The organism is Streptomyces sp. NPDC045287, assembly GCF_056432325.1.
In genome coordinates, this window is sequence record NZ_JBWKJG010000017.1 from 1 (window position 1) to 113807 (window position 113807).

Below are 113807 nucleotides of genomic sequence, written 5' to 3' on the forward strand. Positions count from 1 at the left end.
CAGCCGAAGTCGGCGGTGCCTTGGGTGGTGAGCAGGCCGCTGACGACGATGAGGCCGCCGAAGAGGAACAGCCAGTAGGAGAACATGTTCAGCCGTGGGAAGGCCACGTCGGGGGCGCCGATCTGCAACGGCATGATCGCGTTGGCGAACCCGGCGAAGGTGGGGGTGGCGAACAGCAGCAGCATGATCGTGCCGTGCAGGGTGAAGGTCTGGTTGTACTGCTCGTTGGAGAGCAGTTGGATCCCGGGACGGGCCAACTCCGCGCGCAGCATCAACGCCAGCAGGCCACCGAAGAGGAAGAACCCGAACGACGTGATCAGGTACAAGTGCCCGATCTTCTTGTGATCCGTCGTGGTGAGCCAATCGACGACGATACGCCCCACACCCCGCCCCTTCACGGGCACAAGAGTGGACGACTCCATAGACGTGACCATGCGCAACCTCATCTGGGCGGTCGATGGCGGGTGGAAGGGCGGGCGGCTGCGCACCCCCATCGCACCATGGCAAACGCGGCGGGTGAGCGCGCGTCATGACGTCGCGGATTGGGCCTTTCGGGGAAGAAACACGTCTCATGGGACTTTGTGAGCGCCCGACAAGCCGCCGCCTGCCGTAGGGCCCCGGCGGGGTGCCGGGGAACTCCGCGCCGGCGGCCCGTACCGCCGGCGGAATCCTCCCGGCGGTACGGGTCGCCCCCGCCCCGTACCAGAGGCCGGGGCGCGGGGCGGCGCGGGGGAACGGGCGGAGCCGGGCGCGGGGCGCCGGGGCCGGCGGGAGGATGCCCTTCCCGCCGACCGGCGGGAACCGGGCCGTGGGACCTGCGGCACGGCTCGTCCGCGCGTCGCCCGCCGGTACCGCCGAGGTGCCGCGCGGCTGAGGACGGACCCGCCGGCGGCGGAGCGTCAGCGACCGCGCCGTGACCGGTCGACCGCACGCCACCTCGACACGGCCGCCGCGGCGAGCGTCGTGACCGTCCGGCCGAGGACCGCCCGGGCGCCGGCCGGGAGCGCGTCCCTCACCCGGTCCAGCGCGCTCAGTGGGACACCGGCCAGGGCGTTGCCCGGAGGCCGGCGGGGCACCGCCGGGTGCGGATGGGTCGGGGCGGTGCGGCGGACGGCCTCCCACGCCGTGCCCAGAGCGCGCAGGCGCTTCGGGTCGTGGCGCAGGGCTTCCTGCAACCGCGGCAGGAGCAGGTCCTCCTCGTCCCGGATGTCCTGCCGTATCAGCGCGAAGGCGCGCTCCACGAGCACGTCGCGGCGGGGGTCGGCGGGCCCGGTGCGCTCGATCTCGGCGACCAGGTCGTTGATCTCCTGGTGTTCCTCCTCGACCCGGGCGGTCAGGGCCTCGCCGTCGGGTGCCAGGCGGCGGAGCGCCGGCCACAGCACGGTCTCCTCGGCGAAGGCGTGGCTGAAGGTGAGCTGCACGATGTCCTTCAGCGTCCGCCGGCGCTCCTCCTCCGTTCGGCCGTCGGCCCGGTAGAGGTTCATGAGGCGGTCCAGTTCGGCGTGGTCGCGACGCTGCCGGACCAGGACGCTGCTCCTGCCGCCGAGTTCTTCCACGCTCTGCTGCGTGAGGGAGAGGGGCACCGTTTCTCCTAGTGGTCGATGGGGCGGTCGCCACCGCGGGCCGGCGGTGCGCCGGGAGCGGTCATCCCCGCCCCGGGGCGGGGCGCGGCCGGTCGCCGGCGGTGTTCGGGGGTGCGGAGCCGGCACTGCCGTGGCCGTCGGTCAGGTCGTGGAGCCACGGCACCGGACGGGCGACGCCCGTTCCGAGCAGGGATACTCCGTCGGCCAGGAGCGGGGCCTGCCGCACGGGGCCATGGGCGTGGGTCATGAGCCGACCTCTTTCTCGTGCGGCGGCGGAGCGCCGTCCGGCTCTCACGAGGCCGACTACCCCGCACCGGCCCTCCTAGACGAACAGGACCGAGGTCTTCGGGTGCGTGCAGCGGGGCCTCGACGGTTCGTGTGCGACGACGGACCCCGAAGCCCTCGCGACCGCGCCGTACGTGGGGATCGACGCCTCCCCGGCGGGGACGCGGCGGTGGGGAGGTCCGTCGGGGCCGACCGGTGCCGGGCCGTTGGTGGCGCGGGTCCTGCCCGGGTTCGTCTCCGGGATCCGTCGGCCGCGGTTTTCCCGCGCCCCCGGACTCGGACTTCCCCCGCTGCCCGGGCGGCCCGACCGCGACGAGCGCCTGCGTGCCACGACCACCCCGACCGACGGCCGCCGGCCGCCCCCGCCGGGCGGGGCGGGGCGGGGCCGGCCGGGAACCGATCGGTTCGACCGCGTACCCAGGGAGCGGCGGATCCGGGGAAGGCGGGCACTCGGGCGTGTACGGCCCCTCAGGGGTGTGCGGACGCGCGGGTGTGGCGGCGGACGGCGGTCGCGGTGAAGACGCCGGCGAGGGCCGAGGTGATGGCCAGGAGCAGGTAGCCCCAGGTGTAGTCACCGGCGGCCCCGTAGACCGCGCCCATGACGAGCGGGGGGAAGAACCCGCCCAGTCCTCCGGCGGCGCCGACGATGCCGGTGACCGAGCCGATCCGGTCGGCGGCCACGAGGCGGGCGACGAGGGCGAAGACGGCGCCCGACCCCGCTCCGAGGGCGGCGGCCATCCCGAGGAAGGCGAGGGTCCCGAACGGCATCAGGGGGAGCTCGAACGCCGCGAGGAAGGCCAGCGCGGCGATGGCGCCGTACAGCCAGACGAGTACCGGCACCGGATGGACCCGGTCGCAGAGCCATCCGCCGATCGGCCGCGCGGCGACGGCGAGCACGACGAAGCCCGCGGTGCGCAGGGCGGCGTCGGAACGTCCGAGGCCGTAGGCGGTGGTGAGGTACGTGGGCAGGTAGACGCTGAAGGCGACGAAGCCGCCGAAGGTGACGGCGTAGAGGAAGGAGAGCTGCCAGGTGACCGCCATCCGCATGCCGGCCGCCGTGCGCGAGAGGAGCGAGCCGCCCGGGGCGGCTCGCTCCGACCGGTCGCGCAGGAGGAAGTGCGCGGCGACGGCGTAGACGGCCAGGAGGACCGCGACGAGGTCGAAGGGGAAGCTGCGCCCGACGGCGTCGGAGAGCTGCACGGTGGTGAACGCCGAGATGGCGGTGCCGCCGGTGCCGATGCCGAAGACGCCCAGGGCCAGACCGCGCCGCTCGGGCGGGTACCAGGCGTTGACGAACGGCACGCCGATGGCGAAGGTGGTGCCGCCCAGCCCGAGGAAGAAGCCCCCGACGAGGTACCCGGCCAGGGAGTCGGCCAGATGGCCCAGGTAGAGGACCGGGAGGATGGTCAGGGCGACGACGAGGGGGAACATCCGGTGGGCGCCGAGGCGGTCGGTCAGCGCGCCGACCGGGATCCGGCCGAGGGAGCCGACGATCACGGGCACGGCCACGATCAGGGACTGCTGGAACGCGCTGAGGCCGAGGTCCTCGCGCAACGTCGGTCCGAGCGGGCTGAGGAGGGCCCACGCCCAGAAGCCGACCGTGAAGCCGACGGTGGCCAGGGCCAGCATCCGCGACTGCCGCGCGGGAGCGGGGGCGTGGCCTGATTGCGGTACGCCGAGGCGCCTCAAGGCGTTCTCCTTTCCGAGGAGCGGTCGCGCCCCGCCGTCGTGACCGGGGGTCCGGTCCTTCCCGTGTGCCGGAGGCCGGCGGTGGCGGCGCGCTCGCCGTGGTGGGGGTGGGGCGGATGTGCCCCGGGACCGGGCGGCCCCGGGGCGGGGCCGCCCGGTCCCGTCCCTGCCGTACGGGAGGAGCCCGGACCGGCTTGGGGGACACTCCACCGCCATTAGGTCATGAAACCGTAAGAAATCGTCACATACGGGTAGCTTGGGCGGTCGAGTGTCTCTCAAGCCCCTGCCCAGGCGAGGTGACGGAACGTGACAGACGGCAAGGTTCCCCCGGGGGCCGACCGGCCCGGTGGCGGCGTGTCCGACGGCCCGGCCGCCGACGCGCTGTTGCGTGTCGGGCGCTTCTTCACCCGGCGCGACGTCTCCCCCGACGGGCGGACGGTCTTCCTGGAGGGCGGCCGGCAGGGTGACGTGTTCTACCGGGACCGGTGGAGCCACGACAAGGTCGTCCGCTCCACCCACGGAGTGAACTGCACCGGCTCGTGCTCGTGGAAGGTCTACGTCAAGGACGGCATCATCACCTGGGAGAGCCAGCAGACCGACTACCCCTCGGTGGGCCCCGACTCCCCCGAGTACGAGCCGCGGGGCTGCCCCCGGGGCGCCGCGTTCTCCTGGTACACCTACTCGCCCACCCGGGTGCGCTTCCCCTACGCCCGGGGCGTCCTGGTCGAGATGTACCGCGAGGCCAGGGCCCGCCTGGGCGACCCGGTGCTGGCCTGGGCCGACGTGGTGGACGACCCGGAGCGCCGCCGCCGCTACCAGCGGGCCCGCGGCAAGGGCGGCCACGTGCGGGTGACGTGGGACGAGGCGGTCGAGATGGTCGCCGCCGCACACGTGCACACCATCAGGCGGTGGGGCCCGGACCGCGTCGCGGGCTTCTCCCCGATCCCGGCGATGTCGATGGTGTCGCACGCGATCGGATCGAGGTTCATCGAGCTGATCGGCGGCTGCATGACCTCCTTCTACGACTGGTACGCCGACCTTCCGGTGGCGTCCCCGCAGGTCTTCGGGGACCAGACCGACGTGCCGGAGTCCGGCGACTGGTGGAACGCCGCCTACCTGGTCATGTGGGGCTCCAACGTCCCGGTCACCCGGACGCCCGACGCGCACTGGATGACCGAGGCCCGCTACCGGGGCCAGAAGGTGGTCGTGGTGTCGCCGGACTACGCGGACAACACCAAGTTCGCGGACCTGTGGCTGCACGCCCAGCCGGGCACCGACGGGGCCCTGGCCATGGCCATGGGCCACGTGATCCTCACCGAGTGCTTCGTCGAGCGCCAGGTGCCGATGTTCGCCGACTACGTGCGCAGCTACACCGACCTGCCGTTCCTGGTGACGCTGGAGAGCCGCGGCGACGGCTTCGTACCGGGCAAGTTCCTGCGGGCCTCCGACCTCGGCGAGACGACCGAAGGGGCGCAGTGGAAGACGGTGCTCGTCGACGACCGCACGGGGGAGCCCGTCGTCCCGGGCGGCACGCTGGGGGAGCGGTGGACGGAGTCCGGCACGGGGCGCTGGAACCTCGACCTCGGCGGGACGGTCCCGCGGCTGACGCTCCTCGGGGAGGGGGCGGACCCCGTCGAGGTCCTCCTCCCGCGGTTCGACACGGCGGACGCGAACGGCGCCGTGCTGCGCCGGGGCGTCCCCGCCCGGCGCGTCGGGGGGCGGCTCGTGACGACGGTCTTCGACCTGATGCTCGCCCAGTACGGGGTGCGGCGCGACGGCCTTCCCGGCGACTGGCCGACCGGCTACGACGACGCGAGCCGGCCCTGCACCCCGGCCTGGCAGGAGCAGCACACCTCGGTTCCGGCCCGGACCGCGATCCGGGTGGCGCGCGAGATGGCCCGCAGCTCCGAGCGGTCCGGCGGCCGCACCATGATCATCATGGGGGCGGGGATCTGCCAGTGGTTCCACGGGGACACGACGTACCGGGCGATCCTCGCGCTGCTCATGCTGACCGGGTCCATGGGACGCAACGGCGGCGGCTGGGCCCACTACGTCGGCCAGGAGAAGTGCCGCCCCCTCACCGGCTGGACCGCGCTGGCCATGGCGACCGACTGGCAGCGCCCGCCCCGGCAGATGATCGGCACGGCGTACTGGTACACCCACACCGACCAGTGGCGGTACGACGGGTACCGCGCCGACGCGCTCACCTCACCGCTGGCCCGCGGCGACCTCGCCGGAATGCACACCGCCGACACCCTCGCGCTGTCGGCCCGGCTCGGCTGGATGCCGTCCTACCCGCAGTTCGACCGGAACCCGCTCGACCTGGCCGACGAGGCCGACGCGGCGGGCGAGGACCCCTCCGCGTACGTCGGCCGCAAACTGGTCTCGGGCGAGCTGGGCTGGGCCTGCGAGGACCCGGACGCCGAGGAGAACTGGCCCCGCTGCCTCACCCTGTGGCGGGCCAACCTGCTCGGCTCCTCGGGCAAGGGGAACGAGTACTTCCTCAAGCACCTCCTCGGCACGCACTCCTCGGTGCGCGCCCAGCAGGCACCGCCGGAGAGCCGCCCCCGCGACGTCGTCTGGCGCGAGGACGCGCCGGAGGGGAAGCTGGACCTGCTGCTGGCCCTGGACTTCCGGATGACCAGCTCCACCCTCCTCGCGGACGTCGTCCTGCCCGCCGCGACCTGGTACGAGAAGCACGACCTGTCCTCGACCGACATGCACCCCTACGTGCACGCGTTCACGCCGGCGATCGACCCGCCCTGGGAGACCCGCTCCGACTTCGCCGCGTTCACGGCCATCGCCCGGCGCTTCAGCGAACTGGCGCGCGTCCACCTCGGCGTGCGCCGCGACGTCGTCGCCACCGCGCTGCAGCACGACACCCCGGGGGAGACCGCCCAGGCGCTGGGCGTCGTCCGCGACTGGCGGGACGGCGCGGCCGATCCGGTCCCCGGGCGGACGATGCCGGCGCTGACCGTGGTGACGCGGGACTACACGGCGGTCGCGGACAAGCTCGTCGCGCTCGGCCCGCTCACCGAGCAGGCGGGCCTGGCGGCCAAGGGACTGGTGCTCCACCCCGACGACGAGGTGGAGCACCTCGGGCGCGTGAACGGGGTGATGCTCGGCGGGGCGGGCGACGGACGGCCCGCCCTGGACACCGACGCCAAGATGGCCGAGGCCATCCTCGCCCTCTCCGGGACCACCAACGGCCGACTCGCCGTCCAGGGGTTCCGCTCCGTCCAGGAGCGCGTCGGGCGCCCGCTCGCCCACCTCGCCGAGGGCAGCGAGGAGCGGCGGATCACCTTCGCCGACACCCAGGCCCGGCCCGTGCCCGTCCTGACCAGCCCGGAGTGGTCCGGCAGCGAGACCGGCGGCCGGCGCTACGCCGCGTTCACGGTCAACGTCGAGGAGCTCAAGCCCTGGCACACGCTCACCGGGCGCATGCACTTCCTCCTCGACCACGACTGGATCCACGAGTTCGGCGAGACGCTCCCCGTCTACCGGCCGCCGCTGGACATGCACCGGCTGTTCGGGGAACCCAGGATCGGCCCGGACGGCGGCAGGCAGGTCACCGTCCGCTACCTGACCCCGCACTCGAAGTGGTCCATCCACTCCGAGTACCAGGACAACCTGTTCATGCTCTCCCTGTCCCGCGGCGGCCCCACCGTGTGGATGAGCCCGGCCGACGCCGAGGCGATCGGGGTCAGCGACAACGAATGGGTCGAAGCGGTCAACCGCAACGGCGTCATGGTGCTGCGCGCCATCGTCTCGCACCGCATGCCCACCGGCACGGTCTTCGTCTACCACGTGCAGGAACGCGTCGTGAACGTCCCCGTCGCCGAGACCGGCGGGCGGCGCGGCGGCATCCACAACTCCCTGACCCGCATCCTCGTCAAACCCACCCACCTCATCGGCGGGTACGCGCAGTTGTCGTTCGCCTTCAACTACCTCGGCCCCACGGGCAACCAGCGCGACGAGGTCACCGTGATCCGCCGCCGCTCCCAGGAGGTGACGTACTGATGCCGGACGACAAGCCGATCGGACGCTGCATGGCGCAACTGGCCATGGTGATGAACCTCGACAAGTGCATCGGCTGCCACACCTGCTCGGTCACCTGCAAACAGGCGTGGACCAACCGCAGCGGCGTCGAGTACGTCTGGTTCAACAACGTCGAGACCCGGCCCGGACAGGGCTACCCGCGGCGCTACCAGGACCAGGAGCGGTGGCGGGGCGGCTGGGTCCGCACCCGCGGCGGCCGTCTCCGGCTCAAGGCCGGCGGACGGGTGCGCAAGCTGTTCACCCTCTTCGCCAACCCGGTGCTCCCGCACATCCGCGACTACTACGAGCCCTGGACCTACGACTACGAGAACCTCACCACCGCACCGCTCTCCGACGACTTCCCGGTCGCGCAGCCGAAGTCGCTGATCTCCGGCGAGCCGATGCGCGTGGAGTGGAGCGCCAACTGGGACGACAACCTCGGCGGCGGCGCCGAGGTGTGCGACGGCGACCCGATCATCGAACGCATCCGGCGCGAGGCCGAGGAGAAGGTGCGCTTCCAGTACGAGCAGGCGTACATGTTCTACCTGCCGCGCATCTGCGAGCACTGCCTGAACCCCTCGTGCGTCGCCTCCTGCCCCTCGGGGGCGCTGTACAAGCGGTCCGAGGACGGCATCGTCCTCGTCGACCAGGACCGCTGCCGGGGCTGGCGGATGTGCGTGACCGGCTGCCCGTACAAGAAGGTCTACTTCAACCACCGCACCGGCAAGGCCGAGAAGTGCACGTTCTGCTACCCCCGCGTCGAGGTCGGCCTGCCCACCGTGTGCTCCGAGACCTGCGTGGGGCGCCTGCGCTACATCGGGCTGGTCCTCTACGACGCCGACCGGGTCGGCGCCGCCGCCTCCGTCGCCGACGAGAAGGACCTCTACCAGGCGCAGTTGGACGTGCTCCTGGACCCGTCCGACCCGCGGGTGATCGCGGCGGCCCGCCGGGACGGCATCCCCGACGACTGGCTGGACGCCGCGCGCCGCTCCCCGGTCCACGCCCTGATCAAGGACTACCGGGTGGCGCTCCCGCTCCATCCGGAGTTCCGCACGATGCCGATGGTCTGGTACGTGCCGCCCCTCTCCCCGATCGTCGACGCGCTGACCGACACCGGCCACGACGGCGAGGACGTCGACAACCTGTTCGGCGCCGTCGACACGCTGCGGATCCCGATCGAGTACCTCGCCGAACTGTTCACCGCCGGCGACCCCGACCCCGTCCGCCTGGTGCTGCGGCGGCTGTCCGCCATGCGCTCCTACATGCGGGCCGTCAACCTCGGCGACCCGCCCGACGAGCGGGTCGCCGAGGCGGTCGGGATGACCGGGCACGAGCTCACCTCGCTCTACCGGCTGCTCGCCGTCGCCAAGTACCACGACCGCTACGTCATCCCCACCGCCTACGAGGAGCAGGGCCGGCAACTGGAGGAGACCGGTTGCAGCCTCGACTTCGAAGGCGGCCCGGGGATGTACGGCAGCGGCCCCTTCGGGGAGGCGTCGGGTCGGCCCGTGCCCGTGTCCGTCGAGACGTTCCACGCGCTCAAGGAACGCCAGACCACCAGCGGCCTGGCGGACCCGCAGGAGCCGGGCGCCCGCGTCAACCTGCTGAACTGGGACGGCAAGGGCCGCCCCGAGGGCCTCTTCCCGCCCGAGCCCCCGCACCCCGAGGAGAAGCCGTGATCGCCGAGCGCCACGCCGCGGTGGTCTGCCAGGCCGCCGCCGTCCTGCTGCAGTATCCCGACGAAACCGTCCGGGACCGCGTCCCCCTGGTCGCCGACGCCGTGCCGGCGCTGCCTCCCGGAGCGGCGCGCTCGGCGCTGACCCGCTTCCTCGACCACTTCGCGGCCGCGCCGCCGCGCGACCTCGCCGAGCACTACGTCGCCACCTTCGACCGGCGCCGCCGCTGCTGCCTCTACCTGACCTGGTGGACCGACGGCGAGACCCGCCGCCGCGGCGGGTCGCTGGCCGCCCTGAAGGACCGCTACCGCCGCCACGGCCTCGAACTCGGCGACGGCGAGCTGCCCGACTACCTGCCGGTCGTCCTCGAGTACGCGGCCACCGGCGACCTGGCCGACGGACTCGCCCTCCTCCAGGAGCACCGCGCCGGTGTCGAGCTGCTCCGGCTGGCCCTGCGGGACGCCGGCTCCCCCTACACCGCGGTGGTCGAGGCCGTGTGCGCCCTGCTGCCCGGCCCCTCCCCGCAGGACCGGGCCGCCGCCCGGCGCCTGGCCCGCACCGGGCCGCCCCAGGAGACCGTCGGCGTGGAGCCCTTCGGCCTGGAACCCTTCGGCTCGGCCCCCGCGGGAGGTGTCCGGCGATGAGCGCCCTCGACACCTTCCTGTGGGGCGTCCTGCCCTACGTCACCCTCGTCGTCCTCGTCGGCGGCACCGTCTGGCGGTACCGGTACGACCAGTTCGGCTGGACCACCCGCTCCTCCGAACTGTACGAGTCCCGGCTGCTGCGCATCGGCAGCCCCCTCTTCCACTTCGGCATCCTCGTCGTCGTCGTCGGCCACGTGATCGGGCTCGTCATCCCCGAGGGCTGGACCACGAACGCGGGCCTCTCCGAGCACGCGTACCACGTGCAGGCCCTCGTCCTCGGCGGCGTCGCCGGCTTCGCCACCCTGGCCGGCGCGGGGATCCTCGTCTACCGCCGACGCGCCACCGGCCCCGTGTTCATGGCCACCACGCGCAACGACAAGGCCATGTACGTCGTCCTCGTCGCGGCCCTGGTCGCCGGACTCGCCACCACCCTGCTGGGCACGGGGACGGTCGGCGGGGAGCACAACTACCGCGAGACCGTCTCCCCCTGGTTCCGCTCCGTCTTCCTCCTGCGGCCGAACATCGACTCGATGGCGGCCGCGCCGTTCGCCTTCGAGCTCCACACGCTCATCGGCATGCTGCTCTTCGCCATCTGGCCGTTCACCCGGCTCGTCCACGCCTTCACCGCCCCCCTCGGCTACCTGTTCCGCCCGTACGTCGTCTACCGGTCCCGCTCCACCCCCCTCCCGGCGCGGGGTCCCCGCCGCGCCTGGCAGCGCCCGAACCCGTGACGGGAGCCGGCGGCGGACGACCGGCGTGCGCCCCGGCACGCCGTCCCCGGCCCGGGGGAGGCGGCGCCGGCCACCGCGCCCCGTGACCGCGGCGACGGCGGTCCACCGCACGCGGTCGTGGTCACGACCCCGGAAGGCACCCGCCACGCGGACCGGCCGACGGCATGCCCGGGCGTCTGGGACGGGGCCGGCCGCCGCCCTCGTGGCAGGGCCGGCCGGCCCGGACAGGTACGAGGGCGCGTACGGCAGGTGCCGCACACGTGGATCATCTGTTGTGCGGCGGTGATCCGGCCCCCGGAAGGACCCGGGTGACGGCGTGCGGCGGGGCGCGGCTCACGGGCGCGCGAGGGGCCGGGGCGGAGCCCGGCCCCCGACCACGACCGCGGCGAAGTAGGCTGAGGCCCACACGCCGGACCACCGTGCGGTCCGGCGTGCTTCCATGGACGGGAAGACCGGAGTGGACGGGATGAGGGGAGGCACCATGGTGATGGTGCCGGAGACGGCCGCACCGCCCGAGCGGGCGCCGGCGGTGGGACGCCACTCCAGTGTGGTCTTCTCCGACGACCGACAGTGGGCGGAGCACCTCTGCGCGTTCGTCCGCGGCGGCTTGGACCGGGGCGAGCAGGTGCGGTACTTCGCGGACACGACCGATCCCGAGCGGGTCCTGCGCGCGCTCACCGACGCGGGGATCGACGCGAGGACCGCCGTGACCCGCGGGCAGCTGTGCGTGTCGCTGGCCGCGCAGACGTACCTCGCCGGCACCGGTTTCGACCCGGACGGGATGATCGGCCTGTGGCACGACGCGGTCGAGGAGGCTTCCGCCCGCGGGCACCGGGGGCTGCGGGCGATCGGTGAGATGTCCTGGGCCGCGCGGGACGTGGCCGGTGCCGACCGGCTCCTGGAGTACGAGCTGCGGGTCCACCACGAGGTCTTCGAGCGGTTGCCGCTGACGGCCTGGTGCTTCTACGACCGCCGCCTGCTGCCCGACGCGCACGTGGACGTCCTGGCGGGCGCCCACCTGACGCACCGGGGGGACCCCGTCGCCGAGCCGGCGCTGCACGTGGCCCCGCTGACCGACCGCCCCGGTTTCCTGATGTCCGGATCCGCCGGATACGACACGCGGAGCGTCGTGGCCGCCGCGGCCGCCGCGGTCAGGGGTGCTTCGGCCCCGCGGGTGGAACTGGACTTCACGGCCCTGCGCCACCTGGACGCCGCGTCACTGGCCACCCTGGCCGACGCCGCGGCGGGGCGGCCCGGGGAAGCACCGCTGCGCGTCCGGCAGCCGCCCCCCTCGCTACGACGGCTGCTGGAGCTGTTCCCCGCGCTCGGTTCCGAAATGGAGGTGGTGGGCCGATGACGACCTCCATGCGATCGGCCGGCGAAGAGGGCCGGCAGGACCTCTTCTTCCACCCGGCGCTGTTCTACGGGACCGAGGAGGAGTACCTCGACGGCCTCGGGGCCTTCGTACGGGGCGCGTTGGACGACGGGCAGCCCGTGCTGGTCGCCGTCCCCGGCTGGCGCCTCCCGCTGCTGCAGGACGCGCTCGACGGCGCCCGCGAGCACGTCACGTGGGTGGACATGACCGACGCGGGGCGCAACCCGGGGCGGATCCTGTCGATGCTCCAGGAGTTCGCCGACCGCCAGGACGCGTCCGCTCCGGTGTCGATCGTGGGGGAGCCGATCTGGGTCGGGCGCACGCCGGCGGAGACGTGGGAGGCGACCCGCCACGAGGCGCTGATCAACCTCGCCTTCGAGGGGCGCCGGGCCAGCATCCTGTGCCCCTACGACATCGCGTTGCCCGAGGACGTGCTGGCACAGGCGTACCGGACCCACCCGGTCGTCGGTGCCCCGGGGGCCTACCGCGCCAGCTCCCGTTACGCCGATCCGCACGACGTCTGCCGCGACTGCGACACCCCGCTGCCCGAGCCGGCGGACGCCGTCGTCGTCCCGTTCGGCGAGCAGGACCTGGCGCCCACGCGCGACGAGGCCGACCGCTGGGCGGCGGCCACCGGCCTGTCGCCGGCGCGTCGCACGGACTGGCTCCTCGCCGTCAGCGAGGCGATCAGCAACTCGGTGCGCCACGGCGGTGGCAGCGGGTCCCTGCGCATGTGGAGGGACGCCGGTGAACTCGTCGCGGAGATCAGCGACGGGGGCCGCCTCGCCGATCCCCTCACGGGCCGTCGCCGCCCCGATCCCTACGCGCCGACCGGCGGCCGAGGCGTGTGGATCATGCATCAGCTGTGTGATCTGGTGGAGATCCGCGCGTCGGTACGGGGCCTCGTCCTGCGCCTGCACATGCGGATGGAGTGAGACACGAGGCAGGGGGGAGCGGCCCCGCGGTCCCGCACGGGAGAACCGGCCGCGAAGCCGTGACCCCCGCGCCCGTGCGGGACGGAGCCCGGCGCCGTCCGGGCGCGGGGAAGCGCCCCCGGACGGCCGGGGAGGGAAGGCCCCCGGCGCGGCCCGACCCGGGAGCGGCGGTGCCGCGCGGCACCGCAGGCTCCGACACCGGCGGGTCTCCGCCGCCCCGCCGGTTGCGGGCGCGTCGTTCCGCGCCCACCCCCTTCCGGCCGGGCGGTGCAGGCGTACGGCGACCGCCCGGGTCGTCTCGCGGGCGAAGGGCGAGAACCCATGCCCGTGGGACGTCCTCCGGGCGCCGGTGGCGAGTCCGCTCGACCGCAACCGGCGCGGCGGCCGGGCAGAGCCCCTCCGGACGGGGAAGCCGCCCCGGCCCCGCCGACGTCTCCGCAGGCCCCGGGGCGCCCCTCCGACGGCGGACCGGGGCGCCGCCCCCGGTCCGGACCGGTTCGGTTCCCGGCTACCCCTCCGGGGCGGTTCCGGCCGACTCGGGGAAGTAGCGCGTGAACGCATCGGGGCTCACCCCCATCGTCTCCCCGAAGGGGGTGGCCAGGTAGTGGATGAGGAGCCCGAGGAACACGGTCAGCAGGACCATGCCCATCACCATCACCAGGTTGCTGATCCCGCGTCCGATTCCGTAGAAGAACAGGATCCAGAACGAGAGGACCGCCCCGACCGTCATCCCGGCCCACAGCAACGGTGACAGCGTCTCCTGCGAGACCGCTTCCCGGCCCCGGCGGGCGTCGTCGAGCACGGCGAGCTGGCCGAGCAGTTCCGCGGCCGTCGCCTGCTGGGGAGGGGGAGCGTCGGCCGGGGCCGCGGCCGCCGCGCGCAGTTGCCGCACCAGCGACCAGCCGGGCTCGCCCGGCTGCTCGTGCTGCTGCATCCGCGGCCATTCGTACTGGACCACATGGGCGGCGTAACGCTCGGCCAGGGCGTCGATCCGCGCGGCCCGGGAAGCCGGCATGCCTTCGGAGAGGACCGTCATCTGGTGCAGGGCACCCGCCTCGGTGGAGGTGTGGCCCTCGGCCGCGCTCCTCATCTCCCAGACGTTGACCAGGGACAGGCCGAGGAGCAGCGCGTACAGCAGGGCGATCATCATCGACATGTATTCGGCGGCGTCCCCGCCCTCCTCGTCCCCGTCGGCGGCGCGGTGGAAGCGGCGCCAGACGAGGATCGCTGCCGCGACGAGCAGCGCGACCAGCAGACCGAGGGCCAGTGCCTCGAAGGCGTGGCTCATGACGACTCCTCGCACGGGTGGCGGAACGGCCGCGTGGTCACAGCCGGCGCCCCGCCAGCACGATCAGCACCACCGCGGGCAGAAGCAGGAGCAGCAGGGACATGAGGGGGCTGAGCGTTCTGTCCCGCCGGGGCGCCTCGTCCGCCCGCGGGGGCAGGTACGCGCTCGTGGGACTCTCGGAGGGGCGGGGTTCGACGCGCTTTCCGGGGGGCGGGGTGGTACCGGCGGCCGAGGGGGTGCGCGGCTCCCGGCGTTCCAGCTCCCCGGGAGGGACCAGCCCGGCGGGGGGCGGAAGCGCCAGGGCGGCGTCGTCCGACGAACCCGGCGCGGGTACCGCGCCGGTGGCGCCCGGCGCGGGTGCCGGTGCCGGGCCCGGCGCGGCCTCGGGAGTGGCCTCGGGGGTGGCCTCCGGGGCGGCTTCGGCAGTGGCCTCGGGGGTGGCCTCCGGGACGGCTTCGGCAGTGGCCTCGGGGGTGGGCTCAGGGGTGGTGCCGGGGACGGCTTCGGGGGCGGCCTCGACGGCGGCGCCGGGAGGGGCTTCGGGGACGGCCGCGGCGGTACCGGGAACGGTCGCGGCGGCCTCGGGGGCGGCTGCGGTGGCTCCGGGGGCGGCGCTGGGGACGGCTCCGGGGGCGGCTGTGGCGGCGGCCCCGGGAGCGGCCTCGGCGGCGGTGCCGGGCACGGCTCCGGGCACGGCCGCCGCCGCCCCCGGCACCGCAGGCGCCGCAGGAGCGGGCGGAGCGGCGCTCGGGCCGGCGGGTGCCGGGAAGAGCGGTGCCGCGCCGGCCACCAGGGGCGGAGCCGCGACGAGCCCGCCGGTCGAGCCGAGAGTGGACAGGAAGTCGCTGCCCCGCACTTCGGGCGTGCTGGGGTAGACACCCGGCTGGAGACCGGCCACGGTGGCGGTGCAGACGACGGCGGCACCCGGGGCCAGAGCCTGCGGCGGGGCCGGCTGGCCGTCGCAGACGACCGGGGACTGCCCCAGGGCCTGGTCGGTGAGCTGTACGTCGTAGACCGTGCTGTTGCCCTGGTTGGTGATCGTGTACTGGACCACCGGGAGGGGCCCCGCGGCGGTGTTGACGGCGACGTCGAGCGCCAGGGCGCCGGCCACGCCCTGGTATCCCGCGTCCGCGGAGGCGAGGGTCTCCATGCCGAGCGAGGGGATCTCCCCCCGCGCGACCACCGTGGCCGTCTGCACCCCGGGCGCGGCGCTCACCCGCGAGACGCAGGTGACGGTGGTCAGCCCCCGCATGCCGAAGCCCTGGCCCTCCGGGCAGTGCAGGGCGGCCTCCGGGACGGCGGGGTCGGTGACCGTGACCCGGTGCAGGTCCGCACCCGAACGGTTGGTCAGCCGGTACTCCTTGACGACCATGTCCCCGACCCGGACCCCGGTGCGCTCCGCCTCCCGCCCCGGCCGCGTGTTGACGGTCACGGAGAGGTCGAGCGCCCGGGGCCCCACTCCGTCGGCGACGGCCCGCGAGGTCCAGGAGGCCGGCGACCAACCGCCCACCGGGGCCACCAGGAGCAGCGCTCCGACGGTGAGCAGCAGGGTTCTCGTGCGGGTGGAGGCACTGACCGCCATCCGAGGTCTCCTTTCCGGCCCCGGGCGCCCCGGTGGCGATCAGCGTCAGTCGCCGGCCGGGGACGGGAAAGCCGGGCGCCCGGCGATTGGGCCGATCGGGCGGCGAGTGCACGAGGACGGCCGATCCCGGCCCGCCGGACCCGCCCGGCGGGAGGAATCCGACACGGACGGCCCACCGCGGCCGACACGCGGTTGACGCAGCCGGCCTAAGCCGAAACCGCCGCACGGCCCGGAATCGCCGGGCGCCGCGCGTCCGGCGGGTGAAGCGGCCCGGAGGATCGGCGGCCGTCTCCGCCCGGCCGCCGACACTGTGCACAGGACCGGTGGCCATCAGCCCAGGAGCACACCGGCATCACGGGAGGTGGTCGTCATGGCAGGCGGCACTGTTCTGCTGGCACTGCGGGAAATCCCCTCGGGCGGAGGCGTCGGCACCGAGCAACTGCGCCGCATCGGCAAAGAGCTGGAGAACCAGGGGCTGGAGCCCCGGTGGGCCGCCAGCACCGAGGACGTCCGGGCCACCTTGCACACGGAGGCGGGGCTCGCCGCGGCCGTGGTCGCCTGGGACCTGCCGGGCGCCGCCGGCGACGGCCAGGGCGGTGCCGAGGTCCTGCGCCAGCTCCAGCGGCGCTACAAGCGGCTGCCGGTCTTCCTGCTCATGGAGGACGGGTCCGAGCGCGACCTCGAACAGTTGCCGCTGTGGGTCTCCGAGGCGGTCGTCGGCTACATCTGGCCGCTGGAGGACACCGCCTCGTTCATCGCCGGCCGTGTCGTGGCGGCGGCCCACGCCTACCACCAGAACCTCCTGCCGCCGTTCTTCAAGGCGCTGCGCCGCTTCGACGACGCGCACGAGTACTCCTGGCACACCCCCGCGCACTCCGGTGGCGTCGCCTTCCTCAAGTCCGCGCCGGGCCGGGCCTTCTTCGAGTACTTCGGCGAGCGCCTCTTCCGCAGCGACCTGTCCATCTCGGTGGGCGCGCTGGGGTCCCTCTTCGAACACAACGGTCCGATCGGCGACGCCGAGCGCAACGCCGCCCGCGTGTTCGGCTCCGACCGCACGTACTTCGTCCTGCACGGCGACTCCACCGCCGACCGCATGGTGGGGCACTACAGCGTCACCTCCGACGAGATCGCGCTGGTCGACCGCAACTGCCACAAGTCCGTACTGCACGGGCTGGTCCTCTCCGGCGCCCGCCCCGTCTACCTGGTGCCGACCCGCAACGGCTACGGACTGGCGGGTCCCCTGCCGCCGAACGAGATCGCCGCGGACGCCGTGGCCGCCCGGGTCGCGGCGAACCCGCTGGCGGCCGGAGCGGCCTCCCGGCAGGCCCAGTACGCGGTGCTGACCAACTCGACGTACGACGGACTGTGCTACGACACCATCGCGACGGCACACGCCCTCGCCCCGAGCACGCCGCGGCTGCACTTCGACGAGGCGTGGTTCGCCTACGCCCGGTTCCACCCCCTGTACGCCGGGCGCTTCGGGATGGCCGTGGGCCCGGACACCTTCGCCGGCGCCGACCGGCCCACCGTCTTCTCCACGCAGTCCACGCACAAGCTGCTCGCCGCGCTGTCGCAGTCGGCGATGGTCCACGTCAAGTCCTCGCCCCGTGCCCCCGTCGAGCACGAGCGCTTCAACGAGGCGTTCATGATGCACGGCACCACCTCGCCCCTCTACCCGGCGATCGCCTCCCTCGACGTGGCGACCGCCATGATGGACGGACCGCAGGGGCAGTGGCTGATCGACGAGGCGGTGACCGAGGCCGTCCGCTTCCGCCAGGCCGTCGTGCGGACCGGCCGGCGGATCGCCGACGCGGGGGACCGCCCCGGATGGTTCTTCGGGGTCTGGCAGCCCGACGCCGTCACCGACCCGGCCACCGGCGAGCGCGTCCCCTTCGCCGACGCCCCCAACGAACTGCTGCGCGGCGAGCCCGCCTGCTGGCTGCTGGAGCCCGGCGCGGACTGGCACGGCTTCCGCGACCTCAGCGAGGGCTACTGCATGCTGGACCCCATCAAGGTCACCCTGACCTGCCCGGGGGTGACGGCCACCGGCGAGACGTCGCCCTGGGGCATCCCGGCGCGGGTCCTGACGTCGTACCTGGCCGACCGGGGCATCGTCGTGGAGAAGACCGACAGCTACACGACACTGGTCCTCTTCTCCATGGGGATCACCAAGGGCAAGTGGGGCACCCTGATGGACGCCCTGATGGACTTCAAGGCCCTGTACGACACGGACGCCCCCCTGGAGGAGGTGTTGCCCGCCCTCGTCGAGCAGTTCCCGCTGCGGTACGGCGGGACCACCCTGCGCGGCCTGTGCCAGGAGATGCACGAGCACCTCACCCACGCCGAGCTGATCGGCGCCCTCGACACGGCGTTCCAGCGGCTGCCCGAGCCCGTGGAACCGCCCCAGCGTTGCTACCAGCGGCTCATCCGGGGCGGTACCGAACGCCTCCGGCTCGGGGAGGCCGCCGGGCGCGTCGCCGCCGCCATGGTCACGGTGACCCCGCCGGGCATCCCGGTGCTGATGCCCGGCGAGTCCGTCGGGGCCCCGGACGGCCCGCTCCTGCGGTACCTGCGCGCCCTGGAGGCGTTCGACCGGGCGTTCCCCGGGTTCCACAGCGAGGCCCACGGCGTCACCATGGACCCGGAGAACGGGGACTACCTGATCGAGTGCGTCAGGCTCCCACAGGGCTGACGAGCGGCCGGCCGCCTCGCGCCGGGAGGCGCCCCACCGGCCCCCGGCCGTGCGGGGCGCCCGGTGCGCGCGCCTCCGCCCCGGTCGTCACACCGCCCGGCCGCCCCGCACGTCCCCCGCGTCCCTCGCGTGCTTCGTGCCCAGGGAGACCAGGTAGCGCCCGTCGTCCTCCGGCAGGTTGCGGTGGACGACGTCGGACAGGGAACGGGTCCGCCGCAGGATCTCCATCCCCTCGGGGGAGAAGGTGGCCGGTGTGAAGAGCCTCGGTGACAGCAGGGGGTTGGTGAGGGCTTCGGAGAACGAGTCGATGCCGATGATCCGCCCCAGCAGATTGCCGAAGAGGCTGCCGTGCCTCGTGTCCTCGGCGAAGATGCCGACGTACAGGTCCAGTTCGTCCACGTCGGTGTACAGGTCGTGCAGTGCCTCGCGCACGACCGGGTCGCCGGAGACCTGGCGCAGGTCCGTGACGCGCGGAAAACCGAAGTGCTCCCGGTAGTCGTTGTAGGACGCCACCTGCAGCTCACGGCTGACCTCCAGGCTGCGGGTCTCGGTGGGCAGCAGCAGGGGGTCGGTGTTGAACAGCCCCATCCGCCCGGCCGGCTGGCGGGAGAGGTCGTCGAAGAGGGGGCCCATGCCCCGGTCCTCCACGATGCGGCCGTTGGCCAGGGTGTGGAGGAGGGGGACCTCCTCGCCGCCGATCCGGTAGCTGGAGGGAATGAGGCTGTGCCACCGGTAGACCAGGCTGAACTCGATGGTCGACCAGTTCTCCCGGTGCCAGCTCGCCCTGACGGTGCGCGTCGGGTCGAGGATGAACCGGAAGTGGTAGGGGGTCAGGTGGTTGATGTACTCCTCCAGCACCAGCCGGATCGTCATCACCACCAGGATGTTGCGGGTGGTCTGGAAGACCCGCTCGTCGTCCCACGTCGGGTGAGCCCGGGTCAGCAGCCCGGCGATCCGGTTGTGCTCGCGCAGGAACAGCACGTTCACCAGCATCGGGCCGATGTGGGCGTGCGCGCGGTCGCCGCCCGTCGCGAACACGGTGTCGCGCAGCGGCTCGGGCACGTCCTCCCAGCGCACCGGCTTCAGGGCGTCGAACTGGGCCTTGATCTGCCCGTTCTCGCACAGGAGCGGCGGGAACTCGCCGCCGTTGACGACGCGGCTCTTCAGCCGTCCGCCGTCGAACTCCCGCAGGCACGAGGTCACCTCCTCGTCCGCCCCGTACAACTGCACCAGGTCGATGGTGTGCGGGGAGTCCGTGCGCCGAGGGTCGCCGCCCCGGCCGTGGCCGCGCAGGAACCCGTCGGTGAACCACTGGGCGAAGGCGGGCAGGAGCGCGGTCGAGCGGTGGCAGGTCTCCCCGGCGCCTTCGCGGCGGAAGAGCTCGGCCGCCCGCTCCGGCGCGGGGCGCCCCGGATGCGGGGCGGTGTCCGGAGGGAGGTGCCGGCCCACGTAGGACCGGTCCGTGAGCGAGGGCCACGAGGTGTAGGGCGCCATCGTGCTCAGCGGGTTGGGGCGGGGAGGCGCCTTGAGGATGGCCAGGTCGGTCAGGACCGCGTTCGTCCTGCGGTGCAGCCACCGGTTGCGCTGGACCGCCCGCCACAACGGCTCGTAGTGGGTGAGCACGTGCGCCTCGACGCGGTTGCGCAGCCCGTCCCGGGACGGGTCCCGACCGTCGCCGGTCGGCGCGTCCGCCTTGCGGGAGGTGGTGGTCATCTGGGCCCTGCTCTCTGGTCGGCACCCCGTGCGAGGTCGTGCGCTTCGGACGTCCCACCCCCCGGTGGGGAAGGGGCGGGAAGGGTCAGGAAGGGGCCGCGCCCCCCGTGGCCACGGTGTAGTGCTGGGGGTACGGGGTGCCCGCGTAGTCCATCGCGCCGTCGGCCCCGGGCAGCGGCCTGACGCCGGGGCGCAGCAGTACCCGGCGCACCATCTCCGGGACGATCGCCCGGGCCGGGTACCTGCCCACGCAGTCGTGCGCCCCGTGCCCGAGCACCATGTTGTGCACCGGTGTGCGGTCCGGACGGAAGGCGTACGGCTCCTCGACCACCGTCTCGTCGAACATCGCCGACGCCATGCACGCGTGGACGACCGTGCCCGCCGCCAGGCGCGTCTCCCGCGGCGTGCCCGCGGCCAGGACGTGGCCGCGCACGCACAGCCTCGGTGTCGACGGCACGAAGGGGTGGAAGCGCAGCGCCTCCCAGACGTGGGCGTCGAAGGACGCGGGGTCGGGCCCGGACGCCAGCCGCTCCGCCTCGGCCAGCGCGTCGGGGCGCGCCGCCAGCTCCTTCAGCGCCGTCGCCGCGCACTGGGTGGCGTTCTGCTGGTAGCCGATGAGGTAGCCGACGAGCTGGTGGTTGATCCGCTCGTCGTCCATCTCCGCCCCCGGGGGGAGGACGGTCCGCAGCATCCGGTCGAGGACGTCCTTCGGCGGCCCGCCGTCCGCCCCGGTCCCGGGCGCGGCGGCACGGCGCCGTTCGATGACGGCGGCGACGAGGTCGTGCAGCTCCTTGCCCGCCGCCACCCCCGACGCGTGCACCTCGGGGTCCCTGTCGGGGTTGACGAAGACGGCCCACTGCACCCGGCGGGAGAGCCGGTGGAGGGTCCTCTCGTCCACACCGGTGAAGCCGAGGTACTCGACGGCGACGCGAGCGGCGACCGGGGCCGCGTACTCCTGGATGTAGTCGAACGTCGTACGGCCCTGGCCGTGCGCCTCCGCCACCGCCCGGTCGAGCGCGTCGTCGGCGAGTCGGGCGGTGAGCCGGCGGACCGGGCCGAAGTCCTCCGCCGGCAGCATCAACTGTGCGTGGCCCCGGTCGTGCCAGTGGACGTCGGCGCCGTCACGGGCCAGCATGAACGGCCCGTGCAGGGCCTCCTCCAGCGTCGGCCCGTACACGCCCACGGTGAACACGTCCGGGGTGGACAGCACCTCGACCACGTCCGGCATTCGGGTGACGAAGACGCCGACCGGGGTGGCGAACACCGGGCGGGCGGCGCGCAACTCCCGGAAGAGGGCCGGCCCGTCGCCCTTCATGCGCTGCCGGAGCAGCGCGACACGCCGTGCCGCGTCGCTCTCCGGAATGGCGTCGTACGCCGCAAGGAAGTCCATGGGCCCACCCAGACGTGGCAGGGCGGCACGGAAGGCCGCCGACGGGATCCCTCCCATTACGGCACACCGGTCCTCCTCGCGCACCCCGGTCACGCTGGCCGCGTGAACGGCCTGCTCCTTCCAGAGACACGGCCGCGCGCCGCCGCCCTCCCGCGCGGCCGACCGCCCAGCATGGGGGCCGGGGACCGGCCCCGGCAGCGACAGGAAGGCCAGACAGCATGTTCCGACAAGGCGAACCGCCCCCCGTCCGCCCGGCGCGCGGGGCCCCCACGCCGGAGGAGCGGGCCGGGGCGCGGGCTTCGGACCGGGGCGGACGCGCCGGGGGAGCACGGTGACGGCCACGGCCGGCGGGGGGACGGGCGCCTTGCCCGCCGGACCCCCGGCCGTCACCGTCCCGGTCACCGGCGCGGAGTACACCGGCTACCTGGTGGGGATCGTCGTCCTGCCCTTCGTCGTCCTCGCCGCCGCCCTCCCCGCCGCGTGGGAATGGGGGGCGGGCCCCCTCGACATCGCGCTCGGACTGGGCATGTACGCGATCTCGATCGCGGGCATCTCGACCGGCTACCACCGTCACTTCACCCACCTGTCCTTCAAGGCGAAACAGCCCTTGCGCGTCGCCCTGGCGCTGGCCGGCGGCATGGCCATGGAAGGCCCGGTCTCCCTGTGGGTCGCGGAGCACCGCCGCCACCACCAGTTCTCCGACCGGGAGGGCGACCCGCACTCGCCGTGGGCCTTCGGCACCGGGCGCCGGGCCCTCCTCAGGGGGCTCTGGCACGCGCAGGTCGGCTGGTTCGCACGACGGCGGCGCGCGAACATCGCCCGCTACGCCCCGGACATCCTCAACGACCCCGTCATCAGCCGCCTGGACCGCTGGTACGGGCTCACCCTGACCGTCTCGCTCGCCCTGCCGCCCCTCGTCGGAGGGCTGTGGACCATGTCCTGGCACGGGGCCGCCACCGCGTTCTTCTGGGGGAGCCTCGTCCGCTACGCCGTCGTCCACCACGTCACCTGGTCGGTCAACTCCGTCGCCCACGCCTTCGGCCCGCAGCACTACGCGAGCCGGGACCAGTCGCGTGACGTGCGCTGGGTGGCCCTGCTCACCTTCGGCGAGGGCTGGCACAACCTGCACCACGCGGACCCGACCAGCGCCCGGCACGGTGCTCTGCGGGGCCAGTTCGATGCCACCGCGGCACTCATCCGGCTCTTCGAACGCCTCGGGTGGGCCCATGACGTCCGCTGGCCGGACCGGAGCCGGCTCGCCGCACGACGCCGCGTACCGGCCGACCCGGACGGCGGCTGCCGCGCCGCCGGCGGTGCCCGGTCCCGCGGTGGTCGCACGACGGAGTGAATGACGTGGCCGGCCGGTGTGTCGCGGTGATCCGGTGGCACCGCGACAGGCGGGCGGGGTGATAAGCAAGGACCGTCCGATCACCCGCCTGCACGAGCGCCGGCCGTCCCCGCGCGCCGACGCCCCGAGGACCCCGTGCAGACCAGCGGTGGCCACCGACCCCGTCTTCCCGCCCGCCGGAGGTGTCCCGTTGGACCCGAGCAACCGCGACGCCGCCGTCACCGGCATCGGACTCCTGTCCCCGGCGGGGGTCTGCGCCGACGAGACGTGGAAGGTCATGCTCCGCGGCGAGTCGACGGCGCGACCCGACCCCGTCCTCGAAGGGCTGCGGACCGACTTCTCCTGCGCGGTCCCCGACTACCCCGTCCGTGCGCTGCTCGGCCACGCGGTGACGCGCCGCCTCGACCCGTACGCCCAGATGGCGGTGGTCGCCGCGCGCCAGGCGGTGGGCGACGCCGGCCTGGACCCGGGGGAGTGGCGCAGCGAACGCGTCGCGGTCGTGCTCGGCGTGGGCAGCAACAGCCTGCACACGTACGAGGAGCCCTTCCGGCTCCTGCGCGATAACCGCAGCGACCGCGTCTCCCCCCTCCAGATCACGCGCAGCGTACCCAGCATGGCCGCCGCGGAGGTGGCACTCGACCTGGGCGCGCACGGCGTGAACTTCACCACCAGCAGCGCCTGCGCCTCCGGGGCCACCGCCCTGGGGGTGGCGCTGGACCTCCTGCGGAGCGGCCGCTGCGACGTCGTCCTCGCCGGCGGGAGCGAGTCCGCCCGCAGCCGGATGACGGCCGCGTGCTTCATCCAGATGCGGGCCATGTCGTCGCGCCGCGGCGACCCCGCCACCGCCTCCCGGCCCTTCGACACCGAACGGGACGGGTTCGTCCCCGGCGAGGGAGCGGCCGTCCTGGTGCTCGAACGGGCCGAGGACGCGCACCGGCGCGGCGCCGACGTCCACGGCTACCTGGCGGGGTACGGGGCGAGCGCCGACGCCCACCATCCGGCGGCCCCCCACCCGGAGGGCCGGGGCGCGCGGACGGCGGTGCTGGCCGCGCTCGACGACGCCGGCTGCGCCCCCGGGGACGTCGACCACGTCAACGCGCACGCCACCTCCACGCCGCTCAACGACGTCACCGAGGCGCGGCTGCTGCGCCGCCTCTTCGCGCACGACCCGCCGGTCACCGCCAACAAGAGCGTCATCGGCCACGCGCTGGGAGCCGCGGGCGCGATCGAGGCGGCCCTGACCGCGCTGACCCTGCGGCACGGCGTGATCCCCCCGACGGCCAACCTGCGGCGCCAGGAAGCGGGCGCGGAACTGGACGTCGTCACGGGCCGGCCCCGGACGGCCCGCATGCGGACCGCCCTCAGCACGTCGTTCGGGTTCGGCGGGCAGAACACCGCGCTCGTCTTCCGCGCCCCCTGACCCGCGGGCGGGGCGCCCCGACGGCCGACCGCCGGGGCGCGCCCCACCGGCGGCGTCAGGCCGCGCGGCCGTCCCCCGCCGGACCGCCGTCGGCGCCGCCTCCCGCGCGTCGCGCGTGCCTGCCGAGGCTGGACGCGGCGGCACGGAGGTCGTCGGCGGCCGTCCGGCAGGAGTCCGCCTGTTGGCGGAGGGTCGGCACGCACCAGCCGGGCACGTGGGGCCGGTCCGCCAGTCGGGCCGCCTGGGCCAGCAGCCGTCCCGCGACCCGGGCCAGCGCCTCCGCCTCGGCGCGGAGCCCCTCCTCTTGCGAGCGCGACTGCCCGTCGCGCACGGCGTCCGTGGTCATGCGGCCTCCTCGGTCATACGGCCTCCTCGGTTTCCTCGGGTCGGGGGCGCCCCGCGGAACCGGGCGGGGCGGAGGCCCTCCGTCCCGCCACCGGCTCCGTGGCGCCCGCGTCAACGGGGCAGTGGGGACCCGGCGCCGCGGCGGGCCTGGTACGCGGGCGCGCTGAGCACGAACAGCGGCCTCGCGCCGTCCAGGCCCAGCGACCGCAGCTGCCGCACGAGCGGGGGTTCCTCGCCGGTCCCCCCGGTGGCGCACCGGAGGCGCGCCTCCGGTGCCGGGTGGAACCGCTGCCGTCCCGCGCTGTGCACCAGGGTGCGCAGCGTCGTGCCGGCCGACCGCCCGTAGAGCACCGAATCCGTGTGCGGAGCCGGCACCGACGGCCCGAGGCCGCCGCTGAAGTCGAGCAGGGGCCGCTCCGCCCCTCCCACAGCGGTGTCGCCGGGTCCGGTCAGGACGGCGTGGAGCCGGTTCCGCGTCAGCCGCACGTCCAGGTGGGCCGTCCGGGCCGGATGGCCCCACAGCTCCCTGCCGGCCGCCTCGGCCTCCGGGGTGGTCACGGCCAGCGCGGTGACCTGGCGGCCGACGCGGCGGGTGTCCGCCCGGCGCAGCAGATCACGCACGACGTCGTACCCGCGGGGCCGCCACAGGTCGTTCACGAGCACGGCGAGACCCAACTCGTTGTAGGGGCCCAGGCTGACGCAGCGGTGTTCGTACGCGGAGAGCGCGACCAGGACACGCCGCCCGAACCGGGTGGGGACCATCCAGGAGGCGGGGGACAGGAGCTCGGCCGCCGCGGACGGGGCGACGGCGAAGAACGCGACGACCGCCGTCGAGTCGTAGTACCGCACGGGCACTTCGACCGGCCCCGCCGAGGTGGCCACCGGGGTGACCGGCACCGCCATCAGGGGGTAACCCTGCGGGGGGTTGGCGCGGTCCTTCAACTGGTACACCTGCGACCGCACCACCTCCCCCCGGTAGGGGGTCAGCGCCTCGTCGATGTCCCGCCGCGCGTCGGGCAGGTCGTTCTCCAGGTTGTCGATGTACTTCCCCAGCGAGTGGCACAGCGGGAACTCGTGGCTCGGATCGGTGTAGTCGACCTCGTACCAGTCCTCGTGCGGGGTGAACACCGTGCCCGATCCCGCGCCCCTGCCGTCCAGCGTGGGTACGAGGTCGTGCTGGTTGGTGACGGTCGCCACCCAGGTACGGGGGTCGGCCGGCCTCTTGTTGTCGACGGGGGACCCCACGGTCACCGCGTGCGTCACGCGGAAGCGCCGGCAGAACCCGCTGTTCTGCACCAGGTTCATCAGGGCGATGCCGCCCTCGCTGTGGCCGATCACGGCCAGCTCGGCGCCGTCGGGCACTCCGTACTCCTCGATGGCCAGCAGGATGCCGCGGGTGTAGGGGGACTCCGGGTCGAACAGGTTGCTCCACGCGCCGATGAAGTCCTGGGGGGAGTCGTTGCGGGGCCTGCCGGGCGCCATGCCGGGGGCCTGGAGGACGTGCCGTACCGTGCCGTCCGGGCCGCGCACGTCCTGGATCAGGATGCGGCCCTCGCACCCGAGCAGGGCGATGTTGCGCAGGAAGCCCATGAGCGAACCCCGCTCCGCGAGCGACCGGGCGTCGTCCCCCTCCAGGGTGACCGGGACGGCGGAGCCCTCACCGGAGTCGAGGGCCGAGAGGTGCCGCGACGAGATGCCGAGCCAGGGGTCGGCGTGCAGCGCCTCGCCGGTGGCGATCTGCCACCCGACCTCGTCGTTGAGCGGGTTCTCGTCGAGCAGCGCCCGGATGGCCGACAGCTCGGCCAGCAGGGGCGCCAGCGTCGACAGGGCGCGCTCGGCCCCCCGGTCCCTGAGCACCGCCCGCAGGGCCCGCAGCGCTTCCACGTCGCGGTCCTCGGACACGGCGTCCATCAGGCGCCGCATGCCCGGGTCCCGCTCCAGCTCGGGGTGTTCCAGCAGGACCGCCGCGACCCGCAGCCGCAGCGACGTCACGGCGACCCGGTTCGCCAGGCTCTCCCGTCCGCAGACCTCACCGACCTGCCCCATCCTCTTCAGGGGCCCGCCCCGCGCCCGCAGCGCGAACCCCAGGCCGGAACCACGGGTCAGGGCGCGCACCAGGGCCCGGTACGCGGCCGCCCCGGTACCCGGGTGCCGCACGCTGGACCGTGCCAGCCACGGCGAGGCGAGCACGGCGCTCGCACGGGTGGAGGCGCCCATGACCGTCTGCGCGGCGCGCGAGACCTCCAGGGCCGCTTCGCGCAGCGACCGCGCGACCTCGGCCCGGTCGGGCTCGTCCCGGTGCGCGGCACCGGGAGGGTGCTGGGATGCCATGGCGGCCTCGCAGAACGGAAGCGGGCCGACCGGTTCAGCCCTCCTGGGACGATGGTCGGAGCCCCGGCCCGTCCGCGCATCCGGGAAGGCCGGTGCCCGGGGCGCGGAGCGCGGGGGCGGCTCGGGCGCCGCACCACCCGGCACCGTGGGCGGCGGTGGGCCGCGGGCCGGTGGTGCTCCGGCAAAAGCCCCGGTACGGGCGGGGGCCGGTCTCCGCGCGGCCGGTCGCGGACCGGACGGCGTGCGGACGCGGCCGGCGGGGAGGAACCGGATCCCGGGCCGATCCTCCGTCCGCGGTACGCGACGGCCGCGCCCCACCGGCGGCGAGGGCGGTGCCCGGTAGGTCGTCCGGTACGCCGTCCGGTGCGTCCGGAGCGCCGCGGGGACGGCGCCCGTGCTCAGCGGACCGCCACGACGATCACCTGGTCCCCTTCCGCGAACCGTACCGGTCGCCGCTTGTCCGGGTTGATCCGTACGCCGTAGTCCGGGGCCGTCGTCAACTGGTGGTGCAGCCGGTAGCCGATGGCGCACTCGTACTGGCGGCGGGCGGACTCGACGACGGTGGCGAAGGTGACCTCGCGACCGGGCCGGACGTAGTTCACGGCGGGCTTCAGGTAGATTTCGCTCCCCTCGGCGGCGAACAGCTCCGTGAAGAGGTCGGCGAGGTGCCGGTTCTCGGAGATCTGCGTCATGAGTAGGCTGATGAGCCGCCCGCTGACGATGAAGTCGGCGCCTTCCCGGACCGGGGCCAGCGGTCGGTTCCGGTCGTCGGACATCTCGGTGATGACGGCGATCTCCCGTCCGGTGGACTCCTCGATGGCCCGCAGGTGCAGCAGTGTGAGCAGCGTGCGGTCGTCGGGGTCCGGGCCCTTCCCCGCCGCGCCCCGGCCCGGGAGGTCCGCGCCCGTGGTCGCGGCCGGGTGGCCCCCGTCACCGATGACGATCACGCTGTCGTACGAGGGCACGTCCAGATCGGCCAGGGTGCGCGGCTCGGTGATGTCGCCGCTGTGGAAGGTGACGCTCAGGTGGCGTGTCGTGCCGTCGGCGGTGTACGCGTCCCGCACCGCCGCCTCGGTGCCGAGCGCCACGACGTCCAGGGTGGAGCGGGGGGCCACGTACTGGTCGAGCTGTTCCACGATGAGCGGGGCGCGCCGGTTCCAGCCGAGGAGCAGCAGGTGTTCGGCGGCCGGTACCGGGACGGCGGCACCGACGATCGCGTCCTCGTCCACGGGCAGGGGCGCGTCCGTGCGGACGGCCGTGTCGTCGTCCCGCGTGATGACCAGGAGCTGGTCGTCGGCGTCGATCCTGGTGTCGGAGGGCGGGTTGAGGGCGATGGCGCCGTCGGCGGAGAGGACACCGACCACCGAGGAGGTGGCGAACGACAGGAGCGTCTCGCCGAAGGTCCGGCCGGCGAAGTCGGAGGCGGAGCAGGTGTAGAACTCGTCCCCCTCGAAGTCCAGCAGCTCCTGGTACACGAGGGAGAGCCCCGGCTGGCGGGACGTCTGCACCAGGAGCCGGGCGATGACGTCGTCGATGTTCAGGACGCAGCCGCCGGGCCCGGCGGCCAGCGTGGCCGCCAGGTGGTGCCGGGCGTCACGGACCGCGGCGATCACCGCGGTGTCACCGCCGACCCGGGGAACGGCCGCGTTGACGGCCAGGAGCGTCTTCACCACCTGGAGGTCGCCGCCTTCGTCGCGGGGCGGCAGCACGAGGACGGCTTTGGCGGTGTGCGGACTGACCCTGGCGAGGACGGCGGGGACGGTGACGGAGCCGGTGCGGCAGATGACCCGGGTGGAGCGGTTCCTGCCGACGTTCGCGGCGATCTCGCTCTCCATCTCCACCTTGTCCTTGGTGGCGAGGACGGCGACGGCGGACCGGCGCTGGTTGGCGTTGGCCACCACCAGCTCCGAGATCACGGGGAAGACCTGGTCGGACCAGCCGAGCAGCACGGTGTGGCCCTTCTCCAGAACCGTGGAGTGGCCGAGCCGGAGCGCCATGATCCGGCGGTTGATACCGGTGGTGATGAGACTGACGAGCGTCGACACGAAGAGCAGCGCCACGAGCGCGAGCAGCACCGACAGCAGCACGTAGGTGGGGGAGCCGACCTCGCCCCCGACCTCGAGGGTCTCCCCCACGCGGTGCCAGACCTCCGAGATCCGGGCGGACAGGGTCTTCGGCGCGTCCTGGTCCGTCCACACGAGCGCGATGCTCGCGGGGACCACGACGGCCAGGCACATGAGGACGAGCCAGCCGATGAGGACGGGAGTGCCGCGCGCGATCAGGTTGTCGAAGTGGTAGCGCGCACGCAACCGGGCGGAAGACGCGTGTCGTGCCATGCGAAGCCCCCGAAGAACATGAGACACCGTGCCGGACGATGACGAACCGTTACTCGACTGGGGCTTCACGCTAACGCGCCGTGCACGCGATCCTTCGGACCGCCACCCTCCTTCCCGGGTCGAACGGTCGCCCGCCCCGGCGCGCCGTCCGCGTCCGCGCGCCCGCCCCACCCCTTCGTCCGTATGGGGGAGTTGGGTTGCTTTCGCCGCAGCGGCTCCCCGATTCTCATTCGTGTCCGAAAATGAGTCATGGAGGGGTGGGGAGCATGGTGGACGCCGTCGTGGTGATCGACTGCGGTTCGGAGCAGGTCAAAGCGGGCCTGGCCGGTCAGGACGCGCCGCAGGTGGTGTTCCCCTCGCAGGTCGGCCGCCGCAGGGCGCCGGGGACGTCGGACGGCGTCGTCGTGGTGGGGGAGCAGGCCCGCGCCATGGCGGCGGGGACGGGCCAGGTCTCCCAGCCGCTCCTGGACGGCAAGGTGGTGCACTGGGACGACTACATCAAGCTGTACCGGCACGCCCTGCTCCCCTGGCCGGACGCCGCCGCCTCGGGCGGGGTGCTGATGGTGCAGCACCGCGACCGCATCTCCGAGCAGGGCAGGTGCCGGATCGTGGTGGCCCGGCAGCAGGGGGCGGCGCGCGTCGCGGTGGTCGACGCCGCCGTCGCCGCGGCGGCAGCCGTGGGCCGGACCACCGCGCTGGTGGTGGACATCGGCGCGGCGGGGACCCGGGTCAGCGCCGTCCACCGGGGACGGCCGGTCGGCCCGGTCGCCCGCAGCGCGATCGGCGGCAGGGACATCACCAACCACCTGCTGCACAGGCTGACCCAGCGCGGCTACACCTTCACCGGCAGGGCGGAGCGCGGCCTCGTCCAGGTCATCAAGGAACGCCTGTGCTTCGTCGCCCTCGACTACGACGACGCCCGGAAGCGGGCCGAGGACACCTCGGCGATCGAGGAGACCTGCGAACTGCCGGACGGGAGGGTCGCCTCCGTCGGCGTCGAGCGTTTCGCCTGCCCCGACCGCCTCTTCCGGCCCGAGGACTGGGGCCTGGAGGTGCCGGGACTGCCCGCGATGGTCCAGCAGGTGGTCGACGCCGCCGACAGCGGCATCCGCGCCGACCTGTTCGCGGGCGTCGTGCTGACCGGTGGCACCGCCCTGCTGCCGGGGCTCTCGGAGCGGCTCGCGAAGGAGCTCCGCGCCCTCAGCCGGGGCGCACCGGTGGAGGTCGTCACACCGACCGAACCCGGCCACCGGGCCTGGAGCGGCGCGTCGATCCTGGCCGCCGCCGGTGCCGTCCCCTGGGACCTCTGACCGGACGGCCGGGGGCCCGGGCGACCGGCCCGGCCCTCGCGGCCGGCGGGCCGGTCAGACGCGGTCGGCCGCGATCAGGAGGTACTGGAAGGAGCCGTCCTTGTACGCGTTGATGAACGCCTCTTCGATGCCGGTGACCAGGGAGGAGGTGGCCCGCAGCTCCCAGTAGGGCAGGGTCGCGGCGGTCAGGTCGACGACGGCCTGCGGTACGAGGCGGTTGTCGGCCATGGCGCGCAGGTATTCCCGGCGGGAGTGGATGTTGCACTCGAAGTGCGCGTTGATCTGGGAGACCCACTTCGAGGGCTGGCCGTAACGCGGGTTCCAGCAGCCGGTGATGGTCACGTAGCGGCCGCCGACCGCGAGGATGCGGGAGTGCTCGGCGAAGAGGTCGTGCAGGTCGACGTACATGCTCGACTCGTTGTTCCACGAGGCCGCGGTCCGCCCCGTCTCGAAGGGCGTGGCGAGCATGTCGCACACGCGGGCGCGGACACGGTCCGCGATGCCGAGTTCGTGGGCGCGCCGGTTGGCGAAGTCGGCCTGCTTGGCCGACAGGGTGACCCCCTCGACCCTGCACCCGAACCGCTGGTGGGCCATGACCATGGAACCGCCCCGGCCGCAGCCGGCGTCCACGAGCGTGTCGTCGCGCCCGACGGGGCCGAGGTGGTCCAGGAGGACTTCGGCCTGCGTCGACTCCAGGCGGTGGAGTTCGGCGATCAGCTTCTTCTCGTACTCGCTGTCGTCCGCGTCCCCGAGGGCGGCGTGGTCGACGTCGCCGATGCCGTAGTGGTGGTGGTAGAGCCCGTCGACGTCGCCGAGACGCAGGTTCACGGGCCTGGCCTCCTGGTCCCAGTAACGGGCGATGTCACCCTGGTAGGGCGACGCCGGGGCGGGGACGAACGCGGAGGCGCCGGGGCCGTCGGTGAGTTCGATGCCGGTCACAGATGAGTCCTTCTTACCAGAAGTCGGGCAGGCTGTATCGATACGTGTTGGTCTGGTGCCAGTAGTGGTTGCCGTCGACCCACGCGGCCACGCCCCGCAGGAAGCGCAGCACGCTCGGGGCGGGGCAGGCGGCGGCCAAGGCGGCGGCCTCGGCTTCGAAGTCGTGCATGAGGTCGTTGTGGACCTCGACGGCCTTCAGGTAGGCGTCCCGCTCGGAGCGGCCCTCGCGTTCGGCGATCACCACGGGCAGGTTCAGGTGCCGGCCCGGGCTGCTGAGTTCCTTGGTGTACGAGTACAGGTCGTTGACGATGGTGGCCGCGTTCCCGGCGAGCGCGATGACCCGCTGCACGGCGGGCTGGGCGTGCAGGTCCGGCGGCAGTTCGTAGCCGCCGACGGTGTCGGTGATGGTGGGGCAGGGGCGGAAGTTGTTGAACTGGCGCATCGCCAGGTACTCCCACACCTCGGGGACGTGGTCCGTCTCGGCCCAGGCGGCCTCGGCGAGGTACCCCAGGTGCAGACGGGCCATGTCGTGCCGGAACCGGTCGGCCTGGGAGGGGGTGGCCCGCTGGAGGAAGTACTCCATGGCGGAGCGGTAGGCGCGCCGGGGGGCGTCCGACCGGAGCGACTCCACCCACCCCGGCTCGTACTCCTTCGTCGTGTGCAGCGGGTCGAGGGCCGTGTGCGCCAGCAGGAGGCGGCTGCCGAGGCCGACGGGTGAGCCGCCGTGGTCCTCGCAGTAGCAGTCGTCGACCGCGTTCTCGGCGACCATCAGCCGCGTGGCGATCATCAGGTGGTCGACGGTGGGCGCGTCCGGGTGGCAGGCGACCATGTACCGGCCGACGCAGAAGCCGTCGAACTGGTCCTCCCACTCCGGGGGGCACGCCTGGACCTCGTCGACCGCCCACGCCTTGATCCTGCGGTCGACCTCCGCCACCCGCGCCGGATCGGGTTCCGGCACCGGGTGGTGGTAGAGGCCCGGGACCGGCCTGCCCTCCGCCGGCGCCGCGGGTGCCGGGGGCTCCTCGCGCCGGACCGGGTGCAGGCTCGCCGTGCCCAGACCGCCGGGGCCGCGCAGGATCCGTTCCAGGGCGGGAGCCGGTCGCCCCACCGCGGCAGGTTCCCGGGGTACGCGCCGGGGGACCGGGCCGCCACCGGGGCCGTCGCCGGGGGCGGGCGCGGCGGCGGGGCCGCCGATGCGGGCGGGGATGTGGGTGCGGGTGAGGACGTGGGTCCCGAAGGGGGCCGCGGCGGTGGGCAGGCCCGACTGTAGAGGGGAAGGCCCGGGGTCGGGCATCCGTGGCTCCTTGGTGAGGTGGGTGGGCTGTCCCGGCTCCCGGGCGCGCTCGCCCGGCCCGGGAGGTCCGGGCCGTCTGTCCGTCTGTCCGTCGGACGGGCCCTCCCTAGTCGCGCTTGCGGGCGATCAGCACGTTCTCCAGCACGCCGAGCGCGTCGGGCACCAGGATGGCGGCGGAGTAGTAGGTGCTGACCAGGTACGAGATGATCGCCTGTTCGTTGATGCCCATGAAGCGCACCGACAGGCCCGGCTCGTACTCCTCCGGCAGGCCGGTCTGGCGCAGGCCGATGACGCCCTGGTCGTCCTCGCCGGTACGCATGGCGAGGATCGAGCTGGTGCTGTCCTTGCTGATGGGGATCTTGTTGCAGGGCAGGATCGGGACCCCGCGCCAGGCCGGGACGTGCTGCCCGCCGACGTCCACGTGGTTCGGGTAGAGCCCGCGGGCGTTGAGCTCGCGCCCGATCGCCGCGATCGTCCTGGGGTGGGCGAGGAAGAACTTGGTGCTGCGGCGGCGGGAGAGCAGCTCGTCGAGGTCGTCCGGGGTGGGCGGGCCGGAGTGGGGCTGGATCCGCTGCTTGAAGGCGGCGTTGTGGAGCAGGCCGAACTCCCGGTTGTTGATCAGCTCGTGCTCCTGGCGCTCGCGCAGCGCCTCGATGGTGAGCCTGAGCTGCTCCTCGGTCTGGTTCATCGGCCCGTTGTAGAGGTCGGCGACCCTCGTGTGGACCCGCAGGACGGTCTGCGCGACGGAGAGTTCGTACTCGCGCGGGTGGAGTTCGTAGTCGACGAAGGCGCCCGGCAGCTCGACTTCGCCGGTGTGGCCGGCCGACATCGCGATCTCGGCCTCGCCGTGGGGGTTCTGGCGCTGGAGGGAAAGCGAACTGAACTGCTGGATGTGGGCCTGAAGGCTCGGTGACGCGGACATCACGGCGGCGAAGTCGGCGCGGGAGAGGGTGAGCAGGGTGCCGGGGGTCTCGGCGGTGGCGGTGTAGTCCCACGTGGCGTCGGCGTCCAGGAGGGCGTTCTCACCGAACCGGTCGCCGTCGGCGAGGACGGCGACGGTGACCTCGTCACCGTACTTGCCGACGGAGGTCTGGTGGATCCGGCCGTGGGCGATCAGGTGGATCCGGTCGGAGGGGGTGCCGCGCTCGACCAGCACCTCCCCGGTCCGGAAGTCGCGCTGGACGCACCGGTCGGCGATCGCGGTCAGCACCTCCAGGTCCTCGAAGCCGCGCAGCAGGGCCAGCTCGCCGAGCTCGTAGGGGATCACGCGGACGTCGGCACCGTCTTGGATGAACTCGATGTTCCCGTCGCCGACGGCGTAGCTCAGTCGGCGGTTCACCCGGTAGGCGCCGCCCTTGGTCTCCACCCAGGGGAGCATCCGCAGCAGCCAGCGGGAGGTGATCTCCTGCATCTGCGGGGCGGACTTGGTCGTGGTGGCGAGGTTGCGGGCAGCCGCGGTGCTCAGGCTGGACCGCCGGTGCGGTTCCAGCTCTGCTTCCGGGAGGGTCTCAACGGCCATCGGGCGGGCTCTCCTTCACGAGGAAGATGATTGGCATACATATGTGCCAATCGGTGAAATAGGAGAAAAGGAAATGGGTATCTGGAAACCCATCCAGATACCCGAGGAAGATAACACCCGAAATGCCCGATTTATCCAATCAGGTGTTGGACACGGCCTCGATGCGGTCGTCGTCCTTCGCGCGGAGCCGGGGCCGACCCGGAGGCGGGCCGGCGGTTCGGCCCGCCCGGACGGCGGCGGGGACGGCGGGTTCCGACGCGGCGGCGCGGCCCACCGGGGGCCGCCGGGGCGGGCTCCGGCGCGTGCCCGCGGCGTGTCCGGCCGGCCGTGAGGCGGCGCCGTCCGCCTCGCCCGCGGGGCCCGCTCCCTCGGCGCGCGAGCTGTTGGGGCCGCCCGTTCCGCGCCCCCTCTCCCCGCGGGCGGACGGCCCGCTCGGGGTGCCGCCGCCCTTCGTCAGCCGCACGCGGCGGTGCGGAACTGCTCCAGCGTTCCGGTCCTGTGGCCGTACTTGTCCGTGCCCTCGCGGTCACCGGTCCAGTAGCGGATCTGGCCGGGCTTGAGCTCGGCCAGTTGGGCGCGAGTGAAGTCCACGCCGGTGGTCGCCCACGAATCGTCGTTCGTCCAGCCGTGCACGTGGTAGGTGACGCTCTTGTTCCGCTTGGGCCGCCGCGGCGACCCGTGCTGCTCGGCCCCGTCCAAGGCGTCGAGCGCCCACGCGGCGAACCCGGTGACCGGCTCATCGGGTTCCCAGTGGGCGATGCTCCGCGGTTCCTCGGTGCCCTCGCCGTCGATGGAGAGGGTGGCGCCGTCGATGTGGTCGTGGCACAGGACGAACACCGCGATCGGGCGCCCGCTCTCGGAGACGGACACCCCGGTCCTCCCCGCGCTCGGCACCGTGCATCCCATCAGCGCCCCCAGACCGAGGGCGATGGCCACGGCTCGCCTCACTCGTCTCACCCGTGTCATCCGCGTCTCCCTGATCCGCTTTCCGTGACCGCGTGCTAGGAGGCGCGCCCGCCCGCACATGTGGAGGTGCACCCGGCGTCCGCACGGGGGATGCGGTGATGCGGACGCCGGGCGTGCGGGAGGCGGCTCGTCAGTCGCCCGTGTTCGTCGCCCAGAGCGGGCGGTTGGACTGGTCGTAGACGACGACGTTGCCGTCGTCCTGGACCGCGAGGACGTGGCCGCGGTTCCACGTGTTGGAGTGCCAGACGGCCTTGCCGTTCACGTCGTACAGGACGAAGTTGCCGTCCTGCTGGAAGATCGCGCAGTTGCCCTTGGGCCAGGCGCCGGGGGCCTGCCACGCGGCGCGGCCGTCCTTGTACAGGACGAAGTTGCCGTCCTGCTGGACGCGGAGGACCGCCCGGCCGTTGCCGGACGTCAGCGACTGATTCCTGCAGAACTGGGTGCCTTTGCCGAAGCGGGCGTCGGCGAGGACTCCGGCCGGGCCCGCCTCCTGCGCCGTCCGCGCCTGCTGAGCGGGAACGGACGGGGTGGCGGCGGCACCGGCCGTCGCCACGCCCGTCATGAGCATGGCCGCCGCTGCCGCGAGAGAAATCCGGCTGAACCTCTTCGTCACTGGAAGACCTCCCTGGAGGTGAGGGCATCCCGGGGCGGGATGCGCACCGCGAGGTTTTCCAGGGGCGCGGAGAGTAATCCAGGAATTCAGCGAAGGGGTGTTCTTCGGGCCAGGTCGGAGAGTGGGTGAAGAAATGTTCCGCCTGTTGGCGGGACTCTCCCGTGCCGGACGGCGAAGCGCTGAATGGTCGACCGGATTCGACTGCTGGAGATTATCGTCTCCGTTTTTCTTTTGATGGAAATATTTTATTGCCGCGCAGGTCGGGCCCCGGCCGTTCCGTCCCCGGCGAACGTTCCGCCCGCCCCGGACGCGCGGGCACCCGGCGCCGCCCCGGGACTCCTCAGGGCTGGAGCCGGGAGACGCGCCAGCCGCCTCGGTGCCGCTCGTACCGGAGGCGCAGGTGGAGCCGGTCCGGCCGCGCGCACCAGAACTCCACCTCCCGGGGCCGCAACCGGTAGCCGACGAAGCGGTCCGGACGTTCGAGGGCGGCGCCGGACGCGCCGAGGCGTTCGGCCTCGGCACGCAGCGCCGACGGATCGGTGAGCGGCTTGCTCTGCCGGGACGCCGCCGACATGGCGTGCAGGGGGACCGCCCGGGCGTGCCAGAGGGCGTCCGCCTCGGTCTCGCCGACCCGCACCGCCGGTCCGCCCAGGCTGATCTGCTGGCCCGTCTCCCGCCAGTAGAGCAGCCCCGATGCCCAGCCGGTCTCGGTGATCTCCCGGCTCTTGCGACTGGTGCCGTGGGTGGTGAACAGGACGCCGCGGTCGTCGACCGCCGTGAACGCCACGGTACGGGTGGACGGCCGCCCCCGCCCGTCGGCGGTGGCCAGCGCGAGCGCCCGCGGTTCGCGGACACCCAGCTCGACGGCGCGGGCCAGCCACCGCTGGACCAGACCCATGGGTTCGGGCGGGGGGTCCTCGTACTCCGGGAAGCCGATGTCGGCCCTCGCGGTGAGGCTTTCGAACCTGCTCGTGTCCATGCGTGCCCTCCTCGGGACGGGGACTGCCGGGCTCAGACGTGGAGGACGCCGCGCCCCACGGTGACTCCGTGGCCGCCGACGTGGACGGCGTGGACGCGCCCCCCGTCGGCCTCGGCCCTGGCGAGCATCAGCGAAGGGCGGCCCATCTCGACGCCCTGGAGGATCTCCAGGTGCTGCCCGTACGCGGCCAGGCCGTGCCGGGCGAGGTGGATGGCGAGCGGCCCGGCCGCCGAACCGGTCGCCGCGTCCTCCACCACGCCGTACGCCGGCGAGAACATCCGGGTGCGCCAGCGCGTGCCCCCTCCGGCGAAGCAGTTCGCGGCCATGTCGGGAAACGCGGACAGGGCACGGTGGTCCGGACGCAGCGCCGAGAGCGCGGCCACGCTCTCCAGGCCCACGAAGACGTGCCGCGGCCCGTTGCGGTACACCTCCACCGGTACCGTGGAGGCGGCCACGCCGAGCGCGGCCAGCAACTCCTCCGCGTGCTCGTACGGCTCCCAGACGGGGTGCGGCTGGCGCATGCGGACCACCACCGCGCCGCCGTCGTCGTCGAGTTCCACGGGGATGACGCCCATCGCCGTCTCCAGCCGGAGCCGGTCCCTCTTCAGGATCTCGCCGAGCGCGACGGCGGTGCCGAGCAGCGGGTGGCCGGCGAACGGGAGCTCGTTCACCGGGGTGAAGATCCGGACGCGCGCGTCGCCGCCCTGCCCGGCGGGCAGCACGAAGGTCGTCTCGGACAGGTTCATCTCCCGCGCGATGCGCTGCATCAGCCCGGCCGTCAGGTCCGAGGCGTCGAGGAACACGGCGACGGGATTGCCGTACAGCGGCCTTCGGGAGAAGGCGTCCACCAGCATGTAGTCGAGCATCGGCGAGGCTCCTGAAGGGACGGGGGAGACGGTTTCCCGCGGTCGGCGCGGCACCGGGTCCGTGCGGGAGGGAGCGGGGCGTGCGCTTCGGCCTCACGGGCCGAGCACCCCCCGCAGGGCGTCGGCGAGCAACCGGGGCCCGTCGACGGTGAGCACCGATTCGGCGTGGAACTGGAAGGAGGCGAAGCGCGGGCCGCGCAGCGCGTCCACCTCCCCGGTGGCCGGGTCCCGGCTGACCCGCACCCGCCCCACCCCGGGCACGTCGCGGTGGCCGGTGGGACTGACGGCGGCGAAGGTGTTGTAATAACCGACCCGTTCGCGCCGGCCGAAGAGGTCGATGGCGCGCTGCACGCCCTGGTGGGGCTCGGTCCGCCGCACCAGGGCGAAGCCGAGCCTGCGGCTGAGCACCTGGTGGCTCAGGCAGACGGCCAGGAAGGGGACGCGGTCGCCCAGCAGCCTCGCCAGGGTCGCGTCCAGCGCCGCGATCTTCGGGTGGGTGACGGCGCGGGGGTCGCCGGGGCCGGGCCCCATGACGACCAGGTCGAACCCGTCGAGGGCGCACGCCTGGTCGTAGCGCAGGACCTCGGCGGCGAGCCCCAGCGCTTCGAGCTGCTGCACGATCATCGCGGTGAAGGAGTCCTCGGCGTCGACCACCAGGGCCTTCAGCCCCTCCAGTTCGGGCACGGCCGGTGGGCGGGCGGCCGGGGACGCCAGCCAGAAGTCGGCGATGCCGCTGTTGCGGCCGCGCAGGGCGTCCCGTACCGCGGGGTGGTCCGCGAAGCGGGGGGCGGCCGGCGCCGGGGCCGCGTCGGGCTCCGCGCCCAGGGCGTCGAGCAGTGCGGCGGCCTTGGCCCGGGTCTCGGCCGCTTCCGACGCCGGGGACGAATGGCGCACCAGGGTCGCCCCGACGGCGAGCGCCATGCGTCCGTCCGGCGCGATGTCGGCGGTGCGGATCAGGATGGCCGAGTCCATCGACCGGCTGCCCGACGGCTCGCGGCTGATCAGCGCGGCGACTCCGCTGTAGTACCCGCGCCCCTGCGGCTCGTGGCGCGCGATGACCCGGGCCGCGCTCTCCACCGGGCTGCCCGTGACGGTCGGCGCGAACTGCGTGTCGCGCAGGATCTCCCGTACGTCCCGGTGGGTGCGGCCCTCGATGAAGTACTCGGTGTGGGCGAGCCGCGCCATCTCCTTGAGGGCGGGACCGGTGACCCGGCCGCCGTCCTCGCAGATCCGGGACATCGTCTTCAGCTCCTCGTCGAGGACCATGTACAGCTCGTCGGTCTCCTTGCGGTCCTTCAGGAACGCGGTGAGGCCCTCCAGGGTCGGTCCGCCGGGCGGGTAGCGGTAGGTGCCGCTGATGGGGTTCATCACGGCCCGGCCCTCCCGTACCGAGATGTGGCGTTCGGGGGTGGCTCCGACGAACGTCCGGCCGTTCACGTGGATGACGAACGTCCAGTAGGCGCTGGGCTCCAGCGCGACCAACCGCCGGAAGACGGCCAGCGCGGTGTGCACCGGATCGCCGCCGACGTCGGCCCGCAACACGCGCTTGAGGACGAAGTTGGCGCCCTCGCCGGTGCCGATCTCGTCGGCCACGACGCGCCGCACCAGGTCGGCGTACTCCTCGTCGGACAGGTCGAAGCCGTGGACGGACAGGGCGATCGGCGTGTCGGGCAGTCCGGGCAGGACGTCCGCCAGCGGCAGCGCGGCCTGCTCCGTGACGGTCAGGGCGATCAGGGGCGCCCCGTCGTCCGGAGCGGCGAAGCCCCGCTCGGCGAGCTGCCGGTAGGGCACCAGGACCAGCGCCTCGTGCGTCGTGGCGGCCCGCGGGCCGGTCGGCTCCGGCAACGGCAGCCGGGCCAGCGAGGCGGGGTGCGAGACCTCGCCGAGCAGCAGGTCGACCGTGCCCGCGGTGCCGCTCTCCGGCCGGTGCAGCAGCGCGAAGGCGGACGGTGCGGGGCCGGCCAGCAGCCGGTCGAGCAGATCGGGCCCGGTCTGCCGGCCCCGTGCGTCCGTGGTGCCGCGCCCCGGGGGTGGGGAGCTCATCCGAACACCTCCGAGCTGAGGGTCACCATCCCGCACCGCTGGGCCACGTACTCCAGCGCGAGACGGTGCTGCCCGGGCGAGAAGTCGGCGACGGCGTCGGCGGCCAGGAACACCTGGATGTCGTGGCTGAACGCGTCGATCGCCGTGGCCAGCACACCGATGTGGGCGTACACCCCGCACAGCACGAGCTGGTCGCGGCCCGCGGCCCGCAGCCGCTGCAGCAGGTCGGAGCGGAAGAAGGCGCTGTAGCGCCACTTGGTCAGCCGCCAGTCGCCCTCGGCCGGGGCCAGCTCCGGCACGACCTCCCGGTCCTCGGGAGCGGTGCGCATGCCCGGACCCCAGAAGTCCCGGAGCAGCCCGCGCTCCTGCGGTGTCATACCGCCGGGCTGCGCCGTGTAGGCGACCGGCACTCCGAGGCCCGCGGCCCGCTTGCGCAGCAGCGCGGCGTTGTGGACGAGCTGGGAGCGGAGCGCGTCGGGCACCGGACGCAGGAAGAAGCGCTGCATGTCGTGGACGACCAGGGCCGCGCGGTCGGGGTCCGGTGTCCAGTCGGCCACATTGGCCGGCAGGTCGTCCGCCGTCGGCATGGCGTACGGGACGATGACGGGTAAGCCGATCACCATTCGAGTCCTTTCGGAGAGGGTCGGAACGAGGACCGGGAGGGAAGGGGCCGTGCCGCCGCCCGGGCCCGGGGGCGCCCGGCGTCCCGGCGGCCCGCCCGGCGATCCGTCCGACCCGTACGGCGGGTCCCCGACGACCGCGGGCACACCGGCGGGCGGGCGCCGCGGCCGTGCCGCACACCGTCCGCGGCGGGTGACGGGGGAGAGGCGCCGGGGGCGCCCCGCGCCGGCCGTACCGCGTCGGCGTCCTCCCACGGGGGCCCGCCAGGGGAGCCGGCGGCGCGCGGCCGGCCTCCGCCGCGGTACGCACGCCCTCCCCCCTCGGGTGGAGCCGGTGATCGGCGGCCGGCCGGCGCGCGTCAGGTCGGGATGCCGTCCCGGCGGATGACGGGGACCTCGATGTCCAACGCCCGGAACTGCTGGCAGGGGTTCATGAACTCGCGCTGCTCCTTGATCTTGCCGTTCTCGAACAGGAACGAGTGCAGGAAGTGGTTGCGGTAGTGCCCGGGCGGATAGCCGGGGAACAGGATCTGGCCCTCGCCGTCGCACTCCACCCAGAATCGGTTGGGATCCTGGGTGTCGAAGATCTCTACGTTGATCCAGACCCAGTCCGGGAAGCACTTCAGCGACCAGACGGCGTGCTCGCCGAGCCGGTCCCGGCCGCGGATGGCGATGGGCTCGCCGGTCTCCGTGGTCCACAGGCCGCCGACGCCGTCCTCGGTGAACAACAGGTGGCGCTCCAGGCGGTCTGGGCCACGGGTGTTCATGTACTGGGCGACGACGGCGCGGTTGTGCTCGCGTACCTCGTTCTCGTCGGACATCGCGGGTCTCGCTTTCCCTTGCTGTGAGAGGGGACGGGTGTCGGTGGGAACGTGCACGGGGAGCGTGGCGGACGGATCCCGCGGCCTCCCGCCGCGGGCCGGGCCCGGCCGGTCCTGGCGACCTCGCTTCCCGCTCCTGACCGGACGGCCCGGGAGCGGCTCCCCGATTGTGGCGGGCGCGCCCCCGCCGCTCCAGGCGAGTATCGGCCGTGGCCCTTGGGCGGGGCTGGTCGGCCGGTTGGCGTCGGCTTGGCGGCCCGGTGCCGTGCCGGGGAGGCGGGTCAGGACGGGATCCAGTCCCGATTGATGCGCGGTGTCCCGATGCCGAGGGAGCGCATGTGCTCGATCGGGTTGGTGTACTCGCGGCTGGAGACGATCCTCCCGTCGCTCAGCGTGAAGCCGAGGACGAAGTGGTTGCGGTAGTGGCCTTCGGGATAGCCGGGGAAGCGGATCGTTCCCTCGCCGTCGCACTCGACCCAGATGGCGTCCGGGTCCTGCGTCTCGTAGAGGCGTACGTCCGTCCACCGCCAGTCGGGCAGCACCTCCAGGGAGAGCTCGCCGTGCCGCTTCAGCTTCTCCCGGCCCCTGACGACGATGGGCCGGCCGATGTCGGTGTAGAACAGCGACGCGGTGCCGTCCTCGGTGTAGAGGGTGTACCGGCGCGACCGGGCCTCCGCACCGGTCTCCAAGTACCGCTCCACGGCCCGCCGGTTGCGGGCGCGCAGGTCGTGGTCGCCGGTGAACGCCTGCGCGACGGTGCCGGGCCGGGTGGACGAGGGCGGGGTCATGGCGTCTCCTGGTGGTTCGGTGGCGGGACGGGGCCGCTGGCACGGGGCGTGGAGGGCCGGCCGTACGGTGCCGCGGCGCGGGGCGGCCGGGCGGCGGGCCGCGCGGAACCGGGGGAGGGCCGCCGCGGCGCGACCCGGTGGTCGAGCGGGTACGCGGACGAGCGCGCCGGGAGGGCCGCCGCGGCGCGGGGCGGCCGGTGGACGGAGCCCGTCGACGTGATCCGCAGGCGGGCCCCGACCGGGAGGGGCGCCGGGGCACCCACCGGCCGCGTGCGAACCGGTCGCTGGAGGACACCCCCGGAGACCCGCGCCGCACCGGCCCGCCTCCGGCCGGAACCCGTCGTGCGCGGCTCTACGGCCGCCCGGGCGGCGTCAGGGAAGGGCGGGCGTTGAGCTCGGCGACGTCGCTCTCGGCCTTCTGGCGGTACATCTCGGTGATGAGGGCGAGCTGGCTGCGGTCCAACGCGCCGATCCCGCCGGCGCGTTCCATCGCGCGGCCCGCGAGGACGACGGCCGCGGTCGCGTCCAGGCGGGCGCGCTCGTAGGCGGCGAGCCCCGCCGGCGTGTCGCCGTCGGCCCGCGCCAGCTCGTGGGCGAGGACCCGGGCGTCGAGCACGGCCTGGGACGCGCCGTTGGCCCCGGCGGGGTACATGGGGTGGGCGGCGTCACCGAGCAGCGTGACCCGGCCGCGACCCCAGGCGGGGAGCGGATCGCGGTCGACCATCGGGTACTCCAGGACCCGGTCGCTGCGCTCCAGCAGCTCGCGGACGTCGAGCCAGCCCATCGACCAGCCGTCGTAGTGGGACAGCACGTCCTTCAGCCGCCCCGCGCGGTGGTCGTCGACCGTGTTCACCACGCCGTCCTCCGGGAGGGGGCCCGGCTCGGCGACGCGCACCAGACAGACCCAGTTGACCCGGTCCCGGCCGATCGGGTACGCGACCAGCGAGGCGGTGCCGTCGCCCGCGATCACCACGGAACGGCCGGTCAGGAACGGCGGGAACCCTTCCGTCACCCCGCGCCACATCCGCTGGCCCGACCAGCACAGCGGCCCCTCGTCCGGGTGGAGCCGGGCGCGGACCGTCGAGTGCAGCCCGTCCGCGCCGACCAGCGCGGCGGCCTCGAACGTCTCGACGGCACCGGTCGCACGGTCCGTCACGCGGACGCGGACGGCGTCGGGCCCCTCCGTGAAGTCCAGCAGCCGTACGCCGGTGCGCACCGCGTCGGGGCCGAGCCGCTCGCGGACGCGTTCGAGGAGCATCAGCTGCAACTCGCCGCGGTGGATGGAGTACTGCGGCCAACGGTAGCCCTGGGCCAGGCCGCGCGGCTCGGTGAAGAGCCGGTTGCCGGAGCTGTCGCAGAACACGTGCTCGGCCGTGGCCACACCGAGGGCGGTGAGGTCGGCGCCGAGGCCGAGTTCGATCAGCTCGCGGACCCCGTGGGTGAGGAGGTTCATCCCGACGCCGAGCGGCTGGATGCGGCGGGCGCTCTCCACCACGACCGCGTCGATGCCCGCGGCGTGCAGGCTCAGCGCGGCCGTGAGCCCGCCGATCCCGCCGCCGACGACGAGGACCGGGGTCATCGCCCGCCCCCCTCGGCCGCGCGGATCGACGGCCGCGCGACGGCGCGTGCTCGGATCTCGGTCATACTCTGCTCCTTGTCCTCACTGGTGGGTCCCGCGGGTCGCTCGCTCGCCGGTCTTCCTTCGCGCCTTCAGGCCGCGCGACGCATGCGGACGGGCGCGTCGGACGCCTTTTGGTAATACGACGCGAGCTTGTAGTACTCCTCGTCGGGCGACACCGCGCCGGCGTAGACGAGCACGCGCTCGCCGGTGTACGCGTACGGCGCGCTTCCGGCGAACTTCCCGATCCGCGGCTCGATCCGGGCGGGGAGCTCCGTCGGATCCGAGGATCGCGCGGAGAAACAGATCCGCTCGACCTTCGAAGAATCCCAGCCGAAAGTGGGATACATGGCGAACGACGTCCGGATGAACTCCAGCATCTGCTCGCTCGGTTCCGGCAGCCCGAGCTCGCGGAGCATCGGCAGGACGGCCTTCGGCTCGACGCATTCAGCGGGGAGTCCGCTGAAGTACACGTTCCACGTCCTGTTCGCGTAGTCGATCGCGATCGCCGACACTCTGCCGTCCAGGCCGTAGTCGGCGAAAGAACGGGCGTGTTCGGCCAGGCCGCGCGGCATGGACGGGATGTCGGCAAGGCTGGACAACTCCTGCGGGGTGTCCAGGGGGAAGCCCGCGTAGGACTTCTTGAAGCCGCCGACGACCCCGTAGTCAACGCCGTAGGTCTCGATGGGGCATCGCGCCCGGAGGTCCGAGAACAGGGTGGTGATGGGGTGGTCCACCTCGTCGACGAGACCGTGCGACACGGCGACGGCATGGGGGTCACCGACCTCCCGGGGCACTGAGAAGTCGAATTGGAAGTCTCCCTCGTGGTGCTTTCCGGTCGCCATGCTGAAAACGATGTGGGAGTTCGCGAGCACGTCCCCGTACGCGGTCAGGGCCGGCCGGATCCTGTCGCGCGAGCAGGTCACATCCAGCAGTCGAGCGGTTTCCTCGACGGCCGAAAGTATTTCCTCCGTCTTGGCGGCTTCGAGCATTTTTCCTCCAGGGTCGACCTCGGTGCTTGCCGGAAAATCTCATCCCGTGGTTCGTCGTCGTGTCCTCTTCTGCCGTCCCGCTGCGGTGAAGCCGGTGCCGAGGAATCCACTCAGATCGCGCCAGGATCGTCGCACCGCCCGCTTGCTGTCCGCTTAGCGCCAACTTGGCGGCTGCTTGAGGCTTTCGGCGCCGGCGCCGGGACAACCGGTGCGAGCAGCACGGCGCGGGGCCTGAGAACCACGCCCGGTCGGGGTGAGGGCCCCGCCGCGCCCCTCGCGGGCACGGGCTGCGGAAGACGGGCCGCCAAGCCGGCGCCAACCAGCCGTACGGGTCCCCGTCGGCGCGCGTGGCCGGTGCCGAAGCCGTGCCCCGTACACGTACGCCGGCGCCTCTCGGCCGCCGGTGCGGCGTGGGGTGCGTTTCCACCGCCGATGTCGTCACTTCCGGCGCCCGGGTTTCTCGCCGGTGTCGCACTTCCGGTGCCCGGGTCCCCCTCGACTGCGAAGGCGTCCTCGACGGAAGGACCTCCGACGCCCCCCGGGCCAGGCCCGTGGGCAGCCGTGCCCGAAGGCGGTCCGCGGGACGCGCGGCGGACGCGTCAGTCCAGTACGGGGGCCTGGCGCAGGATCTCGCTCTCCAGGTGCTGGAGGGCCGGGCTGGGGTCGATTCCCAGTTCCTCCGCCATCCGCTTCTGATGGGTCCGCAGCACCGCCAACGCGTCGGCCTGCCGTCCGGCCCGGTACAGGGCCAGGCTCAGCAGCTCACAGCCGTATTCGCGCAACGGGTGGGCCTGTGTGAAAGCCGCCAGCTCGGACACCGCCACCTCATAGGCACCCACCGCCAACAGCGACGCGCAGCGCCCCTCGATCACCGACAGACGCAACTCCTCCAGCCGCACCACCTCCGGCGCCACGCGCGTGGCATCGGCCACCTCCTCGTAGGCCCGCCCGCGCCACAGCGCCAGCCCCGCCTCGAACTCGCGCAGCGCCCGCTGCGGATCACGCCGATCCAGCGCCTGCCACCCGGCCGTCGCGTGCTCACCGAAGTGGTGGGCGTCGACCTCGACGACGCGGCTGTCCAGCAGATAGCCCCGGCCGCGCGTGCGCAGCACCGTCGCCGGCTTCCGAGGTGCCCGGTCGGGTTCCAGTGCCCGCCGCAGATTGGCTATGTACGCGTGCAGCGAGGTGATCGCCGATCGCGGCGGTTGCCCGCCCCACAACTCCTCCAGCATCACATCGACCGACACCGGTTGCCCGACCTGGCTGACCAGCAGGGCGAGTGCCGCGCGCTGCTTCGGCGCTCCCAGATCCACCCGCCGGCCGGCGACAGCCGCCTCCAGCGGGCCCAGTACCCGGAACTCGATCCCGGTCGGCGGCGCGTCCGGGGCCTTCGGAGCCTCCGGGGCCGGTGCCTCGGCCCATCCGGCACGGCCCGGCGGAGTGCGACGTGAAGTCGTGGCGACGTGCGCGCCGTGCCGGTCGCCGGCCGTTTCGAAACCGGCGTCGGGAAGCGGGAACTTCACGTCGAGGCCGAGGGCCTTCGCGGCGTACATCTTCAGTGTCGCGTTCGCCCGCCGGAGCTCCCGCACTTCGCGCTCGAGTTCGGCGATGCGCCGCGCGTCCCCGGTGCCGCCCCCCGGCCATTTCCCGAGGACGATCTGCATCCGGCGTCCCCCGCCGGCCCCGGGGACGACGGTCAGCGTGCGGCCGTCGGTTTCCTCGTTCTCCATCTCTGAACTCCTCTGCATTTCACTCCTTTGGAAGGGGGTGAAGGTCAAGTCGATGCCGAGCCGGTGGCAAGAGGAAGGCGCGGCCTTGGAAGGGCGTACGCGCTGTACGGGGACAGAGCCTCCCCGCACCGGGGCGGACTCCGGGCGTGCCGATTCCGGGTAGTCCTTCGGTGAGCGTCCGGAACGTGTCATCACGGCGGAAAGGCCCTGCGATTCTCCAGGAGGGCGCATGCGGGAAAGCCGCAGCCCCCGTCGGCGCCTCGTGCGTCGCGGGACACGGGGATGCGGGATCGGTATGCCGTTCAGCCCGTCGAGAAGAGGCTGAAGCAACCTGGATTTGCGGAGTGAAAGCGTAACCGCATCCGTGTGCCGGAACCTAAGGAAAAGTATTCGGAAGCACCGAGCATGCTCTTTCGAACCCCGGCCGATGGCAGGGGGAATCGATGTGATCGCCCGCGTGCCGTGCACCGGATTCTTGTTGCCCTCGCACACGCGTGTCTCACCCCGAGGACGATGTGCTGATCACCTCACGGGCGTTGTGCTCGTCGTATCACCGGTCCGAAGACGGCGACGCCGACGTCGCGCTGGGGCGCAACGCCTCCTCCTCGCTCCGGAAACCGGGGGACGGGTTTCCCGCACCACGCGTGACACCGGCTTCCATGAACCCGTGGGGGAGCGGATCGCGTTTTCCGTTCCCGCTCCTGCTCCCGCTCCGGCGCGGCGGACCGCGGATGTCCAAGGTCTTCCCCGCGGCCTCGGGCCGCGGTCGCCGCATCTGCTGAAGGGGGAAGACCGGCCCGCCCGGGCCGGAGGTGTCCGCGGTGACCAGGCCGCCACCATGCGAAGTCGCCCGGAAAGCGGGTCGGTCGGCAGAAAAGAGGCGGACCCGTGGGCGACAATTCTACATATATACTCTTCGCTGACTGTCCGTCAAGTCCTTGTCGTCAGCCGCATGACCGACCATCAAGACGGCGTGGCGGAGGACCGGTCCCACTGCCGCACGTTTCAGGCAGCGGGACCGGGAGGTGCGGTACCGAGGACCGTCACCGCGGCGCGGAGCAGTCCTCGTCCTGGTTCAGCCGGTCGAGGACGGCGGCGACGTCGCCGGGGTGGTAATAGACACGGCCGGCCTGGGTGTAACGGCGCCATCGATACAGATGGGCGTAGCGGTACACGGAGCCTTTGGAGACCCGCAGCAGGCCGGCGATGTCATCTGCCGACAGACCGGCCAGCGCCGGTTCCCGCCTCATGTACCCGCTCCTCGACTGCGCGTCCGGCGGGCGAGCCCGTTTTGCCGAGTGACCGGCCGGGTGTGGCCGGGGCAGGACACGAAGACCGTACGAACGGCCAACCGCCCATCGGCGGCGGCGGGGTTCACCGCGTCGGCGGCGGCGACTTTTCCGGGAGCCTCCCGTATCACGCGCACTCCCACCGGACCCGAGTCTCTGCTGCGGTTCGAGTGCAGGGTGGGAAGGTGGAAAAGATCCTTCTCCGGACGGTCGAGGCAGGGCGTGTGCAAGAACCGCTTCCGGTCGGCTATGCCCGCATTACCTCTTTCACTTTCGCTTCGTCCATTTCGGCGCAGTGCAACCTGGCATGTTCGATGCCTTGTCACCGTTCCCCCTTTGGCGTGTCTCCACGCCTCCCCCGTAGGCGGACCCGTTCCAGGGAGAGGTTCACCGAGTGGGACAGCACCCGTCAAGGGGGCTCCTCCGGTTGGCCGCGGCGAGGCCGTTCCGGTTTGCTGGTGTGATCGCATCCCGTGGCACACTCCGCGCCCGGGTCCCCATCCCCTGTCAACACCACGAGTTCGGTGGGAATGGCGAGTTCAACCGGATTACCTGTCACCGGGGCTGAAGTCGTCCTCCCGGGTGGCACGTTCAGAGTGGTCTTCTTCTGTCTCGGCCACCGCGTGTGGCGCCCTGCCGGGAGCGGATTCCGCAAACGCCGCCGGTCCACTGGGAAGGGCCTCCGCCGCCGTCACCGCGACGTCGGACGGTGGCCGTTCCCGGACGGGACGCCACTGTTCAACCATGCCGCCGACGAGATTGAACACTGGCGCCGGCGCCCACGTCCCGCGCCTGAAGCCGGACCGGTAGCGGCGGCTCGCCGCCCTCACCCGCTCCGGCGGCGAGAAGCGGTACGCCCGCGCCCTGGTCCTGGCCTCGCCCCCGAGGGCCAGGCGCTGGGAGACGGCCGCAGTTGCCGGCCCCGACGACCCCCGACAGCCACGGGAGATGGCCCTCGTTCTGGTGGCCGGCGATTTCCATGCCGCCTGCCGACCGGCGCACCGGTTCGAAAGCGTGTGCCTTCCGTGGGGTGCCCTGCCAGACTGGCACGGCTTCAGTCCATCAAGTACCGGAACGGGGAGTACAACGACCATGCGTGTGAAGAGCGTTGCAGCGGTGATAGGCGGAACGTTCACCCTCGTCGCCCTGGCCACCGGCGTCGCCCAGGCGGGACAACACCAGACGCACGGCCACCCGGTAGTCGGGGAAACGGTGGCAGGAGGCCCGTACAAGCCGACGCAGGAGACGGTGACCGGAGGCCCGTACATGATCACCGGCGATGCGCTCAGCAACCCCAGCCCGCTGGGCTGACCGTCCGGTGCCCCCCCCGCCCGCTTCCGTCGACCGGGGCGGGCGCGCCGGCCGGCCCGGTCCCTTCCGGGACTTCGAGCCGGCGGACCGGGCCGCCGGTGACGGCACCCCGGGAGCCCTCGACCCGCCGGGCACCGAGCCGGACCCCGACATACCCGGCCTGGCGGACCTGGCCCCCCTCTACCCGGACGAGGTGATCTCGCTGACCGAGGCCGTCATGGGGGACGAGTCCCGCACCGTGGCCCGCCGCCTCCAGGAATCCGGAGTCCACGTCACCACCCACTTCTACCGGGGTACGCACAGTCCGCAGGGTGGCGGGTGCGCAGCAGGAGCACGGCGATGTCGTCGGTGTGCCGGCCGGTGGGCAGGGCACGTCGGACGAGGTTGTCGATGAGGTGGTCCAGGGGCTGGTCGCAGGCGTCCGCGAGGTGCCGGGCGAGCGTGGTGACGGCCCGTGCGATGTCGGTGCCGGGGGTCTCGACGAGACCGTCGGTGTAGAGCGCGAGAGTGGTCCCCGGCGGCAGCGGCAGCGTGGTGATGGGGAAGGGCGCGTCCACCCCGATGCCCAGCAGGGGGCCGGGTTCGGCGTCGACCACACGGCCGCGGGGGTGGTCGCGCGGGTGGTGCAGGATCGCCGGCAGGTGTCCGGCGCTGGCCAGGCGGATGCTCCCGCGTGCGAGGTCGAGATGTGCGTAGAGGCAGGAGACGAACAGTTCGGAGTCGAAGTCGGCCAGGACGCGGTTGGTGCGGCTGAGGACCTCGGCCGGGTCCGCGCCGGTGGTCGCATGGGCGTGGAGGGCCGTGCGCACCTGCCCCATGAGGGCGGCGGCGGTGGCGTTGTGGCCTTGTACGTCACCGATGATCGCGGCAGCGGTGGTGTCGGTGAGGCGGATGAGGTCGTAGAAGTCGCCTCCGATCTCCATTCCGTGCGTCGCGGGGAGATAGCGTGCGGCGACGTCCAGCCCGTCGAAGCGGGGGAGGACGTGCGGCAGCAGCGCCTGTTGCAGATCGTGCGCGAGGTCGTGTTTGGCGTCGTAGAGGCGGGCGCGGTCCAGGGCCTGGGCGATGAGGCCGGCGAGCGAGGTGAGGGCGGCGCGGTCGCCGGCGGTGAAGGCGTGCGGGTGGTCGTAGGACAGGATCAGGCAGCCGACCGGTCGGCCTCGGGTGACCAGGGGGAGGAGCGCCCAGGCTTCCTCCACGCCGAGCGGGGCCGCCGGCGGCTGCGCCCGCGCCATCTCGACGGGGTCGGTGAAGAACTCCGGGACGCCGGTGGCCAGGGCGTGACCGGCGGGCGTGAGACCGGTGTCCAGGGGGAGGCCGTCGAGGCGCTCGACGACTCTGGCGCGGTAGCCGCGGTGCCCGGTGCCCTTGAGGCGGCCGGCGTCCGCCGCGGAGAGGAACACGCCCTGGGCTCCGAAGGCCGGCATGACCTGGTCGGTGACCAGGTCGATGACGTCCCGTACGCTCACGGTCTCGGTCAGCGCGGCGGCGAGGTGCAGCAACTGGTGGATCCGGCCCGCGGCACCCTGCCGGGCGTCGGGTCCGGCCGCGGTCGGCGGCGGTGCGAGAGCCCGGGTGCCGGTGGGCCGCGGCGGCTGTCCGCCCCCGCCGCTCGGGGTGATCAGGACGCTGATGCCGCTGTCGTCGGGATAGAGCCGGAAGTCGAGCCACCGGTCGGGCGGACGCAGAACGGTGTAGGCGACCGGTTCGCGGCTGAGTACGGCGGTGCGGTACTGGTCCTCGACGTCGGGGTCGTCTAGCCAGGGCAGCGACCTCCACGGCAGGGTCCCCAGGAGCCGGCCGGTGGCGCGGCCCAGGAGATCGGCGGCGGCCGTGTTGACGTACGTGACGCGGCCTTCCAGGTCCAGCGCCACGGTGCCGACGGGCAGGCGCTCGACGAGGTCCGCGGCGGCGAGCGCCGACTGCTCCAGGCCCACGTCCGTAGGGTCGAGGTGGAGGAAACGCGGTTCCTCCGGGACGGCCGGCTGCCGGGCGCCTTCGTCCAGCAGACGGCCGATGCGCCGTGCGCTGGAGACGAGGTGGCCGCGCTCCCGGCGGGTCAGCGCCGCGGGGCGGGGGGCCGGCCACAGCAGCAGCAGAGCACCCCAGCACTGTCGGGCGCCGTCGAGCGGCGCGACCGCCATGGCGAACCGGTAGGGCAGGGCCGCCGCGGTGCGCGGGTACATCCGGGCCATGTCGTCCTGTCCGCCCACCCACACCAGGCGGTCCTCGCGTACGGCGTCGGAAACCGGGCCGACGGTCGCCAGCGGCACCCGCCGCCACGGCGCGGCGACCACCGGCGACACACCGCACATCACCACCAGGTGCAGCACCGGCTCGTCACCGGACAGCACGTACACGCCCCCGGCGGAGGCACCGGTACGGCGTACGACCGCGGCGAGGGCCCCGTCCGGGCGGGCGGCGCCCCGGGGCCGTTCCACGTTTCCGGTCAGTGGTCCCACCTCACAGGCCGGTTCAGCGACGATCCGGGGAACGGCTGTGCGGGCCCGTGCTCGGCTCCAGCGGAAGCCCCGGCCGGCGGTACGGCGGCCTCCTGTGCGTCGGGGTGCTGCGGGCGACTCCCCACACGATCACCAAAAACCGTCCGGCCGCCGACGATCGCACCCCGCCGACGGCTCGGGCCGGGCGACGGCAGCGTCCCACCTCATGCGCTCCATACAACCCCATAGGGGAACAATGTGCCCGATGTGATGTTCCGCTCCCCACCGGCGCGCTGGACCTTCGCCGCGTCTTCGCCGAGCCCCGCCGCCGGATGCCCGCGGGGCGTCAGCGACCGGTGGGCGGGAGCGGTACCCCGGCCAGTGGCGCGGCCCGGGTGATGTCGTGCGCGGTGGGACCCAGCCATTCGCACAGGAGGATGGTGGCGTCGTCCTGGAGGCGGCCGTCGTGGTGGTCGAGGTGTGCACGCATGAGGCGGCGCAGGGTCTCGGGGACGGACAGGCCGTCGGCGTGGTGGCGGACGAGGAAGTCGGTGAAGCGGGCGAGTCCGAATTCCTGACCACCGGAGGTGCGGGCTTCGGTGATCCCGTCGGTGTAGAAGACGACGTGGTCGCCGGGTTCGAGTTGTTCCCGACACAGCTTGGTGGGCAGGCCGAGTCCGGTTCCCATGGGGTGCGAGGGATCGCAGCGCAACTGGGTGACCCAGCGTCCGCCGCGGATGACGACCGGTGGATGGTGACCACGGTTCACCCAGGTCAGCACCCCGGTGGAGGTGTCGAGATCGGCCAGGATGCCGGTGGCGTAGCGGGTGGGGCCGAATTGTTCGACGAGGACCCTCTCGACGGCGTCGCCGAGGTCGGCGAGGCCCGTGCCCTGTCGGCGGTGGTTGCGGCAGGCGCCCACGGCGAGGTTGGCGGTCAGGCCGGCCGCGGTGTCGTGCCCCATGGCGTCGAAGATCGACAGGTGGAGGACGTCACCGGCGGTGGCGTAGTCGAAGGCGTCACCGCTCACCTGGTAGGCCGGTTCCATCACCGCGCCGATGACCACACGGCCGTCGGCGTAGGTGCGCGGCGGCATGAGCTGCCACTGCATCTCCGCCGCCACGTTCATCGGCTTGACACGGATCAGGCGGGCGTAGGAGTCGCTCGTGTCCCGGCTGCCGACCACGAGCATCGCCACCAGCGACGCCAGGGAGAGGATGTCCTCGCGCGTCTGCTCGTCGTCCCCTTCGGACGTCATGTGCAGGACGCCGAGCCGTTCGGTGCCGTCCAGCAGCGGCACCCACCACCGGTGGACGCCGTCTTCTGCGCCGGAGGCGGGCAGGATCTGGCCGTACTGGTACGCCCGTCCCGCCACGGTCCCCTCGATGGGCAGTTCCGCCTCGTGCCCGGAGGGCGTCTGTCCGGCGTCGAGGCCGTGCCCGGTCAGCAGGCGCACCACGTCGCGCTGGAGGTCGCCCAGGTAGATCAGCACCTCGCCGAAGCCGGCCGCCGCCGCGTGCTCGGACACCTGCGAGGGCACGAGCTCGAAACGCGTCAGATGGCTCGCGGTCAGAAGATCCGTGAGCATCCGCCGAACCCTTTGGTCGCGATCCGCCACGGCGGTCCCATCTCCGTCAGCCCCGGCGGGAACCGGTCGGTCCCTGTTCCCAGTGTGCTCCTCGCCCGCCGAATCCTCGCGGCGTCCGCCCGCCGCCGCACCTTCCGCGTGGAGGGGGCGGCGTCCGAGCGCACCGCCCCGGCCGGCTTCCCGCGTCCGACGGGCCGGGGCTTCGGCCGGACAGCCGGGTGGGCCGTCGGTACGACGCGGGGCGGCCTCCGTGCCGCGCCCCGGCGGCGGGGATCAGCGGCCCGGGTCCTCCTCGCCCCGGGGAGCTTCGGGCTCGGGCGGCCTGGGAGGCCGGGAGCCGAGGATCTCGGCGGTGACGTCGGCCAGGGTCCGCCCCGTACGAAAGGCGCGGGCGCGCACGAGCGCCAGGGCGTCCTCGACGCCCAGCCCCCTGTGCGAGGCCACCATGCCGATGGCGCGGTGGGTGTCGAACCAGTGGGCGCGGACCTGCTCCGCGGGCTCCCAGGCCGGGGCCTCCTTCCCGGAGAACAGCCGTGTGCGGATCGGCAGGAGGGCGGTCGCGACGGCGTCGGCCACCTCCAGCCCCTGCTCCACCGCGTCCTCGGGCAGGGCGTCGCGCCGGAGGTACAGCAGGTCCATGCTGCCGAGCACGTAGTCGCCGAAGTACACCGGGAAGGCGTACACGGCCCGCACCTGCGGCAGCTTCTCCCGCATGCTCGCCCCGAACAGGGGCCACGGCGTGGGCGTGTGTTCCAGGTCGTTCACGACGACCGGCTCGCCGTCGGCCGCGGCGCTGACGCAAGGGCTCTCCACCACGGTGAACTGGATCTCCTCCAGCAGCAGCGCCGTGGAGTCCGAGGCGGCGAGCAGTTGGCGGGCCGGCGTGTCGGTCAGCAGCGACAGCGTCGCCCCGTCGGCCCCGAGCCCCTCGCACACCGCGGCGCACAGGCGTCGCGGAAGCTCCTCCGGCGGGGCGTCCGCGGCGGCCTTCGCGACCAGGCGTGCCGGGGACCTGTCGTCGGCCGTCATCCGCTGCTCCGGGAGGTGGTGGCCGCTCCCGTGTGCCCGCCGGGACCTGCCCGGCGGGCACACGGGAGCGGCACGGTGTGGTGATCGACTGCCATGTGCCGCGCATACCCCCGGGACCCGGGACGAGTCGCCTCCCCGGCGGCCGGAGAGCACGGTTTCTTCTGTGACGGAAGGGGCACAGGGTGCGCATGTGTGCTTACCGCCCTCCCCTTGCCGACCGCACCGCCGCCCTGCTGCTGGAGGGGTACGCCTGGCTCCCGGACCGGATGCGCCGCGCCGCGGGCCCCGTCGTCCGCGCCCGTGTGGCGGGCCGGCACGCGGTGGCCCTCCGGGGGCCGGACGCCGTGCGGTTCTTCTACGACGAGCGGCACGTACGCCGCCACAAGGCCGTCCCCGAACCGGTGCGCAGCACCCTCTTCGGCCACGGGGCCGTCCACACGCTGGATGGCGAGGCGCATCGCGTCCGCAAGGCGATGTTCCTCTCCCTCCTCACGCCTGCGGCCCGCGTCGCCGGCCTCGTCGAGGACGTCACCGCGGCCTGGGACGAGGCCGTCGCCTCGTGGAGCGGACGACCGGACGTGGTCCTGTTCGACGAGGCGGCACGCGTGCTCACCACCGGGGTGTGCCGCTGGGCCGGCGTCCCGCTGGAGCCCTCCCGGGCGCAGGCCGTCTCCCGGGACCTGGTGGCGATGGTCGACGGCTTCGCCACGCCGGGACCCCGCCACTGGCGTGCCCGCAGGGCGCGCCGCCGGTGCGAGACGTGGCTGTCGGAACTGGTGGACGAAGTGCGCGCCGGCTCCTTCGCCGCCCCGCGGGACTCCGTCCTCGCCACGGTGGCGCACCACCGCGACGCCGACGGCCGCCGCTTGGACGCCCGTACGGCCGCGGTGGAACTGCTCAACGTCCTCCGGCCGACCGTCGCGGTCGCGTGGTTCGTCGCGTTCGCCGGGCACGCCCTGCACCGCTGGCCCGAGAACCGCAAGCGGCTCCGCGCCGGCGACCCGGCGTACGCCACGGCCTTCGCCCACGAGGTGCGCCGCTTCTACCCCTTCGCCCCCTTCACCGGTGGGCGAGCAGCCGCCGACCTGTCCTGGAAGGGGCGGCGCGTCCCCGCCGGCGGACTCGTGCTGCTCGACCTGTACGGCCAGAACCACGACGCCGGGCTGTGGGAAGCCCCGTACTCCTTCCGGCCCGAACGATTCCTCGAAAAGCCGCCGGGGCGCGACGAGTTGGTGCCCCAGGGCGGCGCCGACCCCGCCGCCGGCCACCGGTGCCCCGGCGAAGCCGTCACCGTCGCGCTGCTGGAAGCCCTCTCCCTACGACTCGCCCGGCTGGAGTACGACGTGCCGCCGCAGGACCTCACCATCCCCCTGCGGCGCATCCCGACCCGGCCCCGCAGCGGCTTCCGCATCACCGAGGTGCGCCCCGCCACGACATGACGACATGACGGCACGAGGCGCACTGCCCGGCACCTCGCGCCACGGGCACGGCCTTTGCCGGATCAGCCGGTCGAACGGGGCTGGGCCGGGTTCTCCGGAGTACCGTGCGACGGCGGATTCATCGGGGGCCCCGTCGTCTCGGGGGACACGGGCGACCCGCCCCGGGCTGCGGGCGCCTGCTCGGGCGCGTACGCCCGGGGCGAACCGCCGGACGGCTCCGCGCCCTCCTCCAGCTCGCGCAGCCGGGCGCGCATCGCCTCGACGACGGGCAGCCGGTTTCCGTGCGCCTCCTCGTAGGCGAGCACGGTGAGCAGCTCGTCCCGGGTCAGCGTGCGGATGCGGTGCTGCACGCCGCCGAGCGGAAGGTGGTCGTAGTCCGGCAGCGGCAGCTCGTCATGGCCCACCGCGGGCGTGTTCGAGTGCGACTCGTCGGTCATCGGTGCTCCCCTTTCCACGGTTCTCACGGTTCTCACGGTTCTCACGGGTTTCACGGAGCGGTGCCGGAGCGGCGGCGACACCCCCGGCACCGCGGTACGTGCTGCCCTCCTCGGACAGGCGCACCGCTCGCGGGGCGCCCCGGTCGCGCTGCCGCAGCGGCACGGCCCCCCGACGACTACCCATACCCGACGGATCGACACGGAGCGGACGTTCCGTGGTGGGGACCCACCATGCGGGCCGCGCCGGGCACGGGCTGCGCCGACCACGGGCCGAGCGCGTACCGCGGCGGTGGCCCGGTCATCAGGGGGCGGTCAGACGAACACCCTCGGGAGGGGCGCACTTCCGTCACCGCGCCGCACGCCGTCCACCCCTCAGGTCGGGGCCCTCACCGGGGCACAACAGCCGCCCGAGACCGGACAGCCGGACCCTGCCGGGTGCCGGGCCGCGGTCCCGCGCAGGGGCGCGTTCCACGGGTCCACCCGCCCCGGGCCGCCCTCCGGTCACAGTCCGTCCTCCAGTCACAGTCCCCCTCCGGCCACGGACCGCCGCCGCGGCGCTCACCGCGCCGGAAGGGAGCAGAGCCGCACCCGGTGGGACGGTCCCGGGCGGCGACCGCTGCGACCCCGCCGACCAGCGGGCCCTCCTCCCGTCCGAAGACCCGGCCGTGGCCGCCGCTGCCGGGACGGGACGGTCGGCGCGGGGGCCGCTCCGATCCGGCCCTTCCGTCCCGGCCTCCTCCTCGCACGAGTTGCCGATCCGACCGGGCAGCCGCACGATGGCCACAAGGAGAAGCGAACGGCGACACTCCGTGAGGCAGGACCACACGGCACGTCCGAGGGCGACGTACTCTTGATCGACCCGCTCGCAGTTTCCGGCCCCGCTCGCCCTCTTTCGCGATCACGGGGAGGCCGGAGAGGTCTGGGAGGCCGGCCATGGTGTACTTCGTGAACTCCCCCGAACGCTTGGTGCCCGACGCGCTCGCCGGATTCGCCCGTGTGCACGCGGACCTCGTGCTCCACGACGAGGCGGGCGGTTTCCTCCACGCCCGGTACCCGGCTCCCAACCGCCGGGTGGGGATCGTCTCGGGCGGCGGATCCGGACACGAGCCGCTGCACCTCGGCTTCATCGGCACGGGCATGCTGGACGCCGTCTGCCCGGGCCGGCTGATGGCCTCGCCGCACAACCGCCAGGTGCTCGAAGCCTCCCGCGCGGTGGCGCGCGCCGAGGGCGTGCTCCACCTGGTCAAGAACTACACGGGCGACCGCATCAATTTCGGCATCGCCGCCGAACGGCTCGCCCACGAGGGCATCGCCTGCGCACGGGTCCTGATCGACGACGACCTGGCGTCGGACTCGGACGAGTCCGACGCGGGCCGCCGGGGCACCGGGGCCACCGTCCTGGTGGAGAAAGTGCTCGGCGCCGCCGCCGACACCGGGCTGGGACTGCGCGAACTGGCCGAACTCGGCGCCGAACTGGTCGGTCGCTGCCGCAGTCTCGCGGTCGCCTCGGCCGCGCACACGTCGCCGGCCACCGGCCGCCCCGCCTTCGACGTCGCTGACGGGGAGCTGGAGTACGGCGTCGGCATCCACGGCGAACGGGCCAGCCGCACGGTGTCCCGGCCGCCGCTGGACGAGTTGGTCACGGAGATGACGGAGGCGCTGCTGGCGTCGCTCGGGCCGGCCCCGGGCGAGTCGGTCATCGCTCTGGTCAACGGACTCGGCGGGGTGACCCGCCTCGAGCTGTACGGGGTGGCGCGGGAGCTCGCGTCGCGGCTGGACCGGCACAAGCTGGTGCTCGAACGCATCCTGGTCGGGGACTTCGTCACCGCGCTGGACATGCGCGGTTTCACGCTCACCCTCATGAGGGCGGACACCGAGACGGTCAAGTGGTTCGACGCGCCGGCACACACGCCCGCGTGGCCCCGTTGACCAGAGGGCGGCAGGAGGTGGTGCAGATGCTGGACCGCTACGCACCGGAGGACGACGCCACGTACACGGGGACGGCCTTCACCGAGAGCTGGATGCGGAGGTTCGCGGCTTCGGTCCGAGCCACCGAGCCCCAGCTCACCGCGCTCGATCAGCGGGTGGGTGACGGTGATTTCGGGACGAACCTCATGGCGGGGCTGGACGCGACCGTGGCCGCGCTGGACAAGGCGGCGGGGTCGGCCGCCACCGGGCGGGCCGCCCGCGCCGGCGAACCGCTCCAGACGGCCGCCACCGCCTTCCTGGACGGGGTGGGCGGTACCAGCGGCCCCCTCTTCGGGCTGCTGCTCGAAGAACTGGCGGTCGCGGCTGCCGTTCCCGTGCTGGACGTGGCCGTCCTGCGGTCCGGTCTCACCAACGGACTCGCCGCCATACGGCGGGTGGGTGAGGCGAGGCCGGGGGACAAGACACTGGTCGACGCCCTCTGCCCGGCGTGCGAGGCGCTGCGGGTGTGCCCGGTGGAGGCCGGACCCCGAGCGGCCCTGGCCCATGCGTCGCGCGCCGCATGGGAAGGGGTGCGCGGTACGGCGCGGCTACGCGCGCGCCGGGGTCGGGCCAGCTACGTCGGCGGGCGGGCCACCGGCGTTCCCGACCCGGGGGCGGTGGGCATCGGGCTGCTCCTCTCGTCGGCGGGTGGAACGGTCACCGCGCTGGCGCCGCTCCTGGCCGATCCGGAGGCGGCCGAAGCGGAGTGAACCGGTGGCACCCGCCCCGGTGGGCCCCACCGTTCCGAACCGGCCCCTGCCCGGTCGGCGGGACCGGCGATCGCCCCGCTCAGCGGGTCGGGGCCGGGAGCACGGCCTCGTCCGGCGGGGACGCCGAGGCGGGCAGGGACGTCGCGGTCCGGAGCGGCGCCCGCTCGGCGGCCCATCCGCTGATCCTCGGATCGTCCAGCGCCTCGACCCACAGGTCGGTCAGGGCGATGGTCTCTTCGCCCGGCCAGGGGCCGACGCCCAGGACCCGCATGCCGGCCCGGGTGGCGGCGAGGATCCCGCAGTGGGTGTCCTCGACCGCCAGGGTGTCGGCCGGGTCGGCCCCGCAGTGTCGGGCGGCCGTCCGGTAGAGGTCCGGGTGGGGCTTGGGCCGGGCCGTGCCGTCCGGTACCACCACGGCGCGGAAGTGAGGGAGCAGTCCGGCGGTGCCCAGGCACGATTCCACCACCTCGCGGGGGCAGTTGCTGGCAACGGCCAGGGGGGCGAAGGCGGCGGTCGCCTCGACCAGTTCGCGGGCGCCGGGCATGGTCACCGGGTGGTCGGAGACCAGCGCGAGGAAGTGGTGGAGCAGCCGTTGCGCGAGGTCCCGGCCCAGTTCGGGGCGGCCGCCCTCGTCGGCCATGAGCTGCCCGCACTCGGTGTAGTGCAGGCCCTTGGCCCGTTCCGCGAAGCCCGCCGTGAGGCGGAGCCCCACGTCGTCGCAGGCGCGCTGCCGGGCGTCCACCCAGTGGCGTTCGGTGTCCATCAGGGTCCCGTCGCAGTCGAAGACGACGGCCGCCGGGGTCCAGGAAAGGATGCGGTGAAGCGACATCTGCTGTTTTCCGTTCGGGTGTGAGCCGCGAGTACCGCGAACCGGTGCGTGACGTCGGGCAACCCGATGGGACGGGTTGCGTCGTCAGAAGTCCGGCGTGCGCGGCCGGGCGGCGAGAGGGGTTCCCGGCAGGGCGAGCGGCGCCGTACGGCCACGTGCGTCCGTACAACGAGCCCCACCAGGGAACATAACGATCGTTACGTTAAGTTTTGTTACGCAATGGAGTCAAGGAAAAGCATGGGGTTACACCCGGAGGGGTGAGTGGTAGTGCAGAACGCCGAAGGCGCAGCACTTCCCGTTCTGGTCGAACCGGAAGGCGCAGGTGCGGTGGTGCGGCGCGCAGACCACGCGTGCGGCCGGGGTGAACTCGGTGAAGCGCAGGGCCGTCAGCCGGGCCCCGGTCACCCGGAGCAGCGCGCCGCCGCTCGCCAGCGCGGCGGCCTGCCGCGCCGCCTCCAGCAGCACCATCCCGGGGACGTGGTCGGTGGCGTGGTCGAAGAAGAAGGGGTGCTGGGGATCGGCCGCGTCCACCACCACCTCCCACCGGTCTCCTCCCGCCCCTGCGCCCCGCCCGCGCCGCTCGCCGATCCCCACCACCACGTCCCGGGGAAGGGCGACGCCGAGCGCTGACGGTTCGGGGCGGCGCCTCCCGGTCGACGCCCGAGGCGGCTGGACGTCGGCCAGCGGCCCGCGCAGGACGGCGTACCGGTCGGCGGGGAAGAAGCGCGCCCCGCCCCCGGCCCGGGCGAACACCGCCCCGCCGGCCAGGAAGTCCACGTGCAGCCGCAGCCCGGTGGCGATGCCGTCCGGACCGGTGTGCAGCCGGGTGAGCCGCACCCGGCAGGTGACCTCGGTGGCCCCGTGGTGGACCCTGGGCTGTGCCGCGGGTCCCGTGGTGAAGAACAGGTCGGTGATGAGCAGCCGGGCGTCGACGGGCACGCCGAAGTACCGCAGGGGAATGAAGATGCCGAGCTGGCGGAGTGTTTCCACCACCATCAGCGGATGGTGCACGGCCGGGCCGTCGACCGGGAACGTCGGATGCGACCGGGGCCAGCACGCGGCCGCCGCGAAATTCACCTCGTCCATGCGGAGCACGTCGGTGAGGAGAACCTCCGCCACGGAGATCCGATGCACCAGTTCCCTGGGGACGGTACGCGACCAGCTCAGGGCCCGCAGCTTTCCGGGGGCGCTACGGATTCGAGCATTCATTCCCTCAGCACATCGCAGTTCGCGGCCTTTCGCACACCGGCTCGTTACTCCGAACCGCATCCAGGCACTACATTGCGTGGTATCAGCGGTGAAGGACGCGAAACTCGGAGAAGGTTGCGACGAGTGCAGGCGAAAACGACACGGCGGGCCCTGCTGGAAACCGCGGCACAATTGTTCGATGAGCGGGGTTATGCCGGAACCAGTATCAGCGACATCAGCGCGCTCTCAGGTCGTACCAGCGGGGCCATTTACTTCCACTACGCCAGCAAGGAGAAACTCGCCCTGGCGGTCATCGAAGAACTCTTCGCCTCCTGGCCGGAGATGATCAGCCGCCACCGGTCCACCGACCGCCCGGCCCTGGAGAAACTGGTCGCTCTCAGCTTCACCGTCGCCCGCGCCTTCCGCGACGACGTGGTGGTCCGGGCCGGTTCCCGCCTCTGGATGGAGCGCAAGGCCATCGCCGCCCCGCTGCCCACCCCCTTCGCGGCGTGGATCGAGGTGGTCGCCGAACTCCTCGCCGAGGCGCGCGCGGGCGGCGAGCTGGCGGCCGGGGTCGACACCTTGACCGCCGCGCACAGCGTGGTCTGCGCGTTCTTCGGCCTCCACACGATCTCCGACGCCATGGACGGCCGTGAGCACATCGAGGAGCGCCTCCACGAGCTGTGGCTGCTGCTGCTCGGCGCCCTCCAGGCGGAGCCGGACCCGGCGGGCCTGCTCGGCCGGGTGCACGCCGACCAGCCGCCCGCCGTACCGGGCCGGCCACTGCCCGGCCAGTCCACGTCCGAGCCGGCCGACGCGGACCCCTCGCGGCTCTGACCCCGTCGCCGGACGGGGAGGCGCCGAAACGGCGGTCGTCCTCCGGGGCGACCGGGGACCGTCGCGACCCGGCACGGACCGCGCGCGGGGCCGCTGTCCGGGGCCGCGCGGCCGTGACGGGCCGCGCGGAGGGGGCCGGAGCCGGACCCGACCCGCGCGAACGGCTCCGGGCCCCGCCGGCGCGGGGCGGCGCGCTCCGGGAACCGTCCGGTGTCCCGCAGCACGGTGGTGGGGTTGCGGTGGCGGGCACGGCACTCCGCGTACCCGAAGTACGCGCGTCCCCGCGCCCGGTGACGCCGGGCCTGCCGCGGTCGTGGGCGTGCGGGGGCGGGCGGGGCGGTCGCCGGGGACGCGCCGCCGGCCCTCACGGGGACGCGGCGACGGCCGGCGCCGCCGAACCAGCCCCGGTGCTCCCCCCCCGTCGTCACGCGCACCTTCCGGACGGGCCGGCCCCGAGCCGGCCGGGACGCCGGCCGGAGAGAGAAACTCTCGCCGCACGCGGCGGAGGAGTCGACACGGACCGGGTGCGGGACCGCAGGCCGTCGGCGGGAGACACAGGAACGGCCGCCCCCGCCCGAGCCTCCCCCGCAGGCCGTTTTGCGGTCTGTGCGAGCCGCGTCGACGCCCGGGCGGCCATTGACCCCGGTAGAGCCCCCTCGTTAGCCTCCGCTGGAAACGATCTGTCACCTCTCCGGGAAGGCTTCGCCCCCAAGGGCGGCCACCGGGCACCGGGCACGCGCGGACAGGCGGACCGTGACACCCGCGTCGACCCCACCCGCCTCGGGCCGGCACGGCAGATCCGCCCCGCCCGCTGACCAGTGAAAGGACCCGATGAGGGTGTCGAGCGTGCCCAAGGCGAGCACCACCACCGTCAACAACCCCGTGATCCCCGGATTCCACCCGGACCCGAGCGTCTGCCGGGTGGGCGAGGACTACTACCTCGCCTGTTCCAGCTTCGAGTACTTCCCCGGCGTCCCCCTCTTCCACAGCCGGGACCTGGTGCACTGGACCCAGATCGGCAACGCGCTCGACCGCCCGGGCCAACTGCGCCTGCCGCCCGGCACACCGTCCTCGGGCGGCATCTACGCACCCACGCTGCGCCACCACGACGGCCTCTTCTGGCTGATCGTCACGAACGTGAGCGGCGACGGCAACCTGCTGTTCACGGCCACCGACCCGGCCGGCCCCTGGTCCGACCCGATCCGGCTGGCCGGGGTGCGCGGCATCGACCCGGACCTCGCCTGGGACGACGACGGCACCTGCTGGTGCACCACCGCGGGCGTCGAACAGGTCCGCATCGACCCCCGCACCGGGGAGACGCTCGGCCCGCCGCGCCGGATCTGGTCCGGCACCCCCGGTGCCAAGGCCCCGGAAGCACCGCACCTGTACCGGATCGGCGACTACTGGTACCTGCTCATCGCCGAGGGCGGCACCGAGCGGTGCCACGGCGTCTCGATCGCCCGCGGACGCACGCCGACGGGGCCCTTCGAGCCGTGCCCGGCCAACCCGATCCTGACCCACCGGGGCACCGACCACCCCATCCAGAACACCGGCCACGCGGACCTGGTGCAGGCGCCCGACGGCTCGTGGTGGATGGTGCTGCTCGGAGTGCGGCCGTACGGCGGCACGCCCGGCTGGCACGTACTGGGCCGGGAGACGTTCCTGGTACCCGTCGAGTGGGTCGACGGCTGGCCGGTCGTCGGCGAACTGTCGCCCGCCATGCCCGCGCCCCCGTGGGACCTCCACCCCAACGCCACCGTGCCGGGCCGGGACGACTTCGACCCGGACGACGGCGACCTGGCCCCGTACTGGATCTCGCTACGGCACCGCCCCCCGGAGGACTGCACCACCGGGGAACGGCCCGGCTGGCTGACCCTGCACGCCCGCGGCGGGTCACTCGACGACCCCGGCGTGACGTTCGTCGGCCGGCGTCAGCAGCACCCGGCCTGCCGGGTGCGGGCCCTGGTCGACCCGGGGGAAGGCCGCGGCGGCCTGGCCGTCCGCCTCGACGAGCGGCACCACTACGACATCGAGGCGGCAGCCGGCGAAGTGAGCGTGCGGGCCCGTATCGGCCCGCTGGACAGCGCGGTGGCGTCCCGGCCGACACCCGCAGGGCCCGTGGTCCTCCGCATCGAGGTGACGCCCGCACACACCGTGGACGACGCGCGCACCGGCCCCGACACCGTCGCGATCGGCATCGAGGAACGGGACGGCACGTTCACCGAACTCGCGTCGCTGGACGGCCGATACCTTTCCACGGAGGTCGCGGGCGGCTTCACCGGCCGGGTCATCGGCATGTTCGCCTCGGCCGGCTCCGTCCACTTCGACTGGTACGACTACGAGCCGCTCGGGCACTGAGCGGGGCCCCGGACCGACCGCGGACCGCGTCCGCCGCTCCGGCGGCGAACGGGACGTGCCCGGCGGTGGAGAACCGGCGACCGCCGAACAGGCCGGCCGTCCCGGCGCACGGGACCCGCGGACCGGTTCGCGCCACCCGCGCTCATCGACGGCGTGTGGCCTGTCCACGTACCGGCGTACGGTGTGTCCTGTCGTGTTGACGCGCCGCACGCGGCGGCGTACGGGGGACGGGGGAGATGGCGATGCAGCGGGTGTCCGGAAGCCTGGCGGAGCGGCTGAACTCCGCCCGGGACAGGGCGTTCGTCGGACGGTCGGCGGAACTGGCGCGTTTCCGGGCCGCGTTGCGGCAGGAGCCGGGCGCGGGCGCCGTCCTCTACGTGCACGGTCCCGGAGGGGTCGGCAAGTCGGCGCTGCTGAGGCGGTTCGCCGACGAGGCCCGCGGCGCGGCACGCGTCGTCGTCGAGGTCGACGGACGGCTCATCGACCCCTCACCGCTCGGCTTCGAGGCCGAGGCCGCCAAGGCGGCAGGCGCGACGCCCGGGGACGGCGTCGTCCTCCTCGTCGACGCGTTCGAGCGCTGCCAGGGGCTGGAGGGGTGGCTGCGGGACCGGTTCCTGCCGCACCTGCCCGAGCGGGCCGTCGTCGTGATCGCGGGCCGCCTCCCGCCGAGTACGGCGTGGACGGTCGACCTCGCCTGGAGCGAGGCCCTGGAGGTCCTGCCGCTGGCACCGCTGGACCCGGACGCCTCCGCCGCCCTGCTGGAGCGCCGGGGCGTGTCCGCCGCCCTCCACGAACCGGTGCTGTCCTTCGCCGGCGGCCACCCCCTGGCGCTGACCCTCGCGGCATCGGTCGCCGTCAGCGACGCCGGCCCGCGGGCGACCTGGGAGCCCACCCCGGACGTCATCACCGCCCTGCTCGCCACCCTGGTCGGAGACCTGCCCTCCCCGGTGCACCGGGCCGCCCTGGAGACGGCCGCCCACACGATGACGACGACCGAGGGGCTGCTGAAGGCGGTGATCGGCGAGGAGGACGCCGGGCCGATGTTCGCCTGGCTGCGCGGCCTGCCGTTCGCCCAGTACGGCCGCCGCGGCCTCTTCCTCCACGATCTCGTCCGCGAGGTCCTCGACCGGGACCTGCGCTGGCGCGACCCCCAGGGCTACGAGCAGATGCACCGCCGGGCCGGGCACCACCTGCTCGCCCAGGTCCGCACGTCGTCCGGTGCCGAGGTGATGAGCGCGGTGCGAGCGCTCACGTACCTCAAGCGGTACGGCCCGATGGCGCCCTACTTCCAGGACCTGGACGAGGAGGGGGACGTCTACGAGGACACCCTGCGGCCCGAGGACCACGAGACCCTGGTGAGGATGGCCGAGGAGGTCGAGGGCGAGCGGTCCGCCCGTATCGTGCGGCACTGGCTTGTGCACCAGCCCTCGGCGTTCCTGGTGTACCGGCGGACCGACACGGGCGGGACCGTCGCCTTCATGACCTGGCTGCGGCTGTCCAGGCGGGGCGAGGAGGCCGACGCCGACCCGGTCGTGGCGGAGGCGTGGGAGCACGTCGAGCGCCGTGCTCCGCTGCGCCCGGGCGAGCACTTCCTCCTGTGCCGCTTCATGGTGGATCCGGAGACGTACGGCGGGATATCCCACGTCGGCCACCTCATGCAACTGCGCATCTGCGTCGACTGGATCAGGTCCCAGGGGCTGGGCTGGTCCTTCGTCCTCAGCCCCGACGCCGCGCTGTGGTCCCCGCTGATGTCCCACCTCGGGCACCGGCCGGTGTTCGAGGTGCCGTGGGACCGGGGGCGCCTGTTCACGATGTTCGCGTGCGACTGGCGGGTCACCCCCTTGGAGATCTGGTTCGACCGCACCCAACCGGGAGCCCTCTCCGACACACCCGTGGCCCCGGCCGCCGACAGGCCGGCCGAGGAGACCCTCGCACGAGCCGACTTCGACCAGGCGGTCCGCGACGCCCTGCGCGCCCTGCACCACCCCGACGACCTGCGCTCCAACCCCCTGCTGGCCTGCCGGACGGTCGCCGTCGAGGCCGAGTACGGGAACACGGACCCGGTGGACTCGCTCAGGCGCCTGATCACCGAAACGGTCGAAGCGCTGCTCGACGAACCGCGGGGGGCCAAAGCGCACCGGGCGGTGGCGACGACCTTTCTGGAGCGGCCCCGCACCCAGGAGGCGTCCGCGCAGCGGCTCGGCATCCCCTACAGCACGTACCGGCGGCACCTCGCGCAGGGGATGGAGCGGGTGTGCGAGCTGCTGTGGCGGAGGGAGCGGAGCGGAGCGCCCTCCACGTGACCGGGCGGGAGCGGGCGACGAACCGGCGGCGGCCGGGCTGACCCCTCTCGTCGGGCCGGTGATCGGGGCGGTGCGAGGGGGCCGCACCCGGCCCCGCACCCCCGCGTCGTCCGCCCCGGCCTGCCCGTCGGGGTGTTCCGCACCCGCTGCCCCTGCCGAGGCCCCGCGGAGCCCCCGCACCCCCGGCCCGTGCCCCCGCGGACCCGCCTCCCGTACAGTGGGGGTGGGCCGTGACTGGCGCTTGGGTGGAGTACCACCGGGGAGCGGCCCGGCGGTCACCGCCTCCTGCCGCGCGCCTGGGCGATCAGCACCCACGTTCCTGTCGACGCCCAGGAGGACCCGTGTCCACGACCGCAAGCGCCCGCCTCATGGACGGCAGCGGCCTCGCCCGCCGCCTCGTCGAGGAGACCGCCGCCCGCGCCGCCGACCTCACCCGCCGCACCGGCGCGCAGCCGTGCCTCGCGACCGTCCTCGTCGGCGAGGACCCCGCCTCCGTCACGTACGTGCGGATGAAGCGCGCCCGTTGCGAGAAGGCCGGCATCCGCTCGCACCACGTCGAGCTGCCCGCCACGATCACCACCGAGGAGCTCGTCGCCACCCTGCGGGCCCTCTCGGAGGACCCGGACGTGCACGGCATCCTCCTCCAGCACCCGGTCGGCCGGCACATCGACGAGCGCGCCGCGTTCGAGGCGATCGCCCCGGAGAAGGACGTCGACGGCGTCACCACCAGCTCCTTCGCCTCGATGAGCTTCGGCCTGCCCGGTTTCGTCTCCTGCACGCCCGGCGGCATCATGCGGCTGCTCGACGCGTACGACGTCGACCCCGCCGGCAAGCGGGCCGTCGTCGTCGGCCGCAGTGCCATCCTGGGCAAGCCCGCCGGGATGCTGCTGCTCGCCCGGAACGCCACGGTGACGTACTGCCACTCGTACACCCCCGCCGCCGATCTGTCGGCCGCCGTGCGGGAGGCGGACATCGTGATCGCCGCCGTGGGCCGCGCCCGCTTCATCAAGGGCGAGGACATCAAGCCGGGCGCCGTCGTCGTCGACGCGGGCTACAACGAGGGCAACGTCGGCGACGTCGACTTCGAGGCCGCCGCGGAGCGCGCCGGGCTCATCACCCCGGTCCCCGGCGGCGTCGGCCCCATGACCATCGCCACCCTGCTGGCGCAGACGGTCGACGCCGCCGAGCGGCAGCTCGGGGCCACCGCCGCCTGACCGCGGCACCGGGACGGTACGGGACGACGGCCGCTCCCGGCGGGCGGCCGTTCCCGGCGGACGACGGCCGGGCCCGCTCGGCGCGGCCGTCGTCCGCCGTCCCGTCACCCCGCGTCGTCCCCCTCCAGCAGGGCGGCCAGCACCGCGCCCGGGTCGCGGCCCGCCGGGCCGGCGGGCGCCCACCGGCCCTGCTCGCGCCGGTACGGCCACCAGCGGCCGTCCCGGCCGAGCCGCACCTGCACGTCGCCCCCCGGTCCGGCCCAACGCGCGCCGCCCAGCGCCCGCAGCACGGGACGCCCGCCGTCCTCCCCGGCAGCCGCGACGAGCGCCTCGGCGCGGGCCGCCGGCGCGGGCTCCGGCACCCACTCCTCCTCCAACACCGCGAGGGCCGCCGCGCCACCCAGCCGCCACGCCCGTACGGCGAGGTCCATGTCCACCGGGTCCCGCCCCGTCCCCGCCGCGAGCCGCGCCACGACCCCGGGCACGGGCGCCGCGGCGGTCGCGGCGAGCCGGACGGCGTCCTGAGTCACCGTCAGCGGCGCGTCGCCGAACTCCCCACCGGGACCCCGTCCGGTTCCCCCGCCGGGGGAGTCCGCACCGGCCAGCACCTCCGCCAGCATCCGCCGCGCCCGCCACGCCGCGTCGGCGGCCAGCAGCTCCAGTCCCGACGGGTCCACGTCCGCCCCGGGATCCGTCTCCGCGTCCAGCGACGGCGGCCCGCCCGGCTGCTCGGGAACGGGCGGCGGCGACGGCAGCGCGGGCAGGATGCCGCCCGTCGCGAACGCCTCGTCGGCCCGTACGCCCTCCGGCTCCACCACCGCGTCCTCCGCACCGGCCCGTACCGTGCCGCGCGCCGTCAGCTCCTCCAGCAGCCGCCGTTCGCCGCGCCCGCGCACCAGGAGCAGCACGAACGGATCCCGGTCGAGCAGCCGAGCCACCTGGTAGCAGAGGGCCGCCGTGTGCGGACAGTGGTCCCACGCCCCGCACGCGCACTCCGCGTCCAGGTCGCCCAGGCCCGGCAGCAGGTCGACCCCGGCCGCCGCGGCGTCCTCGACCAGGTGCGGCGGCATGTCCCGGTCGAGCAGCGCGGCGACGTGCCCGGCCCGCTCCACCGCCGTCTCCAGGAACCGGTCCCACTCCGCGTCCGGCAGCTCCTGCACCAGCACGTCGGCCCGGTACGCGGTACCGTCCCGGTCCTTGACGACCGCCGTGACCCGCCCGGGGCGCACCGTCACGGCACCCACCGCGCCGGCGCGCGCCCGTGCGCGGCCCTTCTTCAGCTGCTGACCGTCGAGCGCCGTGTCCTCCAGGGCCTTCAGCCACGCCCGGCCCCACCAGGTCTCCGCGAAGCCGCGCCCGGGGGCGGGCGGCAGGGCGTCGAAGGTCGTCTCGTCCTCGTAGGCACCGTTCATCGTCCGCGCCCTCCGTCCGTCCCGTCCGTGGTGTCCGTCCCGGCCGTGGCATCCGCCCTGTCCGTGGCGTCCGTTCCGCCGTGCCCCGCGGAGCTGCCTCCGTCGTATCCGCCGTGCCCGTCGTCCGCGTCGTATCCGCCGTCCGTCGCGCGCAGCCGCACCAGTTCCGCCAGTTCGGCGTCGGACAGCTCCGTGAGGGCCGCCTCCCCTGCGCCCCCCAGTACCGAGTCCGCCAGCCGCCGCTTGCGCGCCAGCATGTCCGCGATGCGGTCCTCGACCGTGCCCTCGGCGATCAGCCGGTGCACCTGCACGGGCCGCGTCTGCCCGATCCGGTACGCCCGATCGGTGGCCTGCGCCTCCACGGCCGGGTTCCACCAGCGGTCGTAGTGCACGACGTGCTCCGCACGCGTGAGGTTCAGCCCCGTGCCCGCCGCCTTCAGCGACAGCAGGAACACCGGCACCTCGCCGTCCTGGAATCGGCGCACCATCGCCTCGCGCTCCACGACCGGCGTGCCGCCGTGCAGCAGTTGCGCCCGTACGCCCCGAGCGGCGAGGTGGTCCTGGAGCAGCCGGGCCATGCGCACGTACTGGGTGAAGACCAGCACGCCCGCGCCTTCGGCGAGGATCGTGTCGAGGAGCTCGTCCAGCAGTTCCAGCTTGCCGGAGCGCCCCGCGAGCCGCGGCGCGCCCTCCTCCTTCAAGTACTGCGCGGGGTGGTTGCAGATCTGCTTCAGCGCGTTCAGCAGCGTGACGACCAGGCCGCGCCGCTCCATGCCGTCCGCCCCGGCGATCGCGGCGAGCGTCTCGCGCACCACCGCCTCGTACAGACCGGCCTGTTCCTTCGTCAGGGCCACCGCGCGGTCCGTCTCCGTCTTCGGCGGCAGTTCCGGCGCGATCCCCGGGTCGGACTTGCGGCGGCGCAGCAGGAACGGCCGGACCAGCCGGGACAGCCGCTCGGCCGCCGCCGGGTCGGCACCGCCCTCGACGGCCTGCGCGTACCGGCCGCGGAACGTGCCGAGGCGGCCGAGCAGCCCGGGCGTCGTCCAGTCGAGGATCGCCCACAGCTCGGAGAGGTTGTTCTCCACCGGTGTGCCGGTCAGCGCGACGCGCGCCCGCGCGCCGATGGCGCGCAACTGCCGGGCGGTCGCCGAGTAGGGGTTCTTGACGTGCTGCGCCTCGTCCGCGGCGACCATGCCCCAGTCCACGCGCGCGAGGCGCTCGGCGTCGAGCCGCATCGTCCCGTACGTGGTGAGCACGAAGCCGCCGGTGACGCCGTCCAGGTCGCGGCGGGGCCCGTGGAAGCGGCGCACGGGGGTGCCGGGCGCGAACTTCTCGATCTCCCGCTGCCAGTTGCCCATCAGCGACGTGGGGCAGACGACGAGCGTCGGCCCGGCGGCTGCCGGATCGGTCTGCCGGTGCAGGTGGAGCGCGATGAGGGTGATGGTCTTGCCGAGGCCCATGTCGTCGGCGAGGCAGGCGCCGAGCCCGAGGGACGTCATGCGGTGCAGCCAGTTCAGGCCGCGCAGTTGGTAGTCGCGCAGAGTCGCGGCAAGTCCGACGGGCCGGCCGATCTCCTGGTGGCCGCCCTCCGGGTCCGCGAGCCGGTCCCGCAGCTCCCGCAGCCATCCCGACGCCTCGACGACGACCGGCCGCCCACCCACCTCGGTCGTGCCCGCCAGTACGGCGCCCAGCGCCTCCACGGGGGTCATCCCGCGGTCCCGCTGCTCGCGGGCGCGCCGTACCTCCTCGGGGTCGACCAGCACCCACTGGTCGCGCAGCCGCACCAGGGGCCGGCCGGCCTCGGCGATCCGGTCCAGCTCGGCGCGATCGACGGACCGCTCGCCCAGGGCGAAGCGCCAGTCGAAGGCCAGCAGCGCATCGGCGGACAGGAACGACGGCAGTGCGGAGTCCCGCCCGTACGGGCCGCCGCCCCCTTCGCCGTGCGCGGGCCCGACGACGGCCTTCGCGGTCAGTGTCCGCGCCAGGCTCTTGGGCCAGTGCACCTGGACACCGGAGTGCGCGAGCGCCCTCCCGGCCCCGCCCAGCAGTTCGGCGACCTCCTCGTCGGCCAGTTCCAGGGCGTCCGGTACGGCCGTCGACAGCAGCGGCGACAGGGCGGGCCACACGCGCGCGGCGCGGCGCAGCGCGAGCAGCGCGTCCCGGTGGGCCGACGCCCCGAACGCCGCGCCCGCGGCACCCGACCACACGTGCGCGGCGTCCGCGACGAGCGCGGCGTCACCGGCGTGGTGCACCTGCGGCACGGCGCGGAAGACGGGGCCGCCCGCGCCGGTTCCGGCGACGGCGGTCTCGTCGGTGGCGGCGTCGCCGTCCAGGCCCGTCACCTCGATCCGCAGGGAGAGCCGTACGCCCGCGTCGTGCCCGGCCGCCACGTCGGCGGCCCACTCGCGCAGCTCCGGCACGTGCTGCGGCCCGTCCTCCGCGAACGGCGCGCCGCCCGTGGCGAGCGGGGCCGCGGGGGTGCGGGGCAGTACGTCTGCCACCGCGTCCAGGAAGGCGCGCAGCAGCGCCTCGGGGTCGGGCAGGAGCACCGCCCCGTCGGCGGCCGTGCCGACGGGCACGGCGTGGGCGGTGGGCGGCATCGACGCGGCGAGCGTCCGCAGCCGCTCCAGGTCCTCGGGGGCGAGCGGTCCGGCCCGCCACGCGTCGTACCCCGCCTCGGTCACACCGGGCAGCAGCCGGCCGCGGGCGACGACGTGGAGGGCGAGCAGGGCGGCCGCTCCCCAGAAGGCGCAGGACGGCGACGGGTCGGTGGCGGACCCGGCACCCGTCCGCGCCAGCAGCGGAAGGGCGTCGCGTACGGGCAGGCAGAGGGCCGTCACGCGCCGGGGGAGGGCGTCGTCGGCGACGACGTCCACCTCCTCGACGGTGCCGGGGCCGGATCGCTCGGGCAGCGGTTCGCCGTCGGGCGCCCAGAAGGCGACGCGGCCGGTGCGCGCGGGGTCGGCGGACAGGAAGACGGTGGAGCAGCGGGCGAGGCCGGAGAGAGTGGGGTCCCAGTGCACAGTGCTGTTGCAGTCCTCAAATTTGACTAGCTGAATGCGGAAGGGCCGAGAGTACAGGACGCGACAGTCGGAAGAACGCGTTCCGCGCGTGAGCCGGCTCACAGAGGCGTTCCGGGGGTGGCGCGAGCACCACCCCGCCCGAGGGGGTGGCCCCCACCCGGACCGGGTGCTGCCGCCATGGTCCGGGACGTCGCTCCGTCCCTAGGCTCATGGCACGACGCCGCCCGGCGCAACGGCCCTCCAGGCCACCACCCCCGCGAGGCCGGCGCACCCCGCCCGCATCCTGCCGAACCCTCGGCCCACAGACCGGAGACAGCCATGCCACAGGCCACCGCCGCCCCGCCGGAGCGGATCTCGGCCCCCGTCCGCGGGGGCGGCAGCGAGTTCACCCCCCTCCTGCGCGCGGTCCGGGAGCAGGGGCTCCTGGAACGGCGTCCCGGCTGGTACGCCGCGGGGATCACCGTCAACCTCCTCGCCCTCGCCGCCGTCGCCACCGCGCTCGCCCTCTTCGGGGACTCGCCCTGGGCGCTGCTGCTCGCCGTGCCGCTGGCCGTGTTCTCCGCGCGCGCCGGCTTCGTCGCCCACGACGCCGGGCACGCGCAGATAGCCTCCCGGCGCCGCACCAACCACCTGCTCCAGATCGTGCACGCCAACCTGCTCCTCGGCATGAGCCAGGAGTGGTGGAACGACAAGCACAACCGGCACCACGCGAACCCGAACCACATCGACAAGGACCCGGACGTCGCCCCGGACGTCCTGGTGTTCGCCCGCCACCAGGCGGGTGGCCGCAGCGGCCTGCGCGGCTGGCTCACCCGCCACCAGGCATGGCTGTTCTTCCCCCTCACCACCCTCGAAGGGCTCGCCCTCAAGCTGTACGGCTTCCGGGCGGTGTTCTCGGCGCGCGGGCGGCGCGGCACGCGGCGGGGGCGCGCCGCCGAGGGCGGTCTCCTCCTCGCCCACGTCGCCGGCTACGGCGCGCTGCTGCTCGCCACGATGCCCCTGGGGCGGGCGCTGGTCTTCGCGGCCGTCCACCAGATGCTCCTCGGGCTGCACCTGGGCCTGGCGTTCGCGCCCAACCACAAGGGCATGGCGATGCCCGGCGAGGACGGCGCCGCCGAGGACTGGGGCCACCTGCGCAAACAGGTCCTCACCTCGCGCAACGTCCGCGGCGGCGCCGTCACCGACTGGCTGCTGGGCGGCTTGAACTACCAGATCGAGCACCACCTGTTCCCCAGCATGCCGAGGCCGCACCTCCGCCTGGCGCGGCCCCTGGTCCGCGCGCACTGCCGGGCGCTCGGCGTCCCGTACACGGAGACGGGCGCGGTCGACTCCTACCGGCAGGTGCTCGGCCATCTGCACGCGGTCGGCGAACCGCTGCGCGCCGCCGCCTGAGCGGCGCCCCCGTTCGTACGACGGCCGGAACCGTGCCGGGCCGCCGGGCGTTCACCCGATAGGCAGCCGAGAAGGAGGCGTCCATGTCGACGAGAACGAAGATCGTGATCGGGGGAGTGGCCGTCGGGCTGCTGCTGATGCCCCTGATCGGCTTCTGGATGTCCCTGCTGGTCGTGGTGGGCGTGCCCGTCCTCGCGTATCTGGCCCTCGACCCCGGCCAGCGGCGCCGGCTGCGGCGGGTGGCCGCGCGGCGGGAGATCGGCCGCTGAGCCAGGGCGGCGGCCGGGCGGGGCCGCGACGCCCCCGCGGTGGGCGCGGCGCGTCGTGCGCGGCTCGGCGGGAGATCCTACGTCCGGCGCCCGATGCGTCAGCGCCTCCGGCTCCGTAGGTTCGCCCCGTGCCCGCAGACGCCACCGCGCACATCCGCATCGCCCGCCCCTCCCTCGACCTCGACGTCGCCGCACGCTTCTGGACCTTCGGGCTGGGACTCAGCGAGCTCTGGCGCCACCGGGGGGACGGCACACCGGGCGACCACACTCTGCTGATGGTCGGCCGGCCCGACACCGGCTGGCACCTGGAACCGGTCCACGACCCGACCGCGGCCGTGGCCCCGCGGCCGACCCCGGAGGACCTGCTGGTCGTCTACCTCGACGGCCCGGTCCCGGACGCCCTGGTGGCCCGCCTCGAACAGCACGGCGGCCGGCGCGTCCCGGCCCACAATCCGTACGGGGACCGCTGGGGCGTCACCGTCGAGGACCCGGACGGCTACCGTCTGGTGCTGTCCACCCGTCGCTGGTCCCACACGTCCGACACACCCGCCACGGGTTCCTGGGGGGACGGGTGTACGGGACGGGCCCGGTCAACCCGGGCGGACGGCCATGGCGTCGAGGCCCGCCAGCAGTCCCGGCAGGCGCGCGCCGCGCCCCACGGGCAGCACCTCGCCGGGACGCTCGTCGACCAGGACGAACGCGATGTCGTCCGTCCGCCCGACCAGCGACCACCCCGGCCCGTCCACCCGCAGCGTCCGCGCCCCGCCGGGCGCGAAGGTGGACCGCACCCGCCCGGGCGGCGGCGGGTCCTCCAGATACGCCCGCACCTCCTCCAGCACCCGCCGCACGGCCGCGTGGGGGCCCAATCCGCCGGCACGGTCCGGCGAGGCACCGTCCGGACCGGTCCCCGGCGGCCGGCCGCCCGCCGGGCCGGCTGCCGGGCCGTCCGCCGGGGGGCGCGCGTCGGCCGGGGCGAAGTCGTCGTCCCCGAGCTGCTCGCGCCACGCCGCCCACCGGAGGGCGATCTCGTCGGCGCCGAGCCGCCGCTGGGCGGGTCCCCACGCCGAGTCGTCGGGCGGTGACAGCGGGGGCGGATCTCCCTTCGCCGTCTCCGGGTCGTGCGGCGCCGGGACGCCCGGCGCCGCGACCGTGAGGGCCAGCGGCCACCCCGGCAGCGCGGCGACGACGCTGCGCTCGCCGGGGGAGAGGTCGTACTCCATGCCGCAGTCCCACGCGGCGATCGCGACCGCGACCAGCGACACGTCGTCCACGGCGACCGTCCAGCGGGCCCCCTCGCCGTCCTGCCCGAGCACCAGCCCGTAGCCCTCGGCGTACGGCTCCAGGCCGAGCGCCCGGCACGCCTGCGGGTAGTCGTCGCCGAGGACGCTGGGGAACTGCGCGGGGGTGAGCAGCACGGCGGTCAGCACGTACAGCGCGTCGTCGGCGCCGACCCCGCCCGGGGAGCCGTCCCCGCCCCCGGCCGGGGCGCCGGCCACGGTTCCGGCAGGTCCACCCGCCCCGGCGCCCGTGCGCTCGTCGTCCGTCCCGGTCACGGCGGCCTCCCGTCGTCCAGTCGAAACAGCCCCGCGACGCGTCCGTCGAGCGCCGTACGAGGTCGGTCGGCGCACCTTAACCAGCGAGTAACCCCGCCGTCGAGAGTCGGGACGACACTCAGGCGGACGGCAGCCCGAGGAGGCCGCGCGCCACCGTCTCCGGCGACTCGTCGCGTTCGCGCGCGAGGGCTATGACCGCACGGCAGGCCAGCTCCTGGACGCCGAACGACAGTGCCTCCGGCGACACCCACCCCGCCGCCTCCTCCATGGCGTCCTCGTCGTCGTCGGCGCAGGCGGCGACATAGGTGGCCGCGGCCTCGAAGATGTTGTGCTGCCGCCTGGGGGCGCCGCCCCCGCCGTCCGGCGTCTGCGCGCTTTGGCGGGCCTGTGCGGGGAACGGGAGGAACGTACGCAGTCTGCTGAACATGGAGTCCACCTTCCCGTGCGGCGAACGCGTCGCCGCTGCCTGCCGTTTCGTCACGTCCAACGTAAGTCGGACGGCCCCGGGGGCAGAAGGGCGCCCCCACGCGCGCGAAGAGGCCGGGCCGCGCGCGGAGAGGGCGATCGCCGCGCTGGACGCGACCCCGGCGAGGCCGCGCGGGTTACGCGCGGCGAGGTCAGGCCGCGCGTTCGGCCAGCGCCAGGAAGCGGCTGTCCTCGTCCACGTACGACACCAGCCGCCATCCCGAACCGGAGAGCAGCGGCCGCAGGTTCGCCTCGGCGCGCAGGTCGTCGCCGGTGAGCGGCCGCCCGTGGCGCGCGGCGAGAACGGCCCGCCCGACCGGGTGGAACAGCGCCAGCCGCCCGCCCGGCCGCACCACGCGTGCCAGCTCCCGCAGGTCCTCGGCGGGCCGGGACAGGTGCGAGACCAGACCGGCGCCGAACACCGCGTCGAAGACGCCGTCCCGCAGCGGCAGCCGGCCCACGTCACCGAGCAGCAGCGCCCCGCTGTCGTCCCGGCCGGCGCGTACCGCCGCCTCCAGCATCGCGGGGGTCAGGTCCACGCCGACGACCGTGCCGCCGGGGCCCACGGCGTCGCGCAGCGCCGGCAGCGCCCGCCCGGTTCCGCAGCCGGCGTCCAGTACGGCGTCGCCCGGCCGGAGCCCGATGCCGGTGACCGCCGCCGCGTACGCCGGGCCGTCGTCGGGGAAGCGCGCGTCCCAGTCGGCCGCCCGCGCGGCGAAGAACTCCTGAACGTCCCTGCGGTCACTGTCCACACCCTCATGATCTCCCACTTTCCGTGCGGCATCCCGGGCGCACGCGCGAGCGGGCGCGATCGTCCGGGGACGTCGCTCCGCAGGGGTCCGGTCGCGTCCGGTCGGCTTTCGCACGTGCCCCGAGCGGGGTCCCTCCCCGCGCCACCGCCCCGGGCCCCGGGAGCACGGACCGCGCCGCCTCCGGCCGGCCTGGTACGCACGGGACGTCTCCCCGCGCCCGTGTGACCGCCCCCGCGCCGTGACCCGGTGACCGGGAGGGTGCTTGCCCCGCCCACCTTGGTGGGTAAGGCTTACGCGGACACGGGGAAAACGGGGACATACGAGAACGGGGAGGACCGAGCATGGCGCTCGACAAGGAACTCGACTGGCTCCTGGACGACCTGACCAAGCGCGTCGCCCGCATACGCCACGCCCTGCTGCTCTCGAACGACGGACTCGTGACCGCCACCAGCAGCGGCCTGGCCCGGGAGGACGCCGAGCACCTCGCGGCGGTCTCGTCGGGCCTGCACAGCCTCGCCCGGGGCGCCGGACTCCACTTCCGGGTGGGGGAGGCGCGCCAGACCATGGTGGAGTTCGACGACGCGCTGCTCTTCGTGACCGCTGCCGGCGACGGCAGTTGCCTGTGCGTCCTCAGCGCCGCCGAGGCGGACGTGGGCCATGTCGCGTACGAGATGACCCTGCTCGTCAACCGCGTCGGGGAGCACTTGGCCGTGGCCTCACGCCGCCCGAGCACACCGGGCCCGGCCTAGGACCGGTCTCCGTCACCGCCTCCGGCGGCGGCCCTGCCCGGCCCCGCCACGCTCGCGTGGAGTTTTCCACAGGCTCGGGCGGGAGGGGACGGACTCCGCTACCTTCGTCACAGAGAGTAGTCGAAGGGTAGGGGGGTCGACATGACGGCCGAACGGGTCGCGCACACCGTCGCCTATGGCAGGGCGGCACAGGAACTCGCGCTGCGCAGGAGCGAGTTCGACCTCGCGGTGCATCTGGGGCACGTGCGGATCGTGCCAGGGCCGGCGGGCGGACGCCCCAGGGTGCCGCAGGAGGAGCTCGACCGGCTCCGCGCCGAGCCGGGCTTCCCGGCGGGCCTGCGCGATCGGGTCCGCACGGTCGGCACGGCGCAGGCGGCCGAACTGGTCGGCATCACGGCCGGCCGCTTCACCAGGCTGGCGAGAACCGGCCATTTCACACCGGTCGCGTACTACCTCAACCGGTACCGCGCGGTCGTCTGGCTCTATCTCGCCCGCGAGGTCCTCGACGCGGCGGCACGCCACCCGGGGCTCCTCGCCGGACGGGTGCCGGCCGACCTGCGGGACCGGCTCCAGGCGGGCGAGGACGCCCGGCCGCGCGCGTGGCGGGCCCGCCGCCGCGGACTGCTGCTCCGCCGGGCGCCCGGCGCCTGGGAGGGCGCGGCGGTCCTCGCCTCGTTCCTCGACCCGCTCCACCTGGCCGAGACCGTTCCGGACCCGTACGAGCGGGCCCGTCTGGAGCGGCTCCGCCCCGCGCCGCCGCACGGCCACCCGGAGTCGCCCGCCGCCCGCGCCGTCGCCGACCGGCTCCTGGTCGCCGACGGTCCGGACGAACTGGCGGAACTCCGCACGGAGCTCGCCGAGGCCCTCCGGGCCGCCCGGGCGCAGCACCCGGCCTCCGGCCCCGGTGCGGCCCCCGCGGTCGGCGCGGAGGGGACGCCGGCGCAGGCGCGACCACGTGCGCAGGCCGCACCGGCCACGGGGGCGAGGCCCGGGGCGGACGCCGTTCCCGCCGACACGGTGGCCGCCGCGCGCCCCGGGCGGACGGCGGCCCGTGAACCCGCCGGGACCGCGAAAGCCGCCGGACGCGTCCCGCGCCGGGCCTGCGGGCGGCGGGCGGAAGCGCCGCCCGGACCCACGGGGCCGCGCCGTCCGGGCGCGCCGCGTACGGCGTTCCTCGCCCGGCTCGGCCTGCGGCGGCCCCGGGTGGGGTGACTGTGTTACGCGCCCGCGCGGGGGACGACCGTCGACAGCACGGCGGGCAGGGGGTACCAGTCGGCCGACACGACGCTGGCGTGCCGCCCGGCCAGCAGGGCGAGCCGGTCGAGGGCCTGCGCCTCCGTCGGGCTGGTGCCGTCGATGGCCGGGGTCACGTTGTGCGCGTCCGTCATGACGACCAGGTAGTTCCGCCGCGCGTACCAGGAGGTGTCCACCGAACCGCCCGCGTACACCGACGCGTCGCCGTCGAACACCACGAACCACGGCCGCACTCCGGCGTCCGCGTACCGCAGGCGGGGGTCGCCGGCCTGCGCCCCGTGCACCGCGGGGAACGCGCCGGCCTCCCGCAGCCGCCCGGCGGCCGCCAGGTTCCGCAGGTGGGTGGCGTACTCGAGGTCGGTCCACAGGGAGTCGGCGGGGTTGTCCTCCTCCACCGTGCCCGGAATCAGCTCGACGACGAACTTGCCGGCCAGCCGGTCGCGGGTGGGCCAGCCGTCCGTGCGGACGGCCGTGTCCAGGTCGGGGTGCCCGCCGACCAGGTCGGCCGGCCGGAACAGCGCGTCACCCAGCCGCGCCGTCAGCAGCGCGTCCAACGCGGCGGGCCCCCGCCCGTAGCGGTCCTGGAAACCGTCCTTCAGCTCGATCTTCAGCAGGACCGGCCGGTGCCCCGGATGGGCGTCGTGCCAGGCGCGGATGTCGGCGAGGCAGCCGCCGAGGTCCTGGTTCCGGGCCTTGGTGCGCAGCTCACCCGCGTGCGCGGCGTTCTCGCAGTTGTTGTCGTTGCCGAGGGGGTTGCTGTGCGACACCCGCCAGGACCGGCCGAACGCGTTGGTCCACACGTCGAGTTCCAGCATGCCCGCGCCCGAGTCCAGGGCGTCGGCGAAGTACCGGTACTTGTCCTTCTCGTACGCGTTGTGGACCCCCACCGACGTCGACGCGCCGTACGGCAGCCGGACCGGGTCGGCTGCGACCGCCGCGCCCGGACCGGCACCCAGTACCAACATCCCCGCTGCCACGGCGGCCCCCGCAGAACGCACCAACACGCCCATAACGTCCCCTGCTTCCCGGTCGAACCCAATGAAGTCGCCGGAAGGTTAGGGGAGTTGGGTGAAGGAAGGGAGACGGGCGGCTTGATCCTCCACCACGTGCCGACATCCCCCGCGCGACGTTCACCGCACGCACCGCAGGCACCGCGCCCGCCACGAGCCGCTCCCGCGTGCGGCCGGCGCGCGCGGCGGGCACCATGGCCGCATGCTGCTGGCCCGACTCGCAGACGTCTCCGAGCAGGTCGCCGCCGCCCCGGCGCGCTCCCGCAAGATCGCCGTGCTGGCCGACCTGTTCTCCGCGACACCGCCCGCGGAGGCCCCCCTCGTCATCGCGTACCTCGCGGGCCGCCTCCCGCAGGGCCGGATCGGCGTCGGCTGGAGCGCCCTGAAGGACCCCGTCGCACCCGCCGGCCACGCCACCCTCACCGTCGCCGGCACGGACGCCGCGCTGACCGCGCTCGCCCGCGTCACGGGGCCCGGTTCCCAAGCGGAGCGGCGGCGCCTCGTCCACGAGCTCATGGCCGCCGCCACCGCCCCCGAACAGCGGTTCCTCCTCCGGTTGCTCACCGGCGAGGTCCGGCAGGGGGCCCTGGACGCGATCGCCCTGGAGGGCGTCGCCCGGGCGGCCCGCGCCCCGGCCGCCGACGTGCGCCGCGCGGTGATGCTCGACGGGTCCCTGCCGAGGGTCGCCACGGCGCTCCTCTCCGAGGGACCGGCCGCCCTGGAGCGGTTCCGCCTCCGCGTCGGCACGCCCGTGCAGCCGATGCTCGCCCACACCGCCAAGAGCGTCACCGACGCGCTCGCCTCGCTCGGGCCGTGCGCCGTGGAGGAGAAGCTCGACGGCATTCGCGTCCAGGTGCACCGCGCCGGCGACGACGTGCGGATCTACACCCGCTCCCTCGACGAGGTCACCGACCGTCTGCCGGAGGTCCGCGCCGTCGCCCGCGCCATCCCCGGCGACGCGTTCGTCCTGGACGGCGAGGTGATCGCCCTGGACGCCTCGGGCCGCCCCGTCCCGTTCCAGGAGACCGCCTCCCGCGTGGGCTCACGCCTCGACGTGGCCGCGGCCGCGGCGGCCCGCCCCGTGTCGCCCGTGTTCTTCGACGTCCTCGCCGCAGACGGGGCCGTACTGCTGGACCTGCCGGGCCGGGAGCGGCACGCGGAGCTCGCCCGGCTCGTCCCCGAACCCCTGCGCGTGCGGCGGACCGTCGTCACCGACCCCGCAGACCCCGCGCAGCGCGCCGCCGCCGAGGCGTTCTTCGCCGACACCCTCGACCGGGGCCACGAAGGCGTCCTCGTCAAGGCCCTCGACGCGCCGTACGGCGCAGGCCGGCGCGGGCGCTCCTGGCTGAAGGTCAAACCGGTCCACACGCTCGACCTGGTCGTCCTCGCCGCCGAGTGGGGCCACGGGCGGCGCACCGGGCTGCTGTCCAACCTCCACCTCGGCGCCCGCGCCGCCGACGGCACCTTCGTGATGCTCGGCAAGACCTTCAAGGGCCTCACCGACACGATGCTGCGCCGGCAGACGGACCGGCTGCGCGAGCTCGCCGTCTCCGACGACGGCTTCACCGTCCGCGTACGGCCCGAACTGGTCGTCGAGGTCGCCTACGACGGCCTCCAACGCTCCCCGCGCTACCCGGCCGGGGTCACCCTCCGCTTCGCCCGCGTCGTACGGCACCGCCCGGACAAGCCCGCCGCCCAGGCCGACACGATCGACCAGGTCCTGGCGGGCCCTCAGTCACGCGTCGTGTAGCGGTGCCGCGCCCACATCGGCAGCACGAACCAGCACACCAAGTACCAGAGGGCCACCCCCGACACCAGCCACGGCACGTAGCCGTCGTGCGTCGCCACCCGCAGGATCAGGAACAGCGCCGACACCATCGTCGCCAGCAGCAGCACCAGTCCCGTGAACGTCAGCCGTGACGCCCACGCCACCGTCTGCGGCTTGATCCTGCGGCCCGACACCAGGCGGTGGAACGACACGGGCCCGATCAGCGCGCCCGTCGCCGCCGCGCCCAGCACCACCGTGATGATGTAGATCCCGCGGTCCACGTCCGACAGGTCCGCGAACCGGGGCGCGAAGACCACCGTCAGCAGGAAGCCGAACAGGATCTGCACCCCCGTCTGCGCGACCCGGATCTCCTGGACCAGCTCGCTCCACCGCCGGTCCGCCCGCTCCTCCGGCGTCTCGCGCCGGCCCCGCCACAGCCCGTTCTCCGGCTCCCCGGTCTCCGGGGAGCCGGGCACGCCGCCCGTCTCCTTCGAGGAGCCGCGCTCCCGACCAGGCATCTCGCCCTCCCGTCGTCGCTCCGACGTGTTGCAGGTACCCCCTCCGGCGCGCCCCAGCCACCCGGACGCGCTCCACCCCGGGACGCCGTGTCCGCCACCGGCGATACGGCAGCAGGAGGAAGCTCACCGGGTGTCGCGCCACCGTGACGTGACCGACGGCCGCCACGCCCCCATGCTCGTACCCACGCCTCCGGGAAGGCCCCGCGAGGCCGGGTGCGGAAAGGAGCCGAGCCCCGTGCGCCGTCTCCCCGCCGTCCTCGCGCTCCTCGCCCCGGCCGCCGCCCTCACCGGCTGCTCCACCCTCGAAGCCGAACGCGCCGCCGTCACCGGGGCCGCCCTCAGCTTCGCCCGTCACGCCGAGGGCGCCGGCCACGCCGCCGCGTGCCGGCTCCTCGCCCCGGCGACCCGCGAGGCGCTCGCCCAGGACCCCGGCCCGTCCTGCGAGGCCGGGCTGTCCGACGCCGCCCTGCCCGCCCCCGGGCGGGTCCGCACCACCGATGTGTACGGCCACCAGGCCCGCGTCGTCCTGGACCACGACACGTACTTCGTCACCCGGTTCCCGGACGGCTGGAAGGTCCGGGCGGCCGGTTGCGCACCCCGCCCGGAGCGCCCCTACGACTGCCGTGTGAAAGAGGAGTGACCCCGCCGTGCGCACCATGTTCACGCTGTACGCCCTCACCCTCGCCTGCGGCCTCGTCTACTTCGGCGTGCTCGGGGCGGCCCACCGGTGAACCGTCTCCTCCGCTTCGCCCGGGACAACGGCCTCTCCCTCGCCTTCGGGACCGGGTTCCTCGTCACCGTCTCCTGCCAGGCGGTCGCCGGACGGGCGCAGTACAACGAGGAGATGCGCTCCCTGGGGGCCGAACCCGTCGGTTTCGCCCGCTACCTCGCGTCGGCCGACTTCGCCGTGGCCGTCACCGAGAACTGGCAGTCCGAGTACCTGCAGTTCTTCCTCTACCTCTTCGGCACGGTGTGGCTGCTCCAGCGGGGCTCCCCGGAGTCCAAGGAGATGCACAAGGCCGGAACCGAGTCCGACGAGGACCAGCGCGTCGGCCGCCACGCCACCCCCCGGTCCCCGCGCTGGGCCGGCGCGGGCGGCCTGCGGCAGGCCCTGTACTCGCGTTCCCTCGGCATCTGGATGTGCGCGGTCTTCCTCGGCTCCTGGTACGTCCAGTCCGTGAGCGGCGCCGCCGCGTACGGCGAGGAGAGGCTGCGGGAACTGCAGAGCCCGCTGCCCTGGTCCGAGTACCTCGCCGCGCCCGACTTCTGGAGCCGCACGCTCCAGAACTGGCAGTCGGAGCTCCTCGCCATCGGCTCGATGGCGATCTTCTCCGTATACCTGCGGCAGCGCGGCTCCCCGGAGTCGAAACCGGTCGGCGCCGCCCACGACGCGACCGGCGTCGAGGGCTGAGGGGCCCGGAGCCGGGAAGCCGGAGCACAGACGTACCCGCCGTACAGAGAGGATCCCTCATGACCCGCGCCGCCGTGTTCGACGTGGACGGCACCCTCGCCGACACCAACCACCTCCACGTCACGACCTGGTGGGAGGCGTTCCGGCAGGCCGGACACCAGGTGCCGATGCACGCCGTCCACCGGGCCGTCGGGCTCGGCGCCGAGGACCTCGTGGAGCACCTCCTCGACCCCGGCAGGGACCGCGGCGCCGACGCCTCGATCAGCGCCGCCCACAAGGCGCTCTACGGCACGTACTCCGACCGCCTGCCCGCCTTCCCGGACGCCGGCCGCCTGCTGAGGACCCTCGCCGCACGCGGCTGGACCGTCGTCCTGGCCACGTCCGCCGGGGGAGCCGAACTCGCCGCGCTCCGCCGCGCCATCGACGCGGACGACGCCGTCACCGCCGTCGCCGCCGCCGACGACACCGAGGAGGGCAAGCCGGCCCCGGACCCCGTGCGGCACGCCCTGGAGCTGGCCGGCGCACCCGCCGACCGGTCCGTGTTCGTCGGCGACACGGTCTGGGACATGAAGGCCGGCACCCGGGCCGGGGTCACCTGCGTGGGCCTCCTCTGCGGCGGCATCCCCCGCGCGGACCTCACCGACGCGGGAGCGGCCGCCCTGTACGCCGACCCCGCCGACCTGCTCGCCCACCTGGACGACAGCCCGTTCGGCGGGGACGCCGCGTGACACGGCGGGCCGCGACCGGGTCACCTGCCGAGCTTGCGCTGCAACTCCGCCTTGTTCATCGAGGACCGGCCGGGGATGTCGCGCTTCTTGGCCTCGGCGTACAGCTCGTCGTACGTGGCGCCCCCCGAGCCACCGCCCCGCTTCGACGACGAGGCGTCCCGTGACGACGCCTTGCCGGAGGACCCGCCCGACGACTTCGCCTCACCGCTGCGCGCCCGCTCCTTGTTGACCGTGCGCGCGGCGATCTCCTTGGCGCGTTTCTCGCCCTCGCCGCGGTCGCGGGCGCTGTCCTTGATGTGCTCGTACTGCCGCTCGCGCTTGGAGCTGGATCCTGCGGGCATGGCCGTTCCTCTCGTCGGTGCCTTGCGGTGGCCCCCGTTGGTCCCACCCCGGTACCAGGCATGTCTCCCCGCAAACACGCGCCGTGCCCGTCCGCCAGCGGAGTGGCACACAGGTGCCATCCGTGGGGACGCGGGGAAGACGGGTACTCGTTGCGAAGGACCCGACGGAAGGACGTGGAGAACGCCATGGCAAGCGACCCGGGAAAGGACACGGCGAACCGGCGCGCGGGGGAGCACCCCGCCGACTGCGATGTCACCGTCCAGCTCAGCGACTGCGACCGCGCGGACGCGAAGGCGGTCTTCGAGGCGTTGAACGGCGTCTTCGCCGGCTGCGAGGACGTGGCACCGCAGTCCGCGGGGCGCGAGCCGACCGTGTGGATGGCCACGTTCGACAGCTCCGCCCGCTCGGGCGAACCCACCGCCGCGCCGCGGCTCGGCTCGCCGGTCGAGGCGCTGCTGACCGGGGACCACCACGCGGTGGAAGAGGTCGCGAAGGCCCTCGGCCACCTCTTCGACGTGCGGTCCACCCAGCACGTCTCCGGCGAGCACGAGACGGAGTGCCGCCTGCTCCTCGCTCCCCGCTGAGCTGACGCCCCGCCGGACGGCCACGGCGTCCGGCCACCGCGGGCGCGCCGACCCCGGGTCGGCGCGCCCGCGTTTCCCCACCCTTCTATAAACCACGTGTATACACCTTGTGTAGAGTGCGGCGCGCGGCCTTCACCGGGTCGCTTCGACCCCATCGAAAGAGAGCTGCGCCGTGCCGCTTCCGCTGCCCTCCCCGTCGTCCGCGCGCCCCGCCCGCACGCCGCGCCGCCGCCGTACGGCCGCCGTCCTCGCCGCCGCTGCCACGCTCGCCCTGGTCCTGGGCGGCTGCTCGGTGGAGACCGTCGCCCCCGCCGACGTGCGCGAGGACGCCAAGGGGGAGGCGCCGCGGCCCGTCGACTGCCGGCAGGCGAAGTGCATAGCCCTGACCTTCGACGCCGGCCCGGGCAAGGACACCCCGAGGCTCCTCGACATCCTCGGGGAGAAGCAGGTCCCCGCCACGTTCTTCCTGCTCGGCAGCAAGCACATCGACCGTCACCCCGACGTCGTGCGCCGCATCGCCGCCGAGGGCCACGAGGTCGCCAACCACACCTGGACCCACCGCGTCCTCACCGACATCGAACCGGACGAGATACGCGAGGAGCTCACCCGCACCCAGGACGCCCTCCAGCGCCTCACCGGCCGCAAGCCGACCCTGATGCGCCCCCCGCAGGGCCGAACCGACGAGACGGTCACCGAGATCTGCCGCGAACTGGGCCTCTCCCAGGTGCTGTGGAGCGTCACCGCCAAGGACTACGCCACGACCGACTCCGACCTGATCCGCGAGCGCACCCTCGCCGGGGCCGGCAAGGACGGCATCATCCTGCTCCACGACATCTACGACGGCACCGTCCCCGCGGTCCCCGGCATCATCGACGAACTGAAGGGACGCGGCTTCACCTTCGTCACCGTGCCGCAGCTCCTCGCCCCCGCCGAGCCCGAACCCGGCGCCGTCTACCGCCCCTGAGCCACCGGCGGGCCCGGCCCGCCCGCACCGGCCCGCCGCACACGGGTTAACCTCGTCGAACAGGCGGGCCGGCGGAGCCCCACGGCCACCCCGGGCCCGCCGTCGCCCCACCCCGCAGAGGCAGGAGACCCCTCGTGAGACCGGCCCCCTACCGCGCCGCCGAAGACCGCTACACCACCATGCGGTACCAGCGGTGCGGCCACAGCGGCGTCCTGCTGCCGCAGGTGTCCCTCGGCCTGTGGCACAACTTCGGCGACACCACCCCGCTGGAGACGCAGCGCGCCGTCCTGCGCCACGCCTTCGACCGCGGCGTCACCCACTTCGACCTCGCGAACAACTACGGCCCGCCCTACGGCAGCGCCGAGGCGAACTTCGGCACCCTCTTCGCCCAGGACTTCCGCCCGTACCGCGACGAGCTGTTCATCGCGACGAAGGCCGGGTACGACATGTGGCCGGGCCCGTACGGCGAGTGGGGCTCCCGCAAGTACCTGCTCGCCAGCCTCGACCAGTCGCTGACCCGCACGGGCCTCGACTACGTCGACGTGTTCTACTCCCACCGGCCCGACCCCGACACGCCCGTCGAGGAGACGGTCGGCGCCCTCGACGCCGCGGTCCGCCAGGGCAAGGCGCTCTACGCGGGCCTCTCCAACTACAGCCCCGAGCAGATGACCCGCGCGGCCGCCGTCCTCAAGGAACTGGGCACCCCGCTCCTGATCAACCAGCACGCCTACAACATGCTGGACCGCACCATCGAGCAGAACGGGCTGATCGCCGCCTCCGCCGAGGTCGGCGCCGGCGTGATCGCGTACTCCCCGCTCGCCCAGGGCCAGCTGACGGACCGCTACCTGGAGGGCGTACCCGCCGACTCCCGCATGGCCATCGGCCACTTCCTCAAGCGGGACGCGCTCACCGACGACAAGCTGAAGCGGCTGCGCGCGCTGAACGCGTTCGCGGCCGGCCGCGGCCAGACCCTGGCGCAGCTCGCCCTCGCCTGGATCCTGCGCGACCCGCGCGTCACGTCCGTCCTCGTCGGCGCGAGCGGCGTGCGCCAGCTCGACCAGAACCTCGGCGCCCTCGACGCCGCGCCGTTCGACGACGCGGAGCTGGCCGAACTGGAACGCCTCCTCGCCTGACGGCGAGGAGGCGACGCGGTGACGCCGCTGGTGGGTCAGAGCCCTCGCCCGACTGGCGTCCCCGCGGTTCCGGGAGACGGGTTCGGCCACCCCGCCGGGCCCGTCCCGCCGGGCCCCTGCCGTCCGCGTGCCGCGGAGGGCATCCTGGAGGGGACACGGGGGCGGTGAAGGGCCGGCCCGGCTCCACGGAGCGGAGGTGAGGTCCCTTGCCCGCCGCAGAGAAGGTCCTCCTGGTCGACGACCGCGAGGACAACCTGTTCGCGCTGCACAGCGCCCTCTCGCCGCTCGGCTACCCCCTGGAATTCGCGACCAGCGGCGACGCCGCCCTCAAGGCCGTGCTGCGCGGCGGCGTCGCCGTGACGGTCCTGGACGTGGTCATGCCCGGGGTGAGCGGCCTCGACGTGCTGCGCTACATGCAGCGGCTCGAGCAGACCCGCCGCATTCCGGTCATCCTCGTGACCGGCCTGGGCGTCGACGCCCAACTGTCCCGCGCGGCGATGCGGCTGGGCGCGGCGGACCTCCTGGTCAAGCCGATCGACCCGTGGTCGCTGTGCATCAAGGTCCGCTACCTCCACCGCTTCTCCCACCGCTCTCCGGACCCCGCGCCGTCCGCCCCGGCCACGACCACGGCCCCGGCGGCCCGCCCGTAGGCCCGCCCCCCGCAGCGCCCGGAACCCGCGTCGTGGTGGTCTTCCCCGCCCCGCCCACAGGCCCCCCGCAGCGCCCGAGACCCGCGGCTCACCGGCCCAGCCGTCCGATGGCCTCCTGCGCGTGCTTCGCGGCCCGCCGGGCGGCCCGCTCCGCTTCCAGGGCCCGCTCCCTGGCCTGGCGCACGGCGCCGTGCGCGGCCTCCTTGCGGGCCTGCGCCTCCTTCAGGCGCGCGACCAGCTCCTCCGCCCGCAGATCCGCCTCGTGCGCCCGCTGCTCGGCGCCCTCCAGCGCGTCCCGGGCGTGGCGCGCCTCGTCCTCCCGCGCCGCCGCCTCCCGCCGGGCGGCGGCCGCCTCCCCCTCGGCCCGCCGCCGCTCCGCCTCGTGCTGTTCCGCCTCGTGCTGCTCCCGCCGGGTCCGGCGGGCCGCGGCCGGGTCAGGGCGGCCCGTACCGCCGCTGTCGCCGCTCCCGGCCCGCGCACCGCCCCGGGGCCCGGCCGGGGACGGGCCGGTGCGCGGGCCGGGGGCCTTCCCGGCGGCGGAAGCCCCCTCCGTACCGGTGGGCGCGGTGGGGGCCACGGGAGGGCGCCCCGGTACGCCGTCGTCGGAGGCCCCGGCCGCTTCGGCGCCGACCGGTGCCCCCAGTGCCCTGCTGAGGCGGCCCGACAGCCACGCCCCGGCCGCCCCCGGGTCGGCGAGCACCGTCCGCAGGGTCGCCTCGACCTCCTCGCGGACGGCGTCCCCGACCTCCTTCCCGGCCTCGGCCGTCAGCCGCTGCGCCTCCCGCGCCAGCGCGGCCACCAGGTCGTGCTGGCGCCGGTCCAGCTCGCGCAGCCGTACGCCGCCGGGGCTCCGGCGGGCCCGCCGCGCCGCTTCCCCGAGGGCGACGAGCGACCGGGCCTCGTCCGGCCGGGCCCGTACGAGCAGATTGCTCGCCCACGCGGCCAGGGTCGGGCGCCGCAGCGCCCGGATCCGGGCGGCCAGCTCGCGGTCCCCGGCCTCGCGGGCCCGGGCGGCGCACTGCTCCCGGGCCGCGGTGAACTCGGTGGGCCGCAGCCCGTACAACTCGTCGGCGACGCTCTCCACATCCATGGCTCACGTTCCACGGCTCACGGTCCGGTCCCGTACCGGGGCCAGTGCCCACGGGTGATGCCGGCGGCGACACCCGTGGAGACGCATGCCCCTTTCGTTCCACCAGTGTCGGCCACCCGGCCCGCCCCGCGCACGGCGACGGCCCGCGCCGTCTCCGTGGCAGGGGGAGGATGCCGGGAGAGGGCGCGGGCCGCGGGGAGGCCGGGCGGCAGGGCTCAGAAGGAGAAGACGCTGCCGCCCTCGGTCTGGAGGACGCAGGAGTTGCCGAACGTGCGCTCGTACGCGACGCGCCGTCCCTCCCAGACGCCCTCGGCGGTGGCGACGAGCGGGTCGTAGATCTTGACGCAGGCACGCTCCTCGCCCCCGCGCAAGGCGGAGAACTCGCCGTTGACCGAGCGCAGCTCGTCACAGGCCTCCTCGGGCGCGGGATGGGTTCCGCCCGGCGTCGGCGCGCAGGTGAGGGTCACCGCGCGAAGCGGCGTCGCCGTCTTGGCCGTTTCGCCCTTCGACACGGTCAGGACCAGCGCGTTCGGCGCGTACAGACGCGACTCGTCGGTGCTCGCCCGCTCCGGGACGGCGGCGGCGGCCGGCGCCAGCGCGGTCATCGTTGCGGCGGTGATCATCCCGAGGGCGGCGGTACGCCGTATGGATGCCCGCATGTGCCTCATGGTCATCACTTTCCTTCGAATCCCGTTCGGTCGGGGTGCGTGAACAGCCTGCATTCTTGCGGCGATTGACGCACATTCAGTGAAGGTTTTCAGGTTTTGTCACCTTTTCAAACATTGACCTGAAATCAGCGCTTCGAGGTCGCCGTTCGGTAGGTGCTCTGCCGTCACCGCAGGTTGACGCCCCGTCACCGGTCCTGTTCAAGGATGGATCATGCGTGAAACGGCGCGGTGTGTGAGTCGTAACACGGCCGAAACGTGGCGGTAACCGACCCGGTCGGCTCCTCGCCGTACACATGCGGGCTTTCGGGACGTCTCCGTCAGTTCCCGCTGCCGAGGAGGAAGTCGGTCAGGGACCGGGGCGTCAGGGTGTCCTTCTTCAGCAGGCCGACGCCGTCGCTCGAGGACACCGGGGCCTCCGGTGCCTGCGGGGCGGCCTGTGCGGCCTGGGCGGGGGTCGCGGTGCCGGTGGCGGCGAGCAGCGCGCCGGCGGCCGTGGCCAGGGCGGCGGTGGCGGCGGTACGGAGGCTCATGGTTCCCTCTCGGTCGTTCGGCGTTCGTGGTGGGGCGCGACCGCGCCCCCGCGTCTGACAACGACGAAGCGCCGCGGAGGTGTCGCGCGCCCGCCCCGGGTTGCGGCGCCCGCGGGTGAGCCCTCCGGTGTCCGCGGCGACGGTGCCCCCGGTGGTGGCGCCCCCGGTGGTGGCGCCCGCAGGGGGCCGAGCCGTCGTGAGCATCTTCGTAGGAAAAGTCCCTATTGACCTAAATGGGCCAACAGGCGTTATATGGTGGTAAAGGGCAGATAAAGGCTTCTACAGGAGGCGGGCCCCCGATGACCACCCACCCGACCATCGAGCATCACCCCGACGTCGCCGAGATGCGCGCCCGGTTCGAGAAGGCCACCAGCACCCCACGCGGTCAGGCCGTCGAGGCACTGGCCTTCCTCACGGGCGTGTACCTGGCCGCGTCGCCCTGGATCGCGGGGTTCCACGGGCTCACGGCCCTCGCCGTGTGCAACCTGATCCTCGGCATCGCCTACGCGCTGTGCATGGGCGGCCTGGGCTCCGCGTACGAACGGACCCACGCCATGGCCTGGTGCGCCGTGGCCATCGGCGCCTTCACGATCATCTCGCCGTGGCTCGTCGCCGGAAACGTCGACACGACCCGCAGCGTGTGGAACAACGTCGTCGTCGGCGTCGTGGCCCTGCTGCTCGGCGTGGCCATGGCCGCCACGGGCGAGCGCCGCGCCGGCGCGGCCCGCGCCCGCCGGGGCGGGAGGGCGACCACCCCGTGACCCGGGCCTGACGGCCGAAGGCCCCGGCCCGCCTCCACGGGCGGCCCGGGGCCCACGCGTGCCCGTCCCCTGCCCGGCGTCCCCGCGCGGCGGCCCCGGATGGACCCTCCGTCACCGTGCCGAGGCGCCGTGCCGCATCGGGGTCAGCTGCTCGATGTCGTACCGGGCCCGCAGCGCCGCGATCGCCGCGTGGTCCGGCGGCCCGCCCCCGTCGAGGATCTCCAACAGCTCCTCGAAGTACCGCTCGTGGTCCGGGGGAGGGGACGCCTGGAAGAACATCTTCGCCGGCTCGTCCGTACGGTTCGCGAACGCGTGCGGGCAGCCCGGCGGCACCACGATCACCGTGCCCGGCGTCGCCCGTACCGTCCGCCGCCCGCTCCGGGACTCCCAGTGGCGCCAGTCGTCCCGCGTCCGTACCCGGGGCTCGAAGGCGAGCACGTCCAGCTCGCCCTCCAGCAGGTAGAACAGCTCCTCGCTGTGCGCGTGCACGTGGGCGCCCACGTCGAACCCCGGCGGCACGACCACCTCGAAGCTCGACGCGGCCCGCGCGTGCTCACCCGTGACCTTGAACGTGACCTGGTGGGCGGGCGCGGTGAGCGTCCGGCCGTGCCCGGTCGGCACCAGCAGCCCGTCCGGCGTCGCGTGCGCGCTCATCCCCAGGTCACCGGCATCGACTCCGGACCCCGGATCAGCGCGCCGCGCCGGAACCGGACCTCCTGGGCCGGCACCGCGAGGCGCAGCCCGGGGAACCGGTCCGCCAGCGCGTCCACCAGCAGCTCCGACTCCAGCCGCGCCAGCATCGCGCCGACGCAGAAGTGCGGCCCGTACCCGAACGCCACGTGCGGGTTCGACGCCCGGTCGAAGTCGATGCGCTCCGGGTCGGGGAACACGTCCGGGTCGCGGTTGGCCGCCAGGTACGACACGTACACCGCCTCACCCGCGCGGATCCGCACACCGGCGACCGTCACGTCCTCCAGCGCGATCCGCGACAGCCCGACCGCGCTGCGGTGCGGGATGTACCGCAGCAACTCCTCGATCGCCCGCGGCCGGCCCTCCCGGTCGGCGCGCAGCCGGTCCATGAGGTCCGGCCGGGTCAGCAGGATGAACAGCATGTTGCCGGTGTTGTTGGTGACCGCCTCGCCGCCGATCTGGATGAGCAGCGCGAGCCCCACCGACTCCGATTCGGTGATCTCCCCGGCCGCCACCGCGGTCGACAGCAGTCCGATGACGTCCTCGCCGCCGGTGCCGCGCCGCCGCCGCATCGTCTCGGCGAAGTAGGCGCACATCTCCTCCTTGGCGCGCTGGCTGCGCTCCGCGCCCTGCGCCGACGACAGGATGAGGTTGGTCCACTCGTGCATGCGCGGCCGGTCCTCCGCCGGCACCCCCATCAACTCGCACACGACGGCCAGGGGGAACGGCCCGAGCAGCCGCTGCGTGAAGTCGGCCGGCGGCCCGTCCCGCAGCACGCCCGCGACCAGTTCGTCGAGCATCTCCCGGGCCCGGTCGCGCAGCCGCTCGACGCCCCGGGTGGTGAACGCGGGCGCCACCGCGCGGCGCAGCCGCGTGTGGTCCGGCGGGTCCTCGAACCCGACCGCCCCGTCGACGGGGATGAAGTGCGGCGCCAGTCGCGTGACGTCGTTCTCCACGACCAGCTTCCGGCTGAACCGGGGGTCGTTCGTCACCGCCCGCACGTCGTCGTACCGCGTCACCAGCCAGGCCCAGCCCGACCCGTTCGGCAGCTTGATGCGGGTGACCGGCCCCTCCTCCATCAACCCGGCCAGCACCGGGTCGAAGTCCACCCCGAACAGGTCGAGCGCCGGCCAGTGCCGCACGGGCGGCAGCGCCGGGCCGGCGCCGCCGGCCCCCTCCCGCTCCGCCTCGGCGGTCGTCGTCGTGTCATCCAGCACTGCCGGGCTCCTCCGTGTCCGTGTACGCGTCGACGAACGCCCTCGACGTGACGGTGGTCTTCGGGACGGAGCCCCGTGCCGAGACGCCGGTGGCGCGGGAGGAACCCGACGTCGTCCAGCGGCCCAGGGACATCTCCGCGGTGATGCCCGGCCCGAAGCCGGCGAGCAGACCCCGCGCGGACTCCGGCGTCCCGCCCTCGTCGAACATCCGGCGCAGCGCGTCCAGGACGACGGCGCTGGCGATGTTGCCGTACTCGGTGAGCGTGGCCCGACTGAAGCGGAACGCCTCCGGGGCCACTCCGAGGAACTTGCTCAGGTCGTCCAGGATGCGCGGCCCGCCGGCGTGGATGATGTAGAAGTCCAGGTCGGAGGCGTCCCACCCGTGCTGTCCCGCCAGCTCCTTGAGCGCCGGGGCGAGCGGCTCCATGGTGCCGGGAACCCGCTTGTCCAGCTTGAAGTGGAACCCGGTCGCCCGGACGTCGTACGCGATCCAGTCGACCGTCTCCGGCACCAGGTACGAGCCGTTGCGCTCCAGCGAGACCCCCGTGCCGCCCTTGCCGCGCATGACGGCGGCGGCGATCCCGTCGCCGAACAGCCCGTTGGACAGCAGGTTCCCGACGCCGAGGTCGGTGGGCTGGTAGCAGAGCGAGCAGAACTCGCACGCCACGATCAGGGCGTTCGCGTCCGGATACGCGCTGCAGAAGTCGTGCGCCCGGTTGATCGCCGCACCGCCCGCCGCGCAGCCGAGCTGTGCGATGGGCACCTGGCGGGTGTCGCTGCGGAAGCCCATGGTGTTGATCATCCAGGCGGTCAGGGACGGCATCATGAAGCCCGTGCACGACACGTAGATGATCACGTCGATGTCCGCGGCGCGCAGCTCCGCGTCCTCCAGCGCACGGTGTATCACGGCGGGCACCCGGGCCTTCGCCTCCGCCTCGTAGACGGCGTTGCGCTCCTCGAAGCCGGGGTGCTTCAGCGTCTCCTCGATGGGCCGGAGAATGTGCCGCTTGCGGACCCCGGTGTTCTCCATCAGTCGCAGGGCGAGCGGGAGCTGGGGGTGATCCGCGTGAATGGTCCGCGCCAGCTCGAGCGTCTCCTCCATGGTGATCACATGTTCGGGGACGGACACCGCGGGTCTGCACAACGTGGCCATGATGTCGAGCCCTTTCGTCGCGTATTGCTCGCGTTCACTCAGAGGATGTGCGAGCTCCGGCCGTCGCGCGCGTCGAGGCGGCCACATGGGGTCACCGGGAACCGGCCGCGCGGCGCACTGCCCGTGTGCGGGAAGGGGAGAGGCGTACGGAGCCGTCCGGCCTCTCACCCGTCCGGCCGCCACCCCGATGCCGAACCGCCCTCGCCGCGACCGGGGCCGGGCGCGGCCCGCCGGGGAGCGGATGCGGGGACGGCGCCACTGCCGGACGATGGACCAATGCACCACCACTTGCGGATACTTCACGGTTCACCCACGAGCGCGGAGCTCGCCGCCATCACCGCCGTCCTGGGCGCCCTCGTCCACGGCGCCGGCGAACACACCGCCGGGCACCCCCACCGCCGCGCCCGTCGCGTTGAGTGGGACCGCCACTGGCACCCGCACCCCGCGCCGCACTCCTGGCGCGCCCGCGCCCTCCGGACCCCCTTCGGCCGGCCCTAGCCGTCACCGGCCCGCACACCCCCGCGCGGCACCCGCCGGGCGGTTCAGGCCGTGTTCGGCGAGCCGGCCGACCGCGAGCCCCCGCGCCCGGCAGTCGGCGACCAGCCCCGGCAGCGCCCCCAGCGCCGCCCGCCACGAACCGGGCGCGCACAGCGCGTCCGAGTCGTGCAGCAGCACCGTCGCCCCGCCCCGCACCCCGCGCGCCACCTCCGCCCGTACGCTCGCGGGCGACGCGTCCGCCGTCCAGTCGCGCCCCCACGCCGACCACAGCACCGGACGGAGCCCCGCCGCGCGCGCCGCCGCCCACCGGCCCCCCGTCAGCACCCCGTACGGCGGCCGGTACCACAGCGGCCTGCCCCCCGCCACGTCCGCGACCAGCGCCGCCGCCCGCGCCACCTCCCGCACGTCCCGCACCGGCCGCGGCACCCAGGGCGGGTCGTGGGACCAGCCGTGGACGGCCAGTTCGTGGCCCTCCGCCACGATCAGCCGTCCCAGCGCCGGTGCCCGCTCCAGCCGCTCGCCGAGCACGAAGAACGTCGCCCGGACCGACAGCCGGTCCAGCGCGCGCAGGAACAGCGGCGTCGTACCGGGATCCGGCCCGTCGTCGAACGTCAGCGCCACCCGACCCGGGTCGCCCCGCCCGTCCAGCGCCGGCCACAGCGCCCCGCGCACTCCCGGCAGCCACGTCGCCGCGGGCACGACGTGCCAGCCCGCCAGTCCCGCCACCGCGACCGCCCCCGCGCGCCACACGGCCGCGCGCCGGGCCGCCGTACGCCGTGCAGCCGCACCCGCCGTGCTCACCACGTGCCCTCCCCGTCCTCGCCGCCCTTCACCAGCGGCGACCGGGCCAGCTCCACGCACGCCACCACCAGGACCACCACCGCGACCGCCTCGAACACCCCCCGCACGCCCACGACGACCCGCTCGTCGAACAGCCAGACCCCCAGCACCACGCTCAGCAACGCGTCCCCCAGCGTCAGGGCCGGCTGCGACGCGGCCAGCGTCCCCGCCCGGAACGTCATCTGCAGCAGCAGGAAACTCGTCAGTCCCACCGCGACCGCCGCATACAGTTGCCACGCCCCGAACACCGAGCCCAGCCCGTCCTGCAACCGGCCCAGCGCGTCCTTCAGCAGCGCCGCCGTACCGGAGAACCCCATCGCCGTCGCCGCCCCCAGCACCGCCGCCCGAGGCGCCGACGGCAGCCGCAGCGCCACGGCCACCAGCCCCACCGCGACCGCCCCGATCACCAGCCCCGCCCACAGCCAGTCCGCCGCCGGTACGGTCGCCCGCCCGCCCGTCGGCTCCGCCAGCGCCAGGAACGCGGCCAGCGCGGCCGCCATCGCCCCGAACGCCCACCAGGTACGCCGATCGGGGCTCCGCCGGAACACCACTCCGCCCACGACCAGCGTGAACAGCAGTTCCGTACTCATCACCGGCTGCACGACCGCCAGCGGCCCCGTCGCCAGGGCCAGCGCCTGGAACAGCCCCGACAGCCCCAGCATCACCGAACCCCACACCCACACCCGCCGCCGCACCAGCCTCTGCCACCACCCGCGCGCCGCCGTGTCGGCCGGGCCCGCCGCGTCCGCCGTGCCCGTGTCGGCCGCGGCGCGCCGCTGGAGCACCGAGGCCGCGGCGTTGCCCATCGCCGCCAGCAGGGCCAGACAGATCGAGAGAGCGAGCATCGCGCGCCGCTCAGCCGAACCGCTTGGCCATCGCGCGGAAGAACCCGGGCGCACCGCCCCGGATCCGTGCCGGCCCCGCCAGCCACGCCGGTGCGAACACCTCGTCCCGCCCGTAGACCACCGACTTCCACACCAGGTCGGCCAGTCGTACCACCGGCACCGGCCGAGGCCGCCCCCGGTGGTACGGCACGCCGCGGCGCGCGAAGAAAGGCGTGTCGACCGCGCCGGGCAGCACCGCCGTCACCCCCACCCGCGTACCGGCCAGTTCGTAGCGCAGGCTCTCCGCGAACGCCAACAGCCCGCCCTTCGTCGCCGCGTACACCGCCTCGTTCGCCACGCCGGCCCAGCCCGCCATCGAACTGATCAGCACCAGCCGCCCCACACCGCGCTCCACCATCCCCGGTAGCAGCAGCCGCACCAGCTGCACCACCCCCGTCAGGTTCACCGCCACCAGCCGCTCCACGACCTCGGGCGGCATCCGCGTCAACGGCCCCGCCCAGCCGATCCCGGCCGACGCGACCAGCACGTCGACCCGCCCCTCCCGCTCCAGCGCCCGGGCGGCGAGCCGCTCCACACCCTCCGGGCCGCCCAGGTCGCCCGGCAGCCCCGCACCGCCCGTACGGCGCGCCACCTCGCCCAGCCGCGTCTCGTCCCGGCCGGCCAGCAGCAGCCGCCAGCGCCGCTCGGCGTCCACGGCGAACCGCTCGGCCACCGCCTCTCCGATCCCCGACGACGCACCCGTGATGAGCACGACCGGCCGTGCCGTTCCCGCCATGCCAGACCTCCGGACTCGCGCCCCCGCTCCCCCCGGCCTCCCGATTCCTCCCCGGCCGCCCCGCCGCGACGGTGCGCCGGGCCCGCGAACCACCCGAACAGGCCCGCCCGGCCCGCCCGGGCCGCCCTCCGCCCCCACGATGGGAGGGACCCGGATCCCGCCACCGGAAGGTGACCACATGACGCGGCGCTGCCTGGTCCTGAGCGCGAGCATGGGCGCGGGCCACGACGCCGTCGCCGCCGAACTCGCCCGCCGGCTCCGCGCGCACGGCCACGACGCGCACGTCCACGACGTCCTGACGCTGCTGCCGCCCGGCACCGGTCCGGCCCTGCGCGCCTTCTACCGCACGGTCGTACGCCGCGTGCCCGCGCTCTACACGGCGATCTACCGCGTCTTCCTCGCCCCGCCCCCGCCCCACCCGGACGGCCCCGCCGCCCCGCGCGCCGACACCTCACCGCTGGCCGTACTCGCCGAACGCCCCCTGGAGGCCCTGGCCGCCCGCCTCCGCCCCGACGTCGTCGTCTCCACCTTCCACCTCGCCGCGCAGGTCACCGGCCGCATGCGGGAACGCGGCACCCTGCGCGTCCCCAGCGCCGTGTACGTCACCGACTTCGCCGTCCACCGCGGCTGGCTCCACCCGGGCAACGACCTGTACCTGTGCGTCAGCCCGGGCGCCGCCGAAGCCGCCCGTACGGGCACGGGCCGCCGTGCCGCCGCGCCCGGCCCGGTCGTGCCGCCCGCCTTCCACGCCGTCGCCCGCACCCCGCCCGGCCCGCCACCGGACCCGCACCGCCCCACCGTCCTGCTCTCCGCCGGTGCCTGGGGCGTCGGCTCCGACCTGCCCCGCACCGCCGGGGCCCTGGCCCGAAACGGCCTGCGCCCGGTCGTCCTGTGCGGCCGCGACGAGCACCTGCGCCGCCGCACCGCCCGCGTCCCGGGCGCCGTCGCCCTCGGCTGGACCGACGACCTGCCCGCCCTCATGGCCTCGGCCCGCCTCCTGATCGACAACGCCGCCGGTCAGACCGCCGTCCAGGCGCTGGCCGCCGGCCTGCCCGTCGTCGCCTACCGCCCCATCCCCGGCCACGGCACCGACGGCGTGCGCCACATGGCGGCGGAGGGCCTGACGACGACGGCGCCCGACCTCCCGTCCCTGCTGGCCGCCGCCGCACGCCTCGTCCCCGACGGCCCGGCACGCGCCGAACGCACCGCCCGGGGCCGCGCCCTCTTCCAGGACGACGCCTCCCTCCTCGTCACCCTCCTCACCTGACGCCCGCCCCGGCCCCGCCGGAGCCGTTCACGATTCGTTCAAGGCGCGGCCAACGAGGCACCAAGAACCGGACGGGGTGGGCAGGGCGCCCCCTACCGTGCCGAGCGTGACGTCGACACCCGAGCTCATACTCACCAGCCCCGCGGTCCGCCCCGACCACCCCGACTGCCCCGACCACCCCGACCGCTCCGGCGACCGCGACCGCCCCGACCGCCGCGCCCTCCTGCGGGCCGCGCTGGCCGGCGGCGCGGCGCTCGGCGCGGGCGTCGCCCTGCCCACCGCGCCGGCCGTCGCCGCCGGACAGGAGGCCGCGCGGCCGGACACGCCGGCGGCGGCGCTCCGCGCGCTGCGGCAGGGCAACCACCGCTGGTACACCCGCCACCAGACCCACCCGCACGAGTCGGGCGGCGACCGTCTCCTGGCCGTGTCCGGGCAGCATCCGTTCGCCGTCGTCCTCGGCTGCATCGACTCGCGCGTCCCGCCCGAGCTGGTCTTCGACCAGGGGCTCGGCGACCTGATGACCGTCCGCTCGGCGGGCTGCGTCCTCGACGAGGCGGTCCTGGGGAGCATCGCGTACGGCGTCCTGGAGCTCGGCATCCCCCTCGTGGTGGTGCTGGGCCACCAGTCGTGCGGCGCGGTCACCGCAGCCGTCCGCGCGGCCGAGACCGGCGAGGAACTGCCCGCGCACATCGCGTACGTCGCCGAGCAGATCCGCCCCGCCATCGACCACACCCAGACCGGACAGGCCCGCGTCGACGCGACGATCACCGCGAACGTCCGGCTGGTCCGCTCCCGCCTCGCCGCCGAACCGGACCTGGCGGCGCGGGCCGCCGCGGGCCGCCTCGCCATCGTCGGCGCCCGCTACGAACTGGGCTCCCAGCGGGTGCACACCGTCACCTGACCCCGACGGGGCCGTTCGGGTGACGGACTCCGGGCCACGACCGCCCGGACGGTCACCGAAGGCACCGCAGACACCGGCCGTGTCCGCACCGGCCGCGTCAGGGCCGGTGCACCGGGCCGGTTCCCCCTCCAGCGGATCCCGTCACTCGGCGGAACTCGTGGACCACGTGGATCCGGCCGACGATGTGGGCGTTGAACTCGTCGAGCTCCTCGGCCGGCACCCACAACTCAAGGATCGTCCGCCCGCCCGCCTGCCGTACCGGATACCGGCGCAGGAACTCCGTCTCGACGTCGAAGCGGGTGACGAAGCCGGCACCGTCGTGCCGGACGTTCCAGTCCCTCGCGATCCTCACCGCGTACTCCTCGTTGAGCACCGGGTAGAAGATCGGCTGCTCCGGCAGCCGAGGCGGCCAGGCGCGCCAGTCCGACTCCCGGACCAGGTCCAGCTCCTTGGGGCCGGTGGGGCGCCACAGGGTCGTCGTCGCTTGCCGGCCGGTCATGGGAACCACTCTCTCACCTGGGCGAACCGCCGATGCGGCTGGCCGGGGGACCAGACGGTACCGGTGCCGCGGACGCGGCGGCCACGCGTTTTCCGCGCCCCCCGCGGAGCTGACCGGTGGCCACGGGACGCCCCTGGGTCGACGAGTCCACGCGCGCGGCGGACCGCTCTGCCCGCCGAGGGGGTGTTCCCGACCCGGGAGACCTCGGTGCGGGAGGCGGGGGAGGTCAGGAACCGCGCGGGGCCACCGGGCCGGACGCGTGGGCGAGGACTACGAGCCGGGCGCGGTCACGGGGGTGGAGTTCGGCCGTGGCTCGGCTGACGGGGGGTTTCCGCGCTCAGCGGGCTGATCCCCGCGGTGGGCGGCCCGGCCGTCGGACAGGCCCCGCGCGACCGGGCGACTCCGCACCGGCGTACGGCACCGAGCAGATGGCCAGCGCGTCCCCGGGTCCGGCAGCGCGGTCCCGGCTCAGGGGGCGGCGGTGGCGAGTTCGTATCCGGCCGCGCGTACGGTACCGGCGACCTCCTCCTGGATCAGGGGGATCACGCTGGTGACGGTGACCTGTCCGGTGGGCACGTCCACGGTGACGTCGTGGACGGTGTCCAGCGCGCAGAGTGCGGTGGTGAGGGCGGCGGCGCAGCGGCGGCACGGCGTCGAGGAGCTGCGGGACCTGCTCGGCAGTGAGCCGGTCCACGCGGTGCTGCACCGGATCGTCACCCCGCGCCGGGTGCCGGGGGGTGCCGGAGGGTGACGCCGCCGGTGGACCGACCGGGGCGGTGACCGAAGGAGTGAAACGTCGAAAGGTGGAGAGGCGATCCGGAGAAACCGGTAACACCGGTAGCAAGTGAGCAAAAACGGAGGGACGGACATGGCACCCATCGAACCCGGGCCGCTGGACCCGATCAGCGCCGCATGGAACACCGTCGGGAGCTACGACTCGTACGAGGAGGCGCAAGCCGCCGTCGACCGCCTCTCCGACGAGAAGTTCCCCGTCGAGAACATCGACATCGTGGGGTCGGGGCTGCGACTGGTGGAGCGTGTCACCGGCCGGCTCACCAAGGGCAGGGCGGCGGCTGCGGGCGCCGCCAGCGGCGCCTGGTTCGGCCTGTTCATCGGCCTCCTGGTCGGCTTGTTCACCCCGGGGCCGACCTGGCTGGGCCTGCTCCTCGGCGGCATCCTCATCGGCGCCGTGTGGGGCGCCGTGTTCGGTTTCGTCGGGCACGCCGCGACGGGCGGCCGCCGGGACTTCTCCTCCACCCGCACCCTGGCGGCGACGAAGTACGACGTGATCGCGCGCGGAGGGCACGCCGAGCAGGCGCGGGCGATCCTGCACGGCTCCCACTCGACGGCGACGGACTGACGGCCCGCTGCGCGCACGGCCCGGCGGCACGACCGAGCGCCGCCCCGCACCCCGCTCCGGCGCCGAGGAAGGACGGAGCGAGCCCGCCCGGGCGCCGCCGTACGGGAAGCCGAACCGCGCCGGGCACGGAGCCACCCGCGGCGGGGCCGCGGCACGCGGGGCGAGGGACCTCCACCGCGGACCTGACCCGCGGTGACGGCCGCTGCCCGGGACGAGCAGGCGCGCCGGGCTCACGATGACGGACGAGCAGGCGGCCCGCGCTCACGATGACGGACGAGCAGGCGGCCCGCGCTCACGATGACGGACGAGCAGGCGGCCCGCGCTCACGGCGCCCGGGGCGAGGTACGCCAAACGGGTGGCCGGGGACGCGCTCGGATTCGTACGCTGTGCACCCTCCACCACCGGATGCGGGGACGACAGCGTGAGCACCACCGACAGGCCGTGGCTCCACACGGAGCACGGCGCGAACATCGGCCACACCGAGACCTGGACCTGGGAGGCGGCCGTCCAGCTCCAGTTGGAGCGGGTGCGCAGCGGCGACGGGTGGACCCCGGTCCTCGACGCCTACCAGTTCGTCATGGCGCTGCGGATGGTGCTGCGCGGTGTGCAGATGACCCGCCGGCACCTGGTCACCGAACCGGCGCGGGCGCTCCTCGACGAGGCCCTGGCGGACTTCACCGCGGCGGTCCCCGGCGGGAAGGACGCCCGGGACGTCATCGAGCACTTCGACGAGTACACCCAGGGCACCGGCCGGCTCCAGCACCCGCCGGGCACGAAGGAGAAGGACCGCCGGCCGGACGACCGCCTGGCGGAGGCGTTCCGGATCGAGTTCGGCTGGCGCCGCGAGGGCGGCGAGCGCCGCCCCGTCCTGACGGTGGGCCCCTACCCGATCGACCTCGTCACCGCCGCCGACGCGGCCAAGCGCCTCCGGTGCGACGCCTACGAGGCGCTGCGCATGGACGAGGGCTCGCCGTGGCCCCGCGGTTCGGCGTACGCGGTGCAGCACGCCGCGGACCCCCGACGGCCCCGGGCGTGAGGAGAGGCCGGGGGTCGGTGGACGGCCGAGAGCCGCCTCCGGCGTGACCGCTCGCGGTCGCTCTCCCACCCCGCCCCCCGGGCCGCCCCTCCGGCGCGATCCCGGCGGAGCGGACGGTGTCCCGGCGGCGCACGCCACCGCCGGGGCGGGGGCCGCGTCCGGTCCGGATCGCGGATGGTCCCTGGCCGTGGAGGGCGATGTGCGGAAAGGTTCGTGCGGAGTCCCGGTTCGCCGGCAAGGACGTCGACCGGCGGCCTCGCCGGCCGGGCGTGCGGCGCGCGATCGCCGGACGCCCGACGGGGGCCGTGAACGGACGAGGGAGGAACCATGGAGAAGGACGAGCTGTACGTGAAGGACACCTCCGCCGTGCGGTGGCGCAAGAGCAGCAAGAGCTTCATCGCCTGCGTGGAGGTGGGCGATCTCGGTGGTGGCGCCGTGGTGCTGCGGGACTCGAAGGACCCGGCCCGCGGCGACCTGCGCTTCACGGCGCAGGGGTGGGCCGCGTTCCACGACGGGGTCCGCGACGGCCGGTTCGGCTGAGCGGGCGCTCGCCGTCCGTGGCGGGACGCCGGTACCACCGACCGCGCGCCCGTGGGCCGCGCCGTCCCGCGTGACCGGCGCCCGCCACCCGGCACCGGGGGCCACCGGCCCGTCCCCGTGGCGCCCCGTACCGTTTCCGGGCGAGCCGGCCAGGTCGGCGCTCCCTGACGCGGCAGCCGCGGCGGACGGCCCCCGCCCTCCAGTCGGCGGACCCGCGGACGGCGCGACGCGGACGGCGCGACGCGGAGGAGGGCGCGGAGCGACCGCCGCGCCGCGGCCCGGACGCCCGGACGCAGAGACCCGTCGCGGGGCGGTGTGGGCGCCCGGCCCCTGGTTACCCGTAGGCGCGATGTGAGGGAGGCTGCCATGGGCCGACCGGCGCCCGAGGGCTCCGCGGAGATCCTCTTCATCGGCAATGCCACACTGCTGATCCGCTACGGCGAGCTGACGCTGCTCACCGATCCCAACTTCCTCCACCGCGGGCAGTTCGCCCACCTCGGCTACGGCCTCGTGTCGCGCCGCCTGACCGAGCCCGCGCTGGACGCGGCGGACCTTCCGGCGCAGGACGTCGACGCCGTCGTGCTGTCCCATCTGCACGGGGACCACTTCGACCGCGAGGCGCGCCGCCGCCTGGACCGCGGCCTGCCGTTCGTGACGACCCCGCACGCCTCCCGCGTCCTGCAGGGGCTGTTCGGCTTCCACCGGGCGGTCGGGCTCCGCACCTGGCAGAGCCAGACGGTGCTGCGCGGTGACTCCCTGGTCCGTGTCACCTCCCTGCCCGGCAGGCACGCGCCAGGGCCGGCGCGCGCGCTGCTCCCACCGGTGATGGGCAGCCTGCTCGAGTTCGGGGACCGCTCCGGGGAAACCCGCCTGGTCGTGTACCTGACGGGCGACACGCTGGTGTACGACGGCCTGCGGGAGATCACCCGCAGATGCCCCGACATCCATCTCGCGGTCCTGCACCTCGGCGGCACGACCCTGCCCGGCGGCCTGGTGGTCACGATGGACGCCGCGCAGGGGGCGGACCTGCTCGACATGGTCCGCCCCCGCCGGGCCCTGCCGGTGCACTACGACGACTACCCGGTCTTCCGCTCCCCGCTGTCCGACTTCCTCGCCGAGGCCGAGCGCCGCGGCCACGGCGCGCGCCTCCTGGGGTGCGAGCGCGGCGAACGCGTCACGGTCGGCCCCGCCGTATGAGCCCCCGTCCCCGCGGCGGCCCGACCCGCCCGCGGGGGAGGAGGCGGTCGCCTCGGCCCCGACGGCCGCGCCGTCCCCTCGGACCCGCGCGACCGCGCCGTCCCGTGCTTCGGTGACCCGCCCGTCGCGGCCGTCCGTCCCGTCACCCCGGCCAGGACGGCGGAACCCGAGCCGATGGCCGAACCGGCCGTCAGCCCGCCGGCCCCCGCCCTGGGCCCCACCCTGACCAACGCGCTGTGCCACGCCCTGGGCGTCCGCCCCGCCGCCCTGCGCCCCCCACACCGGAGCGGCCCTCGGGCGACCCCCGGCGCGGCGGATGTCCGGCGTGGCGGAGGCCCGGCGCGGCGGAGGCCCGGTGTGGCGGAGGCCCGGCGGGGCGGATGTCCGGCGGGGCGGACGGCCCCACCGGGATCCGGTACCGACGGGACGGGACGGGCCGGGGCGGGGTTCCCCGTGACGGGTGTGTGGCGGCACCTGCCGCCGTCGCCGTACGGTCGCCCACGTTGCGCGGCAACACACCGGCGACGGATCCCCTCCCCACCCCCTCCGAGCTGCGCGGACGGCGGTCGGCGGAGGCCCGCGGCCGTGAGCGGCGCCCTTTTCCCGTCGCCCCGCCCGGCCGATGACGTCGTGCAACGGTTCCACCACGGCTCATGCTGTGTGTCACCCGCGCGGCAATCCGCCGTACGGGTGGTGACGCCCCGTCATGCGGTCGGGGCCGGAGGAACGGAGACGTACATGGATCGGGTCCCGCTCTCGCCCGGGGCGCCCCCGGTGTCCCCGCCCGCGGCACTCGGCGGCGCTACGGCCGCGGCGCCGGCCCGGTGGGCGGGCGGAGGGCTCGTGCGCAGCGCCCCCACCGGGCTCGCGGGCGCCGGCCCGGCCGTGCCGTTCTCCGACCGGTCCACCGCCGCCGGGCCGGACGGGGCGGAGGGCCGGAGCGAGGCGGGCACGGGCGAGGGCCGGGAGGTGGAGGAGCGTGGGTGAGCTGCGGCCGCTGGGGCACGACCTTCCCGAAGAGGCGCGGGCGCTCGCCCAGGCGCTCCGGGAGCTGTTCGAGGGCCTGGAGGTGTCGGTGCGGCGGTACGCGGCCCGCCGCCGGCGCGACCCCGGCACGCTCTCGCGCTACCTCAACGGAACCCGGTTGCCCCCGTGGCAGGTGGTCACCGACCTGCTCGCCGACCTGGCCGAGCACCGCGGCACCGCCGTGACGAGTGAGGCCGTCGAGCTCCTGCGCGAACTGTACGGTTCCGCCGTCCACGCCGGTTCCTCCCCGAAGCACGCGGTGCGGGTGCTCGAGGAACAGCTGGCCGACGCCGACCGGATCTCCCGGCGCTCCAGCGTGAGCGGCGACGTCCTGGGCGACGCGCTGCTGGACCGCACGCACCGCATCGCCGACCTGGAGGTGCGGCTGACCCAACTGGAGATGGACTGGCAGGCCGAACGGGCCCGCGCCGACCAGTTGGAGGCGGCGCACCCCGCCGTGTCCCAGCTCCTGGAGGAACGCGACGCCCTCCAGCGGCAGGCGGCGCGCCTCGGGGAAGAGCTCCAGGCGGCCCGCGAGCAGCGCGCGGCGGCAGAGGCGAGGTGCGAGCTGCTGGAACGGCAACTCGACGCCGCCGAACGGCCGGTCGCCGCCCTGACGGCGCCGGACGCGGGCACGCCCAAGGTGCTGATCGTGGACGACCAGCCCGACAACCTCCTGGCCATGACCGCGGTCCTCGCCACGCTGGAGCAGGAACTCGTCACCGTGACCTCCGGCCGGGAGGCGCTGAAGGCCCTGCTGGACCACGACGACTTCGCGGTCATCATCATGGACGTGCAGATGCCCGAGATGGACGGCTACGAGACCGCCGCCCAGATCAAGCGCCGCCCCCGCAACCGCGACGTGCCGATCATCTTCCTCACCGCCATGGGCACCGACCCCGAACACACCGCCCGCGGCTACGCCGCCGGCGCGGTCGACTACATCAGCAAGCCGTTCGACCCCTGGGCCCTGCGGGCCAAGGTCGCCGTCTTCACCGCCATCCACCTCGAACGCCGCGTACGGCCGTGAACGGGTCGAGGCGGCGTTCGGTCGGCGGTGGACCGGTGAGACGGGTGTCGCGGCGGGGCGCGTGGCCGAAGAAGCGGTGGAGGCCGCCGAGGTGGATCTCCCGTACGGCCGGGCAGTCGCGTGCGAAGGGGACGTTGGTGGCGGCGACGACCTGGCAGCCGCAGCCGCCGACGGCCCTCGAACGAGTCCTCCTCCGGCTGGACCGAGACCTTCGTCGACCTCCGCCTCCGTACGACCATCGCCGACCGGCTCGCCTTCGGCGGCACTCACACCCGTCCCGCTCATCCGCGCTCATCGCACCCCGACACGCCGACCAGGTGTTTCTGGGATCCGGCAACGTTCCGGACCACCTGGTCGACGTCCGTTGCCCGAACTTCCCACCGTCCGTTCTCACTTCACACCGGTGAAGTCGCCGCTGCGGCCGCGTCGGGTCGGCGCCGGTGATTTCACGGATTCGCCCCGCCGGAAGCACCGCTTGAATCGCATGGGTTCGACTCCCGCCCGATCTCCGGCGCCGGAAGCACGGGACACACCCGTGCGCCCGGCACGACGACGCGCCGCCACCGCCGCGGGCGGCCGGCGCGGTCAGAAGGGATCAGCCATGCCAACTCGCCTCGGCCTGCGCCTGCTCGGCGCGGCCACCGCCGGCCTCATCGCAACGGGCATCACCGGCGCACTCTCCGGCCCGGCCTCCGCCGCCACCCGCGTCTACAGCGAGAACTTCTCCTCCGGGCTCGGGACCTTCACCTCCACCGGTCCCGTCAGCACCGCCACGGGGGCGGCGCGGTTGAGCGGCTCACTGCTCACCGACCCGTCCCTCACCTCCGCGCCCATCGCCCTGGCCGGCTACAACGGCATCTCGGTGTCGTACGCCCGTACCGCGTCCGGGCTCGACCTCGGCGAGGCGTTCACGGTCGCCTACTCCGTCGACGGTGGCGCCTTCACCACGCTCGAGTCCTCACGCACCGCCTCGGGCACGGCCTCGTTCCACCTGCCCTCGTCGGTCGACGGCCGCACCGTGCGACTCCGCTTCTCGCTGGACGCCGGCAGCGCGCTGGAGACGCTGACCGTCGACGACGTCCTCGTCCAGGCGGCGGGCGGCGGGGACGGCGGACCGACCGACCCGCCGGGCGGAACGCTGCCCCCGGTGACCGACGTGACCGCGCCGGGGCCCTACGCGGTGACCGTCGACACGACCGCCGGTCCGGGCAACGACGGGTGGTTGGTGCACCCGGCGAACGCCGGCCAGAACGGCGTGGACCACCCGGTCCTCGTCTGGGGTCCCGGCGCGGGTTCCGATCCCGCCGCCTACGAGGACATGCTGCGCCAGTGGGCCTCGCACGGGTTCGTCGTCTACAGCGAGGTCTCCTCCAGCAGCGGCGACTACATGGTCGACGCCCTGGACTGGATCGAGGAGCAGAACGCGAGCCCGAGCAGTCCGCTGTACCAGGACATCGACACCTCCGAGGTGGCCTTCGGCGGCCACTCCCGCGGCTCGATCGGCACCTTCGACGTGGCGGACGAGCCGCGGCTGGTGACCACGATCCACGTGGCCGGCGGCTCCTTCGACGGCAACGGGCCGGACAACCTCCGCAACCCCGCCCTGTACATCGGCGGCGACGACGACTTCGCGACCCCCAACGTGGAGCGTGACTACGCCAACACCGACGTGCCGGTGTGGTTCAACGTCCTCAACGGCACCGACCACATCGCCGCCACCCGCAACGGGCAGCACATCATCACCGCCTGGCTGCGGTGGCACCTGGCCGACGAGGAGTTCCGCCGTACGCAGGACTTCCTGCGCTCCGGCTGCACCTTCTGCGGCCTGGGCAAGACCCAGTACAAGAACTGGTGAGCGACAGAAGGGCACCGGTGGCCACCGCCGGTGCCCTTCGGTACCAGCACCCTCGCCCGCGCAGCGGACCCGAGCCTCTGCCGCGGGGAAGAAGCTGTCACCCGGTGTCGTCCGCTCGGTTCCTCGGGCGCGGCCCCGCGGAACCGTCTCCGCGCCCGCGGGGAGCACCTACCCCCGGGGCTCAGACCTTCGAAGGCCGCCCGACCTGTGCCGGGCGGCCTTCAGCAGCAGGGCACCACGGGCTCGGTGCGTTCCGCGCGGGCCCGCGCCGGCGCCGGCGCCGACGAGCCGGTGCACCCGACCTTCCTCGAACCGGGCGACGCGCCGGCCCCGATCCAGGCGTCCCGTGCCCCGGCGCTGCCGTCGAGCCGTGGCCGTGTCGATCGAGGACGCCGCCCCGTACCGTGCCCGCGTCAAGCCCGTGCCGGGCGGGCCGTCCGGCACGGGCCAGGCCGCAGCGACGGGTGGCCGTGCGACGGGTGCGGTTCGGCTGGAGAGCACCGCGTGAGCGCCGCGCCCGGAGGCAGGGCGCGGTTCGGAGCGCCGTCTGCGGGGCGGGCGGGCCGCCTTTGCGCACGGGATTTGGCCAGTGCGTCGTTTTGCTGCCATTCACCGGCAACCCGGCCCGCGCGCCGCCGCGGGTCCGTTACACAAGGACACCGGGAGGGGCGTCCTCACGGTGGGGACGGCCGTGGAGTGGGTGGGGGCCGGCGGTTGTTGACGATCAACGTGGCGGTGCTGCTCGCGGTCATCGTGGTGCTCCGGTTGCGCCGGCGTACCGAGGCGCGCAGTCGACGCGACGAGAAGCTGACCGTGGTCATCGTCCTGGCGCTCGGCGTGCTGCTCGCCCCGACCGCGGTGGGTCAGGGGATCGCGGACGTCCTGGGCCAGTTGGCGGGCGGCGTCACGCAGGCCGGCCGGTGAGCCCCCGTACGCGCAGGGGCCGGGCGTCGGCGGTCAGGCGTTCGCCGGCACGGCGTACCCGCACGCCCAACGGGAGGCGGCGCCGAGGCACGGAGGACCGGCTGATCGGTCTCTTCGTGGCCGCGGTCTTGGCCGTCGCCGTGATGGTGGCCGTCGTGAACTGGCTGTTGGCCCACTGGTGGGTCCTGGTCGCCGTCGGCGTTCTCGCGGCGGCGGCCGTCAGCGGCCGGTTCCACCAGAAGCGGCAGCGGGCGCGGTGGGAAGCGGTCCGTGCGCAGGGTCTGCGGTACGGGCTCGCCCAGTTGGACGCCCTGCACCATGCCCGGTTCGAAGAGGCGGTACGCGACCTGATGCGCCGGGACGGCTGCCAGGACGCGATCCGCGTCGGAGGCGGCGGCGACCTGGGCGCCGACGTGAAGGCCACCGACCCCTACGGCAGGCGCTGGGTGATCCAGTGCAAACACCGCAGCAAGGGCCTCGCCGGCTCCGCCGTGGGCACCCCGGACCTCCAGGTCCTCAACGGCACCGCCCGCCAGGTCCACGGCGCCGACCTCGCGGTCATCGTCACCAACGGCCGCGTCACCGCGCCCGCAGTGGTCTTCGCCCAGCAGCAGCGCCTCCACGTGGTCGACCGCCACACCCTGGCCGCGTGGGCATCCGGCTCACGCCCGCTGTGGGAACTGCTACGGGCCGTCCCACCGCCCCGCAAACCGACCTCGCTGTCCTGAACGCCGCGCGGACGCGCCGGAGACCGGGAGGCCGGTCGGTCCGCCGATCCGCCCGCCCCCCGGCGTCCCTCAGGCGCCGAGCCGTGCCACGGTGGTGTCCAGACGAGCGGCCGTCTCCTCCAGGTCGTGCCGGGACACCGTGCCGGTACCGAGCCGGTCGACGAGGTCCCGCCGGGAGACGACCTCCACGGCCCCCCGGTACCGGTCGGTGTCCAGCGCAGCGGCCGGGACGACCACGGCGGCACCCGCGAGGACGACCAAGGTGGGGTCCTCGGCGTCGGACTCCAGCAGGTTTTCGAGCTGCTCAGGTGTGATCATGTCGGTGTGTCCTTCCGGAACGGCTTCCACGGCCGTGGCTCCGGCGCCCCTGACCTTCCGTGCGCCGGACGGCCGTGCCCATGGTCACCGAGTGCCCCGGTCGCGTCGGCCGCATGACCGGGTTTCCGGAGGACCACGCCGATCCCGCCGCGTCCGCGCCGCCGCCCTCGCTGCTCGCGACGCCCCCGGACCCGGACAGCGCCACGCCGCCGTCCGCCCCGGCCGCCGCCCCCCGCGTCGGGCCCCTTCCCGGGAAGGACGCCCACGGTCGGTGAACCGGGCCGCCCGCGTTCGGCCGGGACCGTCGACGGGGGAGCGGACACCGGGGTGCGCCTGCCCTCTGGCGCGGCGCGCCCGGGTGTCCGCGCCGCGGGGAGGAGCGGCCCGTCGTGGTGAAGCGCCGTCAGCCGCTCCGGGGCCTTCCCCGGCGGCCCGCCCGCGAGCCCCGGTAGGCGGCGCGACGGACGGCGGCCAGGGTGCTGCCCGGGGTGAACCGACGAGCGCTGTGCGCGTAGACGTCGAAGCCCGGACTCTCCTCCTGCCGCAGCGGCAGGGCGGTCCGTACCGTCAGCACGGCGAACGCGCGCCACGACCCGTCGGCAGTGTCGGCGCACAGGTCGAAGACGAGCGGCCCGGCGGCCAGGGCGTCGGCCAGGCTCACCGGGTCTCCGTGCACCGGCCCCTGCCGCGTACGGCGCGGAAGGGCGGCCAGGGTGCGGTGGTGGTCGCCGACCCGGTAGCGCAGCAGACTGGAGTAGGGGCCGCCCAGGGCATCGGCGCGCGGGAGCGGCACGTGCCGGGTGATCCGGCCCCGGCCGCTGCTGGTGAGGAGCAGGTCGAGGAGGTGGTCGGGCCCGTCGACCCGGTCCACGCGCACGGCCAGCCCGAGAGCGTCGGGCAGCCGCCGGGGCAGACCGGCCGCTCGGGAGAGGCGGACCGTGGCGGTGTACCGCCCGGGCGCGTCGAGCCACGGCACGCCCCAGGCCCCGCCTTCGGCGTCCACGACCTCCAGATCGGCCGTGCAGGTCAGCCCGTGCGGATGCAGCGCCGGGGCCCCGCGCAGCCGGGCCAGCAGACGGAACGCCGCTTCGACCGCGGCGCCCGGCCAGGTACCCGGCGGTTTCCCCCGTCGCCCGGCGGCTCCGGCGTCGCCACGCGGTGACGGGGCGGCGTTCCTCACGGACCGGACCAACCGTCCTCCCACGCCTCGCTCCTTACCCGGTTCTCGTCCTGGGGTCCCGCGGGCGCCCGGCGCGGCGACGGCCACGGTGCCGGGGCCGCCGTACACGACCGCGACCTCGGGCACTCCGGCCCCGCCCAAGGGGCGCCTCCCTTCGTAGGACCAGCCGAGTACCCCGTACCGGGCGTCGTCAGTCCGCGCGGGGCCGGTGTCCCCGAAGGCCGCCGGCCCCGCGCGGACCGGCCGCGGGCCCCGGGCTCCCCGCGCCGACACGGCCACTGCCGACTCGCCGGCCTCATGCTCGGCCGCGTTCTCCCTGTTCATCGACGTTCATCGACGCATCTTCCGTGATCGGGAGTTACAGCGGACGATTCACGGTCCCTGTCCCGGCCGGGTTGGGGTGGGTGCCGAGCGGGCCGCGCGCCGACGTCGACGTGCCCCCGTGGGGTGGGCCCGATGTCCTCTCGTTTGGAGATCAGGGTGTCGCCGCCGGGGCCCGGGCGACTGCGGGGGGCGGGCGGTGGCCGCGGCGGCGGATCGGGAGGTCCCGTCCTGTGTCGGCTGCGGTCGGTCGGGGTCGGCGGGCTGGTGCGAGGCGCGTCGCCACGAGCACGCCGTTCGGGACTCCTGACGGAGGCCGGGCTGCCGGCCGCTGCTGCGGTCGGTCCGTCCGGGGCGGCGGAGGCCGCTCGGGCCACCGTGGACGTCCGCTGCTTCTTGGGGCGCTCGCCGCCGAGGCCCGGCGGCGGTTCCTCGACGCGCTGGAGCAGGCCGTGTCGCAGCTCCGCGTCTCCACCCTCGGGACTCTCGTCCGTGGGCCACAGGTCGGCGCCGGGGCGGACCGCGCGTACGCGACCGAGCGGGGCCGCTGCTGCCGGGCTCGTCCGGACGGTGCCGGCGCCCCGGCTGCGCTCGCCGACCCGTCCGCCGGCCCGGCACCCCGGCTCGATGGCACGCCCGACGGTGTTTCGCTCGTGGTAGAGGGCGGTGTCGCGGGCGAGAGCCGGCGGCGGCGGGTGCCGGTTTCGCGTCGGCGCGCGGGAGGGGTGGGTCGTGGTCGGGCGGGTGGGCGAAGCTCCTGGCGGATACGGACGGGCTCGGCCGTGGAGCCGTCCACCGGGAGCTCCGCCGTTCACCGCGGCAGGGAAAGGCTTTGCCGACCCGACTCGTCGGCACGTCGGAAAGGACTCGGTGCCGGTATCCGGTGTGATTCCGTGGAACCTGGACTCACGGTCCGGTGGCGTGATGCGTTCGCCTCACCGGGGGATCCCGCCCGGCTTCTTGTTCGGGTTGTACCGGCCGGGGGAGACTTCCACGGTCGCGTCGGAGTAGAAGCCGACAGTGATGTCCTCGGTGACGGTGATGGAGGTGGGAAGACCGGCTTTGCCGAGTACGCCGTTGACGTCGTAGGCGCGGTAGCGGTGGTCTCCGTCGGCGCCCGTGTACCAGTCGCGGTGCTGGAAGGCGAGCATGCCTTTCAGAGTGGCCTGGTAGGTGATCCGGAACTTCGCCGAGCCCAGGGTGGAGAAGAGGTACGCGGTCTCCGCCGAGCGCTTGGGGACGAGGCTCGAGACCGTGTCGGAGACGCCGACCGTCACCGTGCGGGTCCTGGTCTCCGTCTCGCCCCACGAATGCTCGAAACCGAAACTCGTTTCCCCGCCGACCTCTCCGCCGACCTCCGCGCCGGGCGCACCGCCCTTGACCGAGATCTTGTACGTGAGCTTCTGTCCGACCGTGAACTTGTCGGTCCAGGTCCAACTGCTGCTGAAGGTGTCCGTCTTGGTGACGTTCATGGCGGTGCCGTACTGCACCGGGTGGTCCTCGTTGTTGATCCATTCCACGTGATGCGCGATGACGGGCTTGGTGGTGACCCCGACGAGACGTGCGCTCTTCACGGTGAGCGTCGTGGTGACCGGCGGCCATGCGAAGAGGCCGTAGAGGTTGCCGTACTCCGGCTTCGCCCCACCGGTGGCCCCCTCCGGAGTGGGGCCTTTCAGCCAGTATTCGTCGGGGTTCCTCCCGACCATCTTCCCGATGGCCCCCTTGATGCGATCGGTCGCGTCGAGGCCGAAAGCCTTGGCCTCGGACGCGTTGATGACGTGCTTGATGCTGCCCGTGCCCACCGCTTTGCACTCACCGGGCTTCTTACTGGCCGTCAGTTGGACATGGAACGGCACGTATACCCCCTTGGTTGGTGTTTCCGCCGGCTCGGTAAGCGAGGTGCGATCACTCCGCGGGGCCCGGGTTCTTTGCGAAGGACCCCGGCCGAGTAATCGAACTTCCGTTCCTTCCGAGCGGTTGTTCGCATCATTCCCGTGGCGCCAGGTCTCTTTTCCCGATCCCCTCGACCCGGCTGCGCGCGAACTCGCTCAAGGTTCCGTTGAGTTGCTTTTCCCAGCAAGCGGCTCGCGCGCCTTTGGCCGGAAGCCGGGCGCTCCTGGCTCGTTGACATCCGGCGGTGAACTGCCCGGTTCACCAGAGGTTCCAGTCGACGGTTGTGGCGTGTTCTCCCCACCGCTCCGGCGGTGAACGCTCCTCGTCCCGAGTGCCGGATGATCTCGATGGTGTGAACGGCGGTGACGGTGCGGTTGAGGTGCTGGAGACGCAATGGGCCTCGCGGAAGGCCCGTCGCTACTTCGGTCGGGCGAAGGCCGGCCGGTTCGGTCCGGCCGCCCGCACCCGTACGCCCCACCCCCGGCCCACGCCTTCGACACTCAAGTTCGAGTTAAAGAAATGAGCTAAAAGAAAGGTTAAGTGGCTGCTAGGGTGCGGAGTGGAGGGAGAGGCGCATGGCATCCGAGGAAGAGTTGTTCGCGTCGGTCGACGCCCTGCTGGCGGAGGAGCCGCAACTGCCTCCGCCGGCGGAGCGGGCCCGGCTCCGCGAGGCGGCGGGCATCACGCAGGCCCGCCTGGCACAGGCGTTGAAGTCGACGACGCAGACGGTGAAGAACTGGGAGAACGGCCGGAGCGAGCCGAAGCCGCCGCGCCTGGAGGCGTACCAGCGGCTGCTGAAGGGGTGGGCGGCGAAGTACCCGCCGAACGGCGCGGCCCCGGCCGCCGCACCCGTGGTCGCGCCCGTCCCGGCCGTACGGCGGCCGGACCCGGAGACGACCCCCGGCCCCGCCGCGCCCGAAGCGAGGGCGGTCCCGGCGGCGGCGCCCGCCGTCACGGCCCCGTCGGCACCGAGGCGCCCCGAACCCCGGTCCGCCGCACCCGCCCGGCCCGCCGTGCCCGCCGCGACGTCACACCGCCCGGTCGGGAAGGCCACCGCGGGGCCCGCCGCGGACCCGCGCTTCCCGCACGGTCCGCTCGCCGTGCTGGACGGTGACGGCTCCGCGTACGGCGTGGACGGGATCGTGCTGGACTGCCCGGCGGCCACGGTCCCGGAACTCGTGGAGTGGGCGCTGCGCGAGTCCGGGCTCGGGGCGCCGCGCCTGCACCGCAACGGCAAGGACGCCGACC

100 protein-coding genes, 1 pseudogene and 1 riboswitch (1 of these 102 running past the window's edge) are annotated in these 113807 nt (G+C 74.3%); of the genes and pseudogenes, 47 read left to right on the forward strand and 54 right to left on the reverse strand.

The genetic code is table 11. The annotated features are described in order from the left end of the window. The 4 genes from AC07D6_RS25410 to AC07D6_RS25425 form a co-directional block, all read right to left on the reverse strand. On the reverse strand, window positions 1-434 hold a 434-nt coding region (locus AC07D6_RS25410; RefSeq protein ID WP_479047965.1), incomplete at its 3' end, for a cbb3-type cytochrome c oxidase subunit I. A gap of 465 nt (window positions 435-899) precedes the next feature. Beyond that, window positions 900-1583, reverse strand: coding sequence for a hemerythrin domain-containing protein (locus tag AC07D6_RS25415; protein WP_479047967.1), 684 nt, complete (start codon window positions 1581-1583; stop codon window positions 900-902). A gap of 61 nt (window positions 1584-1644) precedes the next feature. Further along, window positions 1645-1830 carry a hypothetical protein gene (locus AC07D6_RS25420; RefSeq protein ID WP_479047969.1) on the reverse strand — a complete coding sequence of 62 codons (186 nt, stop codon included), beginning with the start codon at window positions 1828-1830 and terminating at the stop codon, window positions 1645-1647. 506 nt (window positions 1831-2336) lie between these two features. Continuing rightward, the gene (locus tag AC07D6_RS25425) at window positions 2337-3497 is read right to left on the reverse strand and encodes an MFS transporter (RefSeq protein ID WP_479048252.1); all 1161 of its coding nucleotides are present in this window, start codon (window positions 3495-3497) and stop codon (window positions 2337-2339) included. 366 nt (window positions 3498-3863) lie between these two features. Here AC07D6_RS25425 and AC07D6_RS25430 point away from each other — a divergent pair, with 366 nt between their 5' ends. From AC07D6_RS25430 to AC07D6_RS25455, 6 genes are all read left to right on the forward strand, one after another. Beyond that, window positions 3864-7577 (forward strand): nitrate reductase subunit alpha, encoded by a 3714-nt coding sequence (locus AC07D6_RS25430; RefSeq protein WP_479047972.1) that lies wholly within the window; start codon window positions 3864-3866, stop codon window positions 7575-7577. Then, on the forward strand, window positions 7577-9274 hold the full coding sequence (narH, locus tag AC07D6_RS25435) for a nitrate reductase subunit beta (RefSeq protein ID WP_315880450.1): 1698 nt from the start codon (window positions 7577-7579) through the stop codon (window positions 9272-9274). The genes AC07D6_RS25430 and narH overlap by 1 nt, the downstream gene beginning before the upstream one ends. Further along, the gene (narJ, locus tag AC07D6_RS25440) at window positions 9271-9915 is read left to right on the forward strand and encodes a nitrate reductase molybdenum cofactor assembly chaperone (RefSeq protein WP_479047974.1); all 645 of its coding nucleotides are present in this window, start codon (window positions 9271-9273) and stop codon (window positions 9913-9915) included. The genes narH and narJ overlap by 4 nt, the downstream gene beginning before the upstream one ends. Then, a complete protein-coding gene (gene narI, locus AC07D6_RS25445; RefSeq protein ID WP_315880452.1) occupies window positions 9912-10646 on the forward strand; it encodes a respiratory nitrate reductase subunit gamma in 735 nt (244 codons plus the stop codon). Before narJ ends, narI begins: the two co-directional genes overlap by 4 nt. A 481-nt stretch (window positions 10647-11127) precedes the next feature. Then, entirely contained in the window at window positions 11128-12003 is an 876-nt protein-coding gene (locus AC07D6_RS25450; protein ID WP_479047977.1) for an MEDS domain-containing protein, read from the forward strand. After that, window positions 12000-12956, forward strand: a complete 957-nt coding sequence (locus AC07D6_RS25455; protein WP_479047980.1) for an anti-sigma factor RsbA family regulatory protein — start codon at window positions 12000-12002, stop codon at window positions 12954-12956. The genes AC07D6_RS25450 and AC07D6_RS25455 overlap by 4 nt, the downstream gene beginning before the upstream one ends. A gap of 508 nt (window positions 12957-13464) precedes the next feature. On the opposite strand, the gene AC07D6_RS25460 is transcribed toward AC07D6_RS25455, so the two are convergent. After that, window positions 13465-14244 carry a bestrophin-like domain gene (locus AC07D6_RS25460; protein ID WP_479047983.1) on the reverse strand — a complete coding sequence of 260 codons (780 nt, stop codon included), beginning with the start codon at window positions 14242-14244 and terminating at the stop codon, window positions 13465-13467. 37 nt (window positions 14245-14281) lie between these two features. Then, window positions 14282-15826 (reverse strand): DUF7507 domain-containing protein, encoded by a 1545-nt coding sequence (locus AC07D6_RS25465; protein WP_479047985.1) that lies wholly within the window; start codon window positions 15824-15826, stop codon window positions 14282-14284. A gap of 370 nt (window positions 15827-16196) precedes the next feature. On the opposite strand from AC07D6_RS25465, the gene AC07D6_RS25470 reads away from it, so the two are divergent. After that, entirely contained in the window at window positions 16197-18518 is a 2322-nt protein-coding gene (locus tag AC07D6_RS25470) for an Orn/Lys/Arg family decarboxylase (protein ID WP_479047987.1), read from the forward strand. An 87-nt stretch (window positions 18519-18605) separates the two neighbouring features. Here the strand turns inward: AC07D6_RS25470 and AC07D6_RS25475 are convergent, their stop codons facing one another. Both AC07D6_RS25475 and AC07D6_RS25480 read right to left on the reverse strand, forming a co-directional pair. After that, window positions 18606-20231, reverse strand: a complete 1626-nt coding sequence (locus AC07D6_RS25475) for a peroxidase family protein (RefSeq protein WP_479047989.1) — start codon at window positions 20229-20231, stop codon at window positions 18606-18608. A gap of 85 nt (window positions 20232-20316) precedes the next feature. After that, window positions 20317-21621: a cytochrome P450 gene (locus AC07D6_RS25480; RefSeq protein ID WP_479047992.1), complete on the reverse strand. Its 1305-nt coding sequence runs from the start codon at window positions 21619-21621 to the stop codon at window positions 20317-20319. A gap of 364 nt (window positions 21622-21985) precedes the next feature. On the opposite strand from AC07D6_RS25480, the gene AC07D6_RS25485 reads away from it, so the two are divergent. After that, complete coding sequence (locus AC07D6_RS25485) at window positions 21986-22969, forward strand: acyl-CoA desaturase (RefSeq protein ID WP_315880460.1); 984 nt, start codon at window positions 21986-21988, stop codon at window positions 22967-22969. A 190-nt stretch (window positions 22970-23159) separates the two neighbouring features. Next, the gene (locus AC07D6_RS25490) at window positions 23160-24389 is read left to right on the forward strand and encodes a beta-ketoacyl-[acyl-carrier-protein] synthase family protein (RefSeq protein ID WP_315880461.1); all 1230 of its coding nucleotides are present in this window, start codon (window positions 23160-23162) and stop codon (window positions 24387-24389) included. 55 nt (window positions 24390-24444) lie between these two features. Here AC07D6_RS25490 and AC07D6_RS25495 read toward each other — a convergent pair whose 3' ends face one another. From AC07D6_RS25495 to AC07D6_RS25505, 3 genes are all read right to left on the reverse strand, one after another. Continuing rightward, the gene (locus AC07D6_RS25495) at window positions 24445-24735 is read right to left on the reverse strand and encodes a hypothetical protein (RefSeq protein WP_479047996.1); all 291 of its coding nucleotides are present in this window, start codon (window positions 24733-24735) and stop codon (window positions 24445-24447) included. 110 nt (window positions 24736-24845) lie between these two features. After that, complete coding sequence (locus tag AC07D6_RS25500; RefSeq protein ID WP_479047998.1) at window positions 24846-27065, reverse strand: acetoacetate decarboxylase family protein; 2220 nt, start codon at window positions 27063-27065, stop codon at window positions 24846-24848. A gap of 398 nt (window positions 27066-27463) precedes the next feature. Beyond that, complete coding sequence (locus AC07D6_RS25505) at window positions 27464-29401, reverse strand: CASTOR/POLLUX-related putative ion channel (protein ID WP_479048000.1); 1938 nt, start codon at window positions 29399-29401, stop codon at window positions 27464-27466. 266 nt (window positions 29402-29667) lie between these two features. Here AC07D6_RS25505 and AC07D6_RS25510 point away from each other — a divergent pair, with 266 nt between their 5' ends. Continuing rightward, the gene (locus AC07D6_RS25510; RefSeq protein WP_479048002.1) at window positions 29668-30711 is read left to right on the forward strand and encodes a hypothetical protein; all 1044 of its coding nucleotides are present in this window, start codon (window positions 29668-29670) and stop codon (window positions 30709-30711) included. A 54-nt stretch (window positions 30712-30765) separates the two neighbouring features. Here AC07D6_RS25510 and AC07D6_RS25515 read toward each other — a convergent pair whose 3' ends face one another. The 15 genes from AC07D6_RS25515 to AC07D6_RS25585 form a co-directional block, all read right to left on the reverse strand. Next, window positions 30766-31650: a geranyl diphosphate 2-C-methyltransferase gene (locus AC07D6_RS25515; protein ID WP_479048005.1), complete on the reverse strand. Its 885-nt coding sequence runs from the start codon at window positions 31648-31650 to the stop codon at window positions 30766-30768. A 13-nt stretch (window positions 31651-31663) separates the two neighbouring features. Continuing rightward, on the reverse strand, window positions 31664-32944 hold the full coding sequence (locus AC07D6_RS25520; protein WP_479048008.1) for a family 2 encapsulin nanocompartment cargo protein terpene cyclase: 1281 nt from the start codon (window positions 32942-32944) through the stop codon (window positions 31664-31666). Between the two features lie 106 nt (window positions 32945-33050). Beyond that, complete coding sequence (locus AC07D6_RS25525; protein ID WP_479048010.1) at window positions 33051-34463, reverse strand: family 2B encapsulin nanocompartment shell protein; 1413 nt, start codon at window positions 34461-34463, stop codon at window positions 33051-33053. 453 nt (window positions 34464-34916) lie between these two features. Next, window positions 34917-35399, reverse strand: a complete 483-nt coding sequence (locus AC07D6_RS25530) for a hypothetical protein (RefSeq protein ID WP_479048012.1) — start codon at window positions 35397-35399, stop codon at window positions 34917-34919. Window positions 35400-35559: 160 nt separating this feature from the next. After that, entirely contained in the window at window positions 35560-36042 is a 483-nt protein-coding gene (locus AC07D6_RS25535) for a hypothetical protein (protein ID WP_315880470.1), read from the reverse strand. 340 nt (window positions 36043-36382) lie between these two features. Further along, window positions 36383-37021 (reverse strand): phenazine biosynthesis FMN-dependent oxidase PhzG, encoded by a 639-nt coding sequence (phzG, locus tag AC07D6_RS25540; protein ID WP_479048015.1) that lies wholly within the window; start codon window positions 37019-37021, stop codon window positions 36383-36385. A 32-nt stretch (window positions 37022-37053) separates the two neighbouring features. After that, the gene (locus tag AC07D6_RS25545; protein WP_479048018.1) at window positions 37054-37887 is read right to left on the reverse strand and encodes a PhzF family phenazine biosynthesis protein; all 834 of its coding nucleotides are present in this window, start codon (window positions 37885-37887) and stop codon (window positions 37054-37056) included. A gap of 93 nt (window positions 37888-37980) precedes the next feature. Further along, on the reverse strand, window positions 37981-39930 hold the full coding sequence (locus AC07D6_RS25550; RefSeq protein WP_479048021.1) for an anthranilate synthase family protein: 1950 nt from the start codon (window positions 39928-39930) through the stop codon (window positions 37981-37983). Continuing rightward, the gene (locus AC07D6_RS25555; RefSeq protein WP_315880498.1) at window positions 39927-40550 is read right to left on the reverse strand and encodes an isochorismatase family protein; all 624 of its coding nucleotides are present in this window, start codon (window positions 40548-40550) and stop codon (window positions 39927-39929) included. Before AC07D6_RS25555 ends, AC07D6_RS25550 begins: the two co-directional genes overlap by 4 nt. A gap of 359 nt (window positions 40551-40909) precedes the next feature. Continuing rightward, window positions 40910-41371 (reverse strand): PhzA/PhzB family protein, encoded by a 462-nt coding sequence (locus tag AC07D6_RS25560; RefSeq protein ID WP_479048023.1) that lies wholly within the window; start codon window positions 41369-41371, stop codon window positions 40910-40912. Window positions 41372-41652: 281 nt separating this feature from the next. Continuing rightward, complete coding sequence (locus tag AC07D6_RS25565) at window positions 41653-42159, reverse strand: PhzA/PhzB family protein (protein WP_315880475.1); 507 nt, start codon at window positions 42157-42159, stop codon at window positions 41653-41655. 352 nt (window positions 42160-42511) lie between these two features. Further along, window positions 42512-43738, reverse strand: a complete 1227-nt coding sequence (locus AC07D6_RS25570) for an FAD-dependent monooxygenase (protein ID WP_479048026.1) — start codon at window positions 43736-43738, stop codon at window positions 42512-42514. A 131-nt stretch (window positions 43739-43869) separates the two neighbouring features. Then, window positions 43870-44769, reverse strand: a complete 900-nt coding sequence (locus AC07D6_RS25575) for an aromatic prenyltransferase (protein WP_479048028.1) — start codon at window positions 44767-44769, stop codon at window positions 43870-43872. Between the two features lie 599 nt (window positions 44770-45368). Further along, on the reverse strand, window positions 45369-46499 hold the full coding sequence (locus AC07D6_RS25580) for an AfsR/SARP family transcriptional regulator (RefSeq protein ID WP_479048030.1): 1131 nt from the start codon (window positions 46497-46499) through the stop codon (window positions 45369-45371). A gap of 1043 nt (window positions 46500-47542) precedes the next feature. Further along, complete coding sequence (locus AC07D6_RS25585; protein WP_315880479.1) at window positions 47543-47749, reverse strand: hypothetical protein; 207 nt, start codon at window positions 47747-47749, stop codon at window positions 47543-47545. Between the two features lie 1131 nt (window positions 47750-48880). Between AC07D6_RS25585 and AC07D6_RS25590 the strand changes: the two genes are divergently transcribed. Further along, window positions 48881-49099 (forward strand): hypothetical protein, encoded by a 219-nt coding sequence (locus AC07D6_RS25590; RefSeq protein WP_479048032.1) that lies wholly within the window; start codon window positions 48881-48883, stop codon window positions 49097-49099. A gap of 272 nt (window positions 49100-49371) precedes the next feature. Here AC07D6_RS25590 and AC07D6_RS25595 read toward each other — a convergent pair whose 3' ends face one another. From AC07D6_RS25595 to AC07D6_RS25605, 3 genes are all read right to left on the reverse strand, one after another. After that, the gene (locus tag AC07D6_RS25595; RefSeq protein WP_479048035.1) at window positions 49372-51540 is read right to left on the reverse strand and encodes a SpoIIE family protein phosphatase; all 2169 of its coding nucleotides are present in this window, start codon (window positions 51538-51540) and stop codon (window positions 49372-49374) included. Between the two features lie 346 nt (window positions 51541-51886). After that, a complete protein-coding gene (locus AC07D6_RS25600) occupies window positions 51887-53128 on the reverse strand; it encodes a PP2C family protein-serine/threonine phosphatase (protein ID WP_479048037.1) in 1242 nt (413 codons plus the stop codon). A 273-nt stretch (window positions 53129-53401) separates the two neighbouring features. Next, window positions 53402-54157 carry a GAF and ANTAR domain-containing protein gene (locus AC07D6_RS25605; protein WP_479048039.1) on the reverse strand — a complete coding sequence of 252 codons (756 nt, stop codon included), beginning with the start codon at window positions 54155-54157 and terminating at the stop codon, window positions 53402-53404. 188 nt (window positions 54158-54345) lie between these two features. Between AC07D6_RS25605 and AC07D6_RS25610 the strand changes: the two genes are divergently transcribed. Further along, a complete protein-coding gene (locus AC07D6_RS25610; protein ID WP_479048042.1) occupies window positions 54346-55596 on the forward strand; it encodes a cytochrome P450 in 1251 nt (416 codons plus the stop codon). Between the two features lie 62 nt (window positions 55597-55658). On the opposite strand, the gene AC07D6_RS25615 is transcribed toward AC07D6_RS25610, so the two are convergent. Next, on the reverse strand, window positions 55659-56033 hold the full coding sequence (locus tag AC07D6_RS25615; protein ID WP_315880485.1) for a DUF8129 domain-containing protein: 375 nt from the start codon (window positions 56031-56033) through the stop codon (window positions 55659-55661). 933 nt (window positions 56034-56966) lie between these two features. On the opposite strand from AC07D6_RS25615, the gene AC07D6_RS25620 reads away from it, so the two are divergent. Continuing rightward, window positions 56967-57962, forward strand: a complete 996-nt coding sequence (locus tag AC07D6_RS25620) for a dihydroxyacetone kinase subunit DhaK (protein ID WP_315880486.1) — start codon at window positions 56967-56969, stop codon at window positions 57960-57962. Between the two features lie 26 nt (window positions 57963-57988). Beyond that, window positions 57989-58711, forward strand: a complete 723-nt coding sequence (locus tag AC07D6_RS25625) for a DAK2 domain-containing protein (protein ID WP_391654147.1) — start codon at window positions 57989-57991, stop codon at window positions 58709-58711. 79 nt (window positions 58712-58790) lie between these two features. Here AC07D6_RS25625 and AC07D6_RS25630 read toward each other — a convergent pair whose 3' ends face one another. Together AC07D6_RS25630 and AC07D6_RS25635 are read right to left on the reverse strand one after the other, a co-directional pair. Then, window positions 58791-59540, reverse strand: a complete 750-nt coding sequence (locus AC07D6_RS25630) for an HAD family hydrolase (RefSeq protein WP_315880487.1) — start codon at window positions 59538-59540, stop codon at window positions 58791-58793. Between the two features lie 243 nt (window positions 59541-59783). Further along, window positions 59784-60749 carry a ScbA/BarX family gamma-butyrolactone biosynthesis protein gene (locus tag AC07D6_RS25635; protein ID WP_479048046.1) on the reverse strand — a complete coding sequence of 322 codons (966 nt, stop codon included), beginning with the start codon at window positions 60747-60749 and terminating at the stop codon, window positions 59784-59786. Window positions 60750-60863: 114 nt separating this feature from the next. Here AC07D6_RS25635 and AC07D6_RS25640 point away from each other — a divergent pair, with 114 nt between their 5' ends. From AC07D6_RS25640 to AC07D6_RS25655, 4 genes are all read left to right on the forward strand, one after another. Beyond that, complete coding sequence (locus tag AC07D6_RS25640) at window positions 60864-61565, forward strand: ScbR family autoregulator-binding transcription factor (RefSeq protein WP_479048048.1); 702 nt, start codon at window positions 60864-60866, stop codon at window positions 61563-61565. An 831-nt stretch (window positions 61566-62396) separates the two neighbouring features. Next, the gene (locus AC07D6_RS25645; protein WP_479048050.1) at window positions 62397-63923 is read left to right on the forward strand and encodes a glycoside hydrolase family 43 protein; all 1527 of its coding nucleotides are present in this window, start codon (window positions 62397-62399) and stop codon (window positions 63921-63923) included. A 242-nt stretch (window positions 63924-64165) separates the two neighbouring features. After that, on the forward strand, window positions 64166-66226 hold the full coding sequence (locus AC07D6_RS25650) for an AAA family ATPase (protein WP_315880491.1): 2061 nt from the start codon (window positions 64166-64168) through the stop codon (window positions 66224-66226). Window positions 66227-66446: 220 nt separating this feature from the next. Then, a riboswitch (ZMP/ZTP riboswitch) is annotated at window positions 66447-66535 on the forward strand. 59 nt (window positions 66536-66594) lie between these two features. Further along, entirely contained in the window at window positions 66595-67440 is an 846-nt protein-coding gene (locus AC07D6_RS25655; RefSeq protein WP_315880500.1) for a bifunctional 5,10-methylenetetrahydrofolate dehydrogenase/5,10-methenyltetrahydrofolate cyclohydrolase, read from the forward strand. A gap of 104 nt (window positions 67441-67544) precedes the next feature. Here AC07D6_RS25655 and AC07D6_RS25660 read toward each other — a convergent pair whose 3' ends face one another. Further along, a complete protein-coding gene (locus tag AC07D6_RS25660; protein WP_479048054.1) occupies window positions 67545-68852 on the reverse strand; it encodes an SWIM zinc finger family protein in 1308 nt (435 codons plus the stop codon). After that, entirely contained in the window at window positions 68849-71875 is a 3027-nt protein-coding gene (locus AC07D6_RS25665; protein ID WP_479048056.1) for a DEAD/DEAH box helicase, read from the reverse strand. The genes AC07D6_RS25660 and AC07D6_RS25665 overlap by 4 nt, the downstream gene beginning before the upstream one ends. Before the next feature lie 318 nt (window positions 71876-72193). On the opposite strand from AC07D6_RS25665, the gene AC07D6_RS25670 reads away from it, so the two are divergent. From AC07D6_RS25670 to AC07D6_RS25680, 3 genes and pseudogenes are all read left to right on the forward strand, one after another. After that, window positions 72194-73267 carry an acyl-CoA desaturase gene (locus AC07D6_RS25670; RefSeq protein ID WP_479048058.1) on the forward strand — a complete coding sequence of 358 codons (1074 nt, stop codon included), beginning with the start codon at window positions 72194-72196 and terminating at the stop codon, window positions 73265-73267. A gap of 83 nt (window positions 73268-73350) precedes the next feature. Beyond that, window positions 73351-73536: a hypothetical protein gene (locus tag AC07D6_RS25675; RefSeq protein ID WP_479048060.1), complete on the forward strand. Its 186-nt coding sequence runs from the start codon at window positions 73351-73353 to the stop codon at window positions 73534-73536. Window positions 73537-73664: 128 nt separating this feature from the next. Then, window positions 73665-74069 (forward strand): annotated as a pseudogene (locus AC07D6_RS25680) (VOC family protein); the annotation flags it as partial. A 57-nt stretch (window positions 74070-74126) separates the two neighbouring features. Here AC07D6_RS25680 and AC07D6_RS25685 read toward each other — a convergent pair. The 3 genes from AC07D6_RS25685 to AC07D6_RS25695 all read right to left on the reverse strand — a co-directional run bounded on the left by AC07D6_RS25685 (window position 74127) and on the right by AC07D6_RS25695 (window position 76306). Beyond that, complete coding sequence (locus tag AC07D6_RS25685; RefSeq protein WP_479048257.1) at window positions 74127-75032, reverse strand: hypothetical protein; 906 nt, start codon at window positions 75030-75032, stop codon at window positions 74127-74129. Between the two features lie 175 nt (window positions 75033-75207). Further along, window positions 75208-75516: a hypothetical protein gene (locus AC07D6_RS25690; RefSeq protein WP_315881601.1), complete on the reverse strand. Its 309-nt coding sequence runs from the start codon at window positions 75514-75516 to the stop codon at window positions 75208-75210. Window positions 75517-75706: 190 nt separating this feature from the next. After that, window positions 75707-76306, reverse strand: coding sequence for a class I SAM-dependent methyltransferase (locus AC07D6_RS25695; protein WP_315881602.1), 600 nt, complete (start codon window positions 76304-76306; stop codon window positions 75707-75709). Between the two features lie 341 nt (window positions 76307-76647). Here AC07D6_RS25695 and AC07D6_RS25700 point away from each other — a divergent pair, with 341 nt between their 5' ends. Together AC07D6_RS25700 and AC07D6_RS25705 are read left to right on the forward strand one after the other, a co-directional pair. Continuing rightward, window positions 76648-77055 carry a roadblock/LC7 domain-containing protein gene (locus AC07D6_RS25700; protein WP_315881603.1) on the forward strand — a complete coding sequence of 136 codons (408 nt, stop codon included), beginning with the start codon at window positions 76648-76650 and terminating at the stop codon, window positions 77053-77055. 141 nt (window positions 77056-77196) lie between these two features. Beyond that, window positions 77197-78267, forward strand: a complete 1071-nt coding sequence (locus AC07D6_RS25705) for a DUF6397 family protein (RefSeq protein WP_479048064.1) — start codon at window positions 77197-77199, stop codon at window positions 78265-78267. 5 nt (window positions 78268-78272) lie between these two features. On the opposite strand, the gene AC07D6_RS25710 is transcribed toward AC07D6_RS25705, so the two are convergent. After that, complete coding sequence (locus AC07D6_RS25710) at window positions 78273-79319, reverse strand: phosphatidylinositol-specific phospholipase C domain-containing protein (protein WP_479048065.1); 1047 nt, start codon at window positions 79317-79319, stop codon at window positions 78273-78275. Between the two features lie 202 nt (window positions 79320-79521). On the opposite strand from AC07D6_RS25710, the gene AC07D6_RS25715 reads away from it, so the two are divergent. Next, window positions 79522-81069 (forward strand): ATP-dependent DNA ligase, encoded by a 1548-nt coding sequence (locus tag AC07D6_RS25715; protein ID WP_479048068.1) that lies wholly within the window; start codon window positions 79522-79524, stop codon window positions 81067-81069. On the opposite strand, the gene AC07D6_RS25720 is transcribed toward AC07D6_RS25715, so the two are convergent. After that, the gene (locus AC07D6_RS25720) at window positions 81051-81605 is read right to left on the reverse strand and encodes a DUF6328 family protein (protein WP_479048071.1); all 555 of its coding nucleotides are present in this window, start codon (window positions 81603-81605) and stop codon (window positions 81051-81053) included. The two genes, AC07D6_RS25715 and AC07D6_RS25720, sit on opposite strands and share 19 nt — an antisense overlap. A gap of 235 nt (window positions 81606-81840) precedes the next feature. Here AC07D6_RS25720 and AC07D6_RS25725 point away from each other — a divergent pair, with 235 nt between their 5' ends. From AC07D6_RS25725 to AC07D6_RS25735, 3 genes are all read left to right on the forward strand, one after another. Further along, entirely contained in the window at window positions 81841-82245 is a 405-nt protein-coding gene (locus AC07D6_RS25725; RefSeq protein ID WP_479048074.1) for a hypothetical protein, read from the forward strand. Between the two features lie 87 nt (window positions 82246-82332). Further along, entirely contained in the window at window positions 82333-83016 is a 684-nt protein-coding gene (locus AC07D6_RS25730) for a DUF6766 family protein (protein ID WP_315881614.1), read from the forward strand. A gap of 59 nt (window positions 83017-83075) precedes the next feature. Then, window positions 83076-83744 (forward strand): HAD family hydrolase, encoded by a 669-nt coding sequence (locus AC07D6_RS25735; RefSeq protein ID WP_479048076.1) that lies wholly within the window; start codon window positions 83076-83078, stop codon window positions 83742-83744. Between the two features lie 20 nt (window positions 83745-83764). On the opposite strand, the gene AC07D6_RS25740 is transcribed toward AC07D6_RS25735, so the two are convergent. Further along, window positions 83765-84085, reverse strand: a complete 321-nt coding sequence (locus AC07D6_RS25740) for a plasmid stabilization protein (RefSeq protein WP_479048079.1) — start codon at window positions 84083-84085, stop codon at window positions 83765-83767. 186 nt (window positions 84086-84271) lie between these two features. Between AC07D6_RS25740 and AC07D6_RS25745 the strand changes: the two genes are divergently transcribed. The 4 genes from AC07D6_RS25745 to AC07D6_RS25760 all read left to right on the forward strand — a co-directional run bounded on the left by AC07D6_RS25745 (window position 84272) and on the right by AC07D6_RS25760 (window position 87417). Continuing rightward, a complete protein-coding gene (locus tag AC07D6_RS25745; protein ID WP_315881617.1) occupies window positions 84272-84670 on the forward strand; it encodes a hypothetical protein in 399 nt (132 codons plus the stop codon). Window positions 84671-84842: 172 nt separating this feature from the next. Continuing rightward, entirely contained in the window at window positions 84843-85634 is a 792-nt protein-coding gene (locus AC07D6_RS25750) for a polysaccharide deacetylase family protein (protein ID WP_479048082.1), read from the forward strand. A 179-nt stretch (window positions 85635-85813) separates the two neighbouring features. After that, window positions 85814-86767, forward strand: a complete 954-nt coding sequence (locus AC07D6_RS25755; protein ID WP_479048259.1) for an aldo/keto reductase — start codon at window positions 85814-85816, stop codon at window positions 86765-86767. A 206-nt stretch (window positions 86768-86973) separates the two neighbouring features. Further along, window positions 86974-87417 (forward strand): response regulator, encoded by a 444-nt coding sequence (locus AC07D6_RS25760; protein ID WP_479048084.1) that lies wholly within the window; start codon window positions 86974-86976, stop codon window positions 87415-87417. 88 nt (window positions 87418-87505) lie between these two features. On the opposite strand, the gene AC07D6_RS25765 is transcribed toward AC07D6_RS25760, so the two are convergent. From AC07D6_RS25765 to AC07D6_RS25775, 3 genes are all read right to left on the reverse strand, one after another. Continuing rightward, window positions 87506-88507, reverse strand: a complete 1002-nt coding sequence (locus tag AC07D6_RS25765) for a hypothetical protein (RefSeq protein ID WP_479048086.1) — start codon at window positions 88505-88507, stop codon at window positions 87506-87508. A 215-nt stretch (window positions 88508-88722) separates the two neighbouring features. After that, window positions 88723-89166, reverse strand: a complete 444-nt coding sequence (locus tag AC07D6_RS25770; protein ID WP_479048089.1) for a subtilase-type protease inhibitor — start codon at window positions 89164-89166, stop codon at window positions 88723-88725. 326 nt (window positions 89167-89492) lie between these two features. Further along, window positions 89493-89705 (reverse strand): hypothetical protein, encoded by a 213-nt coding sequence (locus AC07D6_RS25775; protein WP_315881332.1) that lies wholly within the window; start codon window positions 89703-89705, stop codon window positions 89493-89495. A 299-nt stretch (window positions 89706-90004) separates the two neighbouring features. On the opposite strand from AC07D6_RS25775, the gene AC07D6_RS25780 reads away from it, so the two are divergent. Beyond that, window positions 90005-90466, forward strand: coding sequence for an SPW repeat protein (locus tag AC07D6_RS25780; RefSeq protein ID WP_315881331.1), 462 nt, complete (start codon window positions 90005-90007; stop codon window positions 90464-90466). Window positions 90467-90577: 111 nt separating this feature from the next. Here the strand turns inward: AC07D6_RS25780 and AC07D6_RS25785 are convergent, their stop codons facing one another. Genes AC07D6_RS25785 through AC07D6_RS25795 form a run of 3 tightly spaced genes read right to left on the reverse strand, consistent with a single transcriptional unit; the run spans window position 90578 to window position 93526 of the window. Continuing rightward, a complete protein-coding gene (locus tag AC07D6_RS25785) occupies window positions 90578-91120 on the reverse strand; it encodes a cupin domain-containing protein (RefSeq protein WP_479048093.1) in 543 nt (180 codons plus the stop codon). Next, on the reverse strand, window positions 91117-92307 hold the full coding sequence (locus AC07D6_RS25790) for a cytochrome P450 (protein ID WP_315881339.1): 1191 nt from the start codon (window positions 92305-92307) through the stop codon (window positions 91117-91119). The genes AC07D6_RS25785 and AC07D6_RS25790 overlap by 4 nt, the downstream gene beginning before the upstream one ends. 55 nt (window positions 92308-92362) lie before the next feature. Continuing rightward, on the reverse strand, window positions 92363-93526 hold the full coding sequence (locus AC07D6_RS25795) for a type III polyketide synthase (RefSeq protein ID WP_315881329.1): 1164 nt from the start codon (window positions 93524-93526) through the stop codon (window positions 92363-92365). 276 nt (window positions 93527-93802) lie between these two features. Here AC07D6_RS25795 and AC07D6_RS25800 point away from each other — a divergent pair, with 276 nt between their 5' ends. Then, window positions 93803-94024, forward strand: coding sequence for an acyl-CoA carboxylase subunit epsilon (locus AC07D6_RS25800; protein WP_315881328.1), 222 nt, complete (start codon window positions 93803-93805; stop codon window positions 94022-94024). Window positions 94025-94027: 3 nt separating this feature from the next. On the opposite strand, the gene AC07D6_RS25805 is transcribed toward AC07D6_RS25800, so the two are convergent. Genes AC07D6_RS25805 through AC07D6_RS25815 form a run of 3 tightly spaced genes read right to left on the reverse strand, consistent with a single transcriptional unit; the run spans window position 94028 to window position 96484 of the window. Beyond that, complete coding sequence (locus AC07D6_RS25805) at window positions 94028-94825, reverse strand: polysaccharide deacetylase family protein (RefSeq protein WP_479048097.1); 798 nt, start codon at window positions 94823-94825, stop codon at window positions 94028-94030. Then, window positions 94822-95709 (reverse strand): DMT family transporter, encoded by an 888-nt coding sequence (locus tag AC07D6_RS25810; RefSeq protein ID WP_315881327.1) that lies wholly within the window; start codon window positions 95707-95709, stop codon window positions 94822-94824. Before AC07D6_RS25810 ends, AC07D6_RS25805 begins: the two co-directional genes overlap by 4 nt. Window positions 95710-95719: 10 nt before the next feature. Then, window positions 95720-96484, reverse strand: a complete 765-nt coding sequence (locus tag AC07D6_RS25815) for an SDR family NAD(P)-dependent oxidoreductase (protein WP_479048100.1) — start codon at window positions 96482-96484, stop codon at window positions 95720-95722. A 178-nt stretch (window positions 96485-96662) separates the two neighbouring features. Between AC07D6_RS25815 and AC07D6_RS25820 the strand changes: the two genes are divergently transcribed. Continuing rightward, window positions 96663-97751: an MGDG synthase family glycosyltransferase gene (locus AC07D6_RS25820; protein ID WP_479048102.1), complete on the forward strand. Its 1089-nt coding sequence runs from the start codon at window positions 96663-96665 to the stop codon at window positions 97749-97751. Between the two features lie 223 nt (window positions 97752-97974). Then, complete coding sequence (locus AC07D6_RS25825; protein ID WP_479048263.1) at window positions 97975-98652, forward strand: carbonic anhydrase; 678 nt, start codon at window positions 97975-97977, stop codon at window positions 98650-98652. Window positions 98653-98749: 97 nt separating this feature from the next. Here the strand turns inward: AC07D6_RS25825 and AC07D6_RS25830 are convergent, their stop codons facing one another. Continuing rightward, window positions 98750-99151 (reverse strand): hypothetical protein, encoded by a 402-nt coding sequence (locus AC07D6_RS25830; protein ID WP_479048104.1) that lies wholly within the window; start codon window positions 99149-99151, stop codon window positions 98750-98752. 468 nt (window positions 99152-99619) lie between these two features. Then, window positions 99620-99757 (reverse strand): hypothetical protein, encoded by a 138-nt coding sequence (locus AC07D6_RS25835; protein WP_479048265.1) that lies wholly within the window; start codon window positions 99755-99757, stop codon window positions 99620-99622. Here AC07D6_RS25835 and AC07D6_RS25840 point away from each other — a divergent pair. The 10 genes from AC07D6_RS25840 (at window position 99750) to AC07D6_RS25885 (ending at window position 108847) form a co-directional block, all read left to right on the forward strand. Beyond that, window positions 99750-99902: a hypothetical protein gene (locus tag AC07D6_RS25840; RefSeq protein WP_479048273.1), complete on the forward strand. Its 153-nt coding sequence runs from the start codon at window positions 99750-99752 to the stop codon at window positions 99900-99902. The genes AC07D6_RS25835 and AC07D6_RS25840 overlap by 8 nt on opposite strands. A gap of 117 nt (window positions 99903-100019) precedes the next feature. After that, the gene (locus tag AC07D6_RS25845; protein ID WP_315881322.1) at window positions 100020-100511 is read left to right on the forward strand and encodes a YflT domain-containing protein; all 492 of its coding nucleotides are present in this window, start codon (window positions 100020-100022) and stop codon (window positions 100509-100511) included. Between the two features lie 421 nt (window positions 100512-100932). Then, window positions 100933-101547 (forward strand): hypothetical protein, encoded by a 615-nt coding sequence (locus AC07D6_RS25850; protein WP_479048106.1) that lies wholly within the window; start codon window positions 100933-100935, stop codon window positions 101545-101547. A gap of 327 nt (window positions 101548-101874) precedes the next feature. After that, the gene (locus AC07D6_RS25855; RefSeq protein ID WP_479048109.1) at window positions 101875-102087 is read left to right on the forward strand and encodes a DUF397 domain-containing protein; all 213 of its coding nucleotides are present in this window, start codon (window positions 101875-101877) and stop codon (window positions 102085-102087) included. A 366-nt stretch (window positions 102088-102453) separates the two neighbouring features. Next, window positions 102454-103284 (forward strand): MBL fold metallo-hydrolase, encoded by an 831-nt coding sequence (locus AC07D6_RS25860; RefSeq protein WP_479048111.1) that lies wholly within the window; start codon window positions 102454-102456, stop codon window positions 103282-103284. A gap of 843 nt (window positions 103285-104127) precedes the next feature. After that, on the forward strand, window positions 104128-104271 hold the full coding sequence (locus tag AC07D6_RS25865) for a hypothetical protein (protein ID WP_479048113.1): 144 nt from the start codon (window positions 104128-104130) through the stop codon (window positions 104269-104271). Then, window positions 104264-105340: a response regulator gene (locus AC07D6_RS25870; protein ID WP_315881317.1), complete on the forward strand. Its 1077-nt coding sequence runs from the start codon at window positions 104264-104266 to the stop codon at window positions 105338-105340. Before AC07D6_RS25865 ends, AC07D6_RS25870 begins: the two co-directional genes overlap by 8 nt. Before the next feature lie 601 nt (window positions 105341-105941). Next, window positions 105942-107195: a poly(ethylene terephthalate) hydrolase family protein gene (locus AC07D6_RS25875; RefSeq protein WP_479048117.1), complete on the forward strand. Its 1254-nt coding sequence runs from the start codon at window positions 105942-105944 to the stop codon at window positions 107193-107195. Window positions 107196-107909: 714 nt separating this feature from the next. Further along, window positions 107910-108119 carry a hypothetical protein gene (locus tag AC07D6_RS25880; protein WP_315881315.1) on the forward strand — a complete coding sequence of 70 codons (210 nt, stop codon included), beginning with the start codon at window positions 107910-107912 and terminating at the stop codon, window positions 108117-108119. Window positions 108120-108235: 116 nt separating this feature from the next. Next, window positions 108236-108847 (forward strand): restriction endonuclease, encoded by a 612-nt coding sequence (locus AC07D6_RS25885; protein ID WP_479048120.1) that lies wholly within the window; start codon window positions 108236-108238, stop codon window positions 108845-108847. Window positions 108848-108916: 69 nt separating this feature from the next. Here the strand turns inward: AC07D6_RS25885 and AC07D6_RS25890 are convergent, their stop codons facing one another. After that, entirely contained in the window at window positions 108917-109165 is a 249-nt protein-coding gene (locus AC07D6_RS25890) for a hypothetical protein (RefSeq protein WP_479048122.1), read from the reverse strand. A 113-nt stretch (window positions 109166-109278) separates the two neighbouring features. Between AC07D6_RS25890 and AC07D6_RS25895 the strand changes: the two genes are divergently transcribed. Next, window positions 109279-109440, forward strand: coding sequence for a hypothetical protein (locus tag AC07D6_RS25895; protein ID WP_479048124.1), 162 nt, complete (start codon window positions 109279-109281; stop codon window positions 109438-109440). Between the two features lie 128 nt (window positions 109441-109568). On the opposite strand, the gene AC07D6_RS25900 is transcribed toward AC07D6_RS25895, so the two are convergent. Together AC07D6_RS25900 and AC07D6_RS25905 are read right to left on the reverse strand one after the other, a co-directional pair. Further along, entirely contained in the window at window positions 109569-110369 is an 801-nt protein-coding gene (locus AC07D6_RS25900; protein ID WP_479048127.1) for a phosphodiesterase, read from the reverse strand. A 1232-nt stretch (window positions 110370-111601) separates the two neighbouring features. After that, window positions 111602-112522 carry a hypothetical protein gene (locus tag AC07D6_RS25905; protein ID WP_479048129.1) on the reverse strand — a complete coding sequence of 307 codons (921 nt, stop codon included), beginning with the start codon at window positions 112520-112522 and terminating at the stop codon, window positions 111602-111604. Window positions 112523-113134: 612 nt separating this feature from the next. Here AC07D6_RS25905 and tap point away from each other — a divergent pair. Continuing rightward, on the forward strand, window positions 113135-113807 hold the 5' end (the start) of the coding sequence (gene tap / locus AC07D6_RS25910) for a telomere-associated protein Tap (RefSeq protein ID WP_479048132.1). The gene runs 1478 nt beyond the window's last position; only the first 673 of its 2151 coding nucleotides appear in the window; its start codon is at window positions 113135-113137; its stop codon lies beyond the right edge, outside the window.

Excerpts from the sequence above, each read along its gene's own strand:
- AC07D6_RS25585 (WP_315880479.1), bottom strand. The coding sequence starts at position 47,749 with ATGAGGCGGGAACCGGCGCTGGCCGGTCTGTCGGCAGATGACATCGCC.
- AC07D6_RS25755 (WP_479048259.1), top strand. The coding sequence starts at position 85,814 with ATGCGGTACCAGCGGTGCGGCCACAGCGGCGTCCTGCTGCCGCAGGTG.
- AC07D6_RS25740 (WP_479048079.1), bottom strand. The coding sequence starts at position 84,085 with ATGCCCGCAGGATCCAGCTCCAAGCGCGAGCGGCAGTACGAGCACATC.
- AC07D6_RS25780 (WP_315881331.1), top strand. The coding sequence starts at position 90,005 with ATGACCACCCACCCGACCATCGAGCATCACCCCGACGTCGCCGAGATG.
- AC07D6_RS25765 (WP_479048086.1), bottom strand. The coding sequence starts at position 88,507 with ATGGATGTGGAGAGCGTCGCCGACGAGTTGTACGGGCTGCGGCCCACC.
- AC07D6_RS25800 (WP_315881328.1), top strand. The coding sequence starts at position 93,803 with ATGCACCACCACTTGCGGATACTTCACGGTTCACCCACGAGCGCGGAG.
- AC07D6_RS25500 (WP_479047998.1), bottom strand. The coding sequence starts at position 27,065 with ATGGCATCCCAGCACCCTCCCGGTGCCGCGCACCGGGACGAGCCCGAC.
- AC07D6_RS25455 (WP_479047980.1), top strand. The coding sequence starts at position 12,000 with ATGACGACCTCCATGCGATCGGCCGGCGAAGAGGGCCGGCAGGACCTC.
- AC07D6_RS25770 (WP_479048089.1), bottom strand. The coding sequence starts at position 89,166 with ATGCGGGCATCCATACGGCGTACCGCCGCCCTCGGGATGATCACCGCC.
- AC07D6_RS25570 (WP_479048026.1), bottom strand. The coding sequence starts at position 43,738 with ATGACCCCGGTCCTCGTCGTCGGCGGCGGGATCGGCGGGCTCACGGCC.
- narI (WP_315880452.1), top strand. The coding sequence starts at position 9,912 with ATGAGCGCCCTCGACACCTTCCTGTGGGGCGTCCTGCCCTACGTCACC.
- AC07D6_RS25545 (WP_479048018.1), bottom strand. The coding sequence starts at position 37,887 with ATGCTCGACTACATGCTGGTGGACGCCTTCTCCCGAAGGCCGCTGTAC.
- AC07D6_RS25420 (WP_479047969.1), bottom strand. The coding sequence starts at position 1,830 with ATGACCCACGCCCATGGCCCCGTGCGGCAGGCCCCGCTCCTGGCCGAC.
- AC07D6_RS25625 (WP_391654147.1), top strand. The coding sequence starts at position 57,989 with ATGCTGGACCGCTACGCACCGGAGGACGACGCCACGTACACGGGGACG.
- AC07D6_RS25575 (WP_479048028.1), bottom strand. The coding sequence starts at position 44,769 with ATGCTCGAAGCCGCCAAGACGGAGGAAATACTTTCGGCCGTCGAGGAA.
- AC07D6_RS25705 (WP_479048064.1), top strand. The coding sequence starts at position 77,197 with ATGACGGCCGAACGGGTCGCGCACACCGTCGCCTATGGCAGGGCGGCA.
- AC07D6_RS25550 (WP_479048021.1), bottom strand. The coding sequence starts at position 39,930 with ATGAGCTCCCCACCCCCGGGGCGCGGCACCACGGACGCACGGGGCCGG.
- AC07D6_RS25620 (WP_315880486.1), top strand. The coding sequence starts at position 56,967 with ATGGTGTACTTCGTGAACTCCCCCGAACGCTTGGTGCCCGACGCGCTC.
- AC07D6_RS25615 (WP_315880485.1), bottom strand. The coding sequence starts at position 56,033 with ATGACCGACGAGTCGCACTCGAACACGCCCGCGGTGGGCCATGACGAG.
- AC07D6_RS25560 (WP_479048023.1), bottom strand. The coding sequence starts at position 41,371 with ATGTCCGACGAGAACGAGGTACGCGAGCACAACCGCGCCGTCGTCGCC.
- AC07D6_RS25630 (WP_315880487.1), bottom strand. The coding sequence starts at position 59,540 with ATGTCGCTTCACCGCATCCTTTCCTGGACCCCGGCGGCCGTCGTCTTC.
- AC07D6_RS25600 (WP_479048037.1), bottom strand. The coding sequence starts at position 53,128 with ATGCTCACGGATCTTCTGACCGCGAGCCATCTGACGCGTTTCGAGCTC.
- AC07D6_RS25845 (WP_315881322.1), top strand. The coding sequence starts at position 100,020 with ATGGCACCCATCGAACCCGGGCCGCTGGACCCGATCAGCGCCGCATGG.
- AC07D6_RS25460 (WP_479047983.1), bottom strand. The coding sequence starts at position 14,244 with ATGAGCCACGCCTTCGAGGCACTGGCCCTCGGTCTGCTGGTCGCGCTG.
- AC07D6_RS25480 (WP_479047992.1), bottom strand. The coding sequence starts at position 21,621 with ATGGACTTCCTTGCGGCGTACGACGCCATTCCGGAGAGCGACGCGGCA.
- AC07D6_RS25650 (WP_315880491.1), top strand. The coding sequence starts at position 64,166 with ATGCAGCGGGTGTCCGGAAGCCTGGCGGAGCGGCTGAACTCCGCCCGG.
- AC07D6_RS25495 (WP_479047996.1), bottom strand. The coding sequence starts at position 24,735 with ATGACCACGGACGCCGTGCGCGACGGGCAGTCGCGCTCGCAAGAGGAG.
- AC07D6_RS25520 (WP_479048008.1), bottom strand. The coding sequence starts at position 32,944 with ATGCCCGACCCCGGGCCTTCCCCTCTACAGTCGGGCCTGCCCACCGCC.
- AC07D6_RS25580 (WP_479048030.1), bottom strand. The coding sequence starts at position 46,499 with ATGGAGAACGAGGAAACCGACGGCCGCACGCTGACCGTCGTCCCCGGG.
- AC07D6_RS25465 (WP_479047985.1), bottom strand. The coding sequence starts at position 15,826 with ATGGCGGTCAGTGCCTCCACCCGCACGAGAACCCTGCTGCTCACCGTC.
- AC07D6_RS25660 (WP_479048054.1), bottom strand. The coding sequence starts at position 68,852 with ATGAACGGTGCCTACGAGGACGAGACGACCTTCGACGCCCTGCCGCCC.
- AC07D6_RS25610 (WP_479048042.1), top strand. The coding sequence starts at position 54,346 with ATGTGTGCTTACCGCCCTCCCCTTGCCGACCGCACCGCCGCCCTGCTG.
- AC07D6_RS25470 (WP_479047987.1), top strand. The coding sequence starts at position 16,197 with ATGGCAGGCGGCACTGTTCTGCTGGCACTGCGGGAAATCCCCTCGGGC.
- AC07D6_RS25700 (WP_315881603.1), top strand. The coding sequence starts at position 76,648 with ATGGCGCTCGACAAGGAACTCGACTGGCTCCTGGACGACCTGACCAAG.
- AC07D6_RS25775 (WP_315881332.1), bottom strand. The coding sequence starts at position 89,705 with ATGAGCCTCCGTACCGCCGCCACCGCCGCCCTGGCCACGGCCGCCGGC.
- AC07D6_RS25860 (WP_479048111.1), top strand. The coding sequence starts at position 102,454 with ATGGGCCGACCGGCGCCCGAGGGCTCCGCGGAGATCCTCTTCATCGGC.
- AC07D6_RS25690 (WP_315881601.1), bottom strand. The coding sequence starts at position 75,516 with ATGTTCAGCAGACTGCGTACGTTCCTCCCGTTCCCCGCACAGGCCCGC.
- AC07D6_RS25890 (WP_479048122.1), bottom strand. The coding sequence starts at position 109,165 with ATGATCACACCTGAGCAGCTCGAAAACCTGCTGGAGTCCGACGCCGAG.
- AC07D6_RS25635 (WP_479048046.1), bottom strand. The coding sequence starts at position 60,749 with ATGAATGCTCGAATCCGTAGCGCCCCCGGAAAGCTGCGGGCCCTGAGC.
- AC07D6_RS25745 (WP_315881617.1), top strand. The coding sequence starts at position 84,272 with ATGGCAAGCGACCCGGGAAAGGACACGGCGAACCGGCGCGCGGGGGAG.
- AC07D6_RS25785 (WP_479048093.1), bottom strand. The coding sequence starts at position 91,120 with ATGAGCGCGCACGCGACGCCGGACGGGCTGCTGGTGCCGACCGGGCAC.
- AC07D6_RS25425 (WP_479048252.1), bottom strand. The coding sequence starts at position 3,497 with ATGCTGGCCCTGGCCACCGTCGGCTTCACGGTCGGCTTCTGGGCGTGG.
- AC07D6_RS25525 (WP_479048010.1), bottom strand. The coding sequence starts at position 34,463 with ATGGCCGTTGAGACCCTCCCGGAAGCAGAGCTGGAACCGCACCGGCGG.
- AC07D6_RS25855 (WP_479048109.1), top strand. The coding sequence starts at position 101,875 with ATGGAGAAGGACGAGCTGTACGTGAAGGACACCTCCGCCGTGCGGTGG.
- AC07D6_RS25645 (WP_479048050.1), top strand. The coding sequence starts at position 62,397 with ATGAGGGTGTCGAGCGTGCCCAAGGCGAGCACCACCACCGTCAACAAC.
- AC07D6_RS25820 (WP_479048102.1), top strand. The coding sequence starts at position 96,663 with ATGACGCGGCGCTGCCTGGTCCTGAGCGCGAGCATGGGCGCGGGCCAC.
- AC07D6_RS25675 (WP_479048060.1), top strand. The coding sequence starts at position 73,351 with ATGTCGACGAGAACGAAGATCGTGATCGGGGGAGTGGCCGTCGGGCTG.
- AC07D6_RS25505 (WP_479048000.1), bottom strand. The coding sequence starts at position 29,401 with ATGGCACGACACGCGTCTTCCGCCCGGTTGCGTGCGCGCTACCACTTC.
- AC07D6_RS25565 (WP_315880475.1), bottom strand. The coding sequence starts at position 42,159 with ATGACCCCGCCCTCGTCCACCCGGCCCGGCACCGTCGCGCAGGCGTTC.
- AC07D6_RS25510 (WP_479048002.1), top strand. The coding sequence starts at position 29,668 with ATGGTGGACGCCGTCGTGGTGATCGACTGCGGTTCGGAGCAGGTCAAA.
- AC07D6_RS25605 (WP_479048039.1), bottom strand. The coding sequence starts at position 54,157 with ATGACGGCCGACGACAGGTCCCCGGCACGCCTGGTCGCGAAGGCCGCC.
- narH (WP_315880450.1), top strand. The coding sequence starts at position 7,577 with ATGCCGGACGACAAGCCGATCGGACGCTGCATGGCGCAACTGGCCATG.
- AC07D6_RS25795 (WP_315881329.1), bottom strand. The coding sequence starts at position 93,526 with ATGGCCACGTTGTGCAGACCCGCGGTGTCCGTCCCCGAACATGTGATC.
- AC07D6_RS25450 (WP_479047977.1), top strand. The coding sequence starts at position 11,128 with ATGGTGATGGTGCCGGAGACGGCCGCACCGCCCGAGCGGGCGCCGGCG.
- phzG (WP_479048015.1), bottom strand. The coding sequence starts at position 37,021 with ATGGACACGAGCAGGTTCGAAAGCCTCACCGCGAGGGCCGACATCGGC.
- AC07D6_RS25735 (WP_479048076.1), top strand. The coding sequence starts at position 83,076 with ATGACCCGCGCCGCCGTGTTCGACGTGGACGGCACCCTCGCCGACACC.
- AC07D6_RS25830 (WP_479048104.1), bottom strand. The coding sequence starts at position 99,151 with ATGACCGGCCGGCAAGCGACGACGACCCTGTGGCGCCCCACCGGCCCC.
- AC07D6_RS25815 (WP_479048100.1), bottom strand. The coding sequence starts at position 96,484 with ATGGCGGGAACGGCACGGCCGGTCGTGCTCATCACGGGTGCGTCGTCG.
- AC07D6_RS25475 (WP_479047989.1), bottom strand. The coding sequence starts at position 20,231 with ATGACCACCACCTCCCGCAAGGCGGACGCGCCGACCGGCGACGGTCGG.
- AC07D6_RS25720 (WP_479048071.1), bottom strand. The coding sequence starts at position 81,605 with ATGCCTGGTCGGGAGCGCGGCTCCTCGAAGGAGACGGGCGGCGTGCCC.
- AC07D6_RS25715 (WP_479048068.1), top strand. The coding sequence starts at position 79,522 with ATGCTGCTGGCCCGACTCGCAGACGTCTCCGAGCAGGTCGCCGCCGCC.
- AC07D6_RS25655 (WP_315880500.1), top strand. The coding sequence starts at position 66,595 with ATGGACGGCAGCGGCCTCGCCCGCCGCCTCGTCGAGGAGACCGCCGCC.
- AC07D6_RS25810 (WP_315881327.1), bottom strand. The coding sequence starts at position 95,709 with ATGCTCGCTCTCTCGATCTGTCTGGCCCTGCTGGCGGCGATGGGCAAC.
- AC07D6_RS25710 (WP_479048065.1), bottom strand. The coding sequence starts at position 79,319 with ATGGGCGTGTTGGTGCGTTCTGCGGGGGCCGCCGTGGCAGCGGGGATG.
- AC07D6_RS25875 (WP_479048117.1), top strand. The coding sequence starts at position 105,942 with ATGCCAACTCGCCTCGGCCTGCGCCTGCTCGGCGCGGCCACCGCCGGC.
- AC07D6_RS25895 (WP_479048124.1), top strand. The coding sequence starts at position 109,279 with ATGACCGGGTTTCCGGAGGACCACGCCGATCCCGCCGCGTCCGCGCCG.
- AC07D6_RS25590 (WP_479048032.1), top strand. The coding sequence starts at position 48,881 with ATGCGTGTGAAGAGCGTTGCAGCGGTGATAGGCGGAACGTTCACCCTC.
- AC07D6_RS25670 (WP_479048058.1), top strand. The coding sequence starts at position 72,194 with ATGCCACAGGCCACCGCCGCCCCGCCGGAGCGGATCTCGGCCCCCGTC.